The following is a 91,716-nucleotide window of genomic DNA, read 5'->3' as shown; positions in this document are numbered from 1 at the left end:
ACCAACACAACCGAATAGAGACAGGAGGAGAGCGTTTGTGTCCTCTTTCCCCCCCCCCCCCCCCCCACCCCCCCCCCCCCCCCCCCCCCCCCTCCCCCCCCCCCCGCGCCGGACGCGCCGTTACGGGCGCCCGAAATGGGTCGGGTAGAAGCCGCTGCTGAGGGTGGAGACCCGCACCGTCTTCCCTGGCCGGGGCGCCTCGACGAACTTCCCGCCGCCGAGGTAGATCCCCACGTGGTGGATCCCGGAGGCCCGGCCGCTGTCCGACCAGAACAGCAGGTCACCGCGGTGCAGCTGTCCGGCGGTGATCGGGGTGGTGGCCGCGTACTGGTCGTCCGCCACCCGCGGCAGGCTGATGCCGCTGCGCCGGTAGGCCTGCTGGACCAGCCCCGAGCAGTCGAAGCCCGACGGGCCGTCACCGCCCCAGACATAGGGCTTGCCGAGCTGGGCGAGTGCGTAGTCGATCGCCGACTGCGCGCTGCGGGAGGACGGCCCGCTCCCGGCGGCCGGCCGGTCGGGCGCCGGGTCCGACCCGCCGCCGGTCCCGCCGGTGCGGCTGAGGTAGATGTCGTAGTGGCTGGTGTACCGCCACTCGCCGCTGCCGTTCTTGAACCAGTACTTCGAGCCGTCCCAGCCCTGCCGCAGGCCTGAGGACGACCCGCTCGACGAGGTGGGCGCCGGCGTGGACGCGGCGCCGTTGGAGACGGCCGCCTTGCCGGATCCCCCGGACGCGCCGGTCGCGCCGGTCGAGCCGGTCACGCCGGTACGGGCGGCGTAGACGTCGTAGTGGCCGGTCCAGCGCCAGGTGCCGTTCGCGGCCTTGAACCAGTACTTCGAGCCGTCCCAGCCCTGCTTGCCGGGCGCGGCGTGCGCGGACCCGGCACCGGCCGTCAGACCGACCACGCCGGCTCCCGCCAGCACGGTGGTGGCCAGGCAGGTGGTCCGCACGGCGCGGTGTATTCGCGCGCCACCGGACGTCCCGGCCGCCGGGCGGGTGCGCGGCCGGGCCGCGCAGTTCGGGCAGCCGCAGCCCGCCACGGCGGGGATGCTGCCGAGGGTCTCCTCGAAACCGATCAGCGCGGCGCCGGCACCGGCGAACTCCGCCTCGAACTCGGCTTCGAAGTCGGCTTCGAACTCGGCCTCGACGTCGGTCTCGAAACCGGTCTCCGTGCCGATGGCTATCCTCATGCCGGTCGTCCTTCCTTCCGCCCGGCCCGGGCGGCCGGGGACGGTACCGAAGCGGCCACTCCGGCCGGGGCGACGAAGGCGACCAGCAACTGCTCCATCAGAGCGCTGCGGGCGGCCTCGTCCAGCTCGTGCGCGGTCGCGCGCTCCAGTCGGCGGACGGCGAGCGCCGCCGCCTCGACCGCGTCGTCCACCAGCACCGTGCGCAGGCCCGCGTCCAGGTCGGCCAGCCGGCGCCGGCGCATCGACTCGGCGACCTCGGGCGCGTAGTCCAGCGCCAGCGGCTGCGCCGAGTAGACCTCCAGCCCGGCCGGGGCGACCTCGGCGGCCAGCGCCCTGGTCAGCTCGTCGGCGAACCACTGGCCGTCGCGCAGCGCCGGGCCGGGGGCCGCGTTGCTGTCGCACGGCAGCATGGACGCCGTCCGGGTCAGCACCGCCTGCACCTGCTCGCGCAGGTAGTGCTCGTGGTCCTCGATCGCCAGCAGCGCCCGGGCGGTGTCCTTGACCCGCCAGACGATCAGCAGCCGCACGACGATCGGCGTACCGGTCCGGTCGACCACCTTGACCGGCTCGCTGCGCCAGTGCCGCAGCCGCACGTCCACCCGCCGCCGGCGCAGCAGCGGGTTGACCCAGACCAGACCGGTGCGCCGGACGGTGCCGCGGTAGCGGCCCCAGCGGCTGAGCACCCGGGTCTCACCGCCCGCGTTGGCCAGCAGCCCGGCCAGCGCGAGGACGATCAGCAGACCGGCCGCGCTGACCGCGATGCCGGACCGCACCGTCACCTCCGCCCCGCCGCTGGCCCGCGCGGCGGCACCGCGCAGATCGGGCAGCGCCTCCCAGGACGGGATGACGCCGTCGTTCAGCAGGACGAGCACGACGGCGGTCACCCCCGCCAGCAGCGCCAGCAGCGCGATCCAGCCGGGCAGCACCGCGGCTCCGTGCTCGCGCAGCGCCTGGTCGGCGCGCGGGGGCCGGCGGGAGGTGGTCGCGGTGACCGCGCCGGCCGGGGTGGCCTCCGGCAGCTCCACCGCCTCCAGGACCGCCGTCTCCAGCGGGTCGCGCAGGTCGACCGGTGTGACCGCCGGACCGGGGACGACCGCCAGCGGCGTGGTCGCCGGCCCGTTGTCGACGGGTTTGCCCGTCTTGGGCGCCCTCGCCATCGGGCTGGAGCCGGAGGCGGAACGTTCCCGCAGGGTCGGCGGCAACGCCTTGGGCAGATTGTCGGGTCGCTGCGAAGAATCGCGGGTGACGTCCATGCACGGATCCTCGGGTTCGGTGTGTCGCGCAACGGGCGGCCCGGATCTGACGGGCAGTGCCAGAGTCAGGCTAAGTTCATACGTCATCAAATGCGACATTTGCGATAGAGCGTGTCGACATTTACTGACGAATCATCCGTAGCCGATCTGACGCGCAGGCACATGAGCGGATGGTCGGAGCGGTTCAGCGTCGTCGGGCGCCGGGGCCTCGGGCGAAGACCCGGCGGGTGATCAGGCCGACCCCGGTGAGCAGCAGCAGGAGACCTGCGAGCCCAGCGCGCCAGCCCTCCGACCGGGAGTGGTCGGACGCGGGCTGCGCCTGCGTCGCCCCGCTCTCCGGGGAGGGCTCCGCGGACTGCTCGGCCGGGGGTGCGGCCAGGGCCCGGGAGGTCTCGGGCGAGACCTGCCCGGCGGGCACCGCCGGCGCGACCCCGGCGGTCGGGGTGGCGGTGGCGGCGGCTGTGGGGACGGCCGCGGTGGGGGCGGTCGACGGGGCGGCCGAAGTGGCTGGAGTTGCCGAAGCGGCCGGTGAGGTCGGCGCCGCCGGGGCCGCCGGGGTGGCCGTGCCGGTCGCCCCGGAGGCGGACGCCCCGGCACTCGGGCTCGGGGCCGGTCCGGCGCTCGGGCTCGCAGCCGCACTGGCCGGGGGCACCGTCCCGGCGGCGGGCGGGACGACGATCGGCAGCAACCCGGGCAGGACGGGCTCCGGGACGGCCTCGGCGGCGGGGGCGGTCGGGGCAGTGGGGACGGACGGGCTCGGCGGGGCGGGCACCGACGGCGAGACCGTCGGCACGGGCACGGCGGGGGCCGTCGCCGTAGGCCGGTCGGCCGACGGCGAGACGGCGGGCCCGGGCGGCGTAGGAGCCGCCGCCGGAGCCGGAGCCGCCGCGGACGGCACCACCACGGCGGGCGCGGAGGACGGCACCACCGGCGACGGCACCGCGACCGCCGGCCCCGACGCCGAGGGAACGGACGCCGAGGGAACGGACGGCGAGGGAACGGACGGTGCGGGAACGGACGGTGACGGCGCGCCGGGCACCGGAACCGCCGGGGCGGCCGACGCCGCCGCAGGAGTGGACGCCTGCGCCGAGGGCGACGGCGAGGCCACCGAAGGGGACGGCGCAGGGGACGGCGTCCCCGGCGCGGGCGGGACGGCCGCCGCGACCCGGACGGTGACCGCGTCCGCCGCCGTCCCGTTGCCCGCCAGGTCGGTCGCCGTGACGACCAGCCACTGCTCGCCGTCCGTCAGGTCTCGGTTGGCCGCGCAGGTCCAGCTGCCGTCGGCGGCGACGGTGGCCCCGCAGGCCACGATCCGTTCCGCCGAGGCCGAGCTGCCGGCCCGGGCGGTGACGATCACCCGGGCCCCCGGCTCGGCCCGGCCGCCCAGCTTCGGGCGCGCCACCCGGACCGTCTCGCCCGCTGTCGGCGTGGTCAGCACCGGTCGGTCCGGCGGCACGGTGTCGACGACCAGCGTGAAGACCTGGCCCGGCGTCCGGTTCCCGGCGGCGTCGACGGCGTTCGGCGTCAGCTGGTGGCGCCCGTCCGGCAGGTTCTCCACCGGCAGGCAGGACCACCCGCCGTCGGACCGCACCGCCGTGCTGCACAGCTCGCCGCCCGTACCGCCGCCGGCGCCGCCTCGTACCCCGGCCGGCCGGTCGGTGACCGAGACGGTGCTGCCCGGCTCCCCCGTGCCGGTCAGCTGGAGGCCGGGGTCGTTGGTGTACTCGGGGAGGGTGAGCACGGGAGCCGTGGGCGGGGCGGTCTTCACGGTGACCCGGACCGGATCGCCGCGCAGCACCAGCCCGCCACTGGTGGTCTCGACCGGGGTGAGGGTGTGCGCGCCTGCGGTCAGCGGCCCGCTCGGCCGGCAGGACCAGTCACCGCCCTTCTCGACCCGGGTCTTGCAGACCACCGCGTCCCCGTCGCGCACCTCGACGGTCGCTCCGGCCACCGCCCCCTCACCGCGCACCTGCGGGCGGGCGTCGGCGACGACGGTGCCGTCGACCGGGGTGGCGATCTCCGGCCGGGCGGCGCCGACCGTCAACCTGATCCGCTGGTCCGAGACCTGCCCGGAGTCGGCGAAGCCGCCGGCCGACACCAACTGGGCCGCGTCGCGGCCGATCCGCAGCCGGGCCCAGGTCTCCCCCGACGACGCGTTGGCGGGGACGGTCCACTCCAGGGTCGCGCTGTCCGCCGTGGCCGGGACCTCGGTCTGCACCCGCTCGGCGGGGTCGAACCGGCCGTTGCGGTCGAAGTCCACCCAGCCGGCCAGGGTGGCGGGGGCACCGCCCACCGCGACCGGGACGGTGACCCGGTAGTACCGGCCGATCGCGGCCTCGGCCGGGTAGCCGACGGCCGGGTCGCCGCCCTGGTACTCGCCGCGCCCGGGCTGGAGCCGGGGCGGTGCCGGGCTGGAGAACACGCTGCGCCGGCCGGCGCCGTGGTCGAGCTGGACCAGCGGCTCGCCGGCCGCGTCCGTGCTCCCGGCCGGGGTGGCGGGCGGCACCAGCGGGGTCGTGCCGGTGGTGGCGGCCCGCCGGGCGAGCCGGGCGGCGCCGCCGGCGTCCGCTCCGAGGAAGAGGTCGGAGAGCAGGTGGGAGGCGTTGTCGTAGCCCTGCGGGGCGGTGCCGACGCCCTCGTCCAGGGTGACGGTGTAGGCCTGGAGGAGCGGCGACGGCGCGGGCGCGGCGGTGGAGCCGGCCCGGGCGGTGGAGCGCTGCTCGACCCGGAAGACGGCGGTGCGGAAGGTCCCGACCAGCTCCAGGCTGCCCTCGGCGGCGGATCCGGCCTCGGCGTCGGCGGCGGCGCCCGCCCCGGCGGGGGCCAGACTGTTGCCGTCGACCGTCCAGCCCGGCCAGTCGGTCCGGTTGACCAGGGCGGGTGCGCCCGGTGAGCCGCCGGTGAGCGACAGACGCGAGACGGTGCTGGTGGCCCCGCCCTTTCCGGTGGCGACGGCGGAGAGCCCACTGACGTGCAGGCGGGGATTGCGGACCGGCCGGGAAAAGGCGATGCCGAGTGTTCCGACCGTGCGCCAGGAACCGTCCGTCTGCGGACGGTTGTCGGTGATCCGGAAGGTCTGCGCGGGATCTCCGGGCCGCAGTCCGTCCGTATAGAGGGCGGCCGCCCGACCGCCGCCGAACCGCTCGGCCAATTCCCCCGGCTCGGCCGCGACGTCGAATCCCGGGGCGGCGGAGAAATCGATGTGGACGGTGAGGCCGGAGGGAAGGACGGCACTCCGGTCCCCCGACCAGGTGTCGGGGGACTGCTGGGCGGCGGAGGTGGGCGGGTTCCAGCCGATCAGCAGCGCGGCCGCCAGAGCCGCCGAGGCACCGGCCGCCACCAGACGCGGCCGCCGCATTCCTCCCGTCCGGTGCGCGGGCCGGGCCGGGGCCGGGGCGGACAGGGCGGCATCGCGGGGGAACTGTCGGCTCATCCGGCTCTCCTTCGGTATCGGCTGCCGGGGTGGCCGGGCAGTCTGGGCACAAGATCTGACAAAACGGAATCACGATCCTGGGCCGGTCATACTGCGACACCTGCGCTATCGGCCGGGTCCCACCCGTTCGGCGGTCATCCGACCGGCAGGAAAGGATGTACCCGAAAGGAATGGATTTCATCCATTAGGCGGCGTATCGCGGGGAATCCGGGGGATTCCGATCGGGCGCCGCGGACCGGTACCTGACCGTGCGTCGAGCACTCCCGTGCGCACGACCGGTGCGCACCACCGGTGCGGACGATCGGTGCGGACGATCGGTGCGCTCTGCCGAGCCGGCACCCGCACCTGTCCACGCCGGGAGCGACTTCGCGACCTTTCGACCACAGGACCGGCTTCGCCGAGGGGCTCCACCGGCAGCCGTCCGAGCCCGGCCGTGGCGCCCTCGGCCCGGCCGCCCGGCTGCCCGGCCGCCCGGAAAGCGGAACCCGGAGCCCGCAGTCCGGCCGCGGCGGACGGCCGGGCGGTCCGGAGCCGGGCCGAGCGCCCGGGCCGCGCGGGGGCCGACGGCCGGCACGCGCCCGGAAAACGGAGAAGCCCCCGGCCGGTGGCCGGGGGCTTCTCGCTGGTGCGCTCAGCAGGATTCGAACCTGCAACCTCTTGATCCGTAGTCAAGTGCTCTATCCGTTGAGCTATGAGCGCAAGTGCCGGGCGGAACCCGGTCTTGCGAAGGTTTGGTGCGCTCAGCAGGATTCGAACCTGCAACCTCTTGATCCGTAGTCAAGTGCTCTATCCGTTGAGCTATGAGCGCTCGCCCTGGTGAACGTGCCAGCGGGGCGTTGCGGGGACAACATTACATGACCTGCGACGCGGGGCGAAATCGATTGATCCGGGCCCCGGAACGACCGGGCGGCGGCCCGTCCCCCGGCCCTCCGCGACCGGGCGCGCTCGGCGTCCGGTCCGGCCCCGACCGGGCCCCGGACATGCGAGAAGCCCCGCCGACGTGATCGTCGACGGGGCTCCCGGCTGGCGGAGGCTGAGGGATTTGAACCCTCGATGGGCTTTAAGACCCAAACCGCATTAGCAGTGCGGCGCCATAGACCGGACTAGGCGAAGCCTCCCCACATGGATCGCGCCCGCGTGGCGGACTCGCTCCGTGTGCCAGTGATGATGCCACAACCCGAGGGCCCGGCACCAACCACCGCCAACGTTACTAGGCGGGTCGTCCCCGCCGCAAAGAAGAATGAGATACTGCCTTCTCCGGAGGAGCTGCCCTGAGCCGAGGAGACCTGTCGACGTGAGCAGCAGGCCGATCCGAGGCGCTGCTCGCCTCGCCGCCATACTCGACGCCCTGCCCGACGCGTTGTTGCTGGTGAACAGCAACGGCACGGTCGTCGATGCCAACAGCGCAGCGGTCCAGGCGCTCCAGACACCCGGCACCTCACTGGTCGGCATGGGCGTACTGGACCTGCTGCCGGAGTTCGACCCGAGCCGGATCCCCGGCTCGATGCGGCCGAAACCGCGCGAGGACGACGCCCTCGACCGCCCGGTCCGGATGACCGCCCGCCGTACCGACGGCAGCACGTTCCCGGTCGAGGTCTCGGGCAACGACTTCGCCGACGACGGCGCGAGCGAGGGGCGGGGCTACGCGCTCTCCCCGCTCGTCCCCTACGACCCGTACCGCGAGGGCTCCCGGCCCTCCGGCAGCGACCTGCTCCTGCTGCTGGTCCGCGACCTCTCCAGCCGGCTCGGCGTCGAGGCGGAGCTGCGCCGTCAGCACAAGCAGACCGAGATGATCCTGCGGGCCGCCGCCGAGGGCGTGCTGGGCGTGGACCTCGAAGGCCGCTGCGTGCTGGTCAACCCGGCCGCCGCGCACATCCTGGAGTACCGGGCGAGCGAGCTGGGCGGGCGCGAGCTGCACCCGCTGATCCAGCACTCCCGGGCCGACGGCACCCCGCTGGCGCTGGAGGAGTCCGCGCTGCTGGACACCCTGACCTCCGGGCGCAAGCACCGGGTGCGCGGCACCGTGCTCTGGCGCAAGGACGGCCGTCCGGTCACCGTCGACCTCACCACCGCCCCGGTGCGCGACGGCGACCAGCTCGTCGGCGCGGTGATGACCTTCACCGACCGCAGCCGCGAGCTGGCCCTCGTCGCCCGCAACGAACACCTCACCGCCGTCCTGGAGAGCGAGCTGGGCGGCGCCCTGACCGCGCTGCACCGGCGGATCGACGCGCTCGCCGCCGACCCGGCCGGCCAGCTCTGGCCGGAGGCCAACTGGACGCTGCGACGCCTGGCCGACGAGTGCCGGCGGTTCGGCAAGCTGATCGACGGCGTCCTGGCCCACCAGCGCTCCGAGGCCGAGAACGCGGCCGGCGGCCCGGCCGACGACAAGGACGGCGCGAAGCCCGCCGCCGACCGGGTGCCGGTCGGCCTGGACAAGGTGATCCGCAAGGCCGTCGAGCACGCGGGCGAGCTGGTCGGCGCGGGCCGGGTGCGGTTCTCCGTGCACGCCGCCGCCGTCGAGGTGATCGCCGACCGGGAGCGGCTCGCCCAGGCGCTGGCCCACCTGGTCGCCGACGTCAGCGGGGTGGCGCTCTCGCTCGACGCCCCGCCCGCCGTCGGCTCCCCCGGGCTGAACCCCGCCGGGACGGCCGCGCCGGCCCCGGCCGAGGGCGACGCCCCGATGGTGGTGCTCGCGGCCGCCCAGCGCGGCGACGTCGCCCGGGTGGAGATCCGCGGCCCCGGACGCGGCGGCAGCCCCGTCCACCTGCCGATAGCCCGCACGGTGGTCGAGCGCCACGGCGGCGTGCTCCAGCCGCACGAGCTGCCCGGCAAGGCCGGCACCACGTACGTCGTCGAGCTGCCGCTGGACCCGGTCGCGGCGAAGGCCGCCGCCGAACGCGCCTCGGCCGAGGGCCGGTCGGACCGGCCCAAGGAGAGCGACAGCGCGGTGCTGCCCGACCTGCCGGGCATCCCGCAGCTGCCCGCGGCCCGGCGCCCCCAGGACGACGACGAGAAGGCACCGGCCGACGGCCCGGCGCCCGCCGGGGCGTCCGACCCGGCGCCCGGACCGGCGCAGGCCGCGAACGAGGAGCCGGCGCAGCCGCCGGTGGCCGAGCGGCGCGGGCGCCGGGGCCGGCCGGCGGCCGAACCCGAGACCGCGCCGGAGACCGACGCGGCCGCCGCCGACCGTTGGCCGAATGCCCCGGCACGGGTCGAGCGGGCCGTCCCCGAGCAGTGGAACGGCACCGGCAACGACCCCGCCTACGGGCGCCAGGGCGTGAGCGCCACCACCGCCCAGCCGAGCGACCCGTGGGGCAAGGACGACGGCCGGTCCGGCACGGCGTACGCGGTGCCGGTCGACGGCCTCCCGGAGGAGCCCGCCGCGGCCGCTCCGGCGGCGCCGCGCGGCCCGTTCGCGCTCGGGCCCGGCACCGCACCCGCCGACCCCGCCCCACCGGCTCCGGCCGACACCCCCGCCGCCGGTACGCCGGCCGGCGGCACCCCGGCGACCGGCGTACCGGTCGGCGCGGCCGAGGGCGTTCCGGCCGAGGCCTTCGGCCTGCCAGGCGCGGAGGGCGACGGCGCGGAGGAGCCGAAGCCGTCCCGGCGGCGCCGCGCGCTGCCGGCCAACGAGGACTCGTCCGGCGGGTTCGCGCTGCCCGGCATGCCCGAGTCCGCCCCGGTCTACCCCGGCCTGGAGCACGCGCTGCCCGCCGGTCCCGCGCCGGCCCCGCCCCAGCCGCCCGCCGCCCCGCCCACCGGTCGGCGCCGCCGGCTGGCCGTTCCGCCCGGCCCCGACACCGAGGCCCGGGAGGCCGCCGCACAGCCGCCGTCGGCGCGCGGAACGGCCGAGGGCGCTCCCGGCGCCCTGGAGCTCGCCCGGCCCGCGCTGCCCGCCGCCGGCTCGGACGGACCGGCCACGACCGGCCCGGACGGCCCGCAGCCGGTCGGCACCGGCCTGGCCGAGCTCGCTCCGCCGCGCCCGCTCGGCGCCCCCGGTGCTCCGGGCGGCTCCGGTACGGGCGTTCCGGCCGGACCGGCCGAGGCCTTCCAGGCCGGCCCGGCGGCGCCGGCCGCCGCACCGCAGCTGCCCGCCGCGCCCGAGGCCAGGACGGCGCCGCGCCCGATGGCCGAACTGCCCGCCGCCGGTCACGACGACCCCGTCGAGCACCCCGCACGCCCCGTCCCCGCCGGGGACGGCGGCCCGCGCCGGCTGCTGGTCTGGCCCGAGCCCGACCCGGCCACCCGGCAGGCCCTCCAGGACCGCGGCTACCGGCCGGTGATCGTCCGCTCCCGCGAGGAGGTGGACGCCCAGATCGCCGGCTTCCCCGCCGCGCTCTTCGTCGACCCGCTGACCGGCCCGATCACCCGGACCGCCCTGCAGTCGCTGCGCACCGCCGCCCTCAACAGCAGGGTCCCGGTCCTGGTCACCGCGGGCCTCGGCCAGGCCACCCGGGACGCCGCGTACGGCGCCGACCCCGCCGTGCTGCTGCGCGCCCTCGCCCCCCGCGACGGCGAGAACCACGCCCCCCGGGTGCTGCTGGTCGAGGGCGATCCGGACATCGCCGCCGCCATGATCAGCAGCCTGGAGCGGCGCGGCATGCACGTCGAGCACGCGGTGGACGAGACCGACGCCGTCGCCCGCGCCAGCAGCGTGCAGCCGAACCTGGTGGTGATGGACCTCTTCCAGATCCGCCGCCGCCGGGTCGGCCTGCTGGACTGGCTGCGCACCAACGACCGGCTGCACCGCACCCCGCTGGTCGTCTACACCTCGGTCGACCTCGACCCGCGCGAACTGCCCCGGCTGCGCACCGGCGAGACGGTGCTGTTCCTCGCCGAGCGCTCCACCAGCGCCGACGTCCAGTCCCGGATCGTCGACCTGCTCGGGCGGATCGGCGCGATGGGCGAGGCGGGCGTCGCGGCCACCGGCTGACACGACCGGGGGCCGGCCACCCCGTGGTGGCCGGCCCCCGGGCCCGGCTGTTCCCGCCGCTGTCCGCTACTCCTTGCCGAGCACCGTGACGTCCAGCTCGTCGGCCGCGTAGCCGGCCCGGATGACCTTCTTGTCGAACTTGCCGACCGAGGTCTTCGGCACCGCGTCGACGATCGCCCAGCGCTCCGGCAGCTGCCAGGAGGCGATCCGCTCGGCCAGGAACGCGCGCAGCTCCCGCAGTCCGGCCGTGGCGCCCGGCCGCAGCACCACGGTGGCCAGCGGGCGCTCGCCCCACTTCTCGTCCGGGACGGCGACCACGGCGGCCTCGGCCACCTCCGGGTGGGCCATCAGGTGGTTCTCCAGGTCCACCGAGGAGATCCACTCGCCGCCGGACTTGATGACGTCCTTGGCACGGTCGGTCAGGGTCAGGTAGCCGTCCGGGGTGATGGTGCCCACATCGCCGGTGCGCAGCCAGCCGTCCTCGGAGAACTTGTCGTCGGGGCGCTCCGGGTCGTGGCCGGCACCGCCGTAGTACGCGCCGGCGATCCACGGCCCGCGCACCTCCAACTCGCCCGCTGAGACGCCGTCGTGCGGCATCCGCTCGCCGCCCGGACCGGTCAGCCGGGCCTCGACGGAGGCCGGGAAGACGCCCTGGGTGACCCGGTACGGCCACTCCTCCTCGGGGGTGAGGCCGCCGGGGGCCTGGGCGAAGGCGCCGAGCGGCGAGGTCTCGGTCATCCCCCAGGCGTGCACGACCCGGATGCCGTGCCGCTCGTCGAAGGCCTTCATCAGGGCGGGCGGGCAGGCGGAGCCGCCGATGACCACCATGCGCAGGCTGGAGGTGTCGTAGTCGCCCGCGTCCAGCTCGTCGAGCAGACCGCTCCAGATCGTCGGCACCGCGGCGCTGACGGTGGGCCGCACCCGGGCGATCATCTCGGCCAGCGGCTTCGGCTGGAGGAAGCGGTCCGGCATCAGCATGCCGGCACCGGACATGAAGGCGCCGTGCGGGATGCCCCAGGCGTTGACGTGGAACATCGGGACGACCGGCAGCGCGATGTCGCGCGGGGTGAAGGCGAAGTTGTCGCCGGTGTTGACCTGGAGGGCGTGCAGGTAGACCGAGCGGTGGCTGTAGAGCACGCCCTTCGGGTCACCGGTGGTGCCGGAGGTGTAGCAGAGCACGGCGGCCTGGCGCTCGTCGATGTCGGTCCGCCACGGGAACGTGGTGGGCCGTCCGGCGATCAGGTCCTCGTAGTCGTGCACGGCGCCGGTGAAGCCGGCCAGCACGGACCGGTCGCCGGGGCCGCTGACCACGATGTGCTTGAGGGTGGGGGCGAGTTCCGGCAGGACGGCCGCCAACAGCGGCAGCACGGTGCCGTTGACGATGATCACGCGGTCGGCGGCGTGGTTGACGATGAACGACAGCTGGCCCGGCGGGAGCCGCAGGTTGAGCGTGTGCAGCACCGCTCCCATGGACGGCGCCGCGAGGTACGCCTCCAGGTGCTCGGCGTTGTTCCACATCAGCGTGGCCACCCGGTCGTCCCCGGTCACCCCGAGCTCGTCCCGCAGCGCGTGGGCGAGCTGCGCGGCGCGCGCGCCGACCTCCGCGTACGTCCGGACGACCGGGCCGGTGCCGTCCCAGGTCGTGACGGTCGACCGCCCGTGGATGGTCGACCCGTGCTCCAGGATCCTGGCGACGGTGAGCGGGACGTCCTGCATCGTGCTGAACACGGGTCCTCCTTGACCGGGCGGCACTGCGGCGGCGACTGCGACGGTCACCGGGCGGCTACTGGGCGGTAATAGCGGCAGTCGAGCCCGATTGTGCCTCTCCACCTGCCCGCTGTCAGCATTCCGGCGCCGTTGCACGGGTCACGGATTCGCCGCGTCGGCCGGGGGCGGGGCCCCTGGGCGGTTCGGCCGTGGGCGGGGTCCTTGGGCCGTGCCCGCCGCCCGTGACGCTACGGGGCCAGTCCGTCCCGCTCGCGCTCGCGGGCCAGGGCCGCCAGGTCGTCGAAGGTCCGCAGCAGGACGGCCCGCCGCTCCTCCTTGTGCCCGGGAGCGGGCTCCAGCCCGTCGATGCTCTGCTCCCAGACCGCCATGAAGTCCGCCTTCCAGCCCTCGATCGTTGCCGCGGCGGGCAGACCGGCGCCGACGTAGTGGCGGGAGGCGATCAGGTGGAGCAGTTCGAGGTTGCACGGGACGGCCGTGCCCCCGTACTCGTCCGCCTCCAGCTCGACCCGGTCACCGGCCATCGCCTGCTCGACCTCGCCGATCAGCCGGGCCGTGAACTCGCCGAGGTGATCGGCGGCCGCGTCGCTGTCGAAGTTGCCGCTGCCCCAGGTGCCCATGAGTCCTCCGTGATCCGGTCGATCGGTCAGCCCTGTTGTAACCGGCCGCACTGACACCGCCGCGGCCGGTCGCACCGACAGCGGCACGCGATACTGGGCGGCATGAGCGACAGTCATGACGATCGCCGGGTACAGCCCGAGCCGGCCGGGTTCCGCGTGCCGTGCCCGTGCTGCTCCGACGGGGTGCGGACGCGGGCGCGGCTGGGCGTCCGGGCCGACCGCTCGGGTACCGGGCACATCCCGGAGACCTGCCGGGACTGCGACGGGCGCGGCTGGCTCTCCCTCGGCCTCCGGGACTGAGCCGCGCCCGCCGGCCCGAGCCGCGGAACCGCACCGGGTGGCCGGGCGGGGCCGGCGGGTGAGCCGTACCCGCGCGGGCGGGCGGGGGCAGCGACCGGTCAGACCTGCCGGTCGGGGCGGTACAGGCGGACGCAGACCCCGGGGTCCGGCAGGTAGGCCGGGTCCAGGACGTACCCCTGCTCGGCGGCGACCCGCAGGACGTGCTGGGCGCCCGCGCCGCGATAGGTCGCGAGGTTGACCCGGATCCGCCGGGGCGCCTCGGCGCCCTTGCCGTTGCCCGGGCGGACCTCGCGCGCGACGATGCGGCGGACGTGGCGGTCCCAGGCGGCGGCGCTGCCGGTGAACTCCGCCCGGAAGGCGCGCGGCCCGACCGCCCAGCGGGCGCCCCAGCGGTCCCAGTAGTCGGGCTCGGGGTGCTTCACCCAGAAGGCCAGCAGGCTGAGCACCCCGCAGACGGGGACGTAGGCGATCTGCAGCACGAACATGAACGGCAGCAGGAACGCGGACCGGCCCGGTCGGGCGCCCCACGGCGTACCCGGGGCGGCCGGCGGATCCTGCGGGCCGGGTGCGGACACCCGGGGCGGGGCGGGGTACCGGCGGCTCAGCCGGACACGCGCCAGGTCGCCGCCGGCGGGCACGCCCTGCCAGCCGTAGCGCTCCGCGAGCCGGACCACCCCGGCCGCGCCCAGGCCCCGGTAGAGGCGGACCGCCAGCTTGACCCCGACGGTGCGGCCGAAGTCGGCCCCGACGTCGCCGTCACCGGCGGCGTACCCCGCCTCGGCGAGCCGGATCCGGCGCTCCAGGATCGGGGCGACGTACCGCTCCCAGTCCTCCGGGCGGCCGGTGAGCTCGGCCTTGAGGCGGCGCGGTGGAACGAAGGTGCGGTTGACCTTCAGCCAGGAGTCGGACTCGGGGCCGGACGGGCCGCTGGCACCGGTCCAGAGCAGGATCGCGAACAGGGCGACCAGGGCGGCGATCCAGACCGGTGCGTAGATCCACTGGAGGGTGAACTGCAGCAGCACGGCGATCCGGCTGCGGCGCGGCCGGGGGCCGGGGAAGCCGTCGTCGAAGGACGCGGCGGCGGGTGCGGCGAGCCCGGCGGGCGCTGGTTGCGGGGGGAGCGGCTGGGCGTACGGGTTCGGCCCGGCGTACGGCTGGGGCTGGGGCTGGGGGTACGGCTGGGGGTGCCCGTACGGGCCGGCGGCCGGGCTGTACGGCTGCGGGTAGGACTGCGGGTGCGGGTGCGGGTGCGGGTGCGGCTGCGGCTGCGGCTGCGGCTGCGGCTGGAGGTACGGCTGCGGCTGGGCGTACGGGTTCGGGCCGGTGTACGGGCCGCTCTGCGGGTACGGCCCGGGCGGTGGGATCGCGCCCTGCCCACCCGCTCCGGCGTAGTGCCCCTGACCCTCCGACATGCCCGTCCCCCTCCGTGCGGCCGATCGACGGGACACCCTATCCGGCCCGGGCGCCCGGCCCGTCAGCCCGCCAGCGGCGCGTCCACCTGGTTGCGGTCGACAGTGAGCGTGGCGCCGCCGTACGTCTCCGTCACGTTGCCCCGGTACTGGTGGACGCGCTGGCGGTCGGCCCAGAGGTCGGAAGTGAGGGCGCCACTGTCGGCGGTGTCCGCGTGGTCGTCCCAGCGGGCGTACCAGAGCGTGTCGGGCAGCGGGGAGCTGCCCGCGCGGGCGGCCGCGGCGAGGTCGGCGACGCCGGAGTCGAGGCTGGAGTAGAAGCCGGACCGGTAGCCGACCGCGTGCAGCCCCTGGGTCCAGCCGAGCGCGAAGTCGACGACGGCCTGGCCACAGGCCGGGTCCTGCATCGGGTACGACTCGATGTCCAGGAACACCGGGCTGCCCTTGCCGAGTCCGACGGCCGTGAGGCCGCGGACCGCCTCGGCCGCTTCGGCCCGCCCCTGCTGGGCCGCACGGGCCGGGTCGATCCGCTGCGGCTTGCCCTTGAGCTCGCTGCACGGCGCCTGCAGCCCGACGTGGACGGGGAGGAAGCGCCAGCCCATCGCCCGCGCCTGGCCGACCCAGTCGGCGGTGAGCCCCGGCTGCGCGCAGCCGCGCTGGGACCCGCTGGTGTAGATGCCGACCGCGCCGTAGGGGGAGGTGCCGCGCCAGGCCCGGAGGGTGTCGAGCGGGGGTGCGGTGCAGGCGTCGAAGGCCGCGCCGCTGTAGAGGTCGCGGACCCGCTGGGCGGGCGGGCCGGACCGGTCGGGCAGGACGGTGGCCCGGATGCGGGGTGCCGCGGCGGCCACCGGAGCGGTCGCCCCGGCGCTCACGCCTGCCCCGTCGATCGCGAGCAGGAGCACGAGGGAGGCGGCGGCCAGGGCCGCGGGGCGGAGATAGCGCACCCCGCCTTGATACTGACGGGGCATCGGACGAATGCGGCAACCGCGCCGCACGCTCCGGCGAAGCTCACCCTTTCGGACGCACCCGTCCGTATCCGTCCGCATTTTGGTAACGAGCTTGCCCCCAAGTCACTCCTTACGGCAAACTCGCCACCATGCCCACGTCCCACACCGGCCAAACCACCTCCCCGACGCCGGCCGCCGCCGTCGCCGAGGCCCTTGCCATGCCGCCCGCCCCCAAGGGCGAGCCCGCCGGCGAGCGCGGTGGTTGGCGACGAGGCGGGGCCCCGGGCCAAGGGCTGTCACCGGGCAGGCGACCCGCCGAGCCGTCCGGCCGGCGGTACTGGAAGCTCGTGCGGCGCCCGGAGCGAATCCCGGCGCCGTTCCTGTGTCTGGCCGCGATGTTCCTGGTGCAGCTCGGCATCGCGCTGTCCAAGCCGCTCTTCGACCCGCTCGGGGTGAGCGGCACGACCTTCCTGCGGCTCGGGTTCGCGGCGGTGATCCTGCTCGCCGTCACCCGCCCCAGGCTGCGGGGCCGGCGGCCGCGCGACCTCGCAGCCGCCGGTCTGCTCGGGGTGGCGTCCGCCGGGATGACGCTGCTCTTCGCCGGAGCGATCGACCGGCTGCCGATGGGCACCGCCGCGACGATCGAGTTCCTCGGCCCGCTCGCGGTCGCGCTGATCTTCGCCCGCCGGGCCAGCCATCTGGTCTGGGCGCTGCTCGCGGCCGGCGGAGTGGCCCTGCTGACGCTGCTCGGCGAGGGCGGCGGCGGATCGTCGCTCGACCCGGTCGGCCTGGCCTACGCCTTCGGCGCGGCTGCCTGCTACGCGGCGTACATCCTGTTCACGGACAAGGTCGGCGCCGCGTTCCAGGGGTTCCAGGGGCTGGCGGTGTCGATGACGGTCGGCGCCCTGACCCTGGCGCCGTTCGGACTCGGCCAGGCCTGGGACGGGCTGACCGCGCCCGGCGCCTCGCCGCTGACCCTGCTGCTCGCGGTGGCCGGGGTCTCGCTGCTGCTGCCGGTGATCCCGTACGCGCTGGAGATGACCGCGCTGCGACGGATGCCGCAGCGGGTGTTCAGCGTCCTGGTCAGCCTGGAGCCGGCGGTCAGCGCGCTGGTCGGCCTGGTGGTGCTGGGCCAGCTGCTCGGCGCGGTGCAGCTGGCCGGTATCGGCTGCGTGGTGGCCGCCAGCGTGGGGGCCACGCTCACCGGGCGGCGATGACGGGGGCGGAGTGACGGGGCAGCCTCCTGCACGGAGGAGGCCCCGTCGGGCAGCCGTTACGGCCAGAGCAGGGTCCGCGACCACTCCGGGGTGCGGACCGGGCCCGTCCGGGTGTAGCGCAGCCGGACGTGGCGGCGGTTGGCGTCGCCCTGCCAGTACTCCACCTCGTGCGCCCAGAGCGTGTAGACGGCGTGCCCGGCCGCGACGGTGTCCGGAGTCGTCTCCAGCCGGCGGCGGGCGACCGCCTCCGCCTCGTCGTACTCGGCCAGCGAGGCCAGCGGCTCGCTCTGCCGGCCGACCAGCGCACCGACCCGGGCGGCCGGGGAGCGGGTGGCGAACTCGGCCGCCGCGACCTGGTCGGCGGCCCGCTCGACCGTGCCGCGAACCCGGACCTGACGGCCCAGCGGCGGCCAGTAGAGGGTGAGCGCGGCGGCCGGGTGATCGGCGAGCTGGTGGCCCTTGGGGCTGTCCGCGGCGGCCGAGAAGACCCAGCCGGTGCCGGAGGCGTCGACATCGCGCAGCACCAGCACCCGGGCGTCCGGCAGACCGTCGGCGTCCACCGTGGAGAGCGTGGCCACCTGCGGGTCCAGCACACCGGCCGCGAGCGCGGTCGCCAGCCACTCGGCGAAGAGCAGGCCGGGCTCGGCCGGTGCCGACTCGGCGTCGAAGGACGGCAGCGGGCGGGCCATCGGCGGGCGGCCGAGCAACAGCTCGGGTACGGACCTGGGCGCGGGCCTCGACTCGGGCCTCGGCTCCGACCCCGGGGCAGGCCTGGCCTCGCCCGGGCCGCTCAGGCCCTCCTCCGCCGCTGCCATCGCGCCCTTCCTTCCGGTTGCCGCGGACGCAGCCCCTCGCCGGCGGGGCCGTCGGGGCCCCGGGCGCGAGGTGCGCTGTCGGAGCGCAACCGTACCGCCGACGGGTGACCGCTCGGTGCGCGCCCTCGTCGGGAGCGGGCGTAGGGACCGGCGCGAGCCGGCCGGAGGCGGCTTCCGGCGCGCGTGGGTGGCGGCCGCGCTCCGTCCGGGGCTCCGGGGTGCAGCGCTCCGGGCACGGCGCTCCGTGGCCGCGCCTTCCGGGGCCGCGCCTTCCGGGCTGGGTGCGTGAACGCACTCGTGGGCGGTGCCGATCGACGGCACCGCCCACGAGGCCGGTTTGCGGTGACCCTTTCCGCTACCCGGTTCCCTGCATCGAGTTGTCTCACTTCGAGCCCCACCGCGAGCGCTCGACCCACTCGCGGTCACCCACCTCCGGCGCCCCCGCCGGTGGTGGCACCCGTTCCCGTCAGTTGAAGACCGGAGCAAAGACGATGTTGAAGTTCTTGTTGGACTGACCGGCCAGGATGGTGCCCGAGTTGTCCTTCACCGCGAGGGTGTTGGCCTGGTTCGAGGCACCGGACCCGGTGGCCGTCTGCTGGGTGGACACGTAGTTGCCGTCGACGGAGCCGAAGACGTTGCCCGTGCCGACGTTGGACACCACACCACTGTTGGAACCGTCGTTGGCCAGCGCGCCGTTGTCGGCGGCGGCGGCGCCGGCGCCCGCCAGCAGCAGACCGGCCGCAAGCGGGGCCGCGACCAGAAGACCGGCCAGCCGGCGGTGGCGAGTGCGAACCATGAGAGCCTCCAAGAAAGCTGTAAATCGTGCATTGTGTGCGGGAGTTCGTCGGCCAGACGAACCCCTGCGGGCTGCGACGCCGAGAGACAGACTTCCGCAACAAATCGACAAAGCACCACCTAGCGCCCCCGTTTTCGCCCGTTAGCGTGATATCCAGGGCGACGGTGAATAACGAGCGCTCCAGCGGACAGTGCGCCGACACACCGGCACTCACCTGGTATTTCGCCCGAACGGTGGCGCCTGACGCGACGTTTGGGAGCGGCGCGCGGGGAGCACACGAAGGACTGGGCGCACCACCCCGGCGCACGACATAGGCGAACGCGCCCCCTTTGCGTAGGGTCACTCGACCTTGTCGATATATCCAGCCATCCTGCGACTATTCCACCATCCTACTTAGCCCATGGGAATGCGGCAGCCGAAGGCCCTGGAAAGTCGCTCAGGGCTGATTGTCAGACCGCCTTGCCGGGGTTGAGAATGCCCAGCGGATCGAAGACCGCCTTCAACTGCTGCTGCAGTTCCAGCGCCACCGGCCCCAGCTCGCGTGCCAGCCACTCCCGCTTCAGCAGCCCGACCCCGTGCTCCCCGGTGATCGTGCCGCCCAACTCCAGCCCCAGCGCCATGATCTCGTCGAAGGAACGCTGCGCCCGGGTCGACTCCTCCGGATCGTCCGCGTCGAAGATGACGATCGGATGGGTGTTGCCGTCGCCCGCGTGGCTGACCACCCCGATGGTCAGCGCGTGCCGCTCGGCGATCGCGGCGACGCCGTTCAGCATCTCGGCCAGCCGCGAGCGCGGCACCGCCACGTCGTCGATCATCGTGGTCCCCAGCCGGTCCATCGCGGGCAGGGCCAGCCGGCGTGCCTGCAGCAGCAGTTCGGACTCCGCCTGGTCCTCGGCCGGCACCACCTCGGTCGCGCCCGCCGCCCGGCAGATCTCGCCCACCACCGCTAGCTCGGCCGCCGGGTCCGGCCCGTCGAAGGCCACCAGCAGCAGGGCCTGGGTCGACTCCGGCAGCCCCATCTGCCCCAGCTCGTTGACCGCCCGCACGGACACCGTGTCCATCAGCTCCATCAGCGACGGCGTGAGGCCGCGCGCCATCACCTCGCAGACCGCCGCGCCCGCCGTGTCCGCGCTCGGGAACTCCGCGGCCAGCGCCAACTGCGGTGCCGGAGCGGGCCGCAACGCCACCACGGCGCCCACCACCACGCCCAGGGTGCCCTCCGAACCGACCAGCAGCCTGGTCAGGTCGTAGCCCGCCACCCCCTTGGCCGTCCGGCGACCGGTGGAGAGCAGCCGCCCGTCCGCCAGCACCACGTCGAGGCCCAGCACGTACTCACTGGTCACGCCGTACTTGACGCAGCAGAGCCCGCCCGCGCCGGTGCCGATGTTGCCCCCGATGGTGCAAGACTCCCAGCTGGACGGGTCCGGCGGGTAGGCCAGCCCCACCTCTCCGGCCGCCCTGGACAGTTCCGCGTTCACCACGCCCGGCTCCACCACCGCGATCCGGTTCACCGGATCGACCTCCAGGATGCGGTTCATCTTCACCATCGACAGCACGATGCAGCCGTCCACCGCGTTGGCCGCGCCGGAGAGCCCGGTCCGGGCGCCCTGCGGCACCACCGGTACGCGCAGCTCGGTGGCGGTCCGCAGGACGTGCTGCACCTGCTCGACCGTCTCCGGGAAGACCACCACGGCGGGGTTGCCGGCCGCGCAGAAGCCCGCCATGTCGTGGCTGTAGGCGGCCATCACGTCCGGGTCCACCACCAGGGCCCCACCCGGGAGCCCCGTCGCCAGTCGGTCCGTCAGATCACTCATCGCCGCCTCCGATCGCCGCCCGGCACGCACCGCCCCGGCCTCACGCCGCCGGTCGTACGCGGTCGCGCCGCACGCCGCCGAGTCGTAGGAGATCGAGCCGTACGCCGCCCATCGCCTCTGCCCGCACTCTGCCCCGCCACCGCACGACCGGCAAGTACGCCGCTCCGGCCCGCCCCTGTCCGGTTCTCGGCCCTCGGTCCACGAAGCGACGGCGCGGGCCGCTGCTCAGACCCGGCGCAGTGCGGAGGACGCCCAGGCCGCCAGCCCCGCCCCGCCGGCGGCGAGCGCGCAGAGCGTCGTCGGCCACCTGGCGCCGGCCACCTCGGCGAGGAGACCGAGCAGTCCGGTGGACAGCACCAGCGCCGCACTCTGGACCAGCGTCAACAGGGCCTGGACCCGGGCGAGATGACCGACCGGGGCACCGTGGAGCACCAGCGGTCCGAGGTGGCAGGCGAACAGCCCCGACCCCGCCCCGGCCAGCACGCTGCCCGCCACCGCCGTGGCCGGTGCGGACGCCCAGGCCAGCACCGCGGTCCCCACCGAGGCCACGCAGAGCCCGGCCGCCGCCCCGGCTCCTGCCCTCCGCAGGCCGCCCCGCCAGGAGACCAGCCCCGCCACCGCGAGCACCCCGGCCCCCTGTCCACCGGCGGACAGCCCGGCCGACCAGGCGCCCCAGCCGTGGGCCCGGGCGAGCAGCGGCGCGAGGAGGGGGACCACCGGCAGCAGCGCCCCGGCCGCGGCGCCGGTGAGCAGCAGCGCGGCGCGCAGCAGCGGATCCGCCAGGGCCAGCCGGACCCCGGCCGCCGCATCGCGCAGCAGCCCCGGCCCGGACGGTCCGCGCCCCGCCGCCTCCCGGTCGGTCGGCCGCGCCGCCGCCGGCTCCACCGGCCGGATCCTCAGCAGCACCAGGAGGAGCACCCCGAAACTCGCCGCGTCCACCAGGGCCGCCCCCGGCAGGCCGCCCGCCGCGACCAGGACACCGCCGAGCGGTGCGCCCAGCAGGGCGGCGGTCTGCCCGCCGGCCTGCCGCAGCGCGAGGGCCCGTGGCAGCTGCGCCGCGCCCACCAGGCGGCAGGGCATCGATCCGCTCGCCGGGAGGTAGAACGCGTCGACGGTGCCGATCACGGCAGCCGCCAGGAGCAGCAGCCGGAGCGGCGTGCCCCAGACCGCCGCGGCGGCCGCGAGGGCCAGGGCGGCCACCAGCATCACCGCGTCCCCGGCGAGCATCACCCGGCGGGCACCGAACCGGTCCGCCACCGCGCCGCCCAGCAGGACCAGGACGGTGCGGGGCAGCGTGATCGCGGTCAGCACCAGACCTGCCGCGCCCCCGCCGTGCGCGGAGGCCGCCCAGCCCAGGGCGAGGTACAGCGCGGCGTCGCCGAGCAGACCGGCCTGGGTGCCGGCCAGCCAGAGCAGGTACGGGCCCGGGAGCGCGGCCCCGGCGGGTGGGTCGGCGGGCTTGGTGCCGGTGTCCGTCGCGGGTGGGTCGGCGGGCGTGGTGCCGGTGTCGGTGGCCATGGCCGCCGACCGTAGGGGCCTCGACCAGGTCGAGGGCAAGGCCGCCGACGGCTCCGCCGCGCCCACGCCTCCCCTCCCCGCGCCTCCCCTCCCCTCCTCGCCGGGCTACAGGCGGACCACCGGCTCCTGGAACTCCGTCACCCAGTCCGCCGGCGCGTCCGGGCACTCCAGGTACAGCTCCCGCGCGTAGCCCGTGGAGCGGTAGCCGTTCTCGTCGATGAACCGGGCCAGCGTCTGGAAGGCGCCCAGCGCGTCGTCCATCGATCCCCGGTGCACGATGGTCGCCGCCTCCGGGATCTCCGGCAGGTCGACCACCTCGAAGCCGTGCTCCGCAGCGCCGGAGACCGTCGCCCCGACCGGCACCGCCACCCGGATCAGCACCGCGCCGTCCCCCTGCGGGATGTCCTCGTAGCGGGCCACGGACGGCCCGGTCTCCGTCACCCCGGCCTCCGCCAGCCGTCGGCAGAGCTCCTGGAACAGCGGTCCGATCACCGGTCCGATGTCCTCCGGCTCGTAGCCGGCCGCGACGGCGGTCAGCTCCGCCACCCGGACCGACGGCACGCGCTTCACCACGACATCCTGTGCAGGCATGGTCCCCTCGCTCTCGATCGTCCGGAGCCTCGCCTCGACCCGGGCCAGCCGCTGGGCGTCCGCCGCCATCGCGGCGGCCAGTTCGGCCTGCCGCAGCCGCAGCATCCCGCGCAGCTCGGCCGCGTCCACCCGCTCGTCCAGGACGGCCCGCACCTGCTGCAGGGTGAAGCCGAGGTCCTTGAGGGCGATGACGCGGTTGAGCCGGGCGAGCTGGGCGGCCTCGTAGGAGCGGTAGCCGCTGACCGGGTCGACCCGGGCCGGGTGCAGCAGCCCGATCGCGTCGTAGTGGCGCAGCATCCGGACCGACACCCGGCCGTGCTTGGCGAAGTCTCCGATGTTGAACATGATGCCTCCAGTGCAGAGCCTCACACCGTGTCATGGTCAAGCACCGGCGCCCACGGCCGGGTCGGGCACCCGGCCCGGCCGCCCGTCCGCACTTCCGTCCGTCCGCCCGTCAGTCCGTCACGTCGAACCCCCGCCGCTGCCCCAGCTCCCGCAGACTCCGCTGACCGGGGATGCCGTTGGCGTCCGAACCCGCGTAGCCGAGGCTGCGCTGGAAGGCCGCGTACGCCTGCACCGTCGTGCTGCCCAGCGAGCCGTCCACCCAGCGCTGCTCCAGGAACCCCTCGTCGACCAACGCCTGTTCGACGATCCGGACCTCGCCGCCGTAGGTCTGGTGGCCCTGCTCGGCGCCCGGGTCGGTCCGGGCCGCCGCGACGACGTGAGCCAGCGAGACGCGGCGCGGCGAGGGCAGCCGGCCGAGCAGCCGGCGCAGCGACTGCTCGCCCGGGACGCCGTCCGCGTCACTGCCCGAGTACCCCAGACTGCGCTGGTAGTCCTGGTAGTTGAGGGTGTCGGCATCCCGCCAGTCCTCGTCCGGACCGGTCGTGTAGTGCGCACCGTGCCCGGCCGCCACCAACGCCTCGCCCACCTCGCGGACCTGCGGCCCGTGCGCGCCGTAGCCGTACTCCAGGCCGTTGATCGTCACCCGTCGGCGGACCGGCGCGGTGTCGGACCGGGGCGGCGGCGGCAACGGACCGCCGCCCGCGGCGGCGGCGATCCCGGGCAGCACGACGTCGTAGAACTGCCGCACCCGGGCGTCCCCGGGGCACGACGTACCGCCGTCCGACCACTCCGGGAAGAGCCGGTGGAAGCCGAAGCCCGGGTCGTTCGCGCTCCGGCAGGCCCGCACCGGGATCCCGTGCCGCCCGTGCAGCCAGACGCCGAGCGCGACGAGGGCGGCGACCTGCGCGTCCGTCCACGGATCGGTGTTCTGGTCGTTGCTGGCCGACTCGACGCTCACCGCCCCCGTGCCGTCCGCCCTGCGGTTCGCCCCCATGTTGGCGTCCGCCCGGGTCTCGGTCCCGATGAACTGGCCCACACTGCCGTCGTATCCGACCCCGAAGTGCGACTCCAGATTGGTCGAGTCCCGCCAGTACTCGTAGATTCGGCGCGGCGCCCACGGCGCCGCGATGCTGTGGAAGATCACCTGCGTCGGCACGATCGCCGGCTGGTCGTCCGACTCGGGCTGAAGCTCCAGCTTCTCAGCGCCGGGGTACCAGGCCATCAGTCTCTCCTCGCCGGGCCCAGGGCAGTCCGCCCCTTACGCCCGACACACGAACCCCTCACCCCCTCACGAGCACACCCCCACCCCAAACCCCCCGTTCAGGTGAATTCCACCCCCGAACCTGGCTCTTGACGCCCGCGTCGGAGGGCTTGGGTCCCTGTCAGTGGGAACCCATAGGCTCACCCTCGGCTACGGGCATCGAGTCGATTGGGGAGTGATGCAGAGTGACCAGTGCGTACGAATCGGATCCCATCTTTGAGGCAGCACCCAGGCAGCTATCCAATCTGGTCACCCGCATCAGATCGGGCGAGATCGCCCTGCCGGACTTCCAGCGTGACTTCGTGTGGGACTCCTCCAAGACCGAGGAACTCATCAGGTCGATCATTTCGAAGTTCCCTGTCGGGACACTCCTCTTCTGGAAGCAAGGCAGCAATGAACTCTTCGCGAGCCGAAGCTTCGAGGGCTCGCCCGAGCTTGGCCAGAAGAAGCCGGTAGAACTTGTCCTCGACGGGCAGCAGCGCCTCACAGCCCTCTACCAGGCTCTTACCGGCACGGGCGACGAGCGCTTCTACCTCAAGGTCGACGAGTTCGTCGACCTTGAGAACGACCGCATTCTCGACTTCCATGAGGTGGACTTCGACAGGGCCATCATCTCGCTACCCGTGGCGACCGGCGCGGCCCAGGAGAAGAAGAACGCGGAGGTCCTCAAGAGCTCCCACTTTCCAGTGGCCGATGTCAGCGGTTTCGACAACTGGCTCGATGACTACGTCGACACCCTGGGCAGCGAAGATCCAGCTCTCGACCCGAAGTTCACGAAGTCTCTGTATCGAAGGATGCGGGACAAGTACGTGATTCCACTTCGCGCGTATGGCCTCCCGGTGGTCACCCTCCCCGAGACGACTCCCATAGAGGCAGTTTGCACGATCTTCGAGACTCTCAACAGGACAGGAAAGCCGCTCGGCGTCTTCGAACTTCTCACCGCACGCTACTACCCGCGCGGAGTGAATCTGCGGGACCACTGGGTCGACGCTCAGGCAAGCTACAAGACTCTGATCGACTTCAACGTCGACCCTTACAACGTGCTCCAGGCGGTCTGCCTGCGGGCCCACGGCTCCGCACAACGATCCGACCTGCTGAAGAAACTCGAAGCAGACGACATCAAGGAACACTGGAACGCCATAATCAAGGGAATAGCTGGGGTGATCGACATGCTCCAGGTGGATTGCGGACTGGTCGCCCCCAAGTGGCTCCCCTACGGGATGCTCCTGATCCCGATGGCCGCCGTGTGGCCAGAGATCTCAGAGCTGGACCCCCTGGATCGAGCGACCGCTTACGAGCGACTCCAGAGGTTCTACTGGTGCAGCGTGTTCACTACCAACTACGACCAAGGGGCGAACAGTCAGGTCGGCGCGGACTATAGCCTCCTCAAGTCCTGGGCTGTTTCCGGGACCGGCGAACCACCAGAGGCGGTGGCCGATCTTCCGCTGAGCGCATCGACGTTCCGAACCGCATCCGTTCGACGGAAGGCGCTCTACTCCGGCCTGATGTGCCTTCTGGTGACGAGCCGGGCGAAGGACTTCCACACGGGACAAGCGATGACGCCACACCGAGTGAGCGAGTCCCAGATCGACTCGCACCACATCTTCCCAAAGGCACATCTCAAGCGGACTAATTCAGCGACCAGCTCCGAACTTCTGTTGAATCGGAGCTTGATCGACGCCGAGACCAATAGGATCATCAAGGACAAGGCGCCCAGTGTGTATCTGAAGGAAATGTCAGACGCCTATGGTCCGGACAAGTTGAAGTCGGTCCTCGCCTCCCACGCGATCAAGATCGATGCAGCCAGTGGCATAGTTCAGGACCAATACGAGAAGTTCCTCGATGAGAGGCTTGAGACGGTGGTCAAGATGGTGGAGCGAGCGACCGGACGCTCCCTCATCGGCAGCTAGCGATGCGGTTCCGCGCCTGACGACGTGAGTGGCCCACGTGCCGCCCACCCCGAGGCGGGCGAGCACGGATCGCCTCGGGGTGGATACCTGCCGTTGAGGGACGACGACTGCGGCGGGCTTGGTGTGGCTAGCCGTCAGCCCGCGCGTGACAGGGTCTGACGCGGCACGCGCGACCGAGCCAGGCTCCGCGTCAGACGGACATCCGGGTGGGACAGCCCGGGACGGAATCGAAAAGGGCGGGTATCGGCATGTTGCCGATACCCGCCCTGATCTGGGCTTCCGCCACTAGCGGAGAGCGTGGGATTCGAACCCACGGTGCGGGGTCACCGCACGACAGTTTTCAAGACTGTTCCCTTAGGCCGCTCGGGCAGCTCTCCAGGCGGAGGTCAGCCTAACGGGTCCGGCGGGGTTCGGTGCACCGGTTTCGGGGTGGGGGTCAGTCGCCCACGCGCTCGGCCAGGGTGACCTTGGTGGTGCTGGTCTGGCCGTTGCGGGTGTACTCGACGTCGACGGTCTCGCCGGGCTTGTGCGTCCAGATCTTGCTGACCAGGGCCGGGCCGTTCTCGATCGGGCTGCCGCCGAGCTTGGTGATGACGTCGCCGGGCTTGAGGCCGGCCTTGTCGGCGGCGCCGCCGGGGGTGACGGCCGGGGTGCCCTGGATGTCGCGGGTCTGGATCTGCGCGCCGTCGCCCTTGTAGTCGTCGTTGCGCAGGACGTCCAGCTTGGCGTAGACCGGCTTGCCGGTCTTGATCAGGGTCTCGGCGACCCACTTGGCCTGGTTGATCGGGATGGCGAAGCCCAGGCCGATGCTGCCGGCCCGGCCGTTGGCCGAGGCGTTGGACTGGATCGCCGAGTTGATGCCCATCACCGCGCCGCCGGCGTCCAGCAGCGGGCCGCCGGAGTTGCCGGGGTTGATGGAGGCGTCGGTCTGCAGCGCGTTCATGTACGAGGACTGCGCGCCGGTCTCGTCGCCGGAGGCGACCGGGCGGTCCTTGGCGCTGATGATGCCGGTGGTGACGGTGGACTCCAGGCCGTACGGCGCGCCGATGGCGATCGTGGAGTCACCGACGTTGACCTTGTCGGAGTCGGCCAGCGGAAGCGGCGTCAGCTTGTCCTTGGGCGGGTTGTCGAGCTTCACCACGGCGACGTCGTAGCCCTCGGCGCGGCCGAGCACCGAGGCGCTGTAGGAGGTGCCGTCGGCGAACTTGACGGTCAGTTTGCCGCCGTTGGAGGCGGGCGCGACGACGTGGTTGTTGGTGAGGATGTGGCCCTCGGTGTCGAAGACGAAACCGGTACCGGTGCCGGACTCGCCGTTGCCCTGCGCCTTGATGGTGACGACGCTGGGCAGCGCCTTCTGCGCGATGCCGGCCACCGAGCCGGGGGCGGGCTCGTTCTTCTGGGTGCTGGCCTGGACGGTGGTGCTCCGGTGGTCGTCCGCGGCACTGATGCCGTTGTCGTCGCGGTCCGCGACGGCGACGCCGAGCGCCCCGCCCGCCACACCGGCGACCAGGGCGACGGCGGCGATCAGCGCGATCAGGCCGCCGCGCTTCTTGCGCGGGCCGCCGGGCCCGGGGGTGCCGGGGTACTCGGCCGGGTAGCCGAGCGGCCCGCCGGGGTAGCCCGGGCCGCCGGGGGCGGCGGGGCCACCGGGCGGGGCCTCGTGGCCGCCCCAGCCGCCGAGCGGCTGGCCGGCGCCGAACGGGTGGTGCGGCGCCGGCGCGGCCGGAGCGCCGTACGGGTCGTGGGACGCCGCCGCGACCGGGGCGCCCGGCGTGGCGTACGGGTTGGTGACCGGCGCGGCCACCGGGGCGGCCGGGGCCGGCGGCAGGACGGGCGGAGGTGCGTCGATGTACCCGGCCTCGGCGGCCGGAGCCGCCACCGGCTCGGCGGGCACGGCGGGCGCCGGGTCCGGGGCGCCGACCTTGCTGAACGCCAGCGTCGGCGTGAACCCGCCGGACGCGGGCGCGGCCGGAGCGGCGGGCGCCCCGGCGACGGTGTCCGTCACGGGCCGGTCCGCCTCGGGCGCCGCCTGGACGGGACCGGGCGCCACCTGCGCCCGACCGTCAGGAGCGGGACCCACTACCCCCTGGCCGTCGGAGGGCTGCTCCCCCTGTGGCCCGGTGGGCCCAACCTCGCGCTCGGTGCTCACGGACGACCTCCATAGCTGACAGGACCAACAACCATAGTTTTTCGCACACTCGATTCGATTGCCGTAAGGACCCCTCTGAAGAAGTCATAAGAATCCTTAGCCCGGCCCGACAACGGCCCCCACGCAGGCCCCCGCGGCGGCCCCCCGGCACCCCGTGCGAGGCCGCCCCGCGGCGTCCCGCGATGCGGACCGCCGGACGCCTGGCCTTGGCGTTCACTCCCGCGCCGGTTAGCCTGTCGCTCCAAACTGACACGCGGGAGCTTGGACCCACCAGGCTGAGAGTGCGCCGGTCGACCGTACGCCACGAGCTCCGTGGACGGACCGTCGAGGGGGCGCAGACCGCCGGAACCTGTCCGGGTAATGCCGGCGTAGGGAGTATCGGCCATGCCGCCTGCTTCGCCATCCTCTTCTTCGGGCGCGCCCGCGTCCAAGGGTTTCCCCGAATCGTCCGCGACCGATCCCTGCGACGCCACCGGCGGGGCGGCCGGTTCCACCGGAGCGGGCACCGCCGTCCTGGACCGGCCGGACCGGGCGGACCGGGTCGAGGCCCCGTTCGTCCTCGACACCGAGCCGCCGCGCACGCTCCGCTTCCGGGACCACTTCGCGCTCTGGATGAACCTCGGCGTCAGCCTGATCGGCTTCACCACCGCCGCCACCGTGCTCGGCGCACCCGGCAGCGAGCTGTCGCTGGCCGCCGCCGTCACCGCGATCGTGGTCGGCACCGTGGTCGGCACCGCGATGCTCGGCGTGGCCGCGCTGATCGGGGCCCGGACCGGCGCGCCGGCGATGGCCAACCTGCGCGGACTGTTCGGGACGAAGCTCTCCTACGTGCCGACGGTGCTGAACATCGTCCAGTGCATCGGCTGGGGCGTGTACGAGCTGCTGGTCATCGCGATGGGCGCGCAGACGGTGGCGCACACCGACGGCTACCGCTGGCTCTTCGTCGTCCTGGCGGGCGCGGTGACCACCGCGCTGACCATCTGGCCGCTCGGCGCGATCGCGGTGCTGCGCCGCTTCGTCGCCGCGGCGGTCGCGGTGGCGATGGTCTACTTCACCGTCCAGCTGGGCCGGGGCGGCGTGTCCGACCCGGGCGCGGGCAACTGGCACGGCTTCCTCCGGGCCACCGACGCGATGATCGCGGTGTCGATCTCCTTCGTCCCGCTGGCCGCCGACTACACCCGGCACTCCCGCACCGCCCGCTCCGCGTTCTGGGGCAGCTTCTCCGGCTACACCGTCGCCCAGGTCTGGTGCTACGTGCTCGGCCTGTTCGCGCTGCTGCAGGCCGACGGCGACGCCTCCCGGATCTTCGACTCGTTCCTGGGCGTCTGGGCCGGCTGGTTCTTCCTGCTGGTGCTGGTGCTGCGCGAGACCGACCAGTCCTTCGCCAACGTCTACTCGACCGCGATGTCGGTCCACAACCTGCTGCCGAAGGTGGACCGCCGGGTGCTGACCGGCGCCACCGGGCTGCTGATCACCGTGCTGGCCCTGCAGATCACCGAGTTCACCGACTCCTACTACGCCTTCCTCGGTCTGATCGGCTCGGTGTTCGTGCCGATGTTCGCGGTGCTGGCGGTCGACTACTTCCTCGGCGCCGGCCGGCGCGGCTGGAACCTCGCCGCCGACGCCCCGTCCCGCTGGCTGATGCTGCTGCCCTGGGCGCTCGGCTTCGCCGTCTACCAGCTGATCGCGCCGACCGCGATCGCCGGCTGGTGGACGGACTTCTGGACCTCCGTGCAGGAGGCCCTGCACTTCACGCCCCAGGAGTGGACCTCGGCGTCCCTGTTCGGCTTCCTGGTGCCGGCCCTGGTCACCTGGGCGCTCACCCCGCTCACCCGCCGGACCCCCGCCGCCTGACGCCCGAGAGGCCCGAGGCCCGACCCGGGCCCGCGGCAGCGCGCCGGGAAGGGCGGACGACGCGGCGCGCGGGCGAAGACGGCCCCGCAGGTTGGGGCCGTCTTCGCCCGGGTGTCACCTCCGCCGCCTATCGTGGACGGCGTGACCAGCCCTGACCTCTCCCCGGCGGCGGCGCGCACCGCGCGGCCCGTCCAGGTGATCGCCCACCGCGGTTCCTCGCACGCCCTGCCCGAGCACACGCTCGCGGCCTACCGCCGGGCGCTCGACGAGGGCGCGGACGCGGTCGAGTGCGACGTCCGGGTGACGGCCGACGGGCATCTGGTCTGCGTGCACGACCGCCGGATCGGCCGGGTCTCGGACGGCCGCGGCACGGTCTCCTCGATGACGCTGGCCGAGCTGGAGGCGCACGACTTCGGCGCCTGGAAGACGGGCGAGCCGAGCGCGGACCCGGACCTGCGCGGCGTCCTGCGGCTGGAGAGCCTGCTGGAGCTGGTCACCGACTGCGGGCGCCCGGTGGACCTGGCGATCGAGACCAAGCACCCGGTCCGTTTCCGGGGCCGGGTGGAGTCCGAGCTGCTGCGGATGCTCGACCGGTTCAAGATCGGCGGGGCGCCGGAGGGCGACCGCCCGCAGGCCCGGATCATGAGCTTCTCCTCGCTGGCGCTGACCAGGGTGGCCGCCGCCGCGCCGGAGTACCCGCGGGTCTTCCTGTTCGAGCGGATGCTGCCCCTGCAGGGCCGGCTGCGCCCGGGCGCCTCGCTGCCCGGCGGGGCCCGGATCGCCGGCCCGGGCATCGACCTGGTGCGGGCCCGGCCCCGGCTGGTGACCCGGCTGCGGGAGCTCGGCCACCAGGTGCACGTCTGGACCGTGGACGAGCCGGCCGATGTCGAGCTCTGCCTGGAGCTCGGGGTCTCGGGGATCATCACCAACCGCCCGGCGGAGGTCCTGGCCCAGCTCGGTCGCTGAACCGGTCCGCCGCGGAAAACCTCCCTCGCGCCCCACGGGTTTCTCCGGTTATTTCCGGCCCCCCGAGACCCGGTGGCCGCGCGCCGCGCTCCGGAATCACCCGGCACTTCCGCCCCGGCGGACCGCGATCGCTTGGGTAGGGCTCAAACCTTCATCCGCCGTTTTCTGACGGAAATCATGCGTTCTCACGACAGAGGGTGAGCGGGGAATCACCTGCAGCGCACCGTGTGTCGCCCGGCTTGAAATGTCCGCGCGGGATCGCCGTACGGTCGTTTCCGACCCATTACCAAGGGGCATCCATCCCTCGGCATACGCTGAAGGAGGTCCGGGGGTGGCGTTGATGGTGGCGCGTGAAGTGCCGACTTCATCGACCATGGCAGTGCCGCACGGCCCATCGAGTGTCGGGGTCGCACGGCGCCGACTGCGTCGAGATCTACGTGACCGGGAGATTCCGGAACCGGTCATCGATGATGCTGTTCTGATCCTTTCCGAACTGCTGAGCAATGCATGTCGTTACGCACGGCCGCTCGGCCCGCTGCCCGTGCTCGGACGCAGCGCCCGGGCGGAGATCGTCGACCAGATCCTCGTCGGCGTCCCCTCCGGTCCGGCCGAGCCGGCCAGGCCGGCCGGTGCTCCCGCGACGGGCGGCCCGGCCGTCCACGCCAGGAGCCGGGACGCGGGACAGGCCCGGCCGCAGGCCCACCCGGACGAGGGCGAGGGCAACGGCGGGGTGCTGGTCCGCTGGCAGCTGCACGCGGACGGGGTCCTCACCCTGGAGGTGACGGACGGCGGCGCGCAGACCCGGCCGTCGCCCGCCAGTCCGTCGCTGACCTCGCGCGGCGGCCGCGGGCTGAGCATCGTCGACCAGCTGTCCAGCGACTGGGGCGTGCGCGACGCGCCCGGCGAGGTCACGGTCTGGGCCGCCCTGCCCGCCCGGGCCCGGCACGCCCGGCGCACCGGCGGTGACGCCCGCAGCGCCTGAGCGTCGCCCCCGGCCGTCGGAGCGGGGCCCGGTGGGGCCTCCGCGGGGCGCCGCCCACGGCGGTCCGGGCGCCGCCCCCACGGGGTACTCTCCGCCCCGGCGCGTGCCCACGTGCCGGGGGAACGTCAGTAGGCTGCCCGGAGCACACCGAAACCGCCACCGGGAGAGCCGCACCATGGGCAAGAAGGCCGCCAAGAAGGCGCCGCAGCGCAGCCAGTCCACCACCGCCGTCACGGGCGAGATCCCCGTGGTCGGGGCCCGCGAGAACTGCCCCTGCGGTTCGGGCCGCCGGTACAAGGCCTGCCACGGCCGGGAGGCCTCGCACGCCGTGCAGGAGCTGGTGCACCGCCCGTTCGAGGGGCTGTCCGGCGAGGCCGACTGGGTGGCGCTGCGCGAGCTGGTCCCGGCCGCGACCGTGCCGCTGACGCTGGCCGCCGGGGTGGCCGAGGCCGCCAACGGTGACGTCCCGTCCGTGACCCTGGCCACCGTGCTGCCGCTGGCCTGGCCGGCGCTGCGCCGCCAGGACGGTTCGATCCTGCTCGGCCTGCAGACCCAGTCCTCCTCCGGCGACCTGAGCCGTGACCTGGCGGACGCCCTGGAGCTGGCGCTGGCAGCCGAGCCCGGCTCGCCCGTCCCGGCCCGCCGGACCGTGCCGGGCGGCCGCCGCCTGCAGGACCTGCTGGACACCACGGCCGAGTTCACGCCCGCCGTGCACACCGGCTTCGAGTTCTGGCTGGAGGACGCCGAGACCGCCACCGGCGAGGTGGCCGCCTCCCTGGAGCGCGCCAACGCCTCGGCGATCCCGACCGAGAAGCTCACCGGCGTGGACTCCGCGTACTGGTGCGGCACCCCGGACAAGAACCACCTGCGCTGGGTGATGACCGTGCCGGAGGAGGAGCTGCTGGACGCGCTGGCCCGGCTCACCGCCGCCGACCTGTCCTCGCTCGGCCCGGACACCCGGCTGGTCGGCTCCTTCCGTGCGCACGGCCTGACCGTCCCGGTCTGGGACCTGCCGCTCGCCATGACCGCCACCGACTGCGAGAAGCCGGCCGCCGAGTTCGCCGAGCGGCTCGCCGCGACGCTGGCCGACCCGGCGCCGCTGACCGGCGAGGAGCGGCGGGCCCGCGCCAACCTGGTGAACCGTCAGGTCACTTTGAACTAAAGGGGACTCGGATCCGGGTGATACGCGTCACATTGGCCGCCGGTACGGCAATTTCCGGGCGGGCAGGGGCTCTTGGAAATTGGCGCGGGCGCGGATCCTTGTTACTGTCTAAAGAGTCCGGTCGCTGGTGCATCCCCCGTCGCCAGCGGCCGGATCTTTTGTTTTCCGGCCCCGGCCCGCTCCGACGGGTGGACCGTGCCCGATCAGTACCCCGGCCGATCGGCCCGCCGGCCCGGCCGCGACCGACGCACCGGCCCCCGCCGCACCGGCCACGGGGGGCCGAACGACAGGGGCCGGACGAGGCGCGGAAGCCCCGTCAGTACGCCGAGCGCCCGCTGTCCAGCTGGACCGTCGCCTCGACCAACTCCCCCAGCAGCGGCCCGACCTCGGGCAGCCACACACCGCCGTCGGCCGCCGGACGCGGCGGCAGCACCCAGCGCACCCCGCCGCCCGAGCCGCCGCCCGGCGGCAGCGCCAGGAAACCGCCCGAGCCGTGGTAGCGCAACGAGCCCGGAACCCAAGGAAGTTGGGCGAGCATCTCGCCGAGCGCCTCCAGCGAGTAGGGGGCGACGAGCATCGCGTAGCGGCCGGGCATCGACAGGACCGGGCCGAGCGGGAGCCGCAGCGCGGCGAGGTAGGCGAGCGCCCGGGCACCGGCCGCCGCGGGCAGGCTGACCGCCGAGACCGTCCCGCCGGTCGCCGCGAGCACCGGCGCGTCCGGACTCTGCCGCTCCCACCACCACCGCACCATCCGGGCGTCGGTGGTGGCCGCCAGCAGCGACGGGTCGTGCGGGTGGGCGCCGGGGACGGAGCAGTCCGCGTCCCCGCACGAACAGTGGCCGCCAACCAGCAGCGTGCCGGGCACCACCGGCCAGCGGTGGTCGACCGCGGCGGCCAGGGCCGCGGCCAACCGGACGGAACGGACTGTCGACCGGCTCCTTGAGTTCTCGCGCATGGCGCTCGTTCCTTTCCGTGACCGCTCGGGTCGCTCCGGCCCCGCCGGCCGGCGGCCGGGGAAACGCCGCACGGGCCCGTACCGGGCCGGTGGGCTTGGCGAACGGCGTGGCGGGGATGGAGCACGGTGTGGAGCACGACATGAAAGAGCCGCGATGCGAACAGCCCTTGGAACGAGAATCCCGTATGCGACCGGATGGACGCCGCCCGGGCGCGGTTGGTTCCACCGTACGAGTGAGTGACTTCCGGCCGACCCGGCCGACGGGCGGCGAAAGCATACGATCCGGACGGCCGCGAGAGCCGTCCTGACGGTTCTGCCCGTTCTCCGGCGCTCCATGCCCGCGGGCCCGGCAGGGGCGCGCACGAACGGAGCGGGCCCCGGCCGGGCCCGGCGGGACGGAGAACCGGCCACCCGCGTCGTCATGGATCTGGACATGCCCCGAATGGCCTGTGTAGAAGTGGTGGCATTGCTGTCGATCAATGACGAGTAGTAGCGAATCGAGGCGAATCACGCCCTTTGGCCGTGCTCGCCCCCATCGGCCGTACCTGGGGGATCCGCATGACACGTACCACCGCGTCAGGAGTGGCGGCATGACTGAGTCCCACCCGTCGTCGACAGCCTCCGAGCCGGGCGATCCCCGTCGCCCCCGCGGGCTCTCGGTGCTCGACCATCCGGGCTTCCCCACGCCCCCCGCCGGACCGGCCGGGCAGCCGGGCTGCGCGGCCGACGAGCCGCCGGCCCGTACCGAACCGGCCGGCGGTACCGAACCGCCCGGCGCCCCGGAGGCCCGCCCGGCACCCCCGGCCGGGTTGCAGGACCGTTTGGCCGGACGGCTGTCCGATTTCACCAGCCTCCACGAGCACTCCGAGCGGCTGGCCCGCGCCCGCGGCCTGACGGCCACCCTGGAGGCCGTGCTGGCCTCCGGCGCCGCGCTGCTCGGCGCCGACCGCGCCCTGCTGGTCACCGCGCTGCCCGGCGGCGGCCCCAGCCAGCCGGTCGGGTACGGGCTCGACCGCGCCAGCCTCGGCGCGCTGGAGACGGTGCCCACCGAGCAGAGCCCGCTCGCCCGGCTGCTGCGCGATCACGACCGGCCCGACCGGCTGCAGTCGCGCGACCTCGCCACCGACCCCGCGATCGGCGCCCGGCTGCGCGAGCTCGCCGGCCACCTCCACCTCGGCGGCTGCCACGGGCTGCCGCTCGCCACCGCGGAGGACGGCCCGCTGGCCGCCGTCCTCTGGTTCTACGACGAGCCCGCCGAGCCCACCGAGCGCCAGTGCGAGCTCGTCCGCCGGTACTGCGACGTCGCCGCCCCGCTGCTGGCCAAGGAACTCGAAGCGGACCGGGTCCGGCGCACCACCGAGGCGCTCTGCCGCGGCCTGCTCCCGGACCGCCTCCCGCAGCCCGCCGGCCTGCGGCTGGCCGCCCGGCTCGTCCCGGCCGGGCTGGACCGCTCGGCCGGCAGCGACTGGTACGACGCCATCCCGCTGCCGGACGGCACCGTCGGCCTGACCGTCGGCAGCGTCTCCGGTGACGGTCCGGGCGCCGGCCCCTGCTCCGCCCCCGGCGCGGCCGCCGCGATGGGCCGGGTCCGGGCCGCGCTGCGGGCGTACGCCGTCCTGGAGGGCGAGGACCCGGTCTCCGTCCTGGGGGACCTGGAGCTGCTGCTCAAGACCACCGAGCCGGCCCGCAGCGCCACCGCCCTCTACGCCTGGATCGAGCCGGACGAGCGCCGGATCACCCTGGCCGGGGCCGGGCACTGCCCGCCGGTGCTGGTCACCCGGCAGGGCGCCGAGTTCGTGGAGACCTCGCTCTCCGCGCCGCTCGGCATGCTCTCCTGCTGGGAGGCGCCGGGCGTCGAGCTGACCGCCGGGCGCGGCGACACCCTGGTGCTCTACACCGAGGGCCTGGCCCGCCGCTGCGGCCCGACCCTGCACGCCGGACAGGCCAACCTGCGCCGGGCCGCCGCCGACGCCCCGCGCGACGTGCGGATCGACCCGGACCGGCTCTGCGCCCACCTGCTGGCCGTCTGCGCGACCCGGGAGGCCGGGCCCGCCACCGACGACCTGATGGTGCTGGCCGCGCGCTTCGAGTAGCCGGCGGCGCCCGTGGCCGCGGCCCGGCGGCGGGGCTTCCCGGGCCGAGGCCGCCGGAGGCCGGGCGGCCGGGCGTCCGTACCATGGACGCACGGCCGCCCACGTGTGTCGCGATCCGACGCCCCCCGGCCCTTCGCCCGGGGGACCCCCATGGGCGGCACCCGCGCAAGGAGGCGACGTACGTGACCGAGGACCGCACCCCGGCAGTGGCCGAGAACCCCGAGGCCGCCGGCGGCGAGGAGCCGCAGGAGTTCAAGGGCCGCAAGAACGGCCTGTACTCGGAGGTCTCCGACGAGCTCGCCGCCTCGATGAAGTCCGGCTGGGCCGACACCGAGCTGCACGGCCTCACCCCGGTCGCCCAGGCCCCGTACGCCGCCGAGCGCCGCGCCCGGCTCTCCGCCGCCTTCCCCGGCGAGCGCCTGGTCGTGCCGGCCGGCACCCTGCGGGTCCGGGCCAACGACACCGACTACAACTTCCGCGCCGCCAGCGAGTACGTGCACCTCACCGGTGACCAGACCGAGGACGCGGTGCTGGTCGCCGAGCCCACCGGCGCGGCCGGCCACGACTTCGGCCTCTACCTGCTGCCGCGCTCCGACCGCGAGAACGGCGAGTTCTGGCTGGACGGCTACGGCGAGCTGTGGGTCGGCCGCCGCCACAGCCTCACCGAGCAGGAGCAGCTGCTCGGCCTGCCGGTCCGCGACGTCCGCAAGGCCGCCGAGGAGCTGGCCGGGCGCGCCAAGGCCGACGCCGTACCGACCCGGATCGTGCGCGGCTACGACGCCGGTCTGGAGTCCGCGCTCGCCGAGGTGCTGGACGCCGACAAGGACGCCGGGCTCAAGGAGTTCCTGAGCGGCCTGCGACTGGTCAAGGACGAGTGGGAGATCGGCGAGCTGCGGGCCGCCTGCACCGCCACCGTCAACGGCTTCACCGACGTGGTGCGCGAACTCGGCCAGGCCGTCGCCACCTCCGAGCGCTGGATCGAGGGCACCTTCTGGCGCCGCGCCCGGGTCGAGGGCAACGACGTCGGCTACGGCTCCATCTGCGCCGCCGGCCCGCACGCGACCACCCTGCACTGGGTGCGCAACGACGGCGAGGTCCGCCCGGGCGAGCTGCTGCTGCTGGACGCCGGCGTGGAGACGCACAGCCTCTACACCGCCGACGTGACCCGCACGCTGCCGATCGACGGCCGGTTCAACGAGCTCCAGCGCAGGATCTACCAGGCGGTGTACGACGCCCAGGAGGCCGGCATCGCGGCGGTGAAGCCCGGTGCCCGGTTCCGCGACTTCCACGACGCCTCGCAGCGCGTGCTGGCCGAGCGCCTGCTCGCCTGGGGCCTGCTGGACGCCTCGGTGTACGACCTGGAGAAGGTGCTGGAGCTGGGCCTGCAGCGCCGCTGGACCCTGCACGGCACCGGCCACATGCTCGGCCTGGACGTCCACGACTGCGCGCACTCCCGCACCGAGGAGCACGTCGACGCGCTGCTGGTGCCCGGCATGGTGCTCACCGTCGAGCCCGGCCTGTACTTCCAGCAGGACGACCTGACCGTGCCCGAGGAGTACCGGGGCATCGGCGTCCGGATCGAGGACGACATCCTGGTCACCACCGACGGCAACGAGAACCTCTCGGCGGGCCTGCCCCGCCGTGCCGAGGACGTCGAGGCGTGGATGGCCTCGCTGGCCTGAGCCCGACCGGCACGCCACGGGCCCGGCTCCCCGGTGGGGGGCCGGGCCCGTGGCGCGGGCGCTACTTGGCCACCACCCGGACCGGGACGGTGCGGGTCCCGATGACGGTGGGCGGCCCCTGCTCCGGGGTCAGAAGCGCGCTGACGGTCACCGGCATGACCCCGGCGCCGTCCTGGGCCGTCAGCTTCATCCGGTACCTGATGGTGAAGGCGTTCCCCGGCTCCAGCGGGCCGGCGTCGTCGAAGACCGGCTTGCCCGCCGCCGGCGGGGCGATGGTCAGGGCCTTCCACGATCCCGCGCCGTTCGCGCGCTCCAGCGTTCCGGTCACGGCGCCCTTGCTCCCGGCGTAGGACTCCGCGACCAGCTGGGGCACCACCTTGGCGTAGCTGGTCCGGCCGGTGTTCTTGAAGGTCACGACGAACTCCACCGGAGTGCCGTCGTTCGGGAGCTGCTGACCCGTGGTGAGACCCTCCACGGTGACGCTGATGTCGTTCTGGCCCGCCACCGAGGGTGCCTGACGGCCGCTGAGGTCGATGGTGTCGAGGATCGACACCAGACCCGGCTGGTAGTCCGGCTTCAGACCGTTCGCCGTGATGAACACCTGATCGTCCTTCAGACCCCACATCTGGGCCGTGAAGTCCTCCCCGGGCTTGCAGGTCACCTGCCACTGCGTCTTCGAGATCGCCCGCCCGGCCACGATGTCACGGCTCTTGGCCGGCTCGCCGATCTTCGTGTAGGGCGCGGTGGGGACGTAGGGGTGTCCCCAGACCGGGCAGCTGGGCTGGTGGCTGAAGCCGGACGAGGAGTCCAGGTCGAACGCCGTCGGCCAGATCGCGTGCTCGGCCTCGTCGGCGGTGTTGTACGCGGTGATCAGCACGCCGTAGGGCGCACAGGCCTCCTGGGTCCAACCCGGCTGGGCACCCGTGGGCGCGCCCGGGCTCAGGACGCACAGACTGGTCCCCGCCGGGTCCGGCGGCACGACCCGCCAACCCGCCTGCACCTTGAACTTCACGCCCCGGAAGGTGTACGGGGTCGCGGGCGTGGTGGGTGGGGCGGTGCTGCTCTGGGTGCTGCGCGGGGTGGCGGCGCCGCCCGGGGCGGCCGGCTCGCCGGTGCCCGTGGGGTCGGCCGCCGGGGCGGAGGTCTCGGTGCCGGCCGCCGTCGGAGTGTCGGCGGGGGTCGGCTCCACGGTCGGGACCGCGCTGGGACTCGGGCTCGCGGAGGCCGTCACGGTGGCCGCCGGGCCGGGATCGCCCCGGTCGGCCACCGTGTCGCCGCGGAAGCCGAGCACGCCGAACGCCATCGCGGCGGCCAGGCCGAACAGCGGCACGGCGGCGAGGTAGACCGGCTTGAGCCGGCGCAGCCGCCGGTTCGGGGGTGCGGCCGGGCGCAGGTCGTGTGCGGTGATCTGCATCGCTCTGGCGTTCATGGCCTCGCGGAGCAGTCGTTCCATCGGGGTGTCGTCCGGCCCGTCACCGTCACCGCCGGTTCGGCGGGGAAGCTTGTCGGTCATCGAACCTTCTCCAGATGCTTTTCCAAGGCGTCCAAGGCCCGGCTGGCGGTGGACTTCACAGCGCCCCGGGAGAGTCCCAGGGTTTCCGCTATCTGTGCTTCGGACATGTCGGACCAGTAGCGCAGGACGAGTACCTCGCGCTGGCGGGGGGTCAGCTCCTGCAGGGCGACGAGGACGCGCCGGTGCTCGTCGTTGAGTACGGCGTGGTCCTCGGCCGAGGGTGCGTCGGCCTCGTGCGGGGGGACGTACTCGCGGGCGGTCTTGCGGCGGCGCAGCATCGAGCGGGCGCCGTTGACCACGCTGGTGCGCAGGTATCCGAGGGCGTTGTCCAGGTCGTCCAGTTGTTCGCCGTGGCGCTGGTAGAGCTGGGTGAAGGCTTCCTGTACGACGTCCTCGGCGAGGTCCTGGTGGTCGACGAGGAGGACGGCCATCCGTACCAGGCCCAGCCGGTGGGCGTGGTAGAGGCCGGTCAGGGTGGGGCGTTCCTCCGCCTCCTGCTTGCGCCCGCCGCGCAGCAGCCGGAATCCCGACCGGCGCTGCACCGCCTCGTGCTCGGAGCTCGACGGGTCGCCGTCCGACGGGGCGTCCCGGGGAGTGGCCGCCCCGCCCGCCTCCTGTGCGCCGAAGAGCAGTCCGACCAGCCCGGCGCGGAGGAAGCCGCCGCTCCTCCCGCCTCCCACGATCGGCCCGATGGCCATGGACATCCGCGTTCTGCTTTCCCCCAGGGACGGTTCCCGGCGTGGACCGGACCGTCGTGACACATGATCAAGATCTTGATCGGCGGGAATCCTGCCATCGCCTCGACCGCCGGCAGAACCCGCCCCCCACTGGTGATGGACGTGCGAGGAGGGCTGAGGTTGCAGGTGGCTTCGCAGAAGTTTTCGACCTGGCCGGAACGGCTACACTCACCCGCATCCCGCCACCGCTGCCCAGTCCGAGGGGACCTCATGGCCGACCAGCAGACCACCGGCCCGGTGGCCGTCGCGATCGGACGGCGGCCGGAGCCGGTGCACGATGTCGCGGTGTACGCCTTCGACGGCATGACGCCGTTCGAACTCGGCGTGGTGGTGGAGGTGTTCGGGCTGGCGCGGCCCGAGCTGAGCGGCCTGCTGGCCGCCCCCTGGTACGGGCTCAAGGTCTGCGCCGACCGGCCGGACACCGCGCTGCGGTCGGTCGGCGGCTTCTCGCTGACGGCGCACCACGGCCTGGACGACCTCGCCGCCGCCGACACCGTGGTGGTCCCCGGAGTCCCGAACGCCTTCAGCGGCGAGGTCTCCCCCGGGCTGGTCGCCGCGCTGCGCACGGCGCACGAGCGCGGTGCGCGGATCGTCTCGATCTGCTCCGGCGCCTTCGCGCTGGCCGCCGCCGGTCTGCTGGACGGCCGCGAGGCCACCACCCACTGGCGGTACGCCGAACTGCTCCAGCGCCGCCACCCGTCGGTCCGGGTCAATCCGGATGTGCTGTACGTGGACAGCGGCTCCGTCCTGACCAGCGCGGGCAGCGCCGCCGGGATCGACCTCTGCCTCCACCTGGTCCGCCGGGACCACGGTGCCAAGGTGGCCAACAGCGTGGCCCGCCGCTTCGTGGTGCCGCCGCACCGGGACGGCGGGCAGGCCCAGTTCATCGAGGCGGCGGTCCGGCCGGTCGACGAGGAGGACGACGGGATCGCCCGTTCCATGCAGTGGGCGCTGGACCACCTGTCCGCCCCGCTGACGATCTCCCTGCTGGCCCGGGCCGCCCGGATGTCCGACCGCTCGTACCTGCGGCACTTCACCGCCCGCAACGGCACCAGCCCGATGCGCTGGGTGATCAGCCAGCGCGTCGCGGCCAGCCTGCCGCTGCTCGAATCGCCGGACGGGTCGGTGGAGGAGATCGCCACCGCCGTCGGCTTCGAGAGTGCTGCGACCTTCCGGCACCACTTCGGCCGGGTGATGCGCACCTCCCCGACCGCCTACCGGCGCGGCTTCGGACGCGGCGTGGCCTGAAGCCGGGCGTGGCCCGAAGCCCAGCGTGGCCCGGGCCTGGGCGTGGCCCGGGCCGGCGGCCCTACGCCTGCTCTCCGGTGCGGAAGGCCGCGTTGGCGAGCATCGCGTCGTGCAGCCACTGGGCGAGGCCCGGGGCGAGCTCCTCGTAGGTGGCGGTGAACCGCGGGTCCGCGACGTACATCCCGGCGATACCGCGGTGGATCTCGAAGGTGCAGTCGTAGAAGTTGTCGCAGATGTGCTGCCGGTGGACCTCGGCGAGGTCCATGGCCGGACCGCCGTCGGCCGGTTCGCCGGCGGTGAAGGCCGCCACCAGACGGGCGTTGAGCGCGTCCGTCTCGGCCTTGATCCGCTGCCAGTCGCCCTTGTCGTAACCACCGGTGCGGCGCTGGGACTGCGCCCAGGCGTCGGTGTCGCCCCAGCGCTGCTCGGCCTCGGCCTCCCACTCCTCCCGGTAGGACTCGCCGAAGACCTCGAACTTCTCCTCCGGGGTCAGCTGGATTCCCATCTTCTGTGCCTCCATGGCGTGTTCGACGGCCGCGGCCAGGTCCTGGAGGTGGCTGATGCGGTCGGTCAGCAGTCGGTGCTGGCGCCGCAGGTGCTCGCTCGGGCTGACCGAGTGGTCGTCCAGGATGGCCGCGATCTCTTCCAGGGGGAACCCGAGTTCGCGGTAGAACAGGATCTGCTGCAGCCGGTCGAGGTCGGTGTCCTGGTACCGGCGGTAGCCGGCCGGGGTACGCCCCTGCGGGGCGAGCAGTCCGATCTCGTCGTAGTGGTGCAGGGTGCGGACGGTGACCTTGGCGATCTTCGCCACGGCACCGACCGAGTAGCCGCCGCTCATCCGGGCGCTCCCTTCTCGTTGGCCACGACTCTCCCGCCTCCCGTTGCGTGAGGGTCAAGCCCAGTCTTCCGGCGCGGCGGCGCGGGGAGGGCCCGCGCCGCGACGTCCGCCACGCCCGGTCCGCCCCGTCCCGCCACGCCCGCCCGGTTACGTCGCGCCACGCCCGCCCCGCCCGGCCCGGTCCGCCCCGGGGGCCGTCAGCCCCGTGCGAGTCTCCGAGCGGACCGCCCCGGACGGGCCCCGGCTTGGACGAAGCCGCCTATTGCCGGGCCGGACGGCAGCCGCCAGCATGGCGCCATGACCACCACCGCTGCGCCCCTGGTACGACGGCTGGCCGCGGAGGCGGTCGGTACGGCCGCGCTGGCCGCCGTCGTGGTCGGCTCGGGCATCCAGGCGGCCGCGCTGAGCCAGGACGGCGGGGTCCGGTTCCTGGCCAACGTCGGTGCCTCCGCGCTGGCCCTGGCCGTCCTGATCGAGCTGTTCGGCCCGCTCTCCGGCGGGCACTTCAACCCGCTGGTGACGGCCGGCGCGTGGTGGGCCGGCCGGCGCGACGGCAGCGGGCCGACGCTGCCCGAACTCGGCGGGTACGCCGCCGCGCAGCTGGCCGGCGCGGTCGCCGGGACGGGCCTGGCCAACGCGATGTTCGGGCGGCCGTTCGTCGAGCCCTCCGGACACGGCCGGGACGGCGGAGCGCTCTGGCTCGGCGAGGCGGTGGCCACCGGGACGCTGCTGCTGGTGGTCGCCGGGCTGACCGGCAGCGGACGCGGCCGCCTGGTGCCGGCCGCGGTCGGTCTCTGGGTCGCGGCGGCCTGCTGGGCCACCTCCTCCGGCGGGTTCGCCAATCCGGCGGTGACCCTGGGGCGGGCGCTGACCGACAGCTACACCGGGATCGCGCCCGGCTCCGTCCCCGGCTTCCTGCTCGCCCAACTGGCCGGGGCGGTGGCCGCGCTGGCGCTGGGCGCGGTGCTGTTCACCCGCTCCGGACCGGTCCGGAGCGGGTCCGTGCCGGACGACGCGCGGGAGCTCGTCGCGGGCCGGTCCGCCGCGACCGGCTGAACCGCCGGCCGGCACCCGAGCACCCACCGCCGTTCAGCCCACGGCCCCACCGCCGTTCAGCCCACGGCCCCCGCGGGCACGCGCTCGCGGCGCCGGGCGGCCCTGCCCCCGGTGTCTCCCCCGGGGCGCGGCCGGCGGCCCCGCCGGGTGGGCCAGAGCAGCACGTACGCGGCCGACAGCACCACGAAGGCCAGCCGGACGAAGCCGCGCGCCGAGTCGGACGGGATCAGCAGCGTGCCGCCGTACAGCGCGGCCAGCGCGATCCAGCTCCACCACGGCACCAGCCGCTGCTGGCCGACCGCGTCCCAGAGCAGGGTGCCGAGCAGGATCGAGGCCGTGTAGTAGGTGTAGACGCTGGGGTCGAACAGGATCCGGGCGTCCGCGCCCAGCAGGACGACGGCCGGCCACCGGCCGCGCCACACCGCGATGCTGCCCAGCGCGAGGCCCAGGCCGAACTGCAGCGGCCGGTCCCACCACGGCGTGGTCGGGTCGGTCACCCCGAACCACCGCAGCGCCGAGGCCGGCTGGTTGGGGATGGTGAACTTGGCGGCCGCCACCGTGTCCAGGTCGCCCAGGTAGAACGGCAGCCAGGCGACGGCCACCAGCCCGGCGAACCACAGCGCCGTGCGCAGCCAGGCCGGCCGGGGCAGCGCCAGGATCAGCGGGGCGAAGGCCAGCGCCCAGGGCTTGGAGTCCACCGCCAGCGCCAGGTAGACGGCGACCTGGACGGCCCGGCCCCGGCTGAGCGCGTGCGCGGCGAGGGTGGTGAAGAAGAGCGCCAGCACGTCGTCCAGGTGCGCGAAGCGGACCGAGACCTCCACCCACATCGGGATGAACGCCAGCCCGGCGACCAGCAGCCGCTGCTGCAGCCGGCGGTGGTTGGTGCCGGTGCCCAGGTAGTACCAGGCGGCGGTGCGGCCGACCAGGACGAGCATCACCAGGCCGAGCCCGGACATCGCGGCCTCGGCCACCAGCTGGCCGGTGTGCGCGGGGAACGGGCTGAAGAGCCGGGCGACGGCCAGGCTGACCGGACCGATCTGCAGTTCGGGGTGGTGGGCGTAGAGCGCGAGCCCGCCGTCGGTCTGGCCGCTGAAGAGCAGCTCCTCGCCCTGACGCAGGTAGTGCCAGGAGAAGCCGCCGCTGGGCTCGACCAGCAGGAACCAGAGGACCGTCCAGGCGACCAGCAGGACGTGGTGTCTGCGCACCGGCAGACCGGCGATCCGCCCGGTGGCGGCCTCGTAGTCGGTGGTGGACCGTGCCGACCGTACTCCCCGCACCCCTGTACCTCTCCCGCGCCGAGCCCCCCCTTCGGCCGGTCATCCTATGTGACCCGACGGAAGCGACCGCGCCCCTCGGGTGTCCGTGGAAGGACACCCGAGGGGCGCGGTCGTCGGCCGGGCCGGGCGGACCCGGCGGTGCCGGGGCCCGGCGGGCCGGATGGCCGGGCTCGGCCCGGGCCGGGTCAGCCCTGCTGGGCGGCCTTGCGGCGGCGGAGCAGCACGAGGGTGCCGGCGCCGACCGCGAGGACGGCGCCACCGGCGATGGCGATGCCGGTGGTGTCGTCACCGCCACCGGTCTGGGCCAGTGCCTTGTCGGCGTTGTCGGCCGCGTTCTTGGCCTTGGCGACGGCGGCCGGGGTGAGCTTCGGCGGCGTCACGGTCGGCACGGTCACCGGGAAGTCGATCGGCTCCTGGGCGCCGGTGCCGCCGGTGGACGGGGCGGAGGTGGTCGCACCGGTCGGCTGCACGCTCGCCGAGGACGACGGGCTGGTCGACGCCGAGGTGGTGGCGGTGGGCGTCGCCGTGGCGGTCGCCGTGGGCGTCGCCGTGGCGGTCGCGGTGGGCGTGGCCGTGGCGGTGGCCGTGGGCGTCGCCGTGGCGGTCGCGGTGGGCGTCGCGGTGGCGGTGGCCGAGGGCGAGTGGCTGGGCGAGTGGCTCGGCGACTGGCTGCCGGTCGGCTTGCCGGTGGTCTGGCTGGCGGTCGGGCTCGGCTTGCCGCCCCCGGCCTTGATGGTGAAGCCGGCGCCGGTGATGCCGTCGCAGCTGAAGTGGCCGTTGCCGACGGGCTCGTGGGACTGGTCGTCGAGCTGCTCGGAGAAGACGACCGGCACCACGCCGGCCTTGCCGAGCGGGGCGTCCTTGGTGAACGAGGCGCGGACCTTGATGGAGACGTCCTTGCCGCGGTTCACCGCGAGCATCGCGTCGTCGGAGTCGGCCCCGCCGAGCAGGATGAGCACCGCGTCGTCGTCGGAGTCCCCGCCGCCGGGGGCGACCGAGCCGGGCAGCCAGGCGCCGCCGGGCAGCTGGTACTCGACCTTGAGGTCGCCGGCCTCCAGGCTGCCCGCGCGGTTCTTGAACTTGAGCAGCGGGTAGAACACGAAGTCGTGCCGGGTCGAGTTGTCGATCCGGAAGGTGAACTCCCGGGCGTCGCCGCCCGCGATGAAGGTGTCCGGCACCCCGCGCACGGAGAGGTCCAGGCTCTGGCGCGAGGACTTGTCCGCCTGCGGTGCCGCGGTGGCGGACGGGGAGCCGGTGGTGCCGACGGCGACGGCGCCCTGGGCACCGGCCAGCACCATCGAAGAGGCGAGGGCGGCGGCGCCGGCGAGGGCGAGGCTGCGACGTATGGACATGGGCAAGGAAGACCTCACGGATGAGTCCGGGCGTGGCCCGGGAGCGCGGAAGGACTGGGTTGTCCGAACTGTGGTCCCCCCACGAAGCTGAAAGTCCGACGGAGACTACCGAAAGATCCAGCCAGATCGTAAGGCGGGTGCCACCCTTCGTGCACCACCCTGACCGGATACTGTCCGATTGGCCCAACTCCGTCACTCGGTAAGGCTTTTGTGCCCTACCGTCAGATGACCGCAGGGTGACCGGTACACGTCCGGAACACCGCGTCCGACAGCGCCGCACTGGCGGGAAACCGCTGTCGGGCGGCCATGCTCCCACGGACCGCCGCCGGGGCCGGCCGGTCGGGCCTCCCCGCCCTCGTCGGAGAGGTCCGGCCGGTGGGCGGGCGTCAGCCCGCGAAGAAGGACTTGGCGGCGACCAGCGCCCGCTCGTCGTTCAGCACGTCGCCCGGCCGGGTGCCGTTGCCGAGCAGCGCGCCGCCCCAGCGCATGCCCATGTAGTCGGCGCAGAGCCGCAGGGTGGCGATCAGCGGGTCCGCCTTGTCCGGCTCGGTGGCCAGGGCGGTGACGGCCCAGATGGTGCCGCCGGAGAGCCGGGCGCGGAAGTCCGCCCCGGGCACCCGCAGCCAGGCGGACCAGTGGTCGAGGTAGAGCTTGGCGCTGGTCGGCAGCGAGTACCAGTACACCGGGGCGACGAAGACCAGGTCGGTCGCGGCCAGGGTGGCGTCCAGCAGGGTGCGTTCGTGGCCGGCCGGCTCGGGGAAGCCGCCGTCCTCACTGTGCCGGCGGTCCTCGAAGGGGGGCAGCGGGTGCTCGCTCAGCCGCAGCCACCGCTGCTCGGCACCGGGCGGCAGACTCGCCCCCGCGGCCAGCCGGGCCAGCTGTTCGGAGTTGCCGTCCGGGCGCGAACTGGCGTTCAGGAAGAGGAACGAACGCGGCGCAGCGGCGCCGGCGGTGTGCTCGGACATCAGGACCCCCGTGCGGATGGCGACAGAAGGCCCGAGCGTACGACAGCCCTCCGACGGGCCCGGCGGCGACTACTCCGGCAGGCCCGCCCGGCGGCGGGCGACGGCCGCGACGGCCGCCCAGTCCTTCTCGCCGTCACCGTGCGCCAGGGCGTCGAGGAAGGCGTCCCGCAGCACGCTGCCGAAGGGCAGCGGCACGTGCGCCCCGGCGCCGGCGGTCAGCGCGAGATCGACGTCCTTGAGACCCAGCGGCAGCTTGAAACCGGCCGGTTCGTACCGGCGCTCGGCGACCATCGCCCCGTAGCCGGAGTAGACCGGCCCGGGGAAGAGCGTGGCGGTGAGCATCTCGACCAGATCGGTCGGGCGGACGCCGTTGGCCTCGGCCAGGCTGCACGCCTCGGCCATCGACTCGATCGCGCAGGCCAGCAGGAAGTTGGCGCTGATCTTGGCGGTGTTGGCCTGGCGCGGGTGGTCGCCGAAGTGCCACGTCCGCCGCCCCATCGCGGCGAGCAGCGGTTCGGCCAGGGCGAGCGCCTCCGGGGCCCCGGCGGCCAGGATGTTCAGCTCGCCGGCTGCCGCCACCGGGGGCCGGCCGAGGACCGGCGCGGCGACGTAGCCGATGCCGTGCTCGGCGTGCAGGGCCTCGGCCCGCTCCGCGAGCGCCACCGAGACCGTGGCCATGTTGACGTGCAGGGTGGCCCGGGCGCCGGCCAGCAGGGCCGGATCGAGCAGCAGCCGCTCGAACGCGGCGTCGTCGGCGAGCATGGAGACCACCGCCTCGGCGGCGAACGCACCGGCCGGGCCGTCGGCCGCCTCGGCGCCCCGGTCGACCAGCGCGGCCACCGGCCCGGGCGAGCGGTTCCAGACCCGCACCCGGTACCCGGCCCGCAACAGGCTGGCGGCCATGCCCTGCCCCATCGCGCCGAGCCCCACGAAGCCGACCGTCGTCACTGCCATCGCCCACTCCCGTCGTCGCCGCCCGGCGGACCGCGCCACGGACCGCCGGGCCGGAGCCACCGGTACGGCGAACCGGGCACGTCGAAGCGGGCGGGCCGGTCCGACGGAGCCGTCGGACCACGATCCATGTCGCCCCGACTGTACGTCAGCCCGCCGCCCCGGCCGTGCTCAGGCGCACGCGTGCTCCGGCAACCGGGCCCGGCCCGACTCCAGTTCGGCGACGACCCGGTGGCGCAGCAGTTCGTACTGGGCCTGGAGCCGGCCCGGGCGCTGCGGGCGGGCGACCGGCCGGCCGGGGCCGACCCGCTCGTCGGGGCCGAACTGCTCGCGGGTGAGGTCGATCTCGAAGCCGGTCGCGAACCGGTTCCACCAGTGCAGGTCCGTCCGGACACCGCCGACGTGCACCTCGCCCATCATGAGCTCGCCGCCGAGCAGGTCGTGCAGGACCATCGCGGTGACCCCGCACTGGCCGCGGGCGGGATTGTCGGGACGCCAGTGGGCCAGGTCCTCGGGCGCACAGGTGTCGACACCCCAGGAGGAGCGGATCGCACGTTCGATGTCGTTGAGGGTCCACGCCGTCATAGCGGGAAGCCTGCCACGCCCCACTGACAGCGGCACAGGCTTTTCAGTGGGCCACCCCGTGTTCTGCGGTGACCTTCTCGATCTTCACCCGTACGAGCAGCTCGCCGGGGACGCCGTTACGGGCGCCGTACTGCTCGGCGAGTTCCTCGCCCATGTACCGGGCGGCGATCCGGGTGGCCCAGTCGCGCACCTCGGGCAGATCGTCGCTCAGCCGGGCGGTGCCCTGGACGAGGGCGTAGGAGAAGGGCGGCCGGTCGTCGTCCACGCAGAGCATCACCCGGCCGTCACGGGCCAGCGTGCGGCCCTTCACCGTGCCGGCGCCGGTGTTGAACACGATCTCGTCGCCGTCCAGCAGGAACCAGACCGGCGCGACGTGCGGGCGGCCGTCGGCCCGGGTGGTGGCGATCTTGGCGGTACGGGTGCCGGCGGCGAGGAAGGCGCGCCACTCGGTCTCGGTCATGTGAGGCATGCGCCCATCCTGGCCGCTGCGGCGCTCCGGCGCACCGGGTTCCCGGGGCGACCGGGTTCCCGGGGCGACCGGGTTCCCGGGGTGACCGGGGCGGATGCGCCGGGCGCGGGCGGGCGGCGGGCAGCGGCGCGCGGGCATGCCGGCGCACCGGAGCGGTCGGGGGTCCGCTCCGGTGCACAGCGTCGGACGTGCGCGCCCGCCGGGCGCTACTTGCCGAGCGCCGCGACGCCCGCCTGGGCGAACTGCTCGTCCAGGTCGCCACTGGGCGCGCCCGCGACGCCGATGCCCGCGATCGGCGCGCCCTTGGCCTGCACCGGGGCGCCGCCGGCCAGGAACAGCGTGCCCGGGATGTCCTTGAGGTTCGGCGCCTGCGCCAGCCGCTTGGCCAGCTCGGAGGTCGGCGCGTTCCAGGAGACCGCCGTGAACGCCTTGCGCTCGGCGGACTCCGGCGACTGCGGGCCGGCGCCGTCACCCTTGAGCAGCACCCGGGTGATGCCGTCGCGGTCCACCACGGCGACCGTGACGTGCTGGCCGGCCTTGGTGGCCGCGTCCAGGGTGGCCTGGGCGGCCTTGGTGGCGGCCTCGATGGTCAGGCCGGTGGTCTGGGTGAGGTTCTTGTTCTGGGTGTCGGCCTTCACCGCGGCGGTGGCGGCCGGGGCCTCGGTGGTGTCCGCACTGGCCGAGACGGCGCCGACGGTGGCGGCGGCCAGCGCGGCGGCGGCGACGGTACCGGTCAGCACACGGGTACGCAGGGAGGTCTTCATGGTCGGGCTCCTCGTCGGATCGGTCGGTGCCACGGCCGGGATCTGGGGGCCAGGTCGGGCTCGGCGGCTTCGGTACCGATCCTCCGGCCGCCGGCCCCCCGGGCACATCGACGGTCCGGCGGCCGCTCGCGCGCAGGATGGAGGACGGTCCCGTCAACCGATCGGCTGATGCGCGGCCCGGTCGGACGGGTCACCATCGAGGGATCGGACCAGGTCAGCGCGGTGGGCCGGAGTGCCGACCGCAGAGAGCCGCCCGCAGAGGGGCGACCGCAGAGTGGAAGGAGCCGCCCCGTGCCGCAGGACCGTCCCGCCGGCGGCGAACCGGCCACCGGTGCCACCGCCCCGGCCCCCGCGGGCCCGGCGGCAGCCCCCGACCCGGCGAACCCGCCGAGACCGGCGAACCCGCCCGACCCGGCGGACCTTTCCGGCCCCGGGGCCGACAATCCGGACGACGGCCGGCTGGCCGTCCTGCTCGACTCCGCCTTCCTGCTGCTGCTCGCCACCTCGCTCAGCCGCTACCTCAGCCACCACCCCGGCAACCCCCGCATCCCCTGGGTGATCGGCCTCGGCCTCGCCCTGGCCGTCGCCCAGCCGGTCGGCTCCTGGCTGGCCCACCGCCGCCCGCCCGCCCCCGGGCGCCGGCGCAGGCTCTGGCCGCTGGCCCTGGTGGTCGCCCTCTGGGTCGTTCTGGTGCTGGTCGCGCCGAGCTTCGCCTGGTGCGCCGTCCCGCTGGTCTACACCGCCCTGCGCACGCTGCCCGCCCGGGCGGCGATCCCGCTGGTGGCCGCGCTCACCCTGCTGGTGGTGATCGGCGAGGTCCGGCTGCCGGGCGGGGTGGACGCCAACCTGGTGCTGCTGCCGCCGGCCGTGGCGGCGCTCGCCACCGCCGTCTTCCTGTACATGGAACGGCAGGCCGAGCGGCAGCGGGCGCTGATCGCGGACCTCGTCCGCACCCGGCGAGAACTCGCCGCCACCGAGCGCCGGGAGGGCACCCTGGCCGAGCGCGAACGGCTGGCCATGGAGATCCACGACACCCTGGCGCAGGGGCTGTCCAGCCAGCAGATGCTGCTGCAGGCCGCCGACCGCACCTGGGAGGCCGATCCGGCGACCGCCCGCACCCATGTCCGGACCGCCGCCGAGGTGGCGGCCCGCAACCTCGCCGAGGCCCGCCGCTTCGTCCACGACCTCGCGCCCGCCGAACTCGCCGACGGGCGCACCCTCGACCAGGCGCTGCGCTCGCTCGCCGAGCGGGAGTCCGCCGAGAGCGGGCTGCCGGTCCGGTTCCACCTGGACGGCGCCCCGGTGCCGCTGCCCGCCGCCGCGCAGTCCGCGCTGCTGCGGATCGCCCAGGGCGCGCTGGCCAACGTCCGGGAGCACGCCGGGGCCTCGGCCGCCGCGCTGACCCTGTCCTTCCTCGGCGACCAGGCCGTCCTGGACATCGCCGACGACGGCCGGGGGTTCCGGCCCGCCCGGCCGGGCGGCGGCTCCGGCGCGCCGGAGCCCGGCAGCGGCGGGCGCGGGCACGGTCTGCCCGCGATGCGGGCGCGGCTGCGCCAGCTCGGTGGCACGCTGACCGTCGAGAGCACCCCCGGCGAGGGCACCGTCGTCTCCGCCGCGATCCCGCTGGAGCCCCGACGAACCCCCCTGGAGCCCCGATGAGCACCGCCCCCTCGACCCCGCCGGTGCGGCTGCTGGTCTGCGACGACCACGCCGTGGTCCGGGCCGGCCTGCTGGCGCTGCTGGCCAGCGCCGGTGACATCGAGGTGGTCGGCGAGGCGAGCACCGGCGAGGAGGCGGTCGCCCTGGCCGGTGCGCTGGCGCCGCAGGTCGTGCTGATGGACCTCCAGCTCGGCGAGGGCATCGACGGCGTCGAGGCCACCCGGCGGATCACCGCCGCACCGGGCGCGCCGCACGTCCTGGTCCTCACCACCTACGACACCGACGCCGACATCACCCGGGCGATCGGGGCGGGCGCCACCGGCTACCTGCTGAAGGCCGAACGGCCCGAGGAGCTGTTCGCGGCGGTGCACGCGGCCGCGCGCGGCCGGACCGTGCTGTCACCGCCGGTCGCCTCCCGGGTGATGGCTCAGATGCGCGCCCCCGTACCGCAGTTGACCGAGCGTGAGCAGGAGATCCTGGCCCAGCTCGGACAGGGGCTCGGCAACCGGGAGATCGCCCGGGCGCTGTTCATCAGCGAAGCCACCGTGAAGACCCATCTGGGCCGGATCTACGACAAGTTGGGCGTGGACACCCGGGCTGGCGCGGTGGCCGTGGCCAAGGAGCGCCGGCTGCTGCGCTGAGAGCCCGTCCGGTGCCGCTGCGTGCCCGTCCCGCCCCGGAGTGTCGGATTCCGCGCCGCCGGGCGCCCCGCCCCCGAGTGTCGGATTCCGGGCCCCGGGAGCCTCGCCCCGGACCCGCCGTTCGCCCGGACGGGTGAGGGCGGAGGCCCGTGACCACCCTCCTCCGACACCGTTTCCTTACGCACCCGGAGCACCCACGCCGGAGTCGGGACGCCCCGGCACCCGGCCGATGACGGCGCACCGTCCGACTGCGGCCCACCTGCGTCCCACCCTCGGCCCGACCTCGGGCCGCCCGCACACGCCCGCCGGAATGTGGATGTTTCGTGGAACTCTCTATTGACAAACCAACCACTCGGTTTGTTAGCGTGGAGATCAACGACGCCTCCGGTGGTGGGGCCTCGCCGGGGTCTGTGCGAACCATCCTCGCCGGAGGGTGGCTGCCAGGGGGGTGCGGCGGGGGACCGGAGAGTCGGGGGGTACGGCGCGCCGATGCCGTGTGCGGAGAAGGCGCGGAGCGAGTCCGGGGGGACTCGCTCCGCGCCTTCTCACCACCCACCGGCCCAGGTCAGCCCAGGGCGCTCCAGAACGGACAGCGGATCTCCGGCAGTGCCGCCGATCCGCCTACCGCGTAAGGGACTTCGGGACCGCCGGGCGCGCCCCGCACCGGCTCCGAACGGGCCACCCCCGGCGAGGTCGCGGTCAGCCGGGCCTCGCCCAGGACACCGAACTCCAGCGCCAGCCGGTAGCCGTCCGGCGTGACCGCGGCGACTCCGGGCAGCTCGCGACAGGCGTTCACCGAGGTGACGGTCCAGCCGCGCCGCCGCCACCCCGCCTCCACCATGGCCGGTAACTCGCCCCGCCGGGCGCCCGAGATGATCGTGACGATGTCCCGGCCGCGGCCGACGTACCACTGGACGCCGCCGTCGGCCGGTCCGGAGCCCGGCGGCGGCAGCCGCGCACCCGCGCGGGGTGCGGCGTACCGCCAGGACAGCGCCGGCCGGACGGCGTCCAGCGTCCGCTGCAGCAGCCACTCACAGCGTTCGCCGGCGGCCGCCTGGTCCACGACCGTCCGCGCGGGCCGCGCGAACGGCCCGGCGGGCTCCGGGCACCGGGGACCGGCCGGGTTCTCGACGTTCACTTCGGTTCCACCTGACTGCACCGGGCCCTCCGCGCTTCTCCCGGTGTTCGGCCCGGGAAGGGATTGCGTCACTCCGTGGACGGCGTGCCGAACCGGCACAGTTCCCCGCCCCGCCCGACACGCCGGACCGGCACGGTCGACCGCGCTGCCCGGCCGCGCCGAACCGGCACCGGACACCTCCTGGCCTTCGAGCAGTCCGAGGCCTTCACCACCACCGTCCGCACCTTCCTCGCCGCCGCGTGACCTGGCAGTGACCTGCGTCACATTAACGGCCGCCGTCGTCACATTCCCGGCGTCCGATCCGCTCAGAGGGTGTCGCCAACGAACGCCACCCCTCACAGACAGGAGGCAGCCGCAGATGAAGCTCACCATCCTCGCCGCCACCGGCGGCATCGGACGACACCTGCTCACCCAGGCCGTCGCGGCCGGCCACGACGTCACCGTCGTGGTCCGCACCCCGGCCAGGCTGGCCGACCCGGCCGGGAGCGGCCGCGCCCCGGCCGGCGTCCGGGTCGTCCGCGCCGATCTGGCCGTCGCCGAACCGGCCGAACTGCAATCCGCGGTCGCCGGCTCGGACGCCGTCCTCTCCGGCCTCGGCGCCCGCTCCAGCGCCGAGGCCGGTGTCGCCTGGCGCGGCACCCGGGCGGTCATCACCGCGATGCGTGAGGTGGGCGCCCGGCGCCTGATCGTGGTCAGCGCGGCCCCGATCGGCGCCGTCCCCTCCCCCGCCCGCCCGCGGCCGCCCCGGCACGACCCGGGCGACGGCTTCTTCATGCGCCACCTCGCCGCCCCGCTCACCCGGGCGGCCCTGCGCACGCACTACGCCGACCTGGCCCGGATGGAGGACGAGATCCGCGCCGGCGGGCTGGACTGGACGATCGTCCGCCCGCCCCGGCTCACCGACCGGCCGCTCACCCGGGACTACCGGACGGCGTACGGGCGCAACCTCCGCCGCGGCCTGTCGGTGGCCCGCGCCGATGTCGCCCACTGCATGCTCGGGCTGGTCGACCGGCCCGATTCGGTCCACCGAACCGTCGGCATCGCCGACTGACCGGGACCCCACCCCTGTTCCCGACCCATCGTCAGACCCCCGGCCGAACTCCGCCGACCGCTCCGGTCGGCGGGGCCCACGACGGATTGCGACGGCGCGCCCGATGAACGACAACGACTCCCTGGCCCGGCGGTTCGAGCAGCACCGCCCCCATCTGCGGTCGGTGGCCTACCGGATGCTCGGCTCCCTGAGCGAGGCCGAGGACGCCGTCCAGGAGACCTGGTTCCGGCTCAGCCGCTCCGACGCCTCCCGCGTCGACAACCTGCCCGGCTGGCTGACCACCGTCGTCGGCCGGGTCTGCCTGGACCTGCTCCGCTCCCGCACCGCCCGGCGCGAGGCCCCGCTGGACACCCATGTGCCCGACCCGGTGATCGCCCGCGCGGACACCGCCGACCCCGAACAGGCCGCGCTGCTGGCCGACTCGGTGGGCCTGGCCATGCTGGTGGTGCTGGACACCCTGCCGCCGGCCGAACGGCTCGCCTTCGTCCTGCACGACATGTTCGCGGTGCCGTTCGAGGAGCTCGCCCCGATCGTCGACCGCACCCCGGCCGCCACCCGCCAGCTCGCCAGCCGGGCCCGCCGCCGGGTCCGGGGCGCGGCCGCCCCGGAGACCGACCTCACCCGCCAGCGGGTCGTCGTCGACGCCTTCCTCGCGGCCTCCCGCAGCGGTGACTTCGACGCCCTGGTCGCCCTGCTCGACCCGGACATCACCCTGCGCGCCGACGTCGGCGCCACCGGGGCGGGCGGCTTCCCCGGCATCCAGCACCTCGTCCACGGCGCGCCCGCCGTCGCCCGGCAGGCGCTGCTCTTCCGCGGGCTGGCACCCTTCGCCCGCCCGGCCCTGATCAACGGCGCCCTCGGCCTGGTCACCGCCCCCGACGGGCGGCTCTTCTCCGTCCTGGCGCTGACCGTCGTGAACGACCGCATCACCGAGATCAACCTGCTCGCCGACCCCGACCGCCTCCGCGACCTCCCCGTCCCGCCGCTCTGAGCGGGGCCACCGGAGGAACGCAGGCAACAGGAGCAGGAAGAGCAACAGGAAAAGCAGCAGCACACTTCACCGTCGCCCGCAAGACCCGTGACAGAACGTCCGATAATCGATCCTGCCGGGAACAGGACCTGATCGGTCGTCAGTTCACGGAGAGAGCGGGCCCACTCGTACCGCCAGCCCCGTTCGACCCGAATGAACGACCAGGAGACGATCGTGCGCATACTCTTCACCGGCCCGGCCGCGCCCAGCCACCTCTTCCCGATGGTGCCGACCGCGCAGGCCCTGCGCGCAGCCGGACACGAGGTCCTGTTCGCCAGCCCGAAGCCGATGGACCAGCTCCGGCAGGCCGGCTTCCCGATAGCCGAGATCGGCGACGGCCGGCCACTCCGGGAGGCCTTCGAGGAGGCCACCGGCGAGGAGGCCCGGTACTCCAGGCCGGACCTCGACCAGGACCAGATCTTCGACATGGCCGCCGCCGCCTTCGCCCACGCCTCCCGCTCCACCGTGGACGACCTGCTCGCCGTCGCCGGCGCGTGGGAGCCCGACCTGCTGATCCACGACTCCTGCCTGGCCTCCGCCCAGCTGGTCGCGGCCAAGCTCAAGATCCCGGCGGCGCTCCAGAACTTCGGCCTCACCTCCGGCCTCGACCTGGCCGGCCGGCTGGCCACCCACTTCACCGACGTCTACGAGGCGCACGGCGTGGCCGGCCCCGCCGAGACCACCCCGCTGGACATCGTCCCGGCCTCGCTCGGCGGCGACGGGGGCGGCCTGCGGATGCGCTACCTCCCCTACAACGGCGGCGGTGTCGTCCCCGGCGACCTGCTGCGCCGCGGCACCCGGCCGCGGGTCGCCGTCACCCTGGGCACCGTGGTCGCCGAGATGGACGGCGTGCACGCCATCAGCCGGCTGATCGAGGCCGCCGCCGGGGTCGACGCCGAGTTCCTGCTCGCCGTCGGCGAGGCCGACCTCAGCCACCTCGGTCCGCTCCCGGCCAACGTCCGCCCGCTGCCCTGGGTCCCGCTCGCGGAGCTGCTGCGCGTCTGCGACGCCGTGGTCCACCACGGCGGCTCCGGCAGCACGCTCACCGGTCTGCAGGCCGGCGTGCCCCAGCTGCTCCTCCCCCAGGGCGCCGACAACTTCGCCGTCGCCGACATCCTCACCGCCACCGGGGCCGCCCTACGCTCGGCCTCGGCCGACGTCGACACCGCCCTGCTCACCCGCCTCGTCGAGGACCCGGCGCTGCGCGAGGCCGCCGCCCGCCTCCGGGCCGACAACGAGGCCCTCCCCACCCCGGCCGCCCTCGTCCCCGACATCGAGGCCCTCGCCGCTGCCCCGCGCTGACCCGGCCCACCCCACCGGGACGCCGCAGCCGCAGGTCGGGTGACCTGCGGCTGCGGCGTCCCCGGGCGTCCCCGGAGGTCCCGCCGTACCGGGCGTCCGCTCGGGCCGACCACTCGAAGCCGCCCGCTCAGGCCGCCCGTTCCCCGGCCCGCAGCGCGACCCGGGCCGGGAGCCAGGTGCCCACCGCGGCGAGCGCGGCCGCGCCGGCGACGACGATCACGAGCTGTTCCACCGGCACGGCGACCCCGGCCGTCCCCCGGGTGATGCCCTGGGCGTAGGTGGTGAGCACCGCGAAGGCGATCCCGAGTCCGAGCACGGTGGCGATCACGACGGAGGCCGCGGTCTCCCAGCCGAGCATCCGGCGGACCTGGCGGCGGGTGGTCCCGATCAGGCGCAGCGCGGTGAACTCCTGGCGGCGGTCGGTGATGCTCATCGCGAGGGTGTTGAGGACGGCGATCGCCACGAAGGCGATGATCAGGCCGAGCGTGACGTAGCCGATCTGGGCGCTCACCCGGTTGCCCGCGGACTGCGCGGCGGCGCGGTCCAGGACGCCGATACCGGGCTCGGCCCGCAGCGCCGAGGCCAGCGCCTCCCGGGTGACCCCCTCGCCCCGGACCAGCAGGTTGTCGTCGAGCGGGACGTCGACGTGCGCGGCGACCGGGCCGTGCGCCAGCGTCAGGTCGCCGAAGCCCAGGCCACGGGCGTACAGGGCGACGACGGTGACCTCGGCCGGGGTGCCGTCGGCGAGGGTGAGCCGGACCCGCTGGCCGAGCCGGTAGCCCAGCCCGTCCGCGGCCGCCGCCGTGCCGTCCGCCAGCGCGCCGAGATCGCCAGCGGTCACCGCGAGGTCCAGGGTGTCGGTCAGCCGCTCGGGCGTGACCGCCTGCACGCTGCGCCTGGTCAGGCCGTCGCGGACCTGGGTGTGCAGCACCCGGGTCACCGTCCGCACACCGGGGACGGCGGCGACCGAGGCGGCGGCGGAGGCGGGGACGCGCGGCCCGACCACGAAGTCGGCGACGCTGCCGCGGTCGCGCTGCGCACCCGCAGCGCCGTCCACGGTGGTCTGGGTGAACAGGATGGTGCAGGCCATCGCGACCAGCAGGGTCAGCGGCGTGACCACCGAGGCCAGCCGGTGCGCGGCGGCCCGCAGGTTGTGGGCGGCGAGGTAGCCGCCGACCCGGGACACCCGCAGCGGCAGGCCCAGCACCGCGACCCCGGCCCGGGCCACCAGCGGGCCGAGCAGGGACAGCGCCGTGCACCAGAGCAGGACGGCGACGAAGCAGGCGGGGGTGGAGGCCTGGTCCGAGTGCAGCACGGTGAGCACGGCGGTGAGGACGACGGAGCCCACGGCCGCGACGACGCCGAGGACGATCCGCGCCCAGCCCGGCCGGGGCGGCTTGATCTCGGCCTCGCCGAGGGCCTCCACCGGCTTGATCGCGGTGGCCCGCCGGGCCGAGATCCGGGCGGCGCCCCAGCCGGCCAGCAGGGTGGCGCCGGCGGCGGCGATCGCGGGGAACGGGGAGAGCACCACGGGGAGGTTCGCGGGGATCACGTCCAGGGCGACGAACCGGTCCCGGAGCCAACTGCCCAGCGGCAGGCCGGCGGCGGCACCCAGCACCCCGGCGGCCAGCCCCACCGCGAGCGCCTCGCCGCCGATCATCTTGCGGACCTGTCGCCCGGTCGCGGCGACCGCGCGCAGCACCGCGATCTCGCGCTGACGCTGCTGGATCGAGAGGCCGAAGGTGCCGACCACGACCAGCAGGGCGACCAGCAGGGACGTGCCGCCCAGCACACCGCCCATGCTGACCAGTCGGACCTGGGCGTTGGCGGCGTCGGGGAACTCCACCGGTCCGCGGTCGTCGCCGGCCCGGGCGAGGGCGACCGGGGCGACCTGCGTACCGGTGGTGGCGGCGGTGCCGGCCGGGGTGCTCCGGAGCAGGGCCGCGACGTCGGCGGCGGCCGAGGGCGCCGCCGGGAACACGCCGATCGCACTGAACAGGCCGTCGTGGCCGGCCAGCTGCCGGGCCCGCTCGGGGGCGAAGAACACCCCGGCCTGGGCGTCGAAGACCTGGGCGGTGACGCCGACGACCCGCACGGTCAGCGTCTCCCCGGCGGTGCGGGCCCGCACGGTGGAGCCGACGGCGAGGTGGGTCCGGGCGGCCGTGCCGGCGTCCAGCACGACCTCGTCGGCCGCCGACGGCGCGGTCCCCGAGGCCAGGGTCAGGCCGGCCAGCGGCGCGGACTCCCAGCCGTGGCCCCAGGAGTTCGCCGTGGGGCCGCCGGGCAGCAGCACCGGGAACGTCACCTCGGTGCTGACGGACCGCACCGAGGGCAGCGCCGCGATCCGGTCGGCGAGCGCGGCGGGCACCCAGGCCCGGCCGGCGATCGGCTTGGCCTTCTCCTTGACCTTCCCCTTGCCCTTGTTCTGGACCTGGTGGACGTTCTGGTCCCCGGCGACCACGATCGGCGCGGCCGCGTAGCGCTCCGGCCGGACGCCGCCGAACAGCCCGGTGGCCAGCAGCGTCCCGCAGCCGCAGACCAGCGCGGCGGCGCAGAACAGGGCGACGAAGGCCCCGGCGAATCCGGCCTTGCGGTGCCGGAGGGTGGCTACGGCGAAGCTGAACATCATCGGTTCCACGCTCCCAGGCGGATCATGCGGTCGGCGACCTTGGCGGCGGTCGGCGCGGACATCGTGTCGGCGACCCGGCCGTCGGCCAGGAAGAGCACCTCGTCGGCGTAGGAGGCGGCGACCGGGTCGTGGGTGACCATGACGATGGTCTGGCCGAGCTCCTCGACGGTCTGCCGGAGCAGGGTCAGGACTTCGCGGGCGGTCATGGTGTCCAGGGCGCCGGTGGGCTCGTCGGCGAAGAGCACCTCGGGGTCCGAGATCAGTGCCCGGGCGATGGCGACGCGCTGCTGCTGGCCGCCGGAGAGCTGGCCCGGGCGGTGTCCGGTCCGCTCCCGCAGCCCCACCCGCCCGACCAGCGCGGACAGCCTGGCGGCGTCGGCCCGGCGGCCCGCCAGGCGCAGCGGCAGCGTGATGTTCTGCTCGACGGTCAGCGACGGGACGAGGTTGAACGACTGGAACACGAACCCCGCGCGCTCCCGGCGCAGTTCGGTCAGCTTGGTCTCGCTGAGCCGCGACAGGTCGGTGTCCCCCAGCCGGACCGTCCCGGAGCTCGGCCGGTCCAGCCCGGCCGCGCAGTGCAGGAAGGTGCTCTTGCCCGAACCGGAGGGCCCCATCACGGCGGTGAAGCCGCCCTTGGGCAGCCGCACCGTCACCTCGCGCAGCGCGGCGACCGCCCCCCGCCCCTTGCCGTACACCTTGCTCACAGCTTCCAACGTGATCGCTTCGCTCATGCCTCCAGCCTGCCGAGCCGCGAACTCCCGGCCCAGGGACCGCATCACGAGCGACCCGTGACATCGTCACGGGTAGGGTCGTCGCATGATCAGACTCCTGCTGGCGGAGGACCAGCACGTGGTACGCGGCGCGCTGGTGGCACTGCTGGAGCTGGAGCCCGACCTGGAGGTCGTCGCCCAGGCCGGCTCGGCCGACGACGTGGTGCCGCGCGCCCTCGTCGCCCTGCCCGACGTCGCGGTGCTCGACATCGAGATGCCCGGGCGCACCGACGGTCTCCAGGCAGCCGCGACGCTCAAGGAGAAGGTGCCGAACTGCCGGACCCTGATGCTCACTTCGAACGGCCGCCCCGGACTGCTCCGCCGCGCCCTGGACGCCAAGGTCGACGGCTTCCTGCTGAAGACCGCCCCGCCGGAGGAGCTGGTGGCGGCGATCCGGCAGGTGGCCGGCGGCGGCCGGGTGCTCGACCGGGGGCTCGCCGTCGCGGCCTGGGACCTCGCGGACAACCCGCTGACTCCGCGGGAGAACGACGTGCTGCGGGAGCTGGCCCAGGGCGCCGAGCCCCCGGAGATCGCGGCGCGGCTGCACCTGTCGACGGGGACGGTCCGCAATGTGCTGACCGCGGTCGTCGGCAAGCTCAACGCCCGCAACCGGACCGACGCGGTACGCATCGCGCGCGAGGCGGGCTGGCTGTAGCCGCCGCGCCCGCCCGTTCCCCCGACGCTCCGGGCGTCAGCCCGCGGTGAACGCCCCACGCAGTACCGGCCTCAGCCCGCGGGCACCTCGGCGCGCAGCAGGTACCAGCCGTCGTCCGGACCGGCCGCCAGGGTGCCGCCGATCGCGGCGAGGCGGACGGTCAGCCCGCCGATCCCGGAGCCGGGCGCGCTGACGCCGTCCGGCGCCCCGTCGTTCTCCACCTCCAGCCGCACCGCGCCCCCGGCCACCGAGGTGGCGATGCGCGCGTGGCGGGCGGCGCTGTGCCGCAGGATGTTGGTGACCGCCTCCCGGAGGACCACGCTCAGCACGGCGCCGGCCGCCGGCGGCACCGGGACGTCGTCGACCTCCACCGTGATCGCCGCCGCCTCCAGCACCCCGGCGGCCGAGGCGAGTTCGGCCTCGAAGGACAACCGGGGGCTGTCGCTCACCACCGTCCGCAGTTCGGTCTCGCCGCGTTCGGCCAGCCGCACGATGTCCCGCAGCTCGGCCCGGCCGCGGTCGGCGTCCGTGGCCGCCAGCCGCCGGGCCAGCTCGGCCTTGAGCAGGATCGCGGTCAGTCCGTGGCCGAGCAGGTCGTGCAGGTCGCGGGCGGCGCGCAGGCGCTCGGTCACCACCGCGGCACGGGCCAGCCCCGCCCCCGCCCGCTGGAGCTCCCGCACCAGCCGGGCCAGCCGCAGGACGCCGTAGACCACGACGCAGGTGATCAGGGCGTCGACGACGGCGAGCAGCACGGGCACCGGCCCGCCGCCGGTGAGCACACCGCCGGCCACCGCCGCCGCGACGGCGAGAGCCGCGCCGGCCCGGAGCGGCAGGGCGAACAGCAGCGCACCCGCGAGGATGCCGACCGCGCCGATCCAGTTCCGCCCCGACCAGGGCAGCGGAACGAGGGCGATCACCGCCGAGGCGAGCAGCACGAGCCGGGCGTGGCGCGGCGAGTCCTGCGTCGCGAAGCGGATCTGGAGCAGGCAGAAGACCAGCAGGCAGGGTGCCCCGAGCGCGAGCAGCGGCGCCGGGACGAGCAGCACGGCCTTGACGAAGAAGGTGCCCAGGACGAGGAGGTACAGACCGAGCACGGTCCGCAGCTCGGGCGGGTCGGCCGCGTCCGCCGGCGCGGGCGTGGCCGCGACCGCCGCCTCGACGGCGAAGCGCCCGTCCGGCTCCAGACCGGCCGTCAGCCGACCGCCGACCTCGCGGACCCGGTCGGCGAGGCCGTCGAGCAGATCGGCGCCGAGCGCGGCCGTCGGCACGCCGTCACTGACCACCCGCAGCACCACCTGCCCGGCCCGCTCCCCGGTGACGATCTCGCACCGCCGCGCGTCACCGACCCGCACCACCGCCGTGACCGCCTCACGCAGCACCGCCGCCAGCACCGTCCCGGCCGGTCCGAGCGGCTCCGAGTGCCCGACCCGCAGGTCCGCGGTGATGCCCGCGGACGCCAGCAGCGCCCTGGCACTCGCCGCCTCGGGGGCCAGCGACAGGCTGCGCAGCTCCGCCGCCGTGGCGCGGGTCGCCGCCAAGGTCCGCCGCGCCGCGCCGATGAGGTCCGTCAGGACGCCCGGATCGTCCCGGAGCGCCAGGTCGCGGACCTCCTCCAACCCCTCGGCGAGCCCGCTCCGCAGCCCGGTCGCGATCCGCAGCCGCTCGGCGGTCACCGCGGCCGCCGCCAGCGTGAGCCGGGCCGCGTGCACCCGCGCCGCGAACAGCGCGAGCGTGGTGACGGCGTACAGCATCACGCCGCCGATCGCGACGATGAGCGTCATGTCGACGGCGTCCCGCACACTGCCCGACCGCACTAGCTCGATCAGGGCCGCGGAGACGCCGAACAGCGGCACCAGCACCCGGCGCCGTTCCAGCAGCAACGAGGCGGCCGGGAGACAGAGCAACCCGACCGACACCCCGAACCCCAGCACCGCGACGTACCCGACGGCCAGCTCCGCCGCCGTCCCGACCCCCGGCGGCACCACCCCCAGCACCCGCCGCACCGCCGACGAACTGTGCCGCAGCTGCACCACCACCAGCACGACGCACGCCACGACCACGGCCACCCCGGCCCCCGGCTCCCCCGGAACCCGCGCCAGCCCCTTCAACAGGTGCACCGAAGCCACCGCCGCAGCAGCCGCCCCCACCAGCCCCCGCGCCGGCCACCCCGCCCGCGCCCCCACATCCACCCCCGCCACCCGGCGCATGCTACGCGGCACCCGATCCAGCCGGCAGCTCTGGCCCCACCCCCGAATCCGCCCCGAAAACAGCGAAACCGCAGATCCGAAGACCTGCGGTTTCGCCATGAAGAGCGGGCGACGAGAATCGAACTCGCGCTATAAGCTTGGGAAGCTCATGTTCTACCATTAAACTACGCCCGCCTGATGAGCCGTCAGAGACCGCTCGATCTGCGCCCACTGTACCCCATCCGTGACGCCCGTTGCACAGGTGCCCCGGGGTCGTGGCGGAGCCGCCCGGGGCGGGGGTGGAGGCGTACTGTGTGGGCCGCGTGAGAGTGCTCCGGCGGGTGGGTTCCGGGGCGGCGAGCCATCCTGCGGAATGTCCGGAACATCCCCTAATGTGACGCTGTCCCGACGGCTCGGCCGTTCGGGGTGCGATGAGTACGGGTGAGTACCGGGGTAAGGATGGGAAGGGGACCGATGGAGCAGCGCGCCGTCGTTCGTTGTGCCGAGGGGCACCTGTTCAGCACCACCACGTTCCCGATGCAGAACCTCGGGCCGGGCCGGCTGGGGCCCGGGCGGCTGATCCGCTGCCCGCAGTGCGGGCGGATGCGCAGTTCGGTGCTGGCCGACGTACGGGAGCTGTCCGCGCCGCAACTGGCCCGGGCGATGCGGCTGGAGGCCGCGGAGTTCCTCGCCTGAGGGCGGGTACCAGGACGGACGGGGCCCCGGACGATTCGTCCGGGGCCCCGTCGTGCACGTAACCTCGGAGCGTGCTGCTCTCTGACAAGGACATTCGGGCCGAGATCGACAAGGGCCGGGTCGTGATCGACCCGTTCGACCCCGCGATGATCCAGCCGTCCAGTATCGATGTGCGACTGGACCGCTTCTTCCGGGTGTTCGAGAACCACCGGTATCCCCACATCGACCCCTCCGAGGAGCAGCCGGACCTGACCCGGCTGGTCGAGCCGGAGGGCGACGACGCGTTCATCCTGCACCCCGGCGAGTTCGTGCTGGCGTCGACCTACGAGGTCATCTCGCTGCCGGACGACGTGGCCTCGCGGCTGGAGGGCAAGTCCAGCCTGGGCCGGCTCGGCCTGCTGACGCACTCCACGGCCGGCTTCATCGACCCCGGCTTCAGCGGGCACGTCACGCTGGAGCTGTCGAACGTCGCGACGCTGCCGATCAAGCTCTACCCGGGGATGAAGATCGGGCAGCTCTGCCTGTTCCGCCTCTCCTCGCCGTCGGAGCACCCGTACGGCTCGGCGCGGTACGGGTCGCGCTACCAGGGCCAGCGCGGCCCGACGCCGTCCCGGTCCTACCTGAACTTCCACCGCACGGACATCTGAGCCCGGACGGTCCCGAGCACACCGAGCGCACGCACAGCGGGCGGCCACCCCTCCGTCGAGGGGTGGCCGCCCGCGGCGTTCCCGGTGGTGCTCAGACCCGCTCGGGGCGGGTGACGGCGACCAGCTCGCTGCCGTCCTCGGAGAGCCGCAGCTCGGTGCGGAGCGCGGCCAGCTCGCCGAGGTGGTGCAGGTGGGTGCCGCCGCAGAAGATCTGCGCGGCGCCCTCGGGCAGCTCGCAGTGCCACTGGCGGCGGGCGGTCAGCTCGGGGCCGGGGACGTCGATGCGGACCGGGGCGTCGGCGGCGACCCAGGCGGCCAGCTGCCGGTTGACCGCCTCGGTGAGGTCGGGCAGGGCGTCGGCGAGGGCCGGGAACTCCTCGGTCGCCTCGGCGGTGAAGCCCTTCTTGCGCAGCGACTTGCCGAGCCGGTAGGTGTCGGTGCTCGCCTCGGTGTCCATCACGGAGCTCGCCATCGCGAGGCTGTCGAAGTCCGGGTTGCCGAAGGCGTCGGCGCGGCCCGGGTCCTTGCGCCAGCGCGGCGCGAGGGCCGCGTTCAGGGCGAGCGCGAGCAGGTGGCAGCCGCTGTGCGAGGCGCAGAGGGCGGCGCGCCGGCCCGGGTCGACGGCGAGCGTCGCGGTCTTGCCGACGAGGCCGTCCGGGGCCCCCTCGACCACGTGCAGGACCAGCCAGGACCACTCCTCGTCACCGCGCCGGACCGGGATGTCGGCGCCGACCAGCGGCGCGCCGCCGTCCGGGCCCACCGCACCGGTCAGGCAGTCGACGACGGCCAGTTCGGTGCCGTCCACGGTCAGGGTGCCGAGGTCGGCCGGCTGGTCGGGCCAGGTGTGGTCGAGCGGGTGGAACGGCGTCGCCGCGGTGACGACCGCGTGACGGCCGCCGTCCAGCGGGTGCACCGCGAGCACCGGGGACTCGCCGGTCACCGCCCCGGCCGGGAAGCTGACGTGGGTGGTGGGGAGGGTCATGCCTGGCTCCGTGCGCGTGAGGGTGGTGGACGTGAGGGTGGTGGAAGCGGAACGGGCCCCGCAGGCGGGGCCCGTCGACCATTCTCCCCCGGGCCCGCGCCGCGCCTTCCCCGGTTCCTCGGCCGGGAACGGACCGGCCGACCGGCCGCGGAGCGGGCAGGCCGACCGACCCGGAAGGGGCAGGCCAGCCAGCCCCGGAACGGACAGGCCGACCGGCCCAGGAGGGACAGCCAGGGTGGACAGGGGGTTGATCAGCCCAGAGTGGGCAGCTTGATCAGCACCAGCAGCGCCAGCAGCTGGAGCGCGGCGGCGCCGGCCGCCTTGCCCCACGGCAGGTCGTGCACCCGGCGGACCATCGTGGTCAGCAGCACGGCGCAGAACAGCCAGGTGGCCCAGCCGACGACCTGGACGACGAGGTTGTCGGACGGCAGCACGAGCGCCAGCAGCAGCCGGGGCGCATCCGTCGTCCAGCCGATCAGCACGGCGAGGCCGACCGTCGACTTCCACGGGCCGTCCCCGCCGAACTGGCGGGCCAGCGCGTAGGTGACCGCACCGAGCGTGGCGCCGGCCACGGTGAAGCCGATCGCGGCGACGACCATCGCGGTGAGCGCGCTGGTGAAGGTCGAGTTGACCACGTCGTCGTGGGTCAGGCCGATGCCCAGCACGGCCAGCGCGCCGTACAGCAGCGAGACGGTGAGCGCGGGCAGCCAGACCTGGTGGTCGCGGGTGCGGTCGAACGTGGCCGTCGGGTTGCGGAAGATCCCGATCAGCAGCTCGCGCCAGCGCGGGCGCGGGCCGGTGGCGTGCGGGGCGGCCTGGCCGCCGGCCCGGTACACCGCGACGTTGTCCGGCTGACCGTCCTGGCCGTGGCCGTAGGCCTGGCCGTAGCCCTGGTCGTGCCCTTGGTCGTAGCCCTGGCCATAACCCTGCTCGTACCCCTGCGGGTACGGCTGCTGCCCGTACTCCGCCGGGTACCCCTGCTGCGGGTACGGCTCGCCCGCGTACGGGTCGCCGCCGGTCGGGAAGGCCCGGGTGTGCCCGGGCTGGTCGGCCGCGTACGGGTCGTACCCGCCGGCCTGGGGACCGCCGTGCCCACCGGGGGACGGCGCCCCCGCCCGCGGTGCCGTTCCCCGGTGCGGAGCGGTGAAGTACTCCGGACCGTCCGCCTGCCCGTACCCCCCGGGCGCCCCCGCCGAGGGGGGAGGAGCCGACCACCCGCCACGGGGGTCGGCGCCCTGACCGCTGTCGTATCGATTACCAGCCACGCTCCGAAGGTACCCGTCCGGCCGACTCCGTGTCGGTCGGGCACCGAGCCGGAGCCGGTTTGCAGCGAGCCTGTGACGACGGCGCCCCGGGCGGGGCCCGGGGCACCGTGTCGGGCGGGTCCTACCGCTGCGCGCTCACGGCCGGCGCGTGCACCGCCGCGGCCGCCGAGGCACCGGCCGGGCAGCCGCCCGGCCCGGCCGAGGTGCGGACGGCGCCGACCGGCAGCAGCGTGCCACAGGCCACCCGGATGCCGTTCGGCAGCTCGTTGTCCGACTCGACGATCGCGCCGTCGCCGATCACCGCGCCGTCCAGCGCCGTCCGGTCGCCGACGGTCGCGTACGCGCCCACGATCGAATCCTTGACCAGGGTGTCCGGGCCGATGGACGCGCCGGGCAGGATCACGCTGCCCTCGACGATCGCGCCGGCCTCGATCACCGCGCCCGCGGAGACCACGGTGCCGCCGCTCAGCACGGCGCCGGGGTGCACGGTGGCACCGGGCAGCAGCAGGGCGTCACCGGTGGGGCCGGGGACGGCCGGGGAGTCGACCTTGCCGAGGACCAGGTCGGCCGAGCCGCGGACGAAGGCCGCCGGCGTCCCGAGGTCCAGCCAGTACGAGGTGTCGACCACCCCGCGCAGCAGCGCGCCGGTGGCCAGCAGCTCGGGGAAGGTCTCGCGCTCGACGGAGACCTCGCGCCCGGCCGGGATCCGGTCGATCACCGAGCGGGTGAAGACGTAGCAGCCGGCGTTGATCTGGTCGGTGACGATCTGCTCGGGCGTCTCCGGCTTCTCCAGGAACTCCAGCACCCGCCCGTCCTCGTCGGTCGGGACGAGCCCGAAGGCGCGCGGGTCCTCGACCCGGGTGAGGTGCAGCGTGACGTCGGCCCCGGCGGCCACGTGGCCGTCGCGCAGGGCCGCGATGTCGACGCCGGACAGGATGTCCCCGTTGAAGATCAGGACCGGCTCGTCGGGGCCGCAGGTCAGCCCGGAGGCCGCGTTGCGGATCGCGCCACCGGTGCCGAGCGGCTCCCGCTCGGTCAGGTAGACCAGCTCGATGCCGTACGGCGTCCCGTCCTGGAAGTGGTCCTCGAAGACCTCGGCCAGGTAGGAGGTGGCGAGCACCACGCGGGTCACCCCGGCCGCGGCCGCGCGGGCCAGCTGGTGCGCGATGAACGGGACGCCCGCCACGGGCAGCATGGGCTTGGGGGTGTGGGTGGTCAGCGGACGCAGTCGCGTGCCCTTACCACCGACCAGCATGATCGCCTCGGTCATGGTCTGCGCTGTTCCCCTTGTGGTCTCCGCGGCCCGGCCCGGCGGGCCGATACCTCCGTCAGTGGTCTGGAAACCCGTCCGGACGGCCGGCACGGGTCGACCGGCACAGAGCCGGTCCGGCGCCTACTGTATTTCCTTCCGACCCGGGCCCGGTCGGGCGGGCGGGCGGTTGGCGTCCCGCCCACCGCGCGGCGCTCCGGAGAACGCCGCGCCAAGTCCGGTGGAAAACCGGGTGCGAGCCGCACCGGAGCCCGGCGAAAAGCCCGGCCCGGCGGGCGCTCGTCGCACCCACCGGGCCGGGCAGTTGTAGCAGAACTGTCGAACAGCCGGGCGGTCGTGGCCCGGGCCGACCGCCCTCGGGCCGGAGGCACCGGGCCGACCGTCACCGGTCAGGCGTCGACGGTCTCCGCCGGCTCGGCCGGCGGCAGTGCCTTCACCGAGTCGAGCAGCAGCTGGGCGACGTCGACCACCTTCAGGTGCTCCTTGGCCGCGCCCTCGTTCTTCTTCCCGTTGACCGAGTCGGAGAGCATCACCAGGCAGAACGGGCAGGCGGTGGAGACGATGTCGGGGTTGAGCGACAGCGCCTCGTCCACGCGCTCGGTGTTGATCCGCTTGCCGATGCGCTCCTCCATCCACATCCGCGCGCCACCGGCGCCGCAGCAGAAGCCGCGCTCCTTGTGGCGGTGCATCTCCTGCTGGCGCAACCCGGGGACCTTGTCCATGATCTCGCGCGGCGGGCTGTAGACCTTGTTGTGCCGGCCCAGGTAGCAGGGGTCGTGGTAGGTGATCAGGCCCTCGACCGGGTTCACCGGGACGAGCTTGCCCTCGTCGATCAGGTGCTGCAGCAGCTGGGTGTGGTGGATGACCTCGAAGTGGCCGCCCAGCTGCGGGTACTCGTTGGCGATGGTGTTGAAGCAGTGCGGGCAGGTGGCGACGATCCGCTTCTTCGGAGCGTCCTCCAGCGCCGCGTTCAGGGTCTCGACGTTCTGCGCGCCGAGCATCTGGAAGAGGAACTCGTTGCCCAGGCGGCGGGCGGAGTCACCGGTGCAGGACTCCTCCTTGCCGAGGATCGCGAACTGCACGCCGGCGGTGTGCAGCAGCTCCGCGAAGGCCTTGGTGGTCTTCTTGGCGCGGTCCTCCAGGGCGCCGGCGCAGCCGACCCAGTAGAGGTACTCGACCTCGGCGGGGTCGATGTCCTCACCGATCACCGGCACCTCGATGCCGGTCTCCTTCTTCAGCTCCTTGACCCAGTCCAGGCGGGCCTTGGTGGCCATGCCCCACGGGTTGCCCTTGTTCTCCAGGTTCTTGAGCATCGTCCCGGCCTCGGTCGGGAAGGAGCTCTCGATCATCACCTGGTAGCGGCGCATGTCGACGATGTGGTCGATGTGCTCGATGTCCACCGGGCACTGCTCGACGCAGGCGCCGCAGGTGGTGCAGGACCAGAGCACGTCGGGGTCGATGACCCCGCCCTCCTCGGCGGTGCCGATCAGCGGGCGCTCGGCCTCGGCGAGCGCCTCGGCGGGCACGCCGGCCAGCTGCTCGGCGGTGGCGCGCTCCTCGCCCTCCATGTCCTTGCCGCCGCCGGCGAGCAGGTACGGCGCCTTGGCGAAGGCGTGCTCGCGCAGGCTCATGATCAGCAGCTTGGGCGAGAGCGGCTTGCCGGTGTTCCAGGCGGGGCACTGCGACTGGCAGCGGCCGCACTCGGTGCAGGTGGAGAAGTCGAGGATGCCCTTCCAGGAGAAGTGCTCGACCTGGGAGACGCCGAAGACGGCGTCGTCGGCCGGGTCCTCGAAGTCGATCGGGGCGCCGCCGCTGGTCATCGGCCGCAGGGCGCCGAGCGCGGTGCCGCCGTCCTCCTCGCGCTTGAAGTAGATGTTGAAGAAGGCGAGGAAGCGGTGCCAGGCCACGCCCATCGAGGGGTTGATGCCGATGGTGATCGCCCACGCGAAGGAGATGCAGATCTTCAGCATCGCGAAGAGGTAGATCAGGTTCTCCAGCGTGCCGTGCGCCAGGCCCTTGAAGGCCAGCACCAGCGGGTAGGAGATCAGGTACTTCGCCTCGTACGAGCCGACGTTCTCCAGCGCGCCCTCCAGGCCGCGCAGGATCATGATGCAGAGGCCGATGCCGAGGATCGTGTACTCGACGTAGAAGGCCTGCCAGGCGATCGAGCCGGCGAACCGGGACTTGCGGCCGGACCGCGACGGCAGGCTGAGCAGCCGGATCACGATCAGGGTCGCGATGCCCAGCGTGGTCAGCGTGCCGACCAGCTCGGTGAAGAGCTCGTACGGCAGCCAGCCGCCGAGCACCGGCAGCACGAACTCGGCGTCGAACAGCTGGAAGAAGGCGGTCAGCAGGGTGAGGCCGAGGGTGAAGAAGCCCACCGCGACGAACCAGTGCGCGATGCCGACGACGCCCCAGCGGTTCATCCTGGTGTGGCCGACGAACTCGACCGCCACGGTCTTCACCCGCTGGGCGGGCACGCCGAATCTGGTGGGGTCGGACTGACCCGTCCGCACCACCTTGAAGATGTACATCGCCGCACGGGCGGCGAGCGCGGTGCCGATCACAAACGTGACCAGCGAGATGACGATCGCTGCTAGCTGCATCGGCTCTCCGTCTCCTGCGGCTTCCTGGTGAGAGTTTCTACGCGTGCGAGTGTACTCGTCGGTAACTTGCCGGGCCGACGGCCCGGACATTACCGCCCGTCAACACTCCTCCAGAAGATGCTCAAGGTATGGCGGCAGTCACGCGAGCCCGGCGCACCACGCCTTCCGGCGGGTCGGCGCGATTTTCGGCTCAGCAAAGTTGAGCCGCTTGGGCTCATAGCTGTTGACGCCCTCCGCCGAGTCGTGCATCCTTGAGCCTGTAAAGCTCAACTCTTCCGTGGAGGTACCAACGATGGCACGCGCGGTCGGCATCGACCTCGGTACGACGAACTCGGTCGTCAGCGTCCTTGAGGGTGGCGAACCCACCGTCATCACGAACGCCGAGGGTGCGCGGACCACGCCGTCCGTCGTGGCCTTCGCCAAGAACGGCGAGGTGCTGGTCGGCGAGGTCGCCAAGCGCCAGGCGGTCACCAACGTCGACCGGACCATCCGCTCGGTCAAGCGCCACATGGGCACCGGGTGGAAGATCAACCTGGACGGCAAGGACTTCAACCCCCAGCAGATCAGCGCCTTCGTGCTGCAGAAGCTGAAGCGGGACGCCGAGGCCTACCTGGGCGAGACGGTCACCGACGCCGTCATCACCGTCCCGGCCTACTTCTCCGACTCGGAGCGCCAGGCGACCAAGGAGGCCGGTGAGATCGCGGGCCTCAACGTCCTGCGCATCGTCAACGAGCCCACCGCGGCCGCCCTGGCCTACGGCCTGGACAAGGACGACCAGACCATTCTGGTCTTCGACCTCGGCGGCGGCACCTTCGACGTGTCCCTGCTGGAGATCGGCGACGGGGTCGTCGAGGTGAAGGCCACCAACGGTGACAACCACCTCGGTGGTGACGACTGGGACCAGAAGGTCGTCGACCACCTGGTCAAGGTCTTCCAGGCCGGCCACGGCGTGGACCTGTCCAAGGACAAGATGGCCCTCCAGCGTCTGCGCGAGGCTGCCGAGAAGGCCAAGATCGAGCTGTCCTCGTCCTCCGAGACCTCGATCAACCTGCCCTACATCACGGCCTCCGCCGAGGGCCCGCTGCACCTGGACGAGAAGCTCACCCGCGCCCAGTTCCAGCAGCTGACCTCCGACCTGCTGGAGCGCTGCAAGGTCCCGTTCCACAACGTCATCAAGGACGCCGGCATCGCGCTGTCCGAGATCGACCACGTGGTCCTGGTCGGCGGCTCGACCCGGATGCCCGCCGTCGCCGAGCTCGTCCGCGAGCTGACCGGCGGCAAGGACGCCAACAAGGGCGTCAACCCGGACGAGGTCGTCGCGATCGGCGCCGCGCTCCAGGCCGGTGTCCTCAAGGGCGAGGTCAAGGACGTCCTGCTGCTCGACGTCACCCCGCTGTCCCTCGGCATCGAGACCAAGGGCGGCATCATGACCAAGCTGATCGAGCGCAACACCACGATCCCGACCAAGCGCTCGGAGATCTTCACCACGGCCGAGGACAACCAGCCGTCCGTGCAGATCCAGGTCTACCAGGGCGAGCGCGAGATCGCCGCGTACAACAAGAAGCTCGGCATGTTCGAGCTGACCGGTCTCCCGCCGGCCCCCCGCGGCCTGCCCCAGATCGAGGTCACCTTCGACATCGACGCCAACGGCATCATGCACGTCGGCGCCAAGGACCTCGGCACCGGCAAGGAGCAGAAGATGACCGTCACCGGCGGCTCCGCGCTGCCGAAGGACGACATCGAGCGCATGATGCGCGAGGCCGAGCAGTACGCGGAGGAGGACCACAAGCGCCGCGAGTCGGTCGAGACCCGCAACCAGGCCGAGCAGCTCGTCTACTCGACCGAGAAGTTCATCGCGGACAACGCGGAGAAGCTCCCGGCCGACGTCAAGACCGAGGTCGAGACCGCCATCGGCGAGCTCAAGGAGACCCTGAAGGGCGAGGACATCGCGGCCATCCGCGAGGCCTCCGAGAAGGTCTCCACCACCGCCCAGAAGCTCGGCCAGGCGCTCTACGCCAACGCCGACGCCGCCGGTGCCGCGCCGGCCGGTGACGCCGCCGGCGCCAAGGACGACGACGTCGTCGACGCCGAGATCGTGGACGACGAGAAGCCCAAGGGCGGTGCGGCATGACGGAGAAGCCGCAGGGTGCTGAGCCCGGCGACGACTCCGCCGCCGAGGAGGCCGTGATCGAGGCCGCCGAGGAGGCCGCGGCAGCCGGTGACACCACCGGTGCCGCGGGCGACGCCGCCGCCAAGCAGCTCGCCGAGCGGACCGCCGACCTCCAGCGCCTTCAGGCCGAGTACCAGAACTACCGCAAGCGGGTCGAGCGGGACCGTCTGACGGTCCGCGAGATCGCGGTCTCCAACATCCTGGAGTCCCTGATCCCGGTGCTGGACGACATCGGCCGGGCCCGCGAGCACGGCGAGGTGACGGGCGGGTTCAAGTCCGTCGCCGAGTCGCTGGAGACGGTCGTGGCCAAGCTGGGCCTCCAGCAGTTCGGCAAGGAGGGCGAGCCCTTCGACCCGACCATGCACGAGGCGCTGATGCACAGCTACTCCTCGGACGTCACCGAGGACACCTGCGTCCAGATCCTCCAGCCCGGCTACCGGATCGGCGAGCGGATCATCCGCCCGGCGATGGTGGCGGTCGCGGAGCCCCAGCCGGGCACCCAGACCACCTCCGCGCCGGACGCCGAGTCGGCGAAGTCCGCGGAGTCGGACAAGGCTGACGGTGGCGCGGACAGCTGACACCCCGTGCGCTGCGGAGTCGTACGCCGGCCAGTACGGCGGCCGGCTCCGCAGCGCCGTATCCGTTGACCCGGTTCCCCGCGGCGGGGAGTCCGGTGGATCCGTGGCCGGCGGGCCCACCCGCGCCGGATCCCTACCTGTTGACTCCGGGAGGTGGCGGCAGCCATGAGCGAGCGAGTGGAGAAGGACTACTACAAGGTCCTCGGCCTGCCCAAGGACGCCTCCGCCACCGAGATCAAGAAGACGTACCGCAAGCTGGCGCGCGAGTTCCACCCCGATGCGAACACGGGCGACGCCAAGGCCGAAGAGCGCTTCAAGGACATCTCCGAGGCCTATGACGTCCTGTCGGACGAGAAGCGCCGCAAGGAGTACGACGAGGCGCGCACGCTCTTCGCCAACGGCGGCTTCCGCTCCGGCGGGCCCGGCGGGGGCAGCTACAGCTTCGACTTCGGCGACCTCTTCAGCGGCAGCCAGGGCGGCGGCGCCGGCGGCGGCGGGATCGGCGACGTCTTCGGCGGCCTGTTCAACCGCGGCGGCCGGCAGGCCCAGCCGCGGCGCGGCGCGGACGTCGAGACCGAGGTGACGCTCTCCTTCGAGGAGGCGGTGGACGGCGCGACCGTTCCGCTGCGGATGACCAGCCAGGCCGCCTGCCGCACCTGCAGCGGCACCGGCGCCAAGGCCGGCACCACCCCGCGGGTCTGCCCGACCTGCGTCGGCGCCGGCACCGTCAGCCGGGGCCAGGGCGCCTTCGCGCTGTCCGAGCCGTGCCGGGACTGCCGCGGCCGCGGCATGATCGTCGACGACCCGTGCGCCGACTGCCACGGCAGCGGCCGGGCCAGTTCGGCCCGCACCATGCAGGTCCGGATCCCGGCCGGCGTCCAGGACGCCCAGCGCATCCGGCTGAAGGGCAAGGGCGCCCAGGGCGAGCGCGGCGGCCAGTCCGGCGACCTCTACGTCACCGTGCACGTCGACGCGCACCCGGTCTTCGGGCGCAAGGCCGACAACCTGACGGTGACCGTGCCGGTGACCTTCCCCGAAGCCGCTCTGGGCGGCACCATCGAGGTACCGACGCTCAACGGCCCCTCGGTGAAGCTCAGGCTGCCCCCGGGCAGCGCCAACGGCCTCACCCTGCGGGCCCGCGGCAAGGGCGCCACCCGCAAGGACGGCACCCGGGGCGACCTCCTGGTCACCGTGGAGGTCGTGGTGCCCCAGCACGTCACCGGCGACGCGCTGACGGCCCTGGAGCAGTACCGCGAGGCCACCGCCTCCGACGACCCGCGAGCCGCCCTCTTCAAGGCGGCGAAGGGAGCGTGACGACCAGATGACCCCCGACAGCGGCCCGATCGGGCCCGGCATCGGCGAAGGCCTGCCCGGCGGCGCCCCGCGTGCCCGCCGTGCGGCACCGCCGCCGCACTACGTCCTCACCGAGGACACCCCGGTCTACGTGATCTCGGTCGCCGCCGAGCTCTCCGGCCTGCACCCGCAGACCCTGCGCCAGTACGACCGGCTCGGCCTGGTCTGTCCCGACCGCACCGCGGGCCGCGGCCGCCGCTACTCCAGCCGCGACATCCAGCAGCTGCGCGAGGTGCAGCGGCTGTCCCAGGACGAGGGCATCAACCTCGCCGGCATCAAGCGGATCATCGAGCTGGAGAACCAGGTCACCGCGCTGCAGTCGCGGATCACCGAGCTGGTCGACTCGCTCGAAGGCGCCGCCTCCGCGCTCCAGCAGCGCGAGGCCGCCGTCCACGCCTCCTACCGGCGGGATCTCGTCCCCTACCAGCCGCCGAGCCAGTCCAGCGCCCTGGTCGTCTGGCGTCCCAAGCGGTAACCCCGCCACCACGGCACCCGCCGCCGGCTCCCTCCTGATCGGGGGGTGCCGGCGGCTCGGTCGTCTGTGAGAGAGTGCTGGACCGGAGCGTGCCCCTGGCAGGCAGAGCTGTCGGTGGCAGTCCTTACCGGCCGTGACCGCGACCTAGGATGCCTGGTACAACCGACTTTAGAACGTTGACTACTTGTCCGGTCGACGACAGGGAGCCGAAGATGAGTGGGCGAGAGCAGCCCGGTCCCGCAGGTGGCGGATCGCGAATACTGTCTGCCGACGCCCGCTCGCTCTATCTCAGGACCGTCCACGGCAACGGCCGGCTGACAATCGGCGCCGGCCCGGGCGAGACCGCCGCGCTCCGCGAGCTCATGGACCTCGGTCTGCTCATTCCGGACAGTGACGAACCCGGCTCGCTCATCGCGGTCGACCCGGCCCAGCTCTCCTTCAGCCTGAGCTCCGCCTGGCAGCGCCAGGCCCTCGACCTGCTGGCCCGCGCCGTCGCCCTGCCGGCCGATCTCAGCGAATTGGCCGACGCCTTTCACAGCCCCGACCAGTCGGGCGGCCCCATCGAATACGTCCAGGGCAAAGCGCTCATCAATCAGCGCCTCCAGCAATGCATGGCCACCGGGATGACCGAGGGCCTCGCCATGCAGCCGGGCGGCCCCCGCCCGCCCGAGCTGCTCGCCGCGGGAATGGAACGGGACCTCAAGAGCCTGCAGCAGGGCGCTTCGATGCGCACGATCTACAACGCGAGCACCCGATACCACCAGCCCACCCGCGAATACGTGTCCCGGCTGGCGAAGGAGGGTTATCAGTTTCGCACCCTGGACGAGCCCTATGCCCGCCTCATCATTGTCGACCGGCGGCTCGCGGTAATTCCGGTGGGCGATGACGACCTGGCCGCTTTCATCCACGATCCGGCGGTCATCAAATATCTCGTGGAAGAGGTATTCGAGCGGAACTGGGGCCGGGCGCTGGAGTTCGACGGCGACACCACCGTCCCGCAGCAGGTGGTCTCCCGGCTGCGTCAGACGATCATCGACCTGCTTCTTTCCGGTACGAACCATCGGGTCATCGCCCGCAGACTCGGCATCAGCGAGCGCACGCTGGCGCGACATATCGCCGAGATGCGGGAGGACTACAACGTCGACTCCCTGTTCCAGCTGGGCTACGTCCTCGGCCGGGCCGCGCAGCACCGGCCGGAGTGAGGGCCCCGAACGGCGGCGGGCGCCCGCGCCTGGAGCCTTTCGGCACTCGAACGTCCGCTATGACAGGGAGCGGTCAGCCCCAGTTCATGTCATTGGCGACGAGGTAAACGGCGGCCTTGGCGCGGGAATCCCCGGCACCTGCGTCCACCTGCGGCTGCGTACCGTTTGACAGGACGCAGACACCGGCCAAAGCTCCGGCCGCGATGGCAATCGGAAGCACGACCTTGCGCACAAGCCTGGACATACGGGACACCAGCCCACTCCCTTTCCGAAAGTTGCTCTAGCCGAACTAATAGCACTGGAGTCCACATGATGCCGCACGCCGAGTTGTGGTGTCACCTCCCCGTTGTCCCCCGGCGGCGTCATCTCCCTGCCAGGCAGCCAGATGACAGGGCAGAAACCTGGACGCGAGCGTGACCACTGATAGACGATCAGTTCGCCCCCGATGGTCCAGCACCAGGTCAAAAACCTGTTGCTGTACGGTCAATTCTTCGTCACCACAGGGCACTGGATCCACCTGAAGCAGCAACTACTCTCAACGCCTGCCGGCACCGTCCCCCAATCCGGTCGGCCTTCCCCCGGAGTCGACATGACCGAGCCCTACCTGCGTCACCACGACAGCCAGGCCCCCGAGGGCCGGCGTGCACGTGTGTTCCTGGCCGCGCCGCTGATGCGGTTGACCGGCCCCGCGGACAGCGTGGTGACCCTGGCCAGCCGGACGCGGCTGACGACACTTCGCACCACGCTCCTGCGCAGCGGTGCCGCCGTGTACAGCGCCCACCACAGTGACGCCTGGACGATCGCCGGCCGGGCCCCCGAGCCCCGGGTGCCGTCGGACTTCCGGGCCCTGCAGTCCGCCGACCTGGTCTTCGCCTACGTCGGTGCGCCGCTCTCCGCCGGTGTGAGCCTGGAACTGGGCTGGGCGTCGGCGCTGCGCAAGCCGATCGTCCTGCTGGTGGACGAGGCGATCACGCACAACCCGCTGATCGCCACCATCGAGCAGGTCGCCCCGGTGCTGCCGCTGGTCTTCGACGACACCTGGTCGCAGGAGGCCCTCCACCACACCGTGGAGACCGCCCTCGACTGGGCCGGCATGGCGCTCTCGCTGCGCGAGGGTTTCTGGACCGCCCCCGGCGACCAGTTCAGCATCCCGCGCCAGCAGCCCCCGGTGGTCGGTCCGACCGGCTACTGGCCGACCGGCGCGGCGACCGGCTGACCCCGGCTCACCCATCGGACTCCCCCGGCCGGGCTCCCCGCATCTGCCAGCCGAGCTGGAAGAGCGTCTCCGCGTCGTAGAGCTCGCGCAGACGCGAGATGTGACCGGCCACCGTCCGCTCGCTCAGCCCCAGCCGGCCCGCGATCGTCCGCTGCGTCAGCCCCTGCGACAGCAGCCGGCCGATCTGGTCGTGCACCACCGGCTCGGTGGCGCCGGCGGCCAGCGCCGACCAGTTCACCCCCTCCGCCTGGCGCCACTGCTGCTCGAACACGTCCACCAGGAAGGCGACCGTCGCGGAGTCCTCCACCAGGGCCGCGCTGGTGTTGTCCGGCGCGGCCGGGATCAGCGCCACCCTGCGATCGAAGATCAGCACCCGCCTGAACGGCGCGGCCAGGGTGCGGATCGGGCTGCCGAGCCGGGCCGACGCCGCCGCGTACTCGACCGTCGGCGCGTCGAGGCGGGCGCTCGCCTCGTAGATCGTGCGCATGGTGCCGCCGCGGGCGAGGTAGCGGCGGGTGTGCTCCAGCGCGTCCCGCATGTGGGCGGCCGGCCGGGCGCCGCCGGGCTGGGCCGCCCAGGCCTCGCGGTGGTGCTCGTCGGCGAGCTGTGAGATCAGGTGGCGGATCTGCCCCATGCCGGTGATCCGCCGGGCGCCGCCGGTGCGGTCCTCCCGGCCGGGCGCGGCGTCGTAGGCCTTCGTCAGGTCGTCGATCAGCTCCGGGACGAGCGCCGCCCGGGCCAGCAGGCGCGCCCCCTCCTCGCGCAGCCCGGCCCCGATCCGCTCCCCGACGGCACGCGGGTTCACCACGCTGTACACGCCGTCCGCGTAGCGCGGTGTGAGCAGCCCGACGTCGGTCAGCTGCCGGACCGACCGGGCGTCCTGGGCGCTCACCTCGGCGATCGGCAGCCGGCCGCCCTCGCGCAGGATGGTCCGGTACAGCTCGCGGGCGTCGGCGTCCGGCAGCGGGGCCTCGGTCATCGCGGCATCGGTCATCGCGGCATCGGTCATCGCGGCGTCGGTCATCGCGGCGTCGGTCATCGCGGCCTCGGTCATCGCGGCGTCAGTCATCGCGGCCGCCCCGCATCAGCCAGCCGAGCTGGAACAGGGTCTGTGCGCCGTGGCGCTCGCGCAGCCGGGAGATGTGCGCGGCCACGGTGCGCTCGCTGAGGCCCAGCCGGGTGGCGACGGTGCGCTGGGTGAGGCCCTTGGCGAGCAGCCGGCCGACCCGGTCGGGGGCCTCCTGCGCGACGCCCCGGGCGAGGGTGCCGGCCCAGTCGGTGGGGTCGGCCCGGGCCCAGTCGCGTTCGAAGGCGCCGACCAGGAAGGCGATCGCGGCCGGGTCGGAGATGAAGGCGGCGGTGCTGTGGTCCTCGTTGGCGGAGATCACCGCGACCGAGCGGTCGAAGACGAACAGGCGCTGGAACGGCTCGTCCAGGATCCGGATCTGCGAGCCGTGCCGGGTGACCTCGTCCGCGTAGGCGAGCGCGGCCGGGTCGGAGACCGCGACCGGCTGGTAGACGGTGCGCAGCGAGCAGCCGCGCTGCAGCAGCCGGAGGTCCTGGAGGAGCGCGATCTTCAGGGCGTCGGCCGGGCGGTGGCCCGGCTGGGCGGTGAGGACCTCCGTCCGGCAGTCGGCGACCAGTTGGGAGATGCGCTGGCGGATGTGGACGTGGCCCTCGATGTAGACGGCGCCGCCGGAGCGCTCGGGCGGGCGGGGCATCGCGTCGTACGCCCGGGTGAGGGTGTCCAGCGCGCCGGGCAGGTTCTCGGCGCGGACCAGCAGCCGGGTGGCCTCGCTGCGCAGTTCGGCGCCGAGCCGGTCGCTGACCGAGCGCGGGCTGACGGCGGTGTAGCAGGCGTCCATCGGGTTGGGCATCAGCAGGCCGATGTCGACCAGGAGCCGCAGCGCGGCCCGGTCGGACTCGGGGACGTCGGCGGCGGGGACGCGGCCGCCACGGGCGAGGACGGCCAGGTAGAGCTGCCGGGCCGCCTCGTCGGGCTCACCGCCCGGCGCGCTGGTGCCCGGGGCGGCCGTCGGATCCGCCGTCACCTCGAACACTCCCTGCCGGATGGGTCTCGGATCTGCCTGTGCCGCGCGTGCCCCCCGCACGGGTCGATCGTGGTCGCGGTACCGCGCGCCGCACGCGATCACGGTACTGCCGACCGGCGGACCCCCGGGGACCGGGTGCCGTCGCACACGGGTTTCCCGGGGGTCGCCGGTAGCACGCCAATCCCAGGGCGCTCCCGGCGAGGCGGAGCAGCAACGCCTCGCCGGTTCCGGTCCCGGGGACCATCACCACACATGGCGTCCCGGCCGGCGCTCTTCCCCCCGACATGCAGGTACGGACGTACCTCTCGCATCCAGTATCGAAGAGCAAGTCACCACCATCGGGCTGCGATCGCCCGGACGGCTTGGCGTGTCTCCACCATCACAGCGTGACGGCCGGTGAACAAGTGCCGCCCGACTGCATGTTTTCGCAATTGCAGGAACCTGCACCGTGAATCCGTGGCGGCCCCCGGGCGGACCACCGGGGTCGGGGAAGGAAGGCCAGGTCAGGGCGATGGCGGGGCGGGCGGCGACCGTCCGTTCAGTCGGCTGCGGAGCGGGGCGCTCCGAATCCGGACTGCCCCATCGGGCAGCCTTCGCCGATCCTGCACGATCCCTTCACAGAATCCCCCTCCACGCTCCGGTCACCTATCGTGACCGCTCTTGCCGCTACCGTGACGGCTCTGCTAGCGGGCCAGCAGCCTGCCGCCGGCCAGCCCGGCCGCGGTGCCGCCGGCCGCCACGGCCCAGGCGGCGGCCAGCAGGACGAAGAGCCCGGCCGCGAGGCCGGTGAACCCGGCGAAACCGGTGTGCCGGGCGAGCGCGGAGGCGCCGGTGACGCAGGTGCCGACCGGGAAGGTGTAGGCCCACCAGGTCATCGTGAAGGGCATCCCGGCCCGGCGGGCCCGCAGGTTGGCCGCGGTGGCGATGACCAGCCAGAGCATCGCGACCCCGAGCACCGCCACCCCGTAGAGCTCGGCGAGGGCGAGCGCCACCGGTGCCAGCTGCGGCGCCACCGGGCGTGCGGCGTCGGCGAGTTGGTGGACGGCCGTGGTGGACTGACCGAGCGGGCCGAGCACCAGGAAGAGCGACGGGGTGAGCACCAGGGCGGACAGCTTGCTGTGCACCAGCCCGGTGAGCACCACCGGCAGCAGCGCCAGGATGGCCAGCAGCCCGACCCCGAACAGCGCGCAGCAGCCGTACAGCAGACTCTGCTGCGCGGTGCCGGCCGGCAGGTGCGGGACGAGCGCGGGGCCGGTCGCGGAGGCGACCAGCGGCGCCACCACCGGCAGCAGCCAGGTCGGGTTGGCCTCCAGCGGGGAGACGGCGTGCCGGGTGATCATCAGGTACGGGACGCCGGCCGCGACCGCCAGGGCATAGAGCGTGCCGATGCCCCAGAGCGCCGCGTCCACCGCGACGGCCGGGCCGGTGCCGATCACCCGCGAGCCGAGGGTGAGGGTGCCCAGGCCGACCGAGAGCATGGCGATCGGCGGGCACCCGTAGAAGACCGCGGTGGCCGGGTTGTCCAGCAGGTGGGCGCGGGCCTCGGCGCGGTACCGGAGGAGGTGGACCACCCGCGCGGGGACGAGCACCAGCAGCGCGACCGCGCCGAGCGCCCACATCAGCTCGCCGAACCCGATCAGCCCCGGCAGCCGGACGGGCAGCGCGACCGCGCCGTTGCCGACGATCGCGGTGCCCATCACCACCGCGTACCAGTTGGGACCGAGCTGGGCGAGGTCGAAGCGGGCGGTGCGGGTGAGCGGTCGGACGCCGGTGAGGATGGCCATGGAACCACCGTGCCGTCCGCCTCCGGCCACCGGTAGCGCCCACCGACCTATGAGGGCATAGCCTGAATCTATGGCTCTCTCCCCGCACGTCCCCGAGCTCGGCGCCCTGGAACTGCTCCTCACGGTGGCACGACTGGGCAGCGTCGGCCGGGCGGCGGCCGAGCTGGGCGTGAGCCAGCCGACGGCGAGCGCCCGGATCAAGGGCATGGAGCGACAGATCGGCGTCCCCCTGCTGGAACGGTCCCCGCGCGGCTCCCGACCGACCAAGGCCGGGCTGCTGGTGGTCGAGTGGGCCCGGCACGTGGTCGAGGCGGCGCAGGCGCTGGACGCCGGGATCGACGCGCTGCGCGAGCGGCGGGACGCCCGGCTGGTGGTGGTGGCCAGCCTGACCGTCGCCGAGTACCTGATGCCGGGCTGGCTGCTGGCGCTGCACGACAGCAGCCCGGGCACGGCGGTGATCCTGCGGACGGCCAACTCCTCCGACGTCGCCGGGCACGTGCTGGCCGGCGAGGCCGACCTCGGCTTCGTCGAGGGACCGTCCACCCCGCCGGGGCTGGCCGGCGCGGTGGTGGCCGCCGACCGGCTGGTGGTCGTGGTGGCGCCCGGCCACCCCTGGGCGCGCCGCCGCTCCCCGGTGACCGGCCCCGAGCTGGCCGCCACCCCGCTGGTGCTGCGCGAGCCCGGGTCGGGCACCCGGGAGGTCCTGGAGATGGCGCTGGCGCCGTTCGGCGGCGCCGCCAAGCCGCGGCTGGAGCTGGCCTCGTCCACCGCGCTGAAGGCGGCGGCGATGACCGGCGCCGGACCGGTCTGCCTGAGCGAGCTGGCGGTGACGGAGGAGCTGGCGACCCGGCGGCTGGTGGCCGTGCCGCTGGCCGAGGGGCTGGACCTGCGGCGGCCGCTGCGCGCGGTCTGGCCGGCCGGCCACCGGCCGGGCGGGCCGGCCCGGGAGCTGCTGGTGCTGACCCGGCGGACCGGGCCGTCCGTCCGCAGCGGCTGGCAGCCCGCGCCGCGGCTCGACCGGTACACCGCCTCCGGGCACCCCAAGCGTTCATCCGAAGGTTGAGCGGAATAGACTCAACTTAGTGCATGCTGTACTCAGCAGGGTCGGTGGCCGGGGGCCGCCGCCCGTACGAAGCAGTTCGCCATCAGCGAGGAGGACACCCCAGCAGTGGACGCCAGCAAGTTCACCACCAAGACGCAGGACGCCCTGTCCGCCGCGATCCGGCAGGCCGGCGCCGCGGGGAATCCGGACGTCAAGCCGGTGCACATCCTGATCGCCCTGCTGGAGCAGCCCGAGGGCATCGCCGGGCCGCTGCTCAAGGCGGTCGGCGCGGACGCGACCCGGATCGACACCGAGGCCCGCCGGCTGCTGACCGGACTGCCCCGCGCGATGGGCTCCACCGTCGCCGCGCCCCAGCTGGCCCGCGACACGCTGGCCGTGCTCACCGAGGCCGGCAAGCGCGCCGAGGACCTGGACGACCAGTACGTCTCCACCGAGCACCTGATGGTCGGCCTGGCCGCCGAGGGCGGCGCGGTCGCCGACCTGCTCGCCCAGCGGGGCGCCACCGCGAAGGCCCTGCTCGCCGCGTTCAAGGACGTCCGCGGCAGCGGCCGGGTCACCTCCCCCGACCCGGAGGGCACCTACAAGGCCCTGGAGAAGTACGGCACCGACCTCACCCAGGCCGCCCGGGACGGCAAGCTCGACCCGGTCATCGGGCGCGACCAGGAGATCCGCCGGGTCGTCCAGGTGCTCTCCCGGCGCACCAAGAACAACCCAGTGCTGATCGGCGAGCCCGGTGTCGGCAAGACCGCCGTGGTCGAGGGCCTGGCCCAGCGCATCGTGGCCGGTGACGTGCCGGAGTCGCTGCGCGGCAAGCGGCTGGTCGCGCTGGACCTCGGCGCGATGGTCGCCGGCGCCAAGTACCGCGGCGAGTTCGAGGAGCGGCTGAAGGCCGTCCTGAACGACATCAAGCAGAGCGACGGCCAGGTCGTCACCTTCATCGACGAGCTGCACACCATGGTCGGCGCGGGCGCCGGCGGGGACTCCGCGATGGACGCGGGCAACATGCTCAAGCCGATGCTGGCCCGCGGCGAGCTGCGGATGGTCGGCGCCACCACGCTGGACGAGTACCGCGAGCGGATCGAGAAGGACCCGGCCCTGGAGCGCCGGTTCCAGCAGGTGCTGGTCGGCGAGCCCAGCGTGGAGGACTCGATCGCCATCCTGCGCGGCCTCAAGGGCCGGTACGAGGCGCACCACAAGGTGCAGATCTCGGACGCCGCCCTGGTCGCCGCCGCCACCCTGTCCAACCGCTACATCACCTCGCGCTTCCTGCCCGACAAGGCGATCGACCTGGTCGACGAGGCGGCCTCCCGGCTCCGGATGGAGATCGACTCCTCCCCCGTCGAGATCGACGAGCTCCAGCGCGCCGTCGACCGGCTGCGGATGGAGGAGCTGGCCCTGGAGAAGGAGTCCGACCCGGCCTCGGTCGACCGGCTGACCCGGCTCCGGCGCGATCTCGCCGACAAGAACGAGCAGTTGAGCGTGCTCACCGCCCGGTGGGAGCAGGAGAAGAAGAGCCTCAACCGGGTCGGCGAGCTGAAGGAGCGGCTCGACGACCTGCACGGCGCCCTCGACCGGGCCCAGCGGGACGGCGACTTCGAGCGCGCCTCCAAGCTGATGTACGCCGAGATCCCGGCCGCCGAGCAGGAGTTGACCGAGGCGCAGGAGGGCGCCGAGGAGCGGGACGCCACCTCCTCCATGGTCAAGGAGGAGGTCGGCCCGGACGACATCGCCGATGTGGTCGCCTCCTGGACGGGCATCCCGGCCGGCCGGCTGCTGGAGGGCGAGAGCTCCAAACTCCTGCGCATGGAGGACGAGTTGGGCCGACGCCTGATCGGCCAGGCGGAGGCCGTCCAGGCCGTCTCGGACGCGGTGCGGCGCACCCGCTCCGGCATCGCCGACCCGGACCGGCCGACCGGCTCCTTCCTGTTCCTCGGCCCCACCGGCGTCGGCAAGACCGAACTCGCCAAGGCCCTGGCCGACTTCCTCTTCGACGACGAGCGGGCGATGGTCCGGATCGACATGAGCGAGTACGGCGAGAAGCACTCCGTCTCCCGCCTGGTCGGCGCCCCGCCCGGGTACGTCGGCTACGAGGAGGGCGGCCAGCTCACCGAGGCGGTCCGCCGCCGCCCCTACAGCGTGGTGCTGCTGGACGAGGTGGAGAAGGCCCACCCCGAGGTCTTCGACGTCCTGCTCCAGGTGCTGGACGACGGCCGGCTCACCGACGGCCAGGGCCGCACGGTCGACTTCCGCAACGCGATCCTGATCCTCACCTCCAACCTGGGCAGCCAGTTCCTCGTGGACCCGGCCACCCCGGAGGAGATGAAGAAGCGGCTGGTGCTGGACTCGGTGCGGGCCGCGTTCAAGCCCGAGTTCCTCAACCGCCTCGACGACATCGTGGTCTTCGAGCCGCTGGGCACCGCCGAGCTGAGCCGGATCGTCGACCTCCAGGTCGCCCGGCTGGCCGCCCGGCTGGGTGAGCGCCGGCTCACCCTCCACGTCGACGAGGCCGCCCGGGACTGGCTGGCGCTCACCGGCTACGACCCCGCGTACGGCGCCCGGCCGCTGCGCCGCCTGGTGCAGTCCGCGATCGGCGACCAGCTCGCCCGGGCCATCCTCTCGGGCCAGGTGCACGACGGCGACACCGTCCTGGTCGAACGGGCCGAGGAGGGCGACCACCTCACCGTCCGGTCCCGCGGCCCGCTGGAGAAGTAGCCCAGCGCAGCCCCCGGACCGGGCCGCCCCCCGCTCCCCGAGGGGGCGGCCCGGTGCCGCGCTCACCCTCGGTGGCCACAGCCCCGACCGGGGGCCCCGGCAAGATCCACAGGTGCCCGCCCGCCGCCCGGCCGCCCCTGTGAGGCAGGCCCAGGATGAGGCAGGATGGGAGATGGAAGGGCGGCCTCTCATTGCCGGCCACCACGTGCACTGAGGAAGAGGACCCCCATGAGCATCGACCCGTCGTCCATCCCGTCGTTCGGCGTGCCGCAGGGCGGCCAGCCCGGCGGCCAGGGAGGTCGGCCGGCCGGCCCGCCGCCGATCGTCGTCCCGGACCAGGCCCTGGTGACCCAGCTGCTGGACCAGATGCAGCTCAAGCACGTCGTGGACGAGGAGGGCGACCTCACCGCCCCCTGGGAGGGCTTCCGCGTCTACTACATGTTCCGCGGCGAGCAGAAGGAGCTCTTCGCGGTCCGCGCGTTCTACGACCGCGCCTACCCGCTGGAGGACAAGGCCGAGATCCTCGACCTCATCGACGAGTGGAACCGCGAGACCCTCTGGCCCAAGGTCTACACCCACACGCACGAGGACGGCGTGGTCCGCCTGATCGGCGAGGCCCAGATGATCGTCGGCACCGGCGTGAACCTGGACTACTTCGTCACCACCACCGCCAACTGGACCCAGGCCGCCGTCGGCTTCGAGCAGTGGATCGTCGAGCGCCTCGGCCTGCAGAAGGAGATCGAGGGCGAGGAGGGCGAGGGCGAGGCCCCCGAGGGCACCAACGAGGCCTGATCCTCCCGCCACCGCTCCGCTCCGCGGCACGGCCCGCCCCGGCACCCCCGGCGGCGGGCCGTTCTTGTCCCCGGCCACCCGCTGCCCCAGGATGGGGCCGACGACGAGGCGTGAGGAGCCGCAATGGGTACGAGGCCGCTGCTGAACCGACGGCTGGCCGGGATGGGCACGACGATCTTCGCCGAGATGTCCGCCCTCGCCACCGCCACCGGCTCCATCAACCTCGGCCAGGGGTTCCCGGACACCGACGGACCGGCCGAGATCGCCCGGGCCGCCGCCGACGCCGTCCTCGCGGGCCGGGGCAACCAGTACCCGCCCGGCCCCGGCATCCCCGAGCTGCGGAGCGCGATCGCCGAGCACCAGCAGCGCTTCCGCGGCCTCGTCTACGACCCGGACACCGAGGTGCTCGTCACCGCCGGGGCCACCGAGGCGATCGCCGCCGCCCTGCTGGCGCTGCTGGAGCCGGGCGACGAGGTGATCGCCCTCGAACCCTTCTACGACTCCTACGCCGCCTGCATCGCCATGGCCGGCGCCGTCCGCGTCCCGCTCACCCTGCGTGCCCCGGACTTCCGCCCCGACCTGGAGCGACTGCGCGCGCTGGTCACCCCGCGCACCCGGCTGCTGCTGCTCAACTCCCCGCACAACCCCACCGGCCTGGTGCTCTCCGCCGACGAACTGGCCGCGATCGCCGCGATCGCCGTCGAGCACGACCTGCTGGTGGTCACCGACGAGGTCTACGAGCACCTGGTGTTCAGCGGCGCCCACCACCCGATCGCCGCGCTCCCGGGCATGCGCGAGCGCACCGTGTCGATCTCCTCGGCCGGCAAGACCTTCTCCTTCACCGGCTGGAAGGTCGGCTGGGTCACCGGCTCGGCGCCCCTGGTCGCCGCCGTCCGCACCGCGAAGCAGTACCTGACCTACGTCAGTGCCGGTCCCTTCCAGTACGCCGTCGCCGACGCCCTGCGGCTGCCCGACGAGTACTTCGACGGGTTCCGCGCCGATCTGCTGCGCAAGCGGGACCTGCTCGCCGACGGGCTGAGCGCGGCCGGGTTCCGGGTGTTCCGACCGGAGGGCACCTACTTCATCACCACCGACATCACCCCGCTGGGCGAGAAGGACGGCATCGAGTTCTGCCGTGCCCTGCCCGAGCGCTGCGGCGTCGTCGCGATCCCCAATGTCGTCTTCTACGACGACACCGAGGCCGGCCGCTCGCTGGTCCGTTTCACCTTCTGCAAGCAGGACGAGGTCCTGGAGGAGGCGGTCAGCCGACTCGGTCGGCTCTGACCATCGGACGGTACGCGTCGCACGTCCTGACGAATAGTCAATTGATCTGCCGGGGGCGGCGATTGCCCCCGGCCGAGGTTCGCCGGGCCCGCCCCGGTCCTTCGTGTGCCCCGTGCGCGGGGCGCGGTGGGGACCGGGGCGTGCGCGCGTCATGAGTGGCGTGCGCGCAGCGCGCACGGCGCGCGAACCGGGGCGAGGGGCGCGCGCTGTGCAAAGTCGCACACCGGCTCGATCAGAGCGGGGAAGCCGGGGTGCTCGAAACGGTGAATGCTTGACAAAGTTGGGTAAATCACCGACGGACCCGGCGTATTCATGCTTCTCTGCTGCTGAATCTCCAGCCGGAATCCTTCCTTCCACGGTCGGCCGCGCCCTGGACCGCACAGCCACGAACAGCCTCGCCTTTGCCCAGGCCTACTCGCTGCTGCACGGCGGGCGCGCACGGAGCTGAAACGCGGAGCCGAGCATGCTCACCACACTGCAGACCTCCTACACGGACACCCGCGCCGGTGACCTGGCCTGGTGCCTGGGCGGCGACCCGCTGCCCGCTCTCGCAGTCCGCGACCTGAGACTCGCCAACGCCGGGCGCCCCGGGCCGCCCGGCACCCTCCAGCTGCGGCTGCTGGGCGCCTCGCACCAGGTGGTGATCGCCGCCGGGCCCGGCAGATGCCTGGAGACCGTCGCCTGCCTGCCCGGCCGCCGGACCCCACTGCCGGCCCGGGTGGCCAAACAGGTGGACGGCTGGGAGTACGAGTTCGCGGCCCGGATCGAGGCGCTGCCGCCGCACGACTTCGCCGCTCGCGCCCAGGAGTTGCTGGCCCTGGTCGAGGGCCACCCCCGCGGCCTGGCCGGCGTCTTCCCGGGCGACCCGAGCGCGTTCACCGCGCTGGTCACCCAGGGCGCCGCGGACCGGCTGCTCTGGCGCACCTGGCACGCCTATCCGCAGGAGGGCCAGCTGGTCTGTACGCGGTCCTCCCTGGTGGCGACCCGGTGAGCACGGCCGCCGATCCCGATGGGGTCATAGATCCGCACATCGGCCTTCATTCGTACGCAGGAACGATTCGTCAACCTGTCGTATCGCACTGTCCGTCGAATGGACGCAGCCATCCGTACCGAACGTCGCCTAGCGTTTGTTCGTGATCAACCATCCGGCCGGTCCACCCGCACAGCCGGGACTCGACCTCGACAACGGCAGCCCACCCCGGCCCGGGCGGAGCCTGACCCCTCTGCCCGCCCGCCGCAGGGCCCGGCTGCGCGCCCACCCCGCGCTCTCCCGGCTCACCGTCCTGCTGGCGGCGTTCGTCTGCGCCGCCTGCGGACTCGTCTACGAGCTCGAACTCGTCGCGCTCGGCAGCTATCTGCTCGGGGACTCGGTCACCCAAACCTCCGTCGTGCTCTCCGTCATGGTGTTCGCGATGGGGCTGGGCTCGCTGCTCGCCAAACGGTTCACCCGCCGCCCGGCCACCGCCTTCGCGCTGGTCGAGTGCGCGCTCGCGCTCACCGGCGGCCTCTCCGTCCTCGCCCTGTACTCCTGCTGGGCCTGGATCGGCCGGTACCAGGCCGCGATGATCGCCCTGACCTGTCTGATCGGGGTCCTGATCGGCGCCGAGATCCCGCTGCTGATGACGCTCGTCCAGCGGATCCGCCGGGAGGACGCCGGGCGGGCCGCGGCCGACCTCTTCGCCGCCGACTACGTGGGCGCGCTGATCGGCGGCCTCGCCTTCCCGTTCCTGATCCTGCCGCTCCTCGGCCCCGGCACCGGCGCCCTGGTCACCGGCGCCGTCAACGCCGTCGCCGGGGCCGCGGTGGTGCTCTGGCTGTTCCGCGAAGAGCCCCCGCCCCGCACCCGGCTGCTGCTCTGGGGCGGCTGCGCCCTCGTCCTCGCCCTGCTCGCCGCGGCCGCCGTCTGGTCCGGCGCGATCGAACGCGCCGCCCGGCAGGCCCTCTACGGCGGGCAGGTCCGGTACGCCGTCCACACCCGGTACCAGGAGATCGTGCTCACCGGCCCCGCCGAGGGCCCGCTGCGGCTGTACCTGGACGGGCGGCTCGCGGTCTGCGGTCCGGACGAGTACCGGGGCAGCGAGGCCCTGGTCCACCCCGCGATGGCGGCCGGGCCGGACGCCCGGGTGCTGCTGCTCGGCGGCGGTGACGGCCTCGCCGCGCGGGAGGTGCTGCGGCACGGCGGCGTCCGCTCGGTGCTGGTGGTCGACGCCGACCCGGCCCTCGCCCGGCTGGCCAGGACCGACCCGGGCCTGGCCGCGCTCTCCGGCCACTCCCTGGACGACCCCCGGGTGCGGACCGCCACCGCGGACCCGCTGGAGTGGCTGCGCGGCGTGCACCCGGGCGAGGCGTCCTTCGACGTGGTGCTCGCCGATCTGCCCGGCCCCGCCGACAGCGGGACGGTGAAGTTCCACTCGCAGGAGTTCTACGGCCTCGCCACCCGGCTGCTCGCGCCCGGCGGGCGGCTCGCCGTCCGGGCGGACGACGAGCCGAACGGCCTCTGGCAGGTCGAGTCCGGCCTGCGGGCCGCCGGGCTGCGGACCGTCCCGTACGCCGTCCGGGGCGGCCCCGCCGCGAGCTGCCGGCCCGGCTCACCGGACAGCCAGGCCTTCCTGCTGGCCGCCGCCGCCCAGCCCCCGCTCACCCTCGCCCCGGACGCCCCGCCGCCGCGCGCGTTCACCGCGGACGCCCTGCGGGCCGCCGCCGCCTACCTGACCGCCCTCCGCCCGGCCCGCCCGCCGGCCGCGCTGACCCTGCTGGGGCCGCGCTGACGGATCGCCCGGGGTGAAGCGGGCGGAACCGGGCGGGGCCGAGCGGACGGAACCGGGCGGAGGGCGGCCACGAGCGGTCGGCGGAGGGCCGGGTGCGGCCGGTCGGGGACGTCCCGACGGCAGGTAGGGGCCACTGCGGGGACCACCGCGGGTTCGGTCGGTAGGCTCCGTGACATGGAGCATGAGGTTGTCGTCCCGATGCCGGCCGAGCTGGTCCGGCAGGCCCTGCAGGATCCGGCTCTGCTGGCCCGTTGCGTCCCCGGGCTGAGCACCGAGCCGGCCGCCGTCGGCAGCGGGTCCGCCGAGGAGATCAGCGGGCGGCTGAAGCTGCGGATCGGCACCTCCACCATCACCTACAAGGGCGTGCTGTCACTGATCGAGGGCCGCGAGGGCGTCCTCACCGTGTTCGCCGAGGGCGAGGAGGCGCGCGGCAGCGGCGAGGCCACCGCCACCCTCCGGGTCGCCACCGCCGACGGCACCGCGGCCGGGACCACGCTGGTCCGCTTCGTCGGCGACCTGAGCGCCACCGGCCGGCTCACCGAGTTCGACGGCGAGACCCTCGCCGGCGCCGGCCGCCGCCTGCTCGACCGCTTCGCCGCCGCCCTCGCCTCCCCCGAGGCGGAGGCGGCGGCGGCGGCGGAGGCCGCGGACGCCGACGTCGAGGCGCGGGACGTCGAGGTGGAGGCGGACGTCGAGGTGGAAACCGCCGTGGAGGCGGCGGACGCCGACATCGAGGCGGAAGCCGAGGACGCCGAGGAGGCGGCCACCGCCGAGGACACCGACGTCGAGGCAGAGGACGAGGACGAAGCGGAGGACGACGAGGAGCCCACCGCCACCGTGCTCTTCCTGGACGACCACCAGGACAACCCCGGCGACGACCTCGACGACGACCTCTCCGACCTCATCGCCTTCTCCGACGCCGACGCCGAGCGCTTCGGCCTCCCGATCGGCGGCGACCGCGAGGAGGACGACCGTGAGGAGGCCGCCGACGTCGACGGCCCCGCCGCCGAGGCCGGGGACGGCGCCGGCACCGAGCTCCCCGCCGACCTGCCCTTCGGCTACGAGCAGGAGCCGGTGCTCGGCGGCCCGGTCCGCCGCAGCATCGTCGGCCGCTCCGCCGAGGAGGTCGACCACGCCCCGCCGCGCGGCCCGTACGCCCCCGCCCTGCCGGCCCGCAGCGCGCGGGCCCGGGCGGCGTCCCGCTGGGGCGGCGAGGCCGGCGGCATCGTGGTGCCGGGACCGGGCGGCCGCAGCGCGGTGCCGTGGATGATCGGCGGCGGCGTGGCCCTGATCGGCGGCGCCGTGGTCCTGGCCAGGGCCCTGCGCCGACGTTAGAAGGCCGGGCACCCCCTAGACTGAACGCTCATGAGCAACGACCGCGACGCCCTGCTGGCACAGATCAAGGACAAGGCCGTCGTGCACGGCAAGGTCACCCTTTCCTCCGGCAAGGAGGCCGACTACTACGTCGACCTGCGCCGGATCACGCTGGACGCCCAGGCCGCCCCGCTGGTGGGCCGGGTGATGCTGGACGCGACCGAGCACCTGGAGTACGACGCCGTCGGCGGCCTGACGCTCGGCGCCGACCCGGTGGCCGCCGCGATGCTGCACGCCGCCGCCGCGCGCGGCCGCGAGCTGGACGCGTTCGTGGTCCGCAAGGCGGGCAAGGCGCACGGTCTGCAGCGCCGGATCGAGGGCCCCGAGGTCAAGGGCCGCCGGGTGCTGGCCGTCGAGGACACCTCCACCACCGGCGGGTCGGTGCTGACCGCCGTCGAGGCGCTGCGCGAGGCGGGTGCCGAGGTGGTCGGCGTCGCGGTGATCGTGGAGCGGGGCGGCGCCGCCGCGGTCGAGGCCACCGGCCTGCCGTACGTGACCGCGTACGACCTGGCCGACCTGGGCCTCTGACCCGCGCGCGCCGGTAGCCCGGCGGAACGGCGGCACAGCGGAAACGGCCGGGGGCGGGGGGGGGGGGGGGGGGGGGGGGGGGGAGGAAGGGGGGGGGGGGGGATTGGGGGGTGAGAGAGGCGGGGGGGGGGGTTAACACACCCGGGGAGTGTGGTCGTGTAGGTTC

General features: G+C 74.0%; 71 protein-coding genes, 5 tRNA genes and 1 pseudogene. 35 read left to right on the top strand and 42 right to left on the bottom strand.

Going from position 1 to position 91,716, the window contains the following annotated elements:
* Positions 1 to 120: 120 nt before the first annotated feature.
* From ACZ4UX_RS01260 to ACZ4UX_RS01235, 6 genes are all read right to left on the bottom strand, one after another.
* On the bottom strand, positions 121 to 1,188 hold the full coding sequence (locus ACZ4UX_RS01260) for a C40 family peptidase (protein ID WP_465704771.1): 1,068 nt from the start codon (positions 1,186 to 1,188) through the stop codon (positions 121 to 123).
* Positions 1,185 to 2,441 carry an SPFH domain-containing protein gene (locus ACZ4UX_RS01255; RefSeq protein ID WP_465601240.1) on the bottom strand — a complete coding sequence of 419 codons (1,257 nt, stop codon included), beginning with the start codon at positions 2,439 to 2,441 and terminating at the stop codon, positions 1,185 to 1,187. The genes ACZ4UX_RS01260 and ACZ4UX_RS01255 overlap by 4 nt, the downstream gene beginning before the upstream one ends.
* 184 nt (positions 2,442 to 2,625) lie before the next feature.
* Entirely contained in the window at positions 2,626 to 5,874 is a 3,249-nt protein-coding gene (locus ACZ4UX_RS01250; protein ID WP_465704769.1) for an Ig-like domain-containing protein, read from the bottom strand.
* Between the two features lie 623 nt (positions 5,875 to 6,497).
* Positions 6,498 to 6,573: transfer RNA gene (locus ACZ4UX_RS01245), tRNA-Arg, on the bottom strand.
* A 33-nt stretch (positions 6,574 to 6,606) separates the two neighbouring features.
* Positions 6,607 to 6,682 (bottom strand) — tRNA-Arg (locus tag ACZ4UX_RS01240).
* 216 nt (positions 6,683 to 6,898) lie between these two features.
* Positions 6,899 to 6,992: transfer RNA gene (locus ACZ4UX_RS01235), tRNA-Ser, on the bottom strand.
* Between the two features lie 176 nt (positions 6,993 to 7,168).
* On the opposite strand from ACZ4UX_RS01235, the gene ACZ4UX_RS01230 reads away from it, so the two are divergent.
* Complete coding sequence (locus tag ACZ4UX_RS01230; protein ID WP_465704767.1) at positions 7,169 to 10,807, top strand: response regulator; 3,639 nt, start codon at positions 7,169 to 7,171, stop codon at positions 10,805 to 10,807.
* 66 nt (positions 10,808 to 10,873) lie between these two features.
* On the opposite strand, the gene ACZ4UX_RS01225 is transcribed toward ACZ4UX_RS01230, so the two are convergent.
* A complete protein-coding gene (locus ACZ4UX_RS01225) occupies positions 10,874 to 12,535 on the bottom strand; it encodes a long-chain fatty acid--CoA ligase (RefSeq protein WP_352290475.1) in 1,662 nt (553 codons plus the stop codon).
* 227 nt (positions 12,536 to 12,762) lie between these two features.
* Positions 12,763 to 13,152, bottom strand: a complete 390-nt coding sequence (locus ACZ4UX_RS01220) for a DUF4259 domain-containing protein (protein WP_465704764.1) — start codon at positions 13,150 to 13,152, stop codon at positions 12,763 to 12,765.
* Between the two features lie 102 nt (positions 13,153 to 13,254).
* On the opposite strand from ACZ4UX_RS01220, the gene ACZ4UX_RS01215 reads away from it, so the two are divergent.
* Complete coding sequence (locus ACZ4UX_RS01215) at positions 13,255 to 13,452, top strand: hypothetical protein (RefSeq protein WP_329488661.1); 198 nt, start codon at positions 13,255 to 13,257, stop codon at positions 13,450 to 13,452.
* Positions 13,453 to 13,550: 98 nt separating this feature from the next.
* On the opposite strand, the gene ACZ4UX_RS01210 is transcribed toward ACZ4UX_RS01215, so the two are convergent.
* Together ACZ4UX_RS01210 and ACZ4UX_RS01205 are read right to left on the bottom strand one after the other, a co-directional pair.
* Positions 13,551 to 14,864 carry a hypothetical protein gene (locus ACZ4UX_RS01210; RefSeq protein ID WP_465704762.1) on the bottom strand — a complete coding sequence of 438 codons (1,314 nt, stop codon included), beginning with the start codon at positions 14,862 to 14,864 and terminating at the stop codon, positions 13,551 to 13,553.
* 62 nt (positions 14,865 to 14,926) lie between these two features.
* A complete protein-coding gene (locus tag ACZ4UX_RS01205) occupies positions 14,927 to 15,805 on the bottom strand; it encodes a DUF1906 domain-containing protein (protein WP_396485999.1) in 879 nt (292 codons plus the stop codon).
* A gap of 152 nt (positions 15,806 to 15,957) precedes the next feature.
* Here ACZ4UX_RS01205 and ACZ4UX_RS01200 point away from each other — a divergent pair, with 152 nt between their 5' ends.
* On the top strand, positions 15,958 to 17,025 hold the full coding sequence (locus tag ACZ4UX_RS01200; RefSeq protein ID WP_465704760.1) for an EamA family transporter: 1,068 nt from the start codon (positions 15,958 to 15,960) through the stop codon (positions 17,023 to 17,025).
* A 56-nt stretch (positions 17,026 to 17,081) separates the two neighbouring features.
* Here the strand turns inward: ACZ4UX_RS01200 and ACZ4UX_RS01195 are convergent, their stop codons facing one another.
* The 6 genes from ACZ4UX_RS01195 to ACZ4UX_RS01170 form a co-directional block, all read right to left on the bottom strand.
* Positions 17,082 to 17,840 (bottom strand): pyridoxine/pyridoxamine 5'-phosphate oxidase, encoded by a 759-nt coding sequence (locus ACZ4UX_RS01195; RefSeq protein ID WP_465704758.1) that lies wholly within the window; start codon positions 17,838 to 17,840, stop codon positions 17,082 to 17,084.
* A gap of 466 nt (positions 17,841 to 18,306) precedes the next feature.
* Positions 18,307 to 18,636, bottom strand: a complete 330-nt coding sequence (locus ACZ4UX_RS01190; RefSeq protein WP_329488666.1) for a hypothetical protein — start codon at positions 18,634 to 18,636, stop codon at positions 18,307 to 18,309.
* A gap of 449 nt (positions 18,637 to 19,085) precedes the next feature.
* Positions 19,086 to 20,450 (bottom strand): FAD-binding oxidoreductase, encoded by a 1,365-nt coding sequence (locus ACZ4UX_RS01185; RefSeq protein ID WP_465704756.1) that lies wholly within the window; start codon positions 20,448 to 20,450, stop codon positions 19,086 to 19,088.
* A gap of 225 nt (positions 20,451 to 20,675) precedes the next feature.
* The gene (locus ACZ4UX_RS01180) at positions 20,676 to 21,968 is read right to left on the bottom strand and encodes an MFS transporter (protein WP_465704754.1); all 1,293 of its coding nucleotides are present in this window, start codon (positions 21,966 to 21,968) and stop codon (positions 20,676 to 20,678) included.
* 105 nt (positions 21,969 to 22,073) lie between these two features.
* On the bottom strand, positions 22,074 to 22,904 hold the full coding sequence (locus tag ACZ4UX_RS01175) for a MerR family transcriptional regulator (RefSeq protein ID WP_465704752.1): 831 nt from the start codon (positions 22,902 to 22,904) through the stop codon (positions 22,074 to 22,076).
* A gap of 109 nt (positions 22,905 to 23,013) precedes the next feature.
* Positions 23,014 to 24,126: a peptidoglycan-binding protein gene (locus ACZ4UX_RS01170; protein ID WP_359804062.1), complete on the bottom strand. Its 1,113-nt coding sequence runs from the start codon at positions 24,124 to 24,126 to the stop codon at positions 23,014 to 23,016.
* 224 nt (positions 24,127 to 24,350) lie between these two features.
* Between ACZ4UX_RS01170 and ACZ4UX_RS01165 the strand changes: the two genes are divergently transcribed.
* A complete protein-coding gene (locus ACZ4UX_RS01165; RefSeq protein ID WP_465704749.1) occupies positions 24,351 to 26,075 on the top strand; it encodes a GmrSD restriction endonuclease domain-containing protein in 1,725 nt (574 codons plus the stop codon).
* Positions 26,076 to 26,364: 289 nt separating this feature from the next.
* On the opposite strand, the gene ACZ4UX_RS01160 is transcribed toward ACZ4UX_RS01165, so the two are convergent.
* Positions 26,365 to 26,452, bottom strand: a tRNA-Ser gene (locus ACZ4UX_RS01160).
* 59 nt (positions 26,453 to 26,511) lie between these two features.
* Positions 26,512 to 28,080 carry a S1C family serine protease gene (locus ACZ4UX_RS01155; RefSeq protein ID WP_465704747.1) on the bottom strand — a complete coding sequence of 523 codons (1,569 nt, stop codon included), beginning with the start codon at positions 28,078 to 28,080 and terminating at the stop codon, positions 26,512 to 26,514.
* A 528-nt stretch (positions 28,081 to 28,608) separates the two neighbouring features.
* On the opposite strand from ACZ4UX_RS01155, the gene ACZ4UX_RS01150 reads away from it, so the two are divergent.
* From ACZ4UX_RS01150 to ACZ4UX_RS01135, 4 genes are all read left to right on the top strand, one after another.
* Positions 28,609 to 30,078, top strand: coding sequence for a purine-cytosine permease family protein (locus ACZ4UX_RS01150; RefSeq protein WP_329488672.1), 1,470 nt, complete (start codon positions 28,609 to 28,611; stop codon positions 30,076 to 30,078).
* A 141-nt stretch (positions 30,079 to 30,219) separates the two neighbouring features.
* The gene (locus tag ACZ4UX_RS01145) at positions 30,220 to 31,044 is read left to right on the top strand and encodes a glycerophosphodiester phosphodiesterase family protein (RefSeq protein WP_465704745.1); all 825 of its coding nucleotides are present in this window, start codon (positions 30,220 to 30,222) and stop codon (positions 31,042 to 31,044) included.
* A 340-nt stretch (positions 31,045 to 31,384) separates the two neighbouring features.
* Entirely contained in the window at positions 31,385 to 32,026 is a 642-nt protein-coding gene (locus tag ACZ4UX_RS01140) for an ATP-binding protein (protein WP_465705392.1), read from the top strand.
* Positions 32,027 to 32,201: 175 nt separating this feature from the next.
* A complete protein-coding gene (locus ACZ4UX_RS01135; protein ID WP_465704743.1) occupies positions 32,202 to 33,188 on the top strand; it encodes a DUF5926 family protein in 987 nt (328 codons plus the stop codon).
* Positions 33,189 to 33,504: 316 nt separating this feature from the next.
* Here the strand turns inward: ACZ4UX_RS01135 and ACZ4UX_RS01130 are convergent, their stop codons facing one another.
* Positions 33,505 to 34,143 (bottom strand): bifunctional DNA primase/polymerase, encoded by a 639-nt coding sequence (locus ACZ4UX_RS01130; RefSeq protein ID WP_329488676.1) that lies wholly within the window; start codon positions 34,141 to 34,143, stop codon positions 33,505 to 33,507.
* A 590-nt stretch (positions 34,144 to 34,733) separates the two neighbouring features.
* On the opposite strand from ACZ4UX_RS01130, the gene ACZ4UX_RS01125 reads away from it, so the two are divergent.
* Complete coding sequence (locus ACZ4UX_RS01125; protein WP_465704741.1) at positions 34,734 to 36,236, top strand: PP2C family protein-serine/threonine phosphatase; 1,503 nt, start codon at positions 34,734 to 34,736, stop codon at positions 36,234 to 36,236.
* Positions 36,237 to 36,418: 182 nt separating this feature from the next.
* Positions 36,419 to 37,918, top strand: a complete 1,500-nt coding sequence (locus tag ACZ4UX_RS01120; RefSeq protein WP_465704739.1) for an aminopeptidase P family protein — start codon at positions 36,419 to 36,421, stop codon at positions 37,916 to 37,918.
* 61 nt (positions 37,919 to 37,979) lie between these two features.
* Here the strand turns inward: ACZ4UX_RS01120 and ACZ4UX_RS01115 are convergent, their stop codons facing one another.
* Complete coding sequence (locus ACZ4UX_RS01115) at positions 37,980 to 39,431, bottom strand: hypothetical protein (RefSeq protein ID WP_465704737.1); 1,452 nt, start codon at positions 39,429 to 39,431, stop codon at positions 37,980 to 37,982.
* A complete protein-coding gene (locus tag ACZ4UX_RS01110; RefSeq protein ID WP_465704735.1) occupies positions 39,428 to 40,135 on the bottom strand; it encodes an RNA polymerase sigma factor in 708 nt (235 codons plus the stop codon). Before ACZ4UX_RS01110 ends, ACZ4UX_RS01115 begins: the two co-directional genes overlap by 4 nt.
* A 243-nt stretch (positions 40,136 to 40,378) precedes the next feature.
* On the opposite strand from ACZ4UX_RS01110, the gene ACZ4UX_RS01105 reads away from it, so the two are divergent.
* Complete coding sequence (locus ACZ4UX_RS01105; protein WP_329488681.1) at positions 40,379 to 41,416, top strand: helix-turn-helix domain-containing protein; 1,038 nt, start codon at positions 40,379 to 40,381, stop codon at positions 41,414 to 41,416.
* Between the two features lie 61 nt (positions 41,417 to 41,477).
* Here the strand turns inward: ACZ4UX_RS01105 and ACZ4UX_RS01100 are convergent, their stop codons facing one another.
* Complete coding sequence (locus ACZ4UX_RS01100) at positions 41,478 to 42,254, bottom strand: MerR family transcriptional regulator (RefSeq protein ID WP_352290416.1); 777 nt, start codon at positions 42,252 to 42,254, stop codon at positions 41,478 to 41,480.
* A gap of 297 nt (positions 42,255 to 42,551) precedes the next feature.
* Here ACZ4UX_RS01100 and ACZ4UX_RS01095 point away from each other — a divergent pair, with 297 nt between their 5' ends.
* Entirely contained in the window at positions 42,552 to 43,310 is a 759-nt protein-coding gene (locus ACZ4UX_RS01095; RefSeq protein ID WP_465704732.1) for an aquaporin, read from the top strand.
* Positions 43,311 to 43,366: 56 nt separating this feature from the next.
* Here ACZ4UX_RS01095 and ACZ4UX_RS01090 read toward each other — a convergent pair whose 3' ends face one another.
* From ACZ4UX_RS01090 to ACZ4UX_RS01060, 7 genes are all read right to left on the bottom strand, one after another.
* Positions 43,367 to 44,587, bottom strand: coding sequence for a hypothetical protein (locus ACZ4UX_RS01090; protein WP_465704730.1), 1,221 nt, complete (start codon positions 44,585 to 44,587; stop codon positions 43,367 to 43,369).
* A gap of 185 nt (positions 44,588 to 44,772) precedes the next feature.
* On the bottom strand, positions 44,773 to 45,939 hold the full coding sequence (locus ACZ4UX_RS01085) for an LPXTG cell wall anchor domain-containing protein (RefSeq protein ID WP_465704728.1): 1,167 nt from the start codon (positions 45,937 to 45,939) through the stop codon (positions 44,773 to 44,775).
* 386 nt (positions 45,940 to 46,325) lie between these two features.
* Positions 46,326 to 46,904 (bottom strand): flavodoxin family protein, encoded by a 579-nt coding sequence (locus tag ACZ4UX_RS01080; RefSeq protein ID WP_465704726.1) that lies wholly within the window; start codon positions 46,902 to 46,904, stop codon positions 46,326 to 46,328.
* 69 nt (positions 46,905 to 46,973) lie between these two features.
* Positions 46,974 to 47,858 carry an NAD(P)-dependent oxidoreductase gene (locus ACZ4UX_RS01075; RefSeq protein ID WP_465704724.1) on the bottom strand — a complete coding sequence of 295 codons (885 nt, stop codon included), beginning with the start codon at positions 47,856 to 47,858 and terminating at the stop codon, positions 46,974 to 46,976.
* Positions 47,859 to 48,026: 168 nt separating this feature from the next.
* A complete protein-coding gene (locus ACZ4UX_RS01070) occupies positions 48,027 to 48,440 on the bottom strand; it encodes a YunG family protein (protein WP_465704722.1) in 414 nt (137 codons plus the stop codon).
* A gap of 43 nt (positions 48,441 to 48,483) precedes the next feature.
* Positions 48,484 to 48,900, bottom strand: a complete 417-nt coding sequence (locus ACZ4UX_RS01065; RefSeq protein ID WP_329492168.1) for a PPOX class F420-dependent oxidoreductase — start codon at positions 48,898 to 48,900, stop codon at positions 48,484 to 48,486.
* A 215-nt stretch (positions 48,901 to 49,115) separates the two neighbouring features.
* Positions 49,116 to 49,673 (bottom strand): GlcG/HbpS family heme-binding protein, encoded by a 558-nt coding sequence (locus ACZ4UX_RS01060; protein WP_465704720.1) that lies wholly within the window; start codon positions 49,671 to 49,673, stop codon positions 49,116 to 49,118.
* A 459-nt stretch (positions 49,674 to 50,132) separates the two neighbouring features.
* On the opposite strand from ACZ4UX_RS01060, the gene ACZ4UX_RS01055 reads away from it, so the two are divergent.
* Both ACZ4UX_RS01055 and ACZ4UX_RS01050 read left to right on the top strand, forming a co-directional pair.
* On the top strand, positions 50,133 to 51,332 hold the full coding sequence (locus tag ACZ4UX_RS01055; RefSeq protein WP_465705390.1) for a sensor histidine kinase: 1,200 nt from the start codon (positions 50,133 to 50,135) through the stop codon (positions 51,330 to 51,332).
* Complete coding sequence (locus ACZ4UX_RS01050) at positions 51,329 to 51,973, top strand: response regulator transcription factor (RefSeq protein WP_352297915.1); 645 nt, start codon at positions 51,329 to 51,331, stop codon at positions 51,971 to 51,973. The genes ACZ4UX_RS01055 and ACZ4UX_RS01050 overlap by 4 nt, the downstream gene beginning before the upstream one ends.
* A 565-nt stretch (positions 51,974 to 52,538) precedes the next feature.
* Here the strand turns inward: ACZ4UX_RS01050 and ACZ4UX_RS01045 are convergent.
* Positions 52,539 to 53,111, bottom strand: coding sequence for a hypothetical protein (locus tag ACZ4UX_RS01045; RefSeq protein ID WP_465704718.1), 573 nt, complete (start codon positions 53,109 to 53,111; stop codon positions 52,539 to 52,541).
* A gap of 75 nt (positions 53,112 to 53,186) precedes the next feature.
* Here ACZ4UX_RS01045 and ACZ4UX_RS01040 point away from each other — a divergent pair, with 75 nt between their 5' ends.
* The 4 genes from ACZ4UX_RS01040 to ACZ4UX_RS01025 all read left to right on the top strand — a co-directional run bounded on the left by ACZ4UX_RS01040 (position 53,187) and on the right by ACZ4UX_RS01025 (position 56,494).
* On the top strand, positions 53,187 to 53,354 hold the full coding sequence (locus ACZ4UX_RS01040) for a hypothetical protein (RefSeq protein ID WP_465704716.1): 168 nt from the start codon (positions 53,187 to 53,189) through the stop codon (positions 53,352 to 53,354).
* A gap of 115 nt (positions 53,355 to 53,469) precedes the next feature.
* Complete coding sequence (locus ACZ4UX_RS01035; RefSeq protein WP_329488692.1) at positions 53,470 to 54,162, top strand: NAD(P)-dependent oxidoreductase; 693 nt, start codon at positions 53,470 to 53,472, stop codon at positions 54,160 to 54,162.
* A 103-nt stretch (positions 54,163 to 54,265) separates the two neighbouring features.
* On the top strand, positions 54,266 to 55,153 hold the full coding sequence (sigJ, locus tag ACZ4UX_RS01030) for an RNA polymerase sigma factor SigJ (RefSeq protein ID WP_465704714.1): 888 nt from the start codon (positions 54,266 to 54,268) through the stop codon (positions 55,151 to 55,153).
* 213 nt (positions 55,154 to 55,366) lie between these two features.
* On the top strand, positions 55,367 to 56,494 hold the full coding sequence (locus ACZ4UX_RS01025) for a nucleotide disphospho-sugar-binding domain-containing protein (protein WP_396486034.1): 1,128 nt from the start codon (positions 55,367 to 55,369) through the stop codon (positions 56,492 to 56,494).
* A gap of 127 nt (positions 56,495 to 56,621) precedes the next feature.
* On the opposite strand, the gene ACZ4UX_RS01020 is transcribed toward ACZ4UX_RS01025, so the two are convergent.
* Together ACZ4UX_RS01020 and ACZ4UX_RS01015 are read right to left on the bottom strand one after the other, a co-directional pair.
* Positions 56,622 to 59,123, bottom strand: a complete 2,502-nt coding sequence (locus tag ACZ4UX_RS01020; protein ID WP_465704711.1) for an ABC transporter permease — start codon at positions 59,121 to 59,123, stop codon at positions 56,622 to 56,624.
* The gene (locus tag ACZ4UX_RS01015; protein WP_465704709.1) at positions 59,120 to 59,854 is read right to left on the bottom strand and encodes an ABC transporter ATP-binding protein; all 735 of its coding nucleotides are present in this window, start codon (positions 59,852 to 59,854) and stop codon (positions 59,120 to 59,122) included. Before ACZ4UX_RS01015 ends, ACZ4UX_RS01020 begins: the two co-directional genes overlap by 4 nt.
* 85 nt (positions 59,855 to 59,939) lie before the next feature.
* Here ACZ4UX_RS01015 and ACZ4UX_RS01010 point away from each other — a divergent pair, with 85 nt between their 5' ends.
* Positions 59,940 to 60,548 carry a response regulator transcription factor gene (locus tag ACZ4UX_RS01010; RefSeq protein ID WP_465704707.1) on the top strand — a complete coding sequence of 203 codons (609 nt, stop codon included), beginning with the start codon at positions 59,940 to 59,942 and terminating at the stop codon, positions 60,546 to 60,548.
* Between the two features lie 71 nt (positions 60,549 to 60,619).
* On the opposite strand, the gene ACZ4UX_RS01005 is transcribed toward ACZ4UX_RS01010, so the two are convergent.
* Together ACZ4UX_RS01005 and ACZ4UX_RS01000 are read right to left on the bottom strand one after the other, a co-directional pair.
* Positions 60,620 to 62,665: a histidine kinase gene (locus ACZ4UX_RS01005; RefSeq protein ID WP_465704705.1), complete on the bottom strand. Its 2,046-nt coding sequence runs from the start codon at positions 62,663 to 62,665 to the stop codon at positions 60,620 to 60,622.
* 193 nt (positions 62,666 to 62,858) lie between these two features.
* Positions 62,859 to 62,929: transfer RNA gene (locus ACZ4UX_RS01000), tRNA-Gly, on the bottom strand.
* Positions 62,930 to 63,208: 279 nt separating this feature from the next.
* Here ACZ4UX_RS01000 and ACZ4UX_RS00995 point away from each other — a divergent pair.
* Positions 63,209 to 63,430: a hypothetical protein gene (locus ACZ4UX_RS00995; RefSeq protein ID WP_329488707.1), complete on the top strand. Its 222-nt coding sequence runs from the start codon at positions 63,209 to 63,211 to the stop codon at positions 63,428 to 63,430.
* A gap of 71 nt (positions 63,431 to 63,501) precedes the next feature.
* Positions 63,502 to 64,077 carry a dCTP deaminase gene (gene dcd, locus ACZ4UX_RS00990; RefSeq protein WP_329488708.1) on the top strand — a complete coding sequence of 192 codons (576 nt, stop codon included), beginning with the start codon at positions 63,502 to 63,504 and terminating at the stop codon, positions 64,075 to 64,077.
* A 91-nt stretch (positions 64,078 to 64,168) separates the two neighbouring features.
* Here the strand turns inward: dcd and ACZ4UX_RS00985 are convergent, their stop codons facing one another.
* The 4 genes and pseudogenes from ACZ4UX_RS00985 to ACZ4UX_RS00970 form a co-directional block, all read right to left on the bottom strand.
* The gene (locus tag ACZ4UX_RS00985) at positions 64,169 to 65,059 is read right to left on the bottom strand and encodes an alanyl-tRNA editing protein (RefSeq protein ID WP_465704703.1); all 891 of its coding nucleotides are present in this window, start codon (positions 65,057 to 65,059) and stop codon (positions 64,169 to 64,171) included.
* 251 nt (positions 65,060 to 65,310) lie between these two features.
* Complete coding sequence (locus ACZ4UX_RS00980) at positions 65,311 to 66,324, bottom strand: Yip1 family protein (protein WP_465704701.1); 1,014 nt, start codon at positions 66,322 to 66,324, stop codon at positions 65,311 to 65,313.
* Positions 66,325 to 66,520: 196 nt separating this feature from the next.
* Positions 66,521 to 67,594 (bottom strand): annotated as a pseudogene (gene manB / locus ACZ4UX_RS00975) (mannose-1-phosphate guanylyltransferase); the annotation flags it as partial.
* A gap of 389 nt (positions 67,595 to 67,983) precedes the next feature.
* Complete coding sequence (locus ACZ4UX_RS00970) at positions 67,984 to 70,200, bottom strand: (Fe-S)-binding protein (protein WP_465704699.1); 2,217 nt, start codon at positions 70,198 to 70,200, stop codon at positions 67,984 to 67,986.
* Between the two features lie 292 nt (positions 70,201 to 70,492).
* On the opposite strand from ACZ4UX_RS00970, the gene dnaK reads away from it, so the two are divergent.
* The 5 genes from dnaK (at position 70,493) to ACZ4UX_RS00945 (ending at position 75,978) form a co-directional block, all read left to right on the top strand.
* Entirely contained in the window at positions 70,493 to 72,331 is a 1,839-nt protein-coding gene (gene dnaK / locus ACZ4UX_RS00965; protein WP_329488712.1) for a molecular chaperone DnaK, read from the top strand.
* Entirely contained in the window at positions 72,328 to 72,948 is a 621-nt protein-coding gene (gene grpE / locus ACZ4UX_RS00960) for a nucleotide exchange factor GrpE (protein WP_329488713.1), read from the top strand. Before dnaK ends, grpE begins: the two co-directional genes overlap by 4 nt.
* Positions 72,949 to 73,113: 165 nt before the next feature.
* Positions 73,114 to 74,262 (top strand): molecular chaperone DnaJ, encoded by a 1,149-nt coding sequence (dnaJ, locus tag ACZ4UX_RS00955; RefSeq protein WP_329488714.1) that lies wholly within the window; start codon positions 73,114 to 73,116, stop codon positions 74,260 to 74,262.
* A gap of 7 nt (positions 74,263 to 74,269) precedes the next feature.
* On the top strand, positions 74,270 to 74,776 hold the full coding sequence (locus ACZ4UX_RS00950; protein ID WP_329488715.1) for a heat shock protein transcriptional repressor HspR: 507 nt from the start codon (positions 74,270 to 74,272) through the stop codon (positions 74,774 to 74,776).
* Between the two features lie 212 nt (positions 74,777 to 74,988).
* A complete protein-coding gene (locus ACZ4UX_RS00945) occupies positions 74,989 to 75,978 on the top strand; it encodes a helix-turn-helix domain-containing protein (protein WP_359804040.1) in 990 nt (329 codons plus the stop codon).
* A 73-nt stretch (positions 75,979 to 76,051) separates the two neighbouring features.
* On the opposite strand, the gene ACZ4UX_RS00940 is transcribed toward ACZ4UX_RS00945, so the two are convergent.
* Positions 76,052 to 76,210, bottom strand: coding sequence for a hypothetical protein (locus ACZ4UX_RS00940; RefSeq protein ID WP_352288445.1), 159 nt, complete (start codon positions 76,208 to 76,210; stop codon positions 76,052 to 76,054).
* Between the two features lie 357 nt (positions 76,211 to 76,567).
* Here ACZ4UX_RS00940 and ACZ4UX_RS00935 point away from each other — a divergent pair, with 357 nt between their 5' ends.
* Positions 76,568 to 77,194 carry a hypothetical protein gene (locus ACZ4UX_RS00935; RefSeq protein ID WP_329488718.1) on the top strand — a complete coding sequence of 209 codons (627 nt, stop codon included), beginning with the start codon at positions 76,568 to 76,570 and terminating at the stop codon, positions 77,192 to 77,194.
* A gap of 7 nt (positions 77,195 to 77,201) precedes the next feature.
* Here the strand turns inward: ACZ4UX_RS00935 and ACZ4UX_RS00930 are convergent, their stop codons facing one another.
* The 3 genes from ACZ4UX_RS00930 to ACZ4UX_RS00920 all read right to left on the bottom strand — a co-directional run bounded on the left by ACZ4UX_RS00930 (position 77,202) and on the right by ACZ4UX_RS00920 (position 81,029).
* Entirely contained in the window at positions 77,202 to 78,263 is a 1,062-nt protein-coding gene (locus ACZ4UX_RS00930; RefSeq protein WP_465704697.1) for a helix-turn-helix transcriptional regulator, read from the bottom strand.
* Positions 78,256 to 79,245, bottom strand: coding sequence for a LuxR C-terminal-related transcriptional regulator (locus ACZ4UX_RS00925; RefSeq protein WP_329488720.1), 990 nt, complete (start codon positions 79,243 to 79,245; stop codon positions 78,256 to 78,258). The genes ACZ4UX_RS00930 and ACZ4UX_RS00925 overlap by 8 nt, the downstream gene beginning before the upstream one ends.
* Positions 79,246 to 79,928: 683 nt before the next feature.
* The gene (locus tag ACZ4UX_RS00920; RefSeq protein WP_465704695.1) at positions 79,929 to 81,029 is read right to left on the bottom strand and encodes a TDT family transporter; all 1,101 of its coding nucleotides are present in this window, start codon (positions 81,027 to 81,029) and stop codon (positions 79,929 to 79,931) included.
* Between the two features lie 70 nt (positions 81,030 to 81,099).
* On the opposite strand from ACZ4UX_RS00920, the gene ACZ4UX_RS00915 reads away from it, so the two are divergent.
* The 8 genes from ACZ4UX_RS00915 to pyrE all read left to right on the top strand — a co-directional run bounded on the left by ACZ4UX_RS00915 (position 81,100) and on the right by pyrE (position 91,550).
* Positions 81,100 to 82,092, top strand: a complete 993-nt coding sequence (locus tag ACZ4UX_RS00915; RefSeq protein ID WP_465704693.1) for a LysR family transcriptional regulator — start codon at positions 81,100 to 81,102, stop codon at positions 82,090 to 82,092.
* Positions 82,093 to 82,197: 105 nt separating this feature from the next.
* Positions 82,198 to 84,804 (top strand): ATP-dependent chaperone ClpB, encoded by a 2,607-nt coding sequence (gene clpB, locus ACZ4UX_RS00910; RefSeq protein WP_465704691.1) that lies wholly within the window; start codon positions 82,198 to 82,200, stop codon positions 84,802 to 84,804.
* A gap of 228 nt (positions 84,805 to 85,032) precedes the next feature.
* Positions 85,033 to 85,596: a type III secretion system chaperone family protein gene (locus ACZ4UX_RS00905; protein WP_329488724.1), complete on the top strand. Its 564-nt coding sequence runs from the start codon at positions 85,033 to 85,035 to the stop codon at positions 85,594 to 85,596.
* Between the two features lie 123 nt (positions 85,597 to 85,719).
* Entirely contained in the window at positions 85,720 to 86,880 is a 1,161-nt protein-coding gene (locus ACZ4UX_RS00900; protein WP_465704689.1) for a pyridoxal phosphate-dependent aminotransferase, read from the top strand.
* A 463-nt stretch (positions 86,881 to 87,343) separates the two neighbouring features.
* On the top strand, positions 87,344 to 87,871 hold the full coding sequence (locus tag ACZ4UX_RS00895; protein ID WP_329488726.1) for a DUF2617 family protein: 528 nt from the start codon (positions 87,344 to 87,346) through the stop codon (positions 87,869 to 87,871).
* A gap of 142 nt (positions 87,872 to 88,013) precedes the next feature.
* Entirely contained in the window at positions 88,014 to 89,648 is a 1,635-nt protein-coding gene (locus ACZ4UX_RS00890) for a polyamine aminopropyltransferase (RefSeq protein WP_465704687.1), read from the top strand.
* Between the two features lie 174 nt (positions 89,649 to 89,822).
* On the top strand, positions 89,823 to 90,983 hold the full coding sequence (locus ACZ4UX_RS00885; RefSeq protein ID WP_465704685.1) for an SRPBCC domain-containing protein: 1,161 nt from the start codon (positions 89,823 to 89,825) through the stop codon (positions 90,981 to 90,983).
* A gap of 30 nt (positions 90,984 to 91,013) precedes the next feature.
* On the top strand, positions 91,014 to 91,550 hold the full coding sequence (pyrE, locus tag ACZ4UX_RS00880) for an orotate phosphoribosyltransferase (protein WP_329488728.1): 537 nt from the start codon (positions 91,014 to 91,016) through the stop codon (positions 91,548 to 91,550).
* Positions 91,551 to 91,716: the final 166 nt, after the last annotated feature.

The sequence above is a fragment of the Kitasatospora sp. NPDC028961 genome (genome assembly GCF_055564815.1).
The sequence above is the reverse complement of the archived record's forward strand: the minus strand, read 5'-3'. Positions and strand labels throughout refer to the sequence as shown.

Coding starts and splice junctions, on each gene's coding strand:
- ACZ4UX_RS00970 (WP_465704699.1), bottom strand. CDS start 70,200: ATGCAGCTAGCAGCGATCGTCATCTCGCTGGTCACGTTTGTGATCGGC.
- ACZ4UX_RS01015 (WP_465704709.1), bottom strand. CDS start 59,854: ATGAGCGAAGCGATCACGTTGGAAGCTGTGAGCAAGGTGTACGGCAAG.
- ACZ4UX_RS01150 (WP_329488672.1), top strand. CDS start 28,609: ATGCCGCCTGCTTCGCCATCCTCTTCTTCGGGCGCGCCCGCGTCCAAG.
- ACZ4UX_RS01020 (WP_465704711.1), bottom strand. CDS start 59,123: ATGATGTTCAGCTTCGCCGTAGCCACCCTCCGGCACCGCAAGGCCGGA.
- dnaJ (WP_329488714.1), top strand. CDS start 73,114: ATGAGCGAGCGAGTGGAGAAGGACTACTACAAGGTCCTCGGCCTGCCC.
- ACZ4UX_RS01100 (WP_352290416.1), bottom strand. CDS start 42,254: ATGAGCGGCGGCTACTCGGTCGGTGCCGTGGCGAAGATCGCCAAGGTC.
- ACZ4UX_RS01115 (WP_465704737.1), bottom strand. CDS start 39,431: ATGACCGACAAGCTTCCCCGCCGAACCGGCGGTGACGGTGACGGGCCG.
- ACZ4UX_RS00915 (WP_465704693.1), top strand. CDS start 81,100: ATGGCTCTCTCCCCGCACGTCCCCGAGCTCGGCGCCCTGGAACTGCTC.
- ACZ4UX_RS01185 (WP_465704756.1), bottom strand. CDS start 20,450: ATGAGTGATCTGACGGACCGACTGGCGACGGGGCTCCCGGGTGGGGCC.
- ACZ4UX_RS01170 (WP_359804062.1), bottom strand. CDS start 24,126: ATGGCCTGGTACCCCGGCGCTGAGAAGCTGGAGCTTCAGCCCGAGTCG.
- ACZ4UX_RS01195 (WP_465704758.1), bottom strand. CDS start 17,840: ATGGCAGCGGCGGAGGAGGGCCTGAGCGGCCCGGGCGAGGCCAGGCCT.
- ACZ4UX_RS01035 (WP_329488692.1), top strand. CDS start 53,470: ATGAAGCTCACCATCCTCGCCGCCACCGGCGGCATCGGACGACACCTG.
- ACZ4UX_RS01250 (WP_465704769.1), bottom strand. CDS start 5,874: ATGAGCCGACAGTTCCCCCGCGATGCCGCCCTGTCCGCCCCGGCCCCG.
- ACZ4UX_RS01220 (WP_465704764.1), bottom strand. CDS start 13,152: ATGGGCACCTGGGGCAGCGGCAACTTCGACAGCGACGCGGCCGCCGAT.
- ACZ4UX_RS01190 (WP_329488666.1), bottom strand. CDS start 18,636: ATGGTTCGCACTCGCCACCGCCGGCTGGCCGGTCTTCTGGTCGCGGCC.
- ACZ4UX_RS00920 (WP_465704695.1), bottom strand. CDS start 81,029: ATGGCCATCCTCACCGGCGTCCGACCGCTCACCCGCACCGCCCGCTTC.
- ACZ4UX_RS01260 (WP_465704771.1), bottom strand. CDS start 1,188: ATGAGGATAGCCATCGGCACGGAGACCGGTTTCGAGACCGACGTCGAG.
- sigJ (WP_465704714.1), top strand. CDS start 54,266: ATGAACGACAACGACTCCCTGGCCCGGCGGTTCGAGCAGCACCGCCCC.
- ACZ4UX_RS01010 (WP_465704707.1), top strand. CDS start 59,940: ATGATCAGACTCCTGCTGGCGGAGGACCAGCACGTGGTACGCGGCGCG.
- ACZ4UX_RS01085 (WP_465704728.1), bottom strand. CDS start 45,939: ATGTCCATACGTCGCAGCCTCGCCCTCGCCGGCGCCGCCGCCCTCGCC.
- ACZ4UX_RS01065 (WP_329492168.1), bottom strand. CDS start 48,900: ATGACCGAGACCGAGTGGCGCGCCTTCCTCGCCGCCGGCACCCGTACC.
- ACZ4UX_RS01180 (WP_465704754.1), bottom strand. CDS start 21,968: ATGGCCACCGACACCGGCACCACGCCCGCCGACCCACCCGCGACGGAC.
- ACZ4UX_RS00900 (WP_465704689.1), top strand. CDS start 85,720: ATGGGTACGAGGCCGCTGCTGAACCGACGGCTGGCCGGGATGGGCACG.
- ACZ4UX_RS01080 (WP_465704726.1), bottom strand. CDS start 46,904: ATGTCCGAGCACACCGCCGGCGCCGCTGCGCCGCGTTCGTTCCTCTTC.
- ACZ4UX_RS01075 (WP_465704724.1), bottom strand. CDS start 47,858: ATGGCAGTGACGACGGTCGGCTTCGTGGGGCTCGGCGCGATGGGGCAG.
- ACZ4UX_RS01105 (WP_329488681.1), top strand. CDS start 40,379: ATGGCCGACCAGCAGACCACCGGCCCGGTGGCCGTCGCGATCGGACGG.
- ACZ4UX_RS00995 (WP_329488707.1), top strand. CDS start 63,209: ATGGAGCAGCGCGCCGTCGTTCGTTGTGCCGAGGGGCACCTGTTCAGC.
- ACZ4UX_RS01135 (WP_465704743.1), top strand. CDS start 32,202: ATGGGCAAGAAGGCCGCCAAGAAGGCGCCGCAGCGCAGCCAGTCCACC.
- ACZ4UX_RS00885 (WP_465704685.1), top strand. CDS start 89,823: ATGGAGCATGAGGTTGTCGTCCCGATGCCGGCCGAGCTGGTCCGGCAG.
- ACZ4UX_RS01095 (WP_465704732.1), top strand. CDS start 42,552: ATGACCACCACCGCTGCGCCCCTGGTACGACGGCTGGCCGCGGAGGCG.
- ACZ4UX_RS01125 (WP_465704741.1), top strand. CDS start 34,734: ATGACTGAGTCCCACCCGTCGTCGACAGCCTCCGAGCCGGGCGATCCC.
- ACZ4UX_RS01050 (WP_352297915.1), top strand. CDS start 51,329: ATGAGCACCGCCCCCTCGACCCCGCCGGTGCGGCTGCTGGTCTGCGAC.
- ACZ4UX_RS01140 (WP_465705392.1), top strand. CDS start 31,385: ATGGTGGCGCGTGAAGTGCCGACTTCATCGACCATGGCAGTGCCGCAC.
- ACZ4UX_RS00945 (WP_359804040.1), top strand. CDS start 74,989: ATGAGTGGGCGAGAGCAGCCCGGTCCCGCAGGTGGCGGATCGCGAATA.
- ACZ4UX_RS01130 (WP_329488676.1), bottom strand. CDS start 34,143: ATGCGCGAGAACTCAAGGAGCCGGTCGACAGTCCGTTCCGTCCGGTTG.
- pyrE (WP_329488728.1), top strand. CDS start 91,014: ATGAGCAACGACCGCGACGCCCTGCTGGCACAGATCAAGGACAAGGCC.
- ACZ4UX_RS01255 (WP_465601240.1), bottom strand. CDS start 2,441: ATGGACGTCACCCGCGATTCTTCGCAGCGACCCGACAATCTGCCCAAG.
- ACZ4UX_RS00930 (WP_465704697.1), bottom strand. CDS start 78,263: ATGACTGACGCCGCGATGACCGAGGCCGCGATGACCGACGCCGCGATG.
- grpE (WP_329488713.1), top strand. CDS start 72,328: ATGACGGAGAAGCCGCAGGGTGCTGAGCCCGGCGACGACTCCGCCGCC.
- ACZ4UX_RS01175 (WP_465704752.1), bottom strand. CDS start 22,904: ATGTTCAACATCGGAGACTTCGCCAAGCACGGCCGGGTGTCGGTCCGG.
- ACZ4UX_RS01070 (WP_465704722.1), bottom strand. CDS start 48,440: ATGACGGCGTGGACCCTCAACGACATCGAACGTGCGATCCGCTCCTCC.
- ACZ4UX_RS01200 (WP_465704760.1), top strand. CDS start 15,958: ATGCCCACGTCCCACACCGGCCAAACCACCTCCCCGACGCCGGCCGCC.
- ACZ4UX_RS00950 (WP_329488715.1), top strand. CDS start 74,270: ATGACCCCCGACAGCGGCCCGATCGGGCCCGGCATCGGCGAAGGCCTG.
- ACZ4UX_RS00935 (WP_329488718.1), top strand. CDS start 76,568: ATGACCGAGCCCTACCTGCGTCACCACGACAGCCAGGCCCCCGAGGGC.
- dnaK (WP_329488712.1), top strand. CDS start 70,493: ATGGCACGCGCGGTCGGCATCGACCTCGGTACGACGAACTCGGTCGTC.
- ACZ4UX_RS01110 (WP_465704735.1), bottom strand. CDS start 40,135: ATGTCCATGGCCATCGGGCCGATCGTGGGAGGCGGGAGGAGCGGCGGC.
- ACZ4UX_RS00985 (WP_465704703.1), bottom strand. CDS start 65,059: ATGACCCTCCCCACCACCCACGTCAGCTTCCCGGCCGGGGCGGTGACC.
- ACZ4UX_RS01060 (WP_465704720.1), bottom strand. CDS start 49,673: ATGAAGACCTCCCTGCGTACCCGTGTGCTGACCGGTACCGTCGCCGCC.
- ACZ4UX_RS00905 (WP_329488724.1), top strand. CDS start 85,033: ATGAGCATCGACCCGTCGTCCATCCCGTCGTTCGGCGTGCCGCAGGGC.
- ACZ4UX_RS01210 (WP_465704762.1), bottom strand. CDS start 14,864: ATGTCGGAGGGTCAGGGGCACTACGCCGGAGCGGGTGGGCAGGGCGCG.
- ACZ4UX_RS00895 (WP_329488726.1), top strand. CDS start 87,344: ATGCTCACCACACTGCAGACCTCCTACACGGACACCCGCGCCGGTGAC.
- ACZ4UX_RS01215 (WP_329488661.1), top strand. CDS start 13,255: ATGAGCGACAGTCATGACGATCGCCGGGTACAGCCCGAGCCGGCCGGG.